This is a genomic window from Clostridium sp. AF34-13 (assembly GCF_003477845.1).
Classification (GTDB): domain Bacteria; phylum Bacillota; class Clostridia; order Lachnospirales; family Lachnospiraceae; genus Butyribacter; species Butyribacter intestini.
In genome coordinates, this window is sequence record NZ_QUEB01000002.1 from 1 (window position 1) to 115343 (window position 115343).

Sequence of the window (115343 nt, forward strand, 5' to 3'; positions counted from 1 at the left end):
GGTGGAAGTAAGTCTTACAAAGCGGAATTAACTTTTACAATTGACCTATTCAGGTAACAGTTCAGCCATAAAAAGTAATTGACAATACTTGAGCTTGCTCATTGTATTGTTAATTATCTTTTTATGGTAGAATAGCCTTTCATTTATTATATGAGGTAAACATAAGCTGCTTAGCAGCGACTGACAGTTTGCTGGCAGGTTTATGAATGTAATAAATGGAAGGCTGAACTGTTACATATTTAGTAACACTCCATTCTCTTACGCATTGCACGCATTTGTAAGTATCTCATTTAATGCCGTTCCACTGCTTGTATGACATCTTACTATATCTGCATTGCATTTTTCGGCTTCAGTTATCGCACACTTCACCATCTTGTGAGATACCGTATTTGTGAACAATATGAGAAGATCAGGACTTCCTATCTGCTCACTGAGTCTTGCCGACATCTGGGTAAAAACTTTTGCCTTGCAATTATGCTCCTTACATATCTTCTTGTATCTACAGACCATGCGGTCATGTCCTCCTACTATAACTACACTCATGTTAATCCTCATTTCTGCACACATTTTTTTGCATACCAGGTTTGTGTCAAGTGTGCACAGACACAAATCTTGTGTGTGAAAAATCAGATTTTCCACACTAAAATCCTGCATATATGGATTTTTTACACTGTTATCATGCTTCTATGTTTTTGTCATATGATGCAATATCATTTCATTTTTTGCACCCCTCACTCAGGTTAGTTCACTCTAACTGTTTTACATCATATAGGACAAAAATATAAAAGTCAACAAAGAAAATGACAGTATTTATCAATAATATTGTTATTGATAAATACTGTCATTAATTTCATCTGTTTATCGTCTTTAATTATTTATATGGCTCAACTTTAGCATTTATATCTGCAAACATCTTTTCTTTAAGTCCCTTTATATACTCAAATGCTTCATCAACCGGAATCATTTCTTTAACTGACTTATCTCTCGTTGTTACCTCTACACATGACTCCTTGAGATTTCTAGGACTTACTACAACTCTTATCGGTGCACCGAGAAGATCTGCATCTGAGAACATTGCACCCGGACGAACATCCCTGTCATCATAAAGTGTCTCAACTGAGGCTGACTGTAGATCCTTATAAAGCTTGTCTGCAACTTCTTTTGTCTGATCGTCATCAACACGAAGGCAGCATACTTCAACTTCCCACGGTGCAATAGATATAGGCCAAATAGGACCATATTCATCATGCTTTGCCTCACATACTGATGCGGCAAGTCTTCCAACTCCGATACCGTAGCATCCCATGATAGGATTTTTTGTCTCACCATTCTCATCGGTGTATGTCATATTCATTGATTTTGTATATTTTGTGCCAAGCTGGAAGATGTTTCCTACCTCAATACCACGCTTTATGCTTATTGAGTGTTTTTTACAACATGGACATATTCCACCCTCTTTTATCTTGGCAATATCAACATACTCAACCTTTCCAAGATCTCTTTCGAGATTAAGTCCTTTATAATGGCATCCCTCTTTATTTGCTCCGGCAACCATGCCCTCAACACCTTTAAGCGAAGAATCAATATATACCGTAACATCTTTTGATATATTATAAGGTCCAATATATCCTGCAACAAGCGGATCATCTGCCGTTATCAGTGCAACATGGATTGGTTCTCCGACAATGTTGCGGAGTTTTGTCTCATTAACTTCATAATCACCACGGACAAACGCTACAACAAATGTATCATCCGAATTTCTCTGATATACAACTGCCTTACATGAAGTCTCCACTGAACTGTGAAGATACTTGCAAACATCCTCGATAGTCTTGCAGTCAGGTGTCTCAATGCACTCTAACTCTGAAACTTCTCCAATCTTTTCATCCGGCATTATATTCTCTGCTGCTTCCATGTTGGCTCTGTAATCACACTCAGTACAAGTAACGATTGAGTCCTCTCCTACCGGAGTAAGGAGCATATACTCATGTGACACATTTCCTCCCATCATACCTGAATCAGATGCAACAGTCACAACTTCAGGAACACCAACTCTCTGGAATATTCTGTTGTATGCCTGATAACATACATCATAATACTTTTCAAGGTCTTCCTGTGATGTATGGAACGAATAGGCATCTTTCATTGTAAATTCACGAACACGAATCATTCCCGCTCTCGGTCTTGCCTCATCCCTGAACTTACGCTGGAACTGATATATCATAAAAGGATAATTGTTGTATGACTGTCCATACTCACGGACAAGCTGAACTGATGCTTCCTCATGTGTCATACCAAGAACAAGTTTAGAGCCGTTTCTATCCTTAAGTCTTACAAGCTCATTTCCTACGCTTTCATACCTTCCTGACTCCTCCCAGAGTTCAGCAGGCATAACAACCGGAAACAAAACTTCCTGACCGTCTATCATGTTCATTTCTTCACGAATGATATTTTCAATCTTTGCAGTCACTCTCCTAAGAGTAGGGAACTCAGAATAAATTCCGTTTCCTACATATTTCATGTAGCCGCCCCTTACCATAAGTGCGTGACTGTCAATGACACAATCAGCAGGTTTTTCTTTAAATCTCAATCCAACTAATTTTGATACTTTCATTTGTTTTCCCTCCATTTAATATCATTACCATATAGGAAAGCCGTAACAGCGTTACTATTTACACTTAAAGAATAATCAGCTATACAACAGATTATAATAATTTCATAGCAGCAATAATGCAGTTCTTTCCTGTTTTATAAACAAAAAACCTGTAAGCCATAAATGACCTACAAGTTCTTTCGGGTTGGGCTGATTTTCATCAGAGCAGTCTGTAGGGGAATCGAACCCCTGTTTTCGCCGTGAGAGGGCGACGTCTTAGCCGCTTGACCAACAGACCATATATTTACTTTTATCAAACATTAACATAAATCAAACCGTCATTTGATACTTTACAGCCGGCATATACACCGAAGCAGTCTGTAGGGGAATCGAACCCCTGTTTTCGCCGTGAGAGGGCGACGTCTTAGCCGCTTGACCAACAGACCATATATTTACTTTTATCAGATATTAACATATCAAACCGTCATTTGATACTTTATGACCGACATTACATCGGAACAGTCTGTAGGGGAATCGAACCCCTGTTTTCGCCGTGAGAGGGCGACGTCTTAGCCGCTTGACCAACAGACCATATTTACTTTTATCATTTATCGGCGATGACCTTTTAATCTTCCCCGTCGTGCCGACAAGCAATACTATACATCATTTAATTACAAAATGCAAGCATTTTTTTCAATTTTTTCTGTTTTTTTTCAAGACCCTCATTAATTATATATTTTTATTACCGCCAACAACATATATTTTCACCATGATAGCACAGGACAGAACTACAGTCTGCCCTGTAATACTACCAGTGACACAACCATACTCTGTCCTGAAATATTTATAATATTATCTAGTATATATAGACTCTTCTCTAGGATGATTTGGATTTTTCTCCACTTTTTTTACAGCTTGATAAACACAGGATGTTATCTCTGCATCTGATTGTGTCGTAGATGCATTAAACCTGTGAATAAGTTTTCCCTGAAGTGAGTGAACATATCTGGGTGGAAGTCTGTTAAGTGCATATGCTGCTATATCTAATTTACATTTTTGACATTTGCATCCGTCTGTTGTTTCCCATAACATATCAATCTTCTTTAATACAGTTTCCTCCATCATGTTGACTAGACCTTCCATATTTCTCCTCCATTCATACCAAAACCTTAAATAATTCATACGATTATAGTCAGGCGTATATTCACAATCCGCTCTGCTACTTACTTATATCACTAATATTGAATTATTTAAAGTATGCATCGATTCCATCTGCAATTCCCTTTGCCATCTTTGTCTGAAAGTTTGACTTCTGCATCTTTCTGTCCTCTGACGGATTACTCAAAAATCCCATTTCAATAAGAGAAACCGGTAACTTGCTCCAGTTTGTTCCCGTAAGATCATCTCTTGCAACCAAACCTCTGTTGCGTATCTTTGTTTTTTTACAATAAGACTTGAGCAAACATGAAGATAATTTTTTGGATTTCGTACTAAGCTTTGAAACATATTTGTTTGCTTTTGACGGATATAACCCACTCGCACCAGTAACAGCTCTTGAGTTTGAACTATCTGCATGTATTCTTATATAAATATCTGCACCACTCTTATTTGCAAGCTGTGCACGCTTTTTATTACTGATATTTACATTATTCTTTGTTCTGATCATATAAACCTTGTAACCTCTGGCTTTAAGCTCTTTCTGAAGCTTTTTTGAAACGGCAAGCGTCAGTTTATACTCAGGAACATGTGATGCAACTCCCGTTGCACCTCCTGCTACTTTTGCTTTTCTTGTACCTGAACCCGGTCCTACCGGCTCCGTTGCGAAGTTGCCTCTTGCCTGATGTCCTGCATCAATGGCAATCTTAATATCCTTTTTTTCTTTTGCTGTGACATTTTTAGTTGTGTTTAAAGTTTTCTGCCCTAATATCATTGATGTGATGAGTGTAAGACATACTATCTTTTTCAACTGTCTTTTCATGTTATTTTATCCCCCTTTTATATATTATGTTCTCTCGGTATCTTCTGAACGAAGAATTTTGAAAGTACATTATTTGCAAAACAAGGACAGATAAATATCTGCCCTTGTTTAAATCTAATACTTTATCTTTTATTGCATTACTTAAATGTACCAAACTCAGACAATGGCGAAATTCTCAAAATTGCTCTACCGGCAATATTTTTTTTCTTGACCGGTCCAACATCCGGATATCTGCTGTCATCGCTTATCTCCCTGTTGTCTCCAAGAACAAAAAATTCATCTTTTGCCAGTTTTAACGGTTCCTCTGCAATCCCTGACTCTGTCATCGGATCCTTGCCATAATTTTCTTTAATGACCTTTCCGTTTATATAAATGGTATTGCCTTTTATCTGTATAGTTTCTCCCGGAAGACCTATAACTCTCTTGATATAATAGTCATTACTCTCTCTTCCATGCGGATAGAACACTATTACATCAAATCTCTTTGGTTCAGAAAAACGGTATGTAACTTTTTCTACCAAAAGATTATCGCCATCCTTAAGTGTATTCATCATTGATGTTCCATCAACTATCGTTCTTTGAAGAACATACTTTGGAACAACACATACACACATCACAATTATAGCCGCATATAAAAGAAGTTCAATAATTGTACTTATGACTTTCTTTTTCTTTGGCACTTCATCACTTTCCGGATTTTCTATGGGTTCACCATATGAATCAACATTTCTTTCTTCTGTTGATGTTTCTTCATCAGCCTTTTGTTCATCAGAAGATTTTAGCGATTCTTTCCTGTCTTCGTTTTTGTATTCATTATCCATTTTAAAACCTCTGCTACTCTTCCTCTTCTTCAAATGAGAATGTCATCTCATTCATAGCTTTTTTCTCTTCTTCCTCAGCAAGCTTTTTTGCCTCTGCTTCTGCTGCTTCTTCTTCACTTAAAATTCTAATTTTTGAATTGTATAATTCGTCTACCGCAATTGAAAGCGGTTTTGGACACCTTACGCCAATAAGTGGATCTGCTCCCGCAATAAGCTGGCGTGCCCTCTTTGCACTTGCAAGAACGATTGAATAACGGCTGTTTACTACCGGAGCTTCACCTGTTTCTACCTCACTATTTATAACTTCCATAAGATCTGTATAAGATGGATGTAACATAACTATTCCTTCCTTTCATATTTATTTGAATTTATTTATATTTCTTTAAATCCTCAGTTATCATATTGATGAGTTCCTGCTGATTTTCTTTTGCATTATGTATAGACTGAAGCAGTCTGTGTATCTCGTCAACACATTCATCAAGATCATCATTCACAACGATATAGTCATACTGATTCATATATGGACACTCATCAACTGCTCTTGACATTCGCTTTTCTATCTGCTCCGCTGTTTCTGTCCCTCTGCCGACAAGTCTTTTCTTCAACTCATCTGCTGATGGCGGTGTGATAAATATCAACGCTGTCTCAGGAAATTTTTCTTTAACTTTTAATGCTCCTTGCATTTCAATTTCAAGTATCACATCAAAGCCCTCATCAAGCTTCTTAAAAACATAATCCTTAGGTGTTCCATAATAATTGCCTACATACTCAGCATACTCTATAAGCTGTTCATTTGCAATCATCTTTTCAAATTCATCTTTTGTCCTGAAAAAATAATTTTGTCCGTCAACTTCACCTGTTCTTGGCTTACGTGTCGTTGCTGAAATCGAAACAGCATAACTTTCTTTTTCTAACAGTCTGTTTACTACAGTTCCTTTTCCTGCCCCGGAAAATCCCGAAATTATTGCAAGAATGCCTTTTTTACTCATTGGCTCTGCTCCTCTCTGTTCTGATTTTCGTTCACACGGTTTTCTATTGTATCCGGCAGAAGTGCAGACAGAACAATATGCCCACTGTCCATTATAAGAATACATTTGGTTTTGCGGCCACAAGTGGCATCTATAGCCATATTGCTGTCTTTTGCTACCTGTATCATCCTTTTTATTGGTGCTGCTTCTGTCCTTACAATACTGACAACCTTATCCATGTTTACGATATTACCATATCCTACATTTATAAGCATGAAACCACCTCATATCTATTCAATATTCTGTATCTGCTCACGTATTTTTTCTATCTCTGTCTTTAAATCTATAGCGTCCGCAGAAAGTTTCATATCATTTGCTTTTGAAAGTATAGTATTTGCTTCCCTGTTCATCTCCTGTGCAAGAAAGTCAAGCTTTCTTCCTATCGACTCATCTTTTGATAAAGTATCTCTCATATTTTTTATATGACTATGAAGTCTTACCGTTTCCTCATCCACACATACCTTATCAGCAAAAACAGTAAGTTCTGTGGCAAGGATTGTATCATCTATCTGTTTATCTCCAAGCAGTTCTTCTACTTTTGTCATAATCTTCTGCCTGTACTCAGCAAGAATTTCAGGAGATCTTTCCTCTATCTTTTTGACAAGTTTCAAAATATAATCAAGTTTTGAAAGGATGTCCATTTTTAAATGTTCCCCTTCTCTCTCCCTTGACTCCCTAAACATTTTGCAAGCTTCCTCAAAAGTCTCCTTTAAATCATTTTGAAGTGATTCATCCTCAACCTCTTTTGTCTCCAAAGAAATAACTTCAGGAAGTTTCAAAAAATCCGTTGCCGCAGGATATTTAAGTGAAGCACCGGGAAATTTTGTACCGTACAACTCTTCCGCTTTTTCAATTGCTTCCATATATCCGCTCGCAATATTTTCGTGATACCTCACCTCAACATTTTTTTCTGAGTAATCCTCATATGAAATATATGCATCTATCTTTCCTCTTGCCGCATATCCTTTAAGAATACCTCTAAGTTCATTCTCGTAAGCATTAAACTTTTTAGGTAATTTAATATTCAGATCACAATATCTGTGATTTACCGATTTTATTTCTATCAAAATCTTATAATCATCAGTAACCGTTTCATGTCTGCCATATCCGGTCATACTTTTTATCATAATATTCCCCGTTCCTATTTAATAGTTTCTGAAACATCTTCTATTTCTGTTTTAGCATATAAACCATGCCAAATTATAATACAACTAAATAATTGTATATTAAAATCTGCATTTCGTCAAGTTCGATATAAATAACTCTTCTATTATTTCGTAACAGTTCAGCCTTTCATTTGTTACATTATTTCACATTTTTTTCTTTTTATTGTCTGATTGTATATCTGTGGTCTTTTTTGCCATTTTCCTGATTATGTCCGACAATATTTTTTGTTTGTTTTTACTATCTTCTTTGTTTTTATTCTTTTTCTTTCCCATAAGCTCTGATGGAGAATATGTTATATATTCATAACCATCTTTTCTGTCCTCGATACTTTTAAGGTCTATATATGTCTGCGTATCAGTTGACAGCTTTCTCCTCTTAAGGCAGTAATTAACAAAATCCTTGATAATCGTATATATAACAGCAAACAACGGACAACCAATGAGCATTCCGGCTATGCCCCAGAACCCTCCGAAGAACAGTATCGAAAAAAGCACCCAGAATGCTGACAGACCTGTTGAATCACCGAGTATCGCTGGTCCGATGATATTTCCGTCAACCTGCTGAAGTATTGCGACAAGTATAATAAAATATAATGCCTGCACTGGGCTTACAAGAAGTATCAGCATAGCACTAGGTATAGCTCCAATATATGGTCCGAACACCGGTATGATATTGGTAACACCGACTATCACACTTACAAGCAGAGCATATGGCAGACTAAAAATCGTCATAAGGACAAAACATATAATACCAATAATAGCGGAATCAACTATTTTTCCTAAGATAAAACCGCTGAACATATCATTTGATATGCGAACATAATGAATAAGTGTATCTGCGGTCTTTTTTTTGCACACACCATATATTATCTTTTTAGCCTGTGCTATAAATACTCTCTTGCCATTTAATATATAAATAGCAACTATCATTCCTATAAAAAGATTGTATAATACATTCAGAAAGCTTATAACACCGTTTGCAAACTGCTTTGCATATAAATTCAAATTTGGAAGAAGCACACTTTTAAGCCAAGGAAATAAATCATGATTCATGATGTTATCCATGTATTTTGTAAACTTTAAAGCCGTATCCTGCATCCTTGATGCAAGATATTTATTACTCTGTATCTTCTCTGTTAAATAATTGTAGTAATCATTTGCCTGTGATGGAACTGTTTCAACAAGTGAAATAACAGTTGTGATAAGTTGTGGAATCACCAGCCAGCAGAGTATCGCAATTATTAGTACCCCGGTAAGAAGTGCAAACAATATTGTAAAACTTTCAATAACACTGACTGTTTTTGCCGACGGCTTTTTTCCTTTCTTCTCATAACCCTTTATCAGAAGACGGTAATACATCTTTGTAAGTGGGTTTAACAGATATGCTATGATAGCACCATATATAACCGGCTTTACTATGCCGAATATATATGTTATTCCCGAAAAAATATCATCAAGATTTATAATAAGCAGATAAACTACGGCTGCCGATATAAGCACCAGAAAAAGACCAAACCATTTTCCGAATGCTTCTTTTATTGTTATTCTTCCATTTTCTTCATTATCATTCTGAGACACGATATTCCTCCTGATACTTTGATAAAACTGCCCAACTGACATCACAAGACAGTCGTTATCAATATTTACATTTTCATAATTCGCTTAATTCATTTTATTTTAACACAATATCACGCCTTCATTCAAGTATTATTCACAACGGAAGTCTTTTTTACGGCAGAATAGCCTTAATCAGTGAAAGAATAAATCAACTATTGTTATGACACAAAAGCGACCATCCTGTAAAGAATGGCCGCTTAAGTCTTTAATATATATTTGGGAAAATATTAATATGAAAGCAAAATTTAGTTGTTACTTATTATACTTCAAATAATAAATCACCATATGATGGTACAGGCCAGAATTCCTGATCTACTATCATCTCTAACTCATCAATTGGTGCACGAAGTTCTTCCATTGCAACAAATACAGTATTCTTAAAGAATAATGCCTGCTCCTGTCCCTCTTCTTTTTCTGCTGCCTCAGCAGTAACTTTTTCAAGATTTGCAAGAGCTTTCTGTGCTTTAGCAAGAAGCGAAGAACACTTTGTAAGAAGTTCAGTCTGTACTGACACATCTGCCGCTGCACAAGCTGCTGTCACCGTGTTTACTGAATCTGCAAGACTTGTTACATATGAGATAACAGCCGGGATAAACTGTTTTCCAGCCATATCTATCATTGTCTTTGCTTCGATGTTTATTGTCTTTGAGTAATTCTCATAATTAATCTCAGCTCTTGATTCAAGCTCAGCTTTTGAAAGTACATTCTGTCTCTCAAAGAGTTCAACTGTCTTGTCTGTCACAAGATAAGGAACAGCTTCTACCATAGATTTAACATTTGGAAGTCCGCGTTTCTCGGCTTCTGCAACCCACTCATCAGAATATCCGTCACCGTTAAAGATAACTCTCTGGTGCTCTGTAATATTTTTCTTGATAACCTCTTTTACTGCTTTATTGAAATCATCAGCCTTTTCAAGTTCATCTGCAAACTGCTGTAATGTATCAGCAACGATAGTGTTAAGTACAAAATTTGCACCTGCGATAGACATTGATGAACCTAACATTCTGAACTCAAATTTATTTCCTGTAAATGCGAATGGTGATGTACGGTTTCTGTCTGTTGCATCTTTCTTAAGTACAGGAAGTACATGAACACCTGTATCAAGCTTGCTGCCCTGGATTGATGATGAAACATCACCTCTTACGATCTGCTCAACAACATCTTCAAGCTGCTCGCCGAGGAAAATAGAAATAATTGCAGGAGGTGCCTCATTTGCACCGAGTCTGTGATCATTTCCTGGATTTGAAGCCGAAAGTCTGAGAAGTTCTGCATTCTCATCTACTGCCTTGATGATAGATGCAAGGAAGAGAAGGAATATCTTATTCTCATGTGGTTTCTTGCCAGGGTCAAGAAGATTTACTCCTGTATCTGTAACAATTGACCAGTTGTTATGTTTACCTGAACCGTTTACTCCCGCAAATGGTTTCTCATGGAGCAGACACTCAAGGTTATGTCTCTTTGCAACTTTTTTCATAATCTCCATTACAAGCTGGTTATGGTCTGTTGAGATATTTGCCGTTGTGAAGATAGGTGCCATCTCGTGCTGAGCCGGAGCAACCTCGTTATGCTGTGTCTTAGAAAGGATTCCAAGTTTCCAAAGTTCTATGTTAAGGTCTTTCATAAATGAAGCGATACGCTCTTTGATAGCACCAAAGTAATGGTCATCAAGTTCCTGTCCCTTAGGAGCAGATGCACCGAATAATGTACGTCCTGTAAAAATAAGGTCTTTACGCTGTAAATATTTATCTCTGTCAACAAGGAAATACTCCTGCTCAGGTCCTACCGAGCAGGAAACCTTTTTTACATCATCCATACCAAACAACTTTACGATACGAACTGCCTGTTTGCTGATAGCTTCCATTGAGCGAAGAAGCGGTGTCTTTTTATCAAGTGCCTCACCTGTGTACGAACAGAATGCTGTCGGAATACAAAGTGTTACACCCGCTGCATCCTCCTGAAGGAATGCAGGTGATGTACAATCCCAAGCTGTATATCCTCTTGCTTCAAATGTTGCACGAAGACCACCTGATGGGAATGAAGAAGCATCCGGCTCCCCTTTAATAAGCTCCTTTCCCGAAAATTCAAGAACAGGTTTGCTCTCTGATGCAGGACTGAGGAATGAGTCATGCTTCTCAGCGGTAACACCTGTCATAGGCTGGAACCAATGTGTATAATGTGTAGCACCATGCTCAAGTGCCCACTCTTTCATCGCATGAGCAACGACATTCGCAATCTCAATATCAAGATCTGCTCCGCTCTCAAGCGTTTTCTTCCAAGATTTATATACATCTTTTGGAAGTTTAGCCTGCATTACTTCATCATTAAATACATCTTTCCCAAAAACCTGTTCGATAACATTATTTTCCATTTCGTTACCTTCCTTTCATATTAATATTTTAATATTCATATAACAGTCAAAAGGTTTTTCCTTAAAACTATTTTTATATGATGTCCGGAACAAAAATCATTTTGACCCTTGCATCATTATATAAAGTGTCCGGAATAATTATGTCATTCCTATGCTGTCACCCGGACACCATATAAGTTGCGGTACAGCTTATGTCATTCATTCTAGTAAAAAAGGCGCACTCAATTATTTTAATTGAGAACGCCCTTGTTCTGTACTTCTTTATCAACTGTTTTGAAGTATATCACACTAACTTTGATTTGAAAAGACTTTTATTGCATATTTTTACTTTTTTGACATATTGCATATTCCATTTCCAAAAACACAGTAAACTTTTGTAATAATTCTACAATTTTTGACATTTATCTGCTAAACAGTAGCTCTCAGATATATTGTCACTCCTTATATCTACTGTACAGCAGGCATTGGCTTGTTTAGTTTAAAGTTTTCAAAGATAAATACCTAAATTCTATACACCTATATAATCAAACATATCAAACTGCACCGCATTCCTACAGTCTTTTCCATCACCGCTTGCATAAAGTGCAATATAATTTCCCGTAAACCTTCCTCCAACTTCCGTTGTGAGATAATCAGCTTCACCCTCTCCTGCTTCAAGCCACTCTCCATTCTCCTTATAGCTAAAGCAGTAAATATTTTCTCCGTTTTCACCCTTTAACGCTTCAAGTCTCATGTAAATACTGTCATCGGCGAGTCTTGATATTCTGTCCTCTCTGATAAGCGAACCTATCCTTCTTCTGAACATAAGCCATCTTTCTCCATCAAGTACAGATGTAAAAAGTTCATAGTGATGTTTGTTATTCATATATATTGTAAAACCTGCTTCGCTGCCATCCTCCATATTGGCAAAATCAATATGTGTTTCTGCCATGAACTCGTGATGCTTTTGCCTGTAACCGACCCATGCAATTTCACCACTTGAGATTATCGGCTCTTTTGTTCCGTATAATAAAAGACCTTTTGTCTTATCCAATGCCGCATATTTAGATGTCGTGTTATAGATAAAATTCCAATCTTTTTTCAATGCATCACCATCAAATTCATCATGAAAATGTTTTCCCTCATCAGTCTGAGATTTCTGCATTACTCCTTCATGCAGTTTTCTGTCAGATGATATTCTCTCATCAAGCAGACCATTTCTTCCTATAACAGGCCAATCCTTATCATCCCACTCTACAGGCACAAGAAATGTTTCTCTCCCAAGATTGTGTTTAAACGGATATGTGATAGGACGGTTTGCAAGACACACTCCCCACCAATCACCGTATTGGTCACAGACTATATCCATATGACCTGTTCCTTTTATTGGAAGTGATGTAGACCTATTACTAAAAACCGGATTTCTCGGACACGACTCATATTCTCCCCATATATTTCTGCTTCTTGCTACTGTTATCATATGGCAAAATTCCGTACCGCCCTCCGATATAAGCAGATAATACCAGCCATTTATCTTATAAAGATGCGGTCCTTCAGGGTCATTCCCGCCTGTACCATACCATATAAATTTTTTCTCGGAAACCGTTTTGCATGAAATATCAACAACTTTTCCATTTTCATCATACTTATATGAAAATTCAAGCTCGCTCATAAAAATCCCATTATCAAATGCTCCCGTATAATATACCTTTCCGTCATCGTCAAAGAAAAGTGAAGAGTCTATTCCCGGTAAATCGATAAAAACCGGGTCCGACCATTCACCGTACGGATCATCAGTCCATACGATAAAATTTCCATCGTCCTTACTGCCATATGTAACATTTGTTGAGATAACATAAAAAATACCGTCATGGTATCTTATTGTCGGTGCATATATGCCAACGCAGTTTTGCACTCCCTGTCTCAATGCAAGTTGTCCGGGTCTTGATATACAGTGACCTGTCTGCTCCCAGTTTATCAAATCTTTGCTGTGGAATACCGGAATCCCCGGAAAATACTCAAACGAACTGTTCACAAGATAGAAATCATCACCCACTCTGCATATACTTGGGTCAGGATAAAACCCTGAAATTATCGGATTTACATACTCCATATCTTTTTCCTCACTTCCTTTAATATATACTCCCGGCACTTTCTCAAAACAAAAAATTCCGAGAGCACATTAAGTTTTTATATTTATTTACAAATAAAGCAGCCATGATAAACTCCTGCAAACACCTATAATCCTACTGACGGTGCTTTATGTGTCAAGCGGATATTAGTAATCCTCTCTGCTGCCTGCTCATAGCATAACAAAATAAATTTTCTCACATTTTTAATATTTATACAACACATACTTTCAGCCACATATTACATTATACTTTCAGCTATGTTCTTTGATATACTCCTCACTGTATATCAAAGCATTTTAGTTTCTCTGTATATTCAAATTGCACTTTCTATATATACTGTATCATACTTTTTACATGGCACATTCTGCCTTATATGTTATCGTTCACATCTGTAATTCGACATCAGCGATTACTTGCTTGAATTTATTTTTCCGTCATGGTAAAATCATATAGTATAATATTGATTTGTGTTATGATCAAATAGTAGAGCGGATTGTGAACATCCACTTGAATAATAAAAAATATTAAAAATAAATACAAGATTGGAGACTTTATTATGGGAAAAAAAATTGTTGTAGCACTCGGACACAGTGCACTTGGAAAAACATTTCCGGAACAGAAAGAAGCAGTTAAAAACGCTGCATCAGCTATAGCTGATCTTGTGGAAGCAAAATATGATATAGTCATTACTCACAGCAACGGTACCCAGGTCGGTATGATACATTCTGCAATGAGAGAGTACAGCCGTCTTGAGCCTACAAACACTGTCGCTCCTATGTCTATATGCAGTGCCATGAGTCAGGGGTACATAGGTTATGACCTCCAGAATGAAATAAGAACAGAACTTTTAAACAGAGGCATCTACAAGCCGGTGTCTACAATTATCACACAGGTAAGAGTTGATCCTTTTGACACTGCTTTTTCATATCCTACTAAAGAAATCGGAAGATACATGACAGCAGAGGAGGCAAAAGCAGAGGAAGAAAAAGGAAACCATGTCGTAGAAATAGAAGGCAAAGGTTTCAGGCGAATCATTGCCGCTCCACGCCCAATGGAGATTTATGAGATAGATGCCATAAAAACACTTGTCGATGCCGGTCAGATAGTTATCGCAGCAGGCGGCGGCGGTATTCCTGTTTTACAGCAGGGAACAAGACTTAAAGGTGCAAGTGCCGTTATAGAAAAGGATGTTACAAGTGCTTGTCTCGCCGAAGAACTCGGTGCAGAAGTTCTTCTTCTTCTCACAGGAGTTGAAAAAGTTGCCCTCAACTTTGGTACAGACAAAGAACAGGCTCTCGACACAATGTCAGTAGATGATGCGACAAAATATATCGCTGACAAGCAGTTCAACGAGGGCGGAATGCTTCCAAAAGTTGAAGCCGCTGTTTCATTTGCGTCTTCATCAAAAGAACACAAAGCAATCATCACAAGTATTGATACGGCTCTTGAGGGAATCTCAGGCAAGACAGGTACTGTTATCACCTGCTAAGATCATACAGCATATAAACAAAAACACCATATATTCATTTTTCCTATGAATATATGGTGTTTTATTTTTCATTTTTATTATTTTTATTTTATAACTGACTCTCTACAACCTCATATACTTTTTCGATTGCTGCCGATATTCCATCAGGATTTTTTCCACCTGCCTGAGCCATGTTCGGACGACCGCCGCCACCACCTCCGACGAGTGCTGCGATTCCCTTGATAAGATTTCCTGCGTGTGCACCTTTCTTAATGGCATCATCTGTTGCCATAGCAAGGAGTGTGACTTTTCCGTCAACTGCCGATGCAAGGACTACCACACCGCTTCCAATCTTTTCTTTCATCTGGTCACCGAGATTCCTAAGACCGTTCATGTCTACATCAGGTACAGCCATTGCAAGGACTTTAATGCCCTTTACTTCTTTTATCTGACTGTCAACATCACCTACTGCATCATTTGCAAGCTTTGCTTTGAGTTTTTCATTCTCGCTCGAAAGTTCCTTTATCTCATCGTGCATTGCATTTATTTTATTCACGAGTTTTGACGGCTCTGCCTTTGCTGCCTTTGCTGCCTCGTTAAGCTGTTTTTCAATTTCAGCATAATATTTCATAAGTCCGTCACCGGTAAGTGCTTCAATACGGCGTGTTCCTGCCGCAACACCACTCTCAGACACAATCTTAAAGTATCCGATAACTCCTGTATTTGAAACATGAGTACCACCACAAAGCTCTGTGCTGAAATCACCCATCTTTACAACACGGACTTTCTCACCGTATTTCTCTCCAAAGAGTGCCATCGCACCTGTCTTTTTAGCTTCATCAAGCGACATAACTTCCGTAACTACAGGAAGATTTGCTGCTACCTGCTCATTTACGATAGCTTCAACTTTCTCTATCTCCTCAGGAGTCATAGCTGAAAAATGCGTAAAGTCAAATCTGAGTCTGTTTGCATCATTATATGAACCTGCCTGCTCTACATGAGAACCTAAAACCTTACGAAGTGCTTCCTGTAAAAGATGTGTAGCACTGTGGTTTTTGCAGGTTGCCGCACGATTTACGGCATCAACTTTAAGTGTAACGGTATCTCCATCTTTAAACATTCCCTTAACTACTTCACCTATATGGGCTACTTTTCCACCAAGAAGTTTAACTGTATCTTTTACCTTAAATTCACTGTCAGCACATACGATAGTTCCTATATCAGCCTGCTGACCACCCATTGTTGCATAAAATGGTGTCTTGTCAACAATGATAGTTCCTTTCTGACCGTCTGTTAAAGCTGCGACTACATCGCTATCCGTTGTAAGTGCAATAACTTTTGCGTCAGCTTCAAGTCTGTCATATCCAATAAACTCTGTTGTAAGTGCCGGATCAAGCTGCTGGTAAACAGTTTCCTCTGCTCCCATATAGTTTGTTGTCTTTCTTGCACTGCGGGCTTTCTGCTTCTGTTCTTCCATAGCAGCCTCAAACCCTTTTTCATCAACCGTATATCCTTTTTCTTCGAGAATTTCAGTTGTGAGATCTACAGGGAATCCGTAAGTGTCATACAATTTAAATGCATCTTCGCCTGCAAGCTCTTTCTTTCCTGACTTTGCCAGTTCCTCCTGCATCTGATTAAGAATATTTAATCCCTGGTCTATAGTCTTATCAAATTTGTTTTCTTCCTGCGAAAGAACATTTAATATAAATTCTTTCTTTTCCTCAAGTTCAGGATAACCGTCTTTCGACTCATTTATAACAGTCTTTGCAAGCTCTGCCATGAACTGCTTATTTATACCGAGCATACGACCGTGGCGAACCGCTCTTCTTATAAGACGACGGAGGACATAACCTCGTCCCTCATTTGACGGCATGATTCCATCTGAAACCATAAATGTCGATGAACGGATATGGTCTGTAATAAGTCTTATTGAAACATCTTGTGCTTCATCTTTCTGGTATGTCGTTCCTGCCATCTCACATATTTTATCTCTGATAGCTTTCATAGTATCTACATCAAATACAGAATCAACATCCTGTACTACAACAGCAAGACGCTCAAGTCCCATACCTGTATCTATGTTCTTATTTTCAAGTTCTTCATATCCACCATGTCCGTCACCATTAAACTGTGTAAATACATTGTTCCATACTTCCATGAAACGGTCACAGTCACAACCTACCTTACAATCAGGTTTTCCACAGCCATATTTCTCTCCTCTGTCATAATAAATCTCTGAACATGGACCACAAGGACCTGCACCATGCTCCCAGAAGTTGTCACACTCGCCGTTTTCATCACGGTAAAAGCGTGTAATCCTATCCCCCGGAACACCTATCTCTTTTGTCCAGATAGCATATGCCTCATCGTCCTCGCCATAGATTGACGGATAAAGTCTGTCAGGCTCCATCCCAATAACTTTTGTCAAAAACTCCCATGACCATGCGATAGCTTCATGCTTGAAGTAATCACCGAAAGAGAAATTTCCGAGCATTTCAAAAAATGTAAGGTGGCGTGCCGTCTTTCCTACATTTTCAATATCACCCGTGCGGACACATTTCTGGCAAGTTGTAACTCGTCTTCTCGGCGGTATCTCCTGACCTGTGAAATATGGCTTAAGTGGTGCCATACCTGCATTTATAAGTAATAAACTGTTATCATTGTGTGGAACGAGAGAAAAGCTTTTCATTGCAAGATGACCTTTGCTCTCGAAGAACTCTAAGTACATTCTACGAAGTTCATTAACACCGTATTTTTTCATGATTATATTCCTCCAGCTAAAATTGGGACATTTACCATCCCTCTATTTCCATAACCTATGCCAGTCTGCATGAGTCACTAAGCGGATATTCTCAATCCACACCACTGCCTGCTCATAACACTATTAGCTGCTATCGCATATAGCGTCAGAATCTTTTGCAAAACCCATATCTGTTTGCAGACCGACCATAAAAGGTTGAAGTCTAATAAATAATTATAAGTTATGAAATTTAGTCTGTCAATAAATCATTGGTTTTATATTTTATATTTTTTACTGCCTGTTCTTTATAACTGCATTTAATCCAGACAATCATGCGGATTTTTTATTATTCATAATATTGTTCTTTTGAGTCTAATAACTTAAGCTTGCCGTCATTCGTCAGTTCTTCTATTACTCTCCGTGTGTGTTTTGCTTTAAAACTTATATTTAACATCTTTTTTTCCGTAAATTGATTTTTATTATTTACATAAAAACTTTTTCTTTCATAAGCCCCCATTTTATATTTGTCTGCCATCTTCTCATTTACATATGTCCTAAAGTTCAGCCTCTTGTCATCAGACTCCCCCTGATATGACAAATCTAATATATTTATATTTCCTTCTTCAATGTCTTTTAAGACGGCTTCATATATTTTCTCTCTTGCTTCTTCTGTTGAAGCATATGTTGTACTTTCAGAATTTCCATCACAATCCTGTACCTCTACATTTTGTAATTTATAGCCTCCATCTTTATACGCCTTTGAAAAAATCGCCTCATATTTTTGCTTGCTTCTGTTTGCACACTGGACTATCTTATCAGATATTGTCCCCTGACCTGTCGGAAGTTCATACGAAAATTCTCTCTTAGTTCCATTTTTTAATCTGTAGCAAAAGCTGACACCGCAGGTTGAATCTCCATCTGACTTTAATCGTTTTTCTTCTATCTCTTTATTCAATTTAACAAACTTACTTATATCATCTTTATCCGTATATAAAATATTATTTTCTGATGTAATTTCAAGTTCACTGATATTATTTAATTTTGGAATTTTTATGCCAATAACACCTGTCACCTCCAAAACCAGAAACATTAACATTCCTCCGACAACAATCAGGAAATTTTTTCTGCTGAAACTTTTCCAGATAAAAAATGTCCTTTTTAACATCATTTCACTGACAAAATAACATATTATTACACATATCATCAGCAGCATAACAATATCCATAAGTCTTTCAATATCATATGCGCCCTCTCCGTTCATTGTATCCGCAACACCCTGCTGAAAATATACGGTCCAGCTTATAAGTGCAAAAAACATTCCTCCTGCTATCGCAAATACCGTCCTGTAAACCGGTTTTCCCCAACTAAATGCTATCATATCCCCTACTGTTTCAGATTTGCGATATTTATATAACAGAAGAGCGGCAATAAAAATGATTATCGCTGCCGCAAATGCACATACAAACGGTAATATTTCTGACCATCTTATTATCTCCGATTTTAAAGAAGTGCTGTCTGACCATCTTTTCACACCGGTCCATTTAAAACCTGTTTTTCTATATAAAAAAACGATTGGACTAAGCCATGCATATCTTCCGGTCAGGATGTTTTCCATATCAACAGTTCTATCTGCATATGAAAACATCTGGTTTACCGACATGAACATCATATAAAGTCCTATATAAAGTACATTTAATACACAATAAATAGAAATTGACATAATACTATTTCCACTTACCATCACTACCATACACGCAATGCCATAAAACAGCAGTATCATTGCAAACACTTCAAATGCCAGAAGCAGCAGACTTATCGTAAGCCCGGCACAATACATCTTTCCAACTATAAGATATCCGGCAAATCCTATCACATACGGTATCAAAAGCATAACAACACCTGCAATATAATGTGATATAAATAATGTTTCCCTTTTGACCGGCAATGAATGTATCATATACATTTCTCTTGAATTGAACGTATATTGAAATACAACTACTGCTACTACTATTGCCATTACAAATAAAAATACCGGATTTGCCAATACTGCTGTAAATGATATCAGAGATTCTTTTATATCACTTCTTGCATTTAATGTATTGCCCGTATATTCCCGTATTATTCCATTTACCCTGCTCATAAGAGGCATTATAAAGATTAGCAGAGATATAACTATCTCAACCGCCCACAATGACCAGAATTGTGTCATATCTTTTTTAAACACAGCCTTATTAAAATAAGATGTCTTTAACTTCATAATTTTCTCCTCCCAACTCATAAATAAATATTTCCTCAAGCGTAAGCGGCAAAAGATCCATAAGTATTGGATTTAAACCCATAAGCTTATCTTCCACTGTTTCGGAGTCCCCTTTTACAATAAGTGTATGAACCTTACCCATAACTGAATGATTTACTACATTTACATATTTTTCAAAATCAGGGACTTCATTTGCAAACGCTATCTGAATCTTTGATACACTTCCCTGAAGCTCAGCGAGTGAACGCTCTATTATAACTTTTCCCTTGTTCATAATCCCTACATAATCGCACACATCTTCAAGTTCCCTGAGGTTATGCGAAGACACAAGCACCGTCACGCCGTACTTAGTCACTTCATTTAAGAGAATGTTCCATATCTGTTTTCTCATAACCGGGTCAAGTCCGTCAACCGGCTCATCAAGCACAAGTATTTCCGGTCTCATGCTGACCGCAAGTAAAAATGCCGACTGTTTCTGCATACCTTTTGACATTCTCCTGACACGCATCTTTCTGTTAAGTGCCGGAAATCCTCCACAAAGTTTTTCATATAAATCCCTGTCAAAATTTTTATAAATTCCCGCATAATATTTCATCATGTCATCAAGGCTCGCCTGTTTAAAATAAAATATATCATCAGGAATATATGCTATTTTCTCTTTTATAACAGAATTTTCAAAAACATTTTCACCTGCCACATTTATACTTCCGCTGTCAGGTTCAAACACTCCCGTTATGTGTCTGATAAGTGTAGATTTTCCGGCACCGTTTGGTCCTACAAGCCCATGTACCGAACCTTTTCTGACATGAAACGACGCATTATCCAGAGCTTTAAACCCCTCAAAACTTTTACATACATCTTTTCCAACTATCATATTTACCTCATTTCCGTGCTGTTTTTTGCACTACATATTATGCACACATTTCTGTTATGCAATTTTGCTGCCATACATCCCACCTGCTGCATCTTAACTATCATCACCAAATGACAAACAAAACTATCAAATCATTTTCAAATCCTGTTGCACCCTATCTGTTAATGTTAATATCGCAAAATAATTTATAGATAAATCTAATGATTTTTAAATCTTCCACGCTTTGTCTATAACAGCAATCACCTCATCTTTTTGTATCCCCATAAATTTAAGTTCCTCCGAAGCATCTGCGATTTCTTTTAAAAGCTCCTTTTTCCTCGCTGTGTTTTCTTCCGGAACACCCGCCACAAAACAACCCTTTCCTTTCACTGTATATACATAACCTTCTGCTTCCAGCTCCCTATACGCTCTCTGTATCGTGTTTGGGTTGATAGTAAGCGATGTTGCCAGTTCCCTGACTGACGGCAGCTTTTCATTATTCTGCATAATCCCTTGCACGATAAGTTTTCTTATCCCATCTTTAATCTGTTCATAAATTGGTCTTGAATCACGGTAATTTATCTGAATCACTTTCTCTCACCTCCCGTCATATACGCTTCTAACGCTTATTTGCAGCCTATGTTCATCCCGCAAAACATTTGCCTGCAGCCATATCCCCAATCCTTCCTGATAACAAAGTCTCCCACAACCGTATTATCATTATTAACTGTATTAACATCCTTAATACAGTTAATATATTAAAACAGGTTGACACATTTGTCAACCTGTTTTTGGAAAATTGCATTTTTATATGTAACAGTTCAGCCATAAAAAATAATTGACAATACTTGAGCTTGCTCATTGTATTGTTGATTATCTTTTTATGGTAGAATAGCCTTTCATTTCTGAAATGAAATAAACCAAAGCTGCTAAGCAGCGACTGACAGCTTGCTGGCAGGTTTATGAATTGAGGAAATAAAAGGCTGAACTGTTACTTTTACATAACAACGAATGCTCAGCTCGAAAACTTCGTTTTCTCGCTGGTCGTTTCACTCATATAATTTTCCAGAAAATCATTTTCCTGCAAGCAGGCATTGCTTTTCTTTGGAAAATTGCATTCGTTGTTATGTCATATGATAATGCATACAAGTCCGCCGTTGCTGTCATTTATTACTTTTTGTATCGTGTCCTGAAGTTTTACCTGACTTTCGTCAGTCAGCTTATTTACTTTCGATTCTATTCCCTCCTCAACAAGCTGTCGTACCGTCTTTCCAAATATGTTTGTGTCCCATATGCCCGACTGTCCATCCTCCGAAACTATATCCTCTCCGCCTGCGATATATCTGACAAGATCCTCTGCCTGCTCCTTTGTTCCGACTATCGGAGCTATCTCCGTTTCAATGTCAGCCTGTATCAGGTGGATTGAAGGACTTGTTGCTCTTAATTTTACACCAAATTTATTGCCATGATGTATAAGTTCCGGTTCGTCTATCTTTATATCTTCTACTGATGGAGTTATTACTCCGTAGCCTTTCCTTTTTACCTCGGCAAGCGAATCGCTTATCTTTTCTATCTCCTGCCCTTTTTTGGCAAATTCTTTTAATATATGTATAAGTTCATACTCTCCCTTAATATCCATACCAACAAGTTCACTTAATATCTGATAATATTTTTCTTCATCAAATTTAACCGAGATGCTTACATTTCCGTTTGTCATATCAACACTGTTTATATCAAATTGTCTGATATATTCGCTGTCTGATAACATATTTTCCTTATTTATGTCACCTATGCAGCTTACTTTTGCAAGAATATCCCTGACTTTTGATACAAGCTCTTGTTTAAGCCAATGACTTGTTTTAAGCATCTCAACCCATTTTGGCAGATAAAACGAAACCTGACTTACAGGAAATGAGTCAAGAATTTTTTTCATTATCCTGCTTACATCCTCACGGCTAAGCTGCATACAGTTAAGTGCTACAGGAGTTACTCCGGTTCTTTCTTTTATCTCGTTTATCACATCTTTCGCCTTTTCGCCAAAAGGATTTGCCGAATTTACTATTACTATAAATGGTTTTCCTATGCTTTTTAATTCAGAAATAGTTTTATCTTCTGCGGCTTTATAGCTTTGTCTTGAAATATCTCCAAAACTACCATCGGTTGTTATAACTATTCCTATCGTTGAATGGTCATGTATCACTTTTTTCGTTCCATACTCAGCAGCCTTTGCAAAAGGCATCGGCTCCTCCGACCACGGAGTCATAACCATACGCTCACGCTCGCCCTCCATAAGTCCTCCTGCATCTTCCACGATATAGCCGACGCAGTCAACCATCCTGACTTTTATATCATTGCCATCAAAAAGGTTTATCTTTACCGCTTCTTTAGGAATAAATTTCGGCTCAGTAGTCATTATGGTCTTTCCCTCCGCCGACTGAGGGAGTTCATCCATTGCACGCTTTCTGTCATTTTCATCCCTGATGCCCGGAAGTACAAACATTTCCATAAATTTCTTTATAAATGTTGACTTTCCTGTTCTGACCGGACCGCAGACTCCAAGATAAAACTCGCCGTTCGTACGCTTTGAAATATCATTATATACACTATATTCTTCCATATATACCGCTCCCATATATATTTTTTATGACTGTTATCCAGGTTTAACTATTACCCATAGTCATATTATCTAATTATATATATGAAACACTGAAGAAAAAAATGAGCAAAAAATATATTTTGCTCATCTTATTTGCAACTATTTGTTTTTACTGTACTTTTCGATAATGCACTCATGTTTTTTATCGGACTTATCATAATTGATACCAACCATTAAAATATTTCCAATGTAGTCTGATAATGACTCCGTATATTTTTTATCCTTAATCTGCTGCATCGCAGTTTTGGCATTTTTATTCCATTTAAGTTCAACAACAAGTGCAGGATACTTTCACCTCATCATCTGTAAAACCTATATAAGATGCAAACGCACCTGCACTAAGCATGGTAAATTCATCGAAATTATTTAATGCTGACTGTGTCTTTTCTTTCTTAATCGGTAAAATTCCGGTAATATAAGCAAGCTTTATATATTTTGTCGGCTCAACACCTTTAAACATACCTCTTAAAAAATTTATATAATCCTCCTGCACTTTCTCTTTTGCAGCTTCATCCCTGATGATAACATCCCATTCATCTATGATAACGATAAACTTATTTCCCGTTTTTTCCCTAATATTGGAAAGTGCCTGCGGAATAGTTGTTATATCTGATGTAATCACCATCGGATAAATAACTTTAAGTTCATTTAATATACTCTTTGTAAGAAATGCCACAAAATTATCTATATCGTCACAATTTGTAAGAAACCATTGAATATCAATATGAATTACATCATATTTGTTCAGATGTGTTGTAAAATCTTCTTTTTTGCCGATTGCAAACCCTGAAAACATCTCCCTAGAGTCGCAGCCTTTACTATAATATGCCGCAAACATATTGGCAGCGTATGATTTGCCAAACCGTCTCGGACGACTGTTGCATATATATGCCTCAGTTGTCCCAAGAACACTGTTTGTATATTCAAGCAAACCTGTCTTATCTACATATATTTTTGAATTTAATGCAACCTGAAACGCACTGTTATCCGGATTTACAAATCGTCCCATTAAGTTTGGCTCCTTTCGCCACTTTTATAAGTATGTTATCACATGAATGTATGTTCGTCAAGTTATTTTATCGTGCCATAGATTTAAGCACCCTGTCAAAGGTTTTATAATTTCTGTCATCTCTGGGACTGCAATAAACAGCGAACTCAATTACTTTAAAAGCATTCAAATAATCTTTTATTGCATTTCTTGCCGCCAAAACAACAACTTCCGGTTTATTCATAAAAGCTCCACAGCCAAATGCTCCTAAAATCACAGCTTCTTCTCCCTCAGCCACAGCTACATCCAAAATTCTTCTTAAGCGTTTCTCTTGAATTTCCAAAAGTTTTTTATCACTTATTTTTACACATTTATCATCATCACCCGGATTATGTATATTTCCCGGCTTTTCTCTCAAATTAGGTGCAGCACAGGTAATAACATCCACATTATACCAGTCAATCACATTTACCTCCTGTAATGTTTCAATTTTATAAATAAATCACCTAAAATTTTTCCCTTAACGAAATTAAACTCCACTCCGGTTCACTATAATTACATTCGCAAAATCCCTGAGTAAATACTATTAAATTCTTTTTTATAATTATATTTAAAATAGCCGCAAAAAACACGATAAAATAGTGATGTTCTATGACCATTATTTTTTGAACAATGCTTGTAGTTGCTTATACTATGTTTTTAATATCAATGAAATCTATTCTATTTGCTTTCTTGCGTCAACTTATTATCTTGCATCAAAATATTATAAATTATTCTAAAATATCAAGTTCAGGAAAAATGTCATCATTTCCAAGAGCTGTTTTTACACGATACAAAATATCGTCTATCCCTCTTATACTTGTCACCATATACTTTTCATTCAACAACTCAACAAGTTCCTTTTTCTGCTCATCTGTCAACTGCAATGACTGGACAAAAGTTATAAGTGCAAAATCCGCAGCCTGCCTGCTTATTGCATCAGGCTGTGAAACCATAGAATCAATCAGCAATGATACCGAAGAAAATGTATCTCTTCCATATGATGTAAAACTAATCTGCTGTAACATTGAAAACACTTCAATCTTGTCAAAATCCAGGTTTAAATTGCTTGTATATAAATCTCTTATATACTCCTTACAATAATTTAAAAACTGATTATTAATATCAGCTTCCCTCACAATAAACATATCTTTGCATTTAAAGCCAATAATATCTAACGGTAAAACTTTCATGCCTCTCTGCGCAAGCACTTTTACAGATACATTCCCATTTTGCATATCAATACTGCCATAGCTGTCTGCAAAAACCGGCACCAGCCTGTTTCTCTTATTTTTAATAAGAGCATTTGTCTTTGCCACACCTCTTATATTATCTTCGTGAAACGAAACTATCATTTCCTCTCCAAAACTTTTGTCAACATTAATATATACCGAAATACGATACATATTGTCTATAACACAGATATAAGATTTCTTCTTTTCCTGGTCTTTTCTTCTTTCTATCATATATGGCTGCAAATTTGAGAGATAATTTTTCACATACTCAAGCACAGTTTCCCCACAATATTCAATATAATGAAATAAATGTTTATTCAAACCGCTCCTGTGCTCCGTTTCATCAAGTTTCAGTCTGTCAAGTTTTGCAAGTTTTCGTAATATCCTACAGATTTTAGCCATAGACAAATCTATGCCAAGTTTCTCCGCTTCAGCCACTGTTATTTCCCGCATACCCAGATTATTTTTAGTCATTATATAACTCACCTCCAACTCCATAAATTTCTAGAATTTATTTTACTTCCCCTACTCCATACTATTTATCTGGTCGATTATCTTCTTATAATCATCAGCAGACATATTCATTCCGATATAGATAACCATAATTCCCATAATCACCGCTATGATAAGTCCTATTGCCGAACAGATAAGCCCCGCTATTGCCATACCTCTGCCGGGTTTATGTTTCACAAGAACGATTATCGAAAATGCAAGTCCAATTACCGCAAATATACCTGAAACATACCAGAAACAGCAGCATACAAGTGACAAAATTCCAAGTACAAGAGATGCTATCGCAAACCCTGACGGACTAAATGTACTCTGGCTTGCTCCCTGTCCGTTTACATCCTGGTATCCTGCATTGTTCCATGAATTATCCGTATTGCCATATGGATTTGTATTTCCAACATTTTGCTGTTCCTGCTGCCCATAATTCTCATTCTGATAAGATGAAACATTTGTCTCATTATTCATTTCGTTATCATTTTTCTCTAAAGAAACCTTATTTTCTTCGTTCTCCATAGTCATTCCTCCATTCTTAATTTAATGCACTCTAGGTATCTTCTAAACGAAGAATTTAGAGAGTACATATTTAAAATACTAATTCCCACTCTTGTGCATATGGATTTTGCACACTATTCTCATAAACTCTTTAATATATCAATCCCACAAACTATCAAAAGAAAGTTTTTTACCGCAAACTGTCCTAAAAGCAAAGCAACTCCGACATATACATACCACATCCTGAATTTCATATACCCTTTTCCATCATTGAAAATATATGCCAATGTTCCCTTTGCCATAAATAATATGTAAAACACCACACAATATAACACAAACGGATGATATAAAAAAGATTTTAATAAATCTCCTTTTAACAGAAATACGACTGCTCTCGTTCCTCCACACCCCGGACAGTAAAGTCCTGTCAATGTATGAAACGAACATTTCACAATATGTAAAACATCTATATGTAAAATCTCTATTATACAAAGTACAACTATTAAAAGGACTCCGATAATCATCCCGGTTTTATAGAGCAATTTCTCAAATTTTTCATCTGCATTTAAATACTTTTCTTTTAACATTCCATATATCCACCATCTGAAAATATAAAATTCATTGTGTGCAAATATTTATATCGTATAACTTTAAACAAAATCTTTTATTTTTTATCAGCACTCTCATCCTCTCCTGCCATTATCATCTCGGCAAGCTCTCGCTCTTTTTGTGTAAGCTCTGCCCTTTCTATAAGGTCGGGTCTTCTTTTGGCAGTTCTTATAATAGACTGCTCCCTATACCATTCGGCAAGTTTTTTATGATTTCCTGACAGAAGCACAGGCGGTACAAATTTACCTTCCCAGTTTTCCGGTCTTGTGTATTGAGGGTATTCCAGAAGATTATCTGAAAATGACTCTGTCTGTGCCGACATATCATTGTTTAAAACACCCGGAACAAGTCTTGAGATAGTGTCCATCATAACGAGAGCTGGAAGTTCCCCTCCTGTAAGCACATAATCTCCTATCGAAACATAATCAGTGACTATCTCCTCAAGAACTCTCTCGTCTATGCCCTCATAATGTCCGCAAAGGAAAATAAGATTTTCTTCTTTTGCGAACTCTCTCGCCATTTCCTGATTAAATGTTTTTCCCTGTGGTGAGAGATATATTACTCTTATTTTCTTCTCATCGTCAGACTTTTTTTTATCATCAAAGAAATAACTATCTGTATTATCACATTCTTTCTGCTGTTCTTCTTTAGAAATATCAGCTAAATCCATTGCGTCTTTATCTCTTTCACAGGCACAACTGTTATCTTTTACATCCTCTGCTGACAAAATTCTTTCCTGTATCGCCTTATAACATCCATAAACCGGTGCCGCCTGCATAACCATTCCTGCCCCTCCGCCATAAGGATAATCATCGACACTGTTATGCTTATTTCCTGCAAAATCCCTTATATTTACGGCATTTACAGTTATACGACCTGCCTTTATCGCCCTGCCTGTTATACTTTCTGCCATCGCATTGTTTATCATATTAGGAAATAATGTCATCACATGAAAATTCATCATAGATCAAGTAATCCTTTCATTATATGAACCGTTACCACCTTATTTTTGTCGTCTACTTCTTTTACACAGTCAGGTATATCCGGCAAAAGCACCTCTTTTCCATCGTGTTTTACGACAAATACAAGATTTGCACCTGTTTCCAAAATATCAACAAGTTCACCAAATTCCTCGCCGTCCTCCGTTATTACTTTTGAATTTATAATGTCTGCAAGATAAACCTCACCTTCCTCTAAAGGTATGGCGTTTTCTCTCGTGACATAGAGGTCACAGCCTTTGTATTTTTCTATATCATTTATATTATCAATTCCCTTAAACTTCACGATAACAAGATTTTTAAAAAATCTTACAGCCTTTACTTCAAGGTCTATTTTTTCTTTTCCGGTATCAAGTATTACATCTTTCAATTTTTTAAATCTCTCCGGCTCCTGTGTAGTCGGAAAAACCTTGACCTCTCCCCTCACTCCATGCGTATTCGCTATAACTCCTACTCTGAATAAATCCGTCATATTTCCTCCATATGATTTTCCATAAAAATTATCTATATAAAATAAGCCCATACCCAGATGGTACAGGCAAATATATATGCCGCAGTTTATATCCTCAATAGATTTTCACTGCAACGATTACTGCTCTATCTCAACAATAACTTTCTTATCAGTTCGTGAAGCTGCTGCTTTCACCATAGCACGTATTGCTTTTGCAATGCGTCCCTGTTTTCCAATAACTTTTCCCATGTCATCTGAAGCAACCTTCAAAACCAAGAGAATTTCATTATCCTGTTCAGTCTCTGTAACAGTGACCTGTTCCGGATAATCAACAAGGGATTTTGCAAGAACTTCTACTAATTCTTTCATAAACCTGAAACCTCCTTTTTGGCAATCAGTTTATAAACGACGAAAAGACAGTCTTTAAACTGTCTGTCCGTCCTGCACCATATCCGGAAATTACTCCATGATACCTGCCTCTTTTAAAAGCTTGCCTACTGTCTCAGTTGGCTTTGCACCATTTGCGAGCCACTTCTTAGCGCTTTCCTCATCGAATTTGAATACGCTAGGATCCTGATTTGGATCATAAGTACCAATCTCCTCGATGAACTTTCCGTCTCTAGGACTTCTTGAATCAGCAACAACTACTCTATAGAAAGGTGCTTTCTTCTTACCCATTCTTCTTAATCTGATCTTTACTGCCATGTTTTCACCTCCTTGAAATAATCATCTATATCAAATTTCACATATCTTATGCAATGCACAAATGTAAAACCTGAAAACTTTTTAAAAACCAAAAGGCAATTTCGGCATTGAAAACTTACCTTTTTTCTTTCCCTTGCCACCCATCATTCCTGACATCTGTTTCATCATCTTCTTTGACTGCTCATACTGCTTCATAAGTTTATTTACCTCAGCAATATTCACACCTGCACCTTTAGCGATGCGGCGCTTTCTTGATGGATTTATAATAGCAGGGTTTCCTCTTTCCTCAGGCGTCATAGAATAAATAATAGCTTCTATGCCCTTAAAGATATTGTCATCTATCTCAAGATCAGCAGGCAGCCCCATTCCGGGAAGCATACTTAAAATACTTTGGATGCCACCCATCTTTTTCATCTGTGCCATCTGATCAAGGAAATCATTAAAATCAAACTCAGCTTTGCGGAACTTTCGCTCCATCTCTTTTGCCTTGTCCTGATCTATCTCAGCTTCCGCTTTCTCGATAAGTGTAAGTACATCACCCATACCAAGAATTCTTGAAGCCATACGGTCAGGGTAAAATTGCTCAAGATCTGATAACTTTTCACCCATACCTACATAGAGAATAGGCTTACCTGTGACTGCTCTGATAGAAAGTGCAGCACCACCTCTTGTATCACCGTCAAGCTTTGTGAGAATGACTCCGTCAACACCAATCTTTTCATTGAAGGTAGTCGCAACATTTACTGCGTCCTGACCTGTCATGGCATCGACCACAAGAATAGTATCATCTATCTCTACATTTTCTTTTATCTCCTGAAGCTCAGCCATCATATCTTCATCTATGTGAAGACGACCAGCCGTATCAAGAATAACAACATTAAGATTGTTCTTAGAAGCGTGCTCTATAGCCGCTTTTGCTATATCAACAGGTTTGTGGTTCGTTCCCATAGTGAAAACTTCAACACCCTGTTTCTCGCCATTTTTCTGCAACTGCTCTATAGCTGCCGGACGATATATGTCACAGGCTGCAAGTAAAGGTCTCCTGCCTTTCTTCTTAAGCTTGCCTGCAATCTTTGCTGTTGTTGTCGTTTTACCGGCACCTTGCAAACCACACATGAGTATCACTGAAATCTCACTTGATGGCTTGAGTGCTATCTCTGTAGTGTCACTTCCCATAAGGGTTACAAGCTCTTCATTAACAAGTTTGACTACCATCTGTCCCGGTGTAAGACTATTTAAAACATCTTGTCCGACAGCTCTTTCCTGAACAGTCTTGACAAAATTCTTTACAACCTTGAAGTTTACATCAGCCTCTAAGAGAGCCATCTTAACTTCTTTTAAAGCTGCTTTTACATCTTCTTCCGTAAGTCTTCCCTTACTGCGAAGGTTCTTAAAAACATTTTGTAATTTTTCAGTTAAACTATCGAATGCCATAACAACCTCCCTTTGAACAAATATACTTATTTATAAAAGCACTGCAACATATACTAATATATAATATCTGCACACACAGCACTTTCTCTGACACCTTGAACAGTATAATACAGCCAAAAAAATATGTCAAGTATTTTTCTTGACATTTTTTAAATTTGGGTAACAGTTCAGCCATAAAAAGATAATTGGCAATACAATGAGCTTGTTCATTGTATTGCCAATTATCTTTTTATGGTAGAATAGCCTTTCATTTCTGAAATGAAATAAACAAAAGCTGCAAAGCAGCGACTGACAGCTCGCTGGCAGGTTTATGAATGTAAGAAATAAAAGGCTGAACTGTTACAATTATGCCAACACTCTTATTCTTCGTCGAGTATCTCGTCTATGATAGAATAGACTTCCTCAAGTTCACCCTCGTCACCTATGTTCATCCCTTTAAGAATGATATGAAGTTTTTTTACAAGTTCTTTCTGCTTTTCAAACTTCTCGACAAGACCAAGCTTTTGTTCATATTCACGCAACTGTTTACAGGCTCTTTTTATCGCATCATGTACACCCTGTCTTGTGATATTTTCATCTTCCGCTATCTCAGCAAGATTGTAATCATCAAGAATACTCCCTTCAAACATACGACGCTGGTTTTCCTTAAGCAATGCCCCATAAAAATCATACAAAAGAGAGAGTTCAACTCTCTCTTCTATACTATGTCTGTTTTCTGCCATTTTTTCTCCATTCTTATTCTGATGTACTCTCGGTATCTTCTCAAAATGAATCATTTTGGCAGATTTTAAAAATACATCTCAAAATTCTTCATTTGGAAGATTTCGAGAGTACATTTCTGTTTTAAAACTATTTTTCTACTTTTCTCGGATTTATCTTAAATGAAAAATCAGGATCATTTATATTTATCTGTATTTCTTTGCCATTTTCCCCTATTATCCTTACATGGTCATTCTCTACATGACTACACTTATATACCTTTCCTTTAATGTAGCCATCACCATCCACAAAACTAAGTGCAAGATTTACAAATGTATTTGACGCCATAAGTGTACCTGTCGCCTTATTAAATCTTGAACCTTCCGGTTTCTGTGAATGATTCTCATTAAATGCCTCTGCAAGCCCGTTTATCAATTCACCTTTTAAAGCTGAGTCGTCCATTTTATCCTCCATAATTTAACAATATATAATCCTATGTGTATTTTTAGTTTAAACTATTATCTTTATCATATTATTTATTTCTGCATATACACATACTTAATATTATATTATCAAGCATATGATTGAAATGTCAACCAACTTTCATGACATATTCCCGCTTATATAAACATATATCACTTTTCCCACTACAGATATTCCAATTACAACACAAATGTATTGTAATCACTAAATATCAATCATCATCTCTTCTTCCAAACAGCAGAATAAGTCTTAACAGTTGAAGAAGTGTAGATACCGTTGCCGTTATATATGTCATTGCTGCTGCCGTGAGAACTTTCCTTGCACCTCTCACTTCATCTTTATATAACATTCCACTTTTATCAAGTATCTTTAATGCACGGGAAGATGCATTAAATTCTACCGGAAGTGTCACTATCTGAAACACAAGTGTCAGGGCAAATAATAAAATGCCTATATTTAACATATTAAACGAGCCTAGTATCACACCAAGTATGATAATGGGCCATGAAAGTTTTGAACCTAAGTTTACAACCGGAACTATCGCACTTCTTATCTTAATAGGAATATAGCCTACATTGTGTTGTATTGCATGACCACATTCATGTGCCGCAACCCCGACTGCTGCTATTGACGAAGAACCATAAACACTATCTGATAAATTAAGTGTTTTATTTCCAGGATTATAATTATCAGTCAAGTCACCTGAAATATGTCGTATCTGCACATCATATATACCGGCATCGTGAAGAATTTTTTCAGCCGCCTGTGCACCTGTTGTTCCTCTCTTGCAGCCGTATCTGCTGTATTTACTAAATGATCTGCTCACATTAGCCGATGCTATCATACATATAACAGCACCTATTACAACCAATGAATAAGTAGGATCCATACGGTAAAACATTCCCGGAAAACCATAAAATCCCATAAAGCCGTTGCCGGCATTCAAAAAAACAAACTCCATATATATACCTCCTAATCCCTCATAGTCTTTTTATATACTACCATACTTCCACACATATTTAAATACCAGAATCAAAATTCTCATCCGTCACTTTCTGCTATGATAAACTGATCATCCATTTTCTTTTTTTAAAAATAACCAGTGACACAATCAGCCTGAATATTTCTTCTGTTGTAAGTAACATATACACACCTGCAATCCCCCACTTGAATACATATGCAGCAATCAGACACAACAACTGCACCAACTAACCCTGCATACATAATCTTCTATTAAAGCTGCTCCAGACCTCTTTTGCATCCTCAGCTCCAATAAACTGTGCAATCAGTGTCCCTGCAACTGTACTTACCGTACCAATCACCACTGAAAAAATCATAGAAAAATTACCGCATAATCCAACTGCTGATATATTAGTTTCCCCCATCTGTCCGATCATTATCTGATCGACAATTGAAAATGATGCCTGCAGCATGCTTTGCAATGTAACAGGAATTGCTATTCCACATAATGTTTTCATAAACTTTGACATTATAACACCCTCGTACCCTTTCTTTTTACTAATTCAACCGGCAACACAATTTCATTCTCTCAATGCAAGCCATTGTCTATAACCTCAAAACATTCAATCGCTCTTTCAGCCCTAATAAATTAATTTAGATTATTGGGAGATTTCCACTTTATCAGTCGGCCATGAGTTTCTAAGAGCTACATAGGATATTAAAAAATTCGCAAACCAACCGGCCGGTACAGCAAGCCAGACAAAAGCAATACCAAAACGCGGTGCAAAAATCAATGCAACTGACAGGCGGATTGCCAGGTTTACCATGTTTGCAATAAGGAATGGCCGCATGATTCCAAGACCTCGAAGAACTCCATCAGTTGCCATTTTAATCCCCATAAAAATGAAAAAATATCCAAGCCATCTCATATAATCCCCGGATACCTGATATGCCAGAGCTGTTCCATCTTTACCAAGAAACAGCGAGGAAATTTGCGTGTGCATCGTTTCAATGACGATGAAAGCAATGGCTGCAAAGCACATATCCAATATTAATGCAGCTTTGTAGCCTTTTTTGATTCGCCGTGGTTTGTTTGCACCAAGGTTTTGGGAAACATACGGCGAAACTGCATTGCCGATTGATACGAAAATCAGAGAAAAAACATTCTCTACCCGCATCGTCGCCGCATAACCCGCAAGTGCCTGTGTACCAAAAGGATTTACAACTGCCTGTACAATCATCATACCAATAGACACTGTAGACTGCTGGAGCACTGACGGAACAGCTATTCTAAACATAGAATGAAGCTCGCACCAATCAAATAGTTGAAAGTTACTCTCATATTGCCGCATCCGATTCAAAAAAAGTAAAAGAGATAATACGGCGGAAATGCCCTGTGCAATCAAAGTTGCAAGTGCCGCACCGAACACGCCAAGCCTCAGACCTGCTACCATCCAAAGATCCATAATGATATTTAAGATAGACGAAAATATCAGGAGTCCTAACGGAATTTTTGATTCGCCTATGGAATTGAACATCGTTGAAAGGATATTGTACATAAACAAAAACGGAAATCCCACAAAATAAACCCGCAAATACAACACTGCATCATCCAGTATATCAGCAGGGGTTTGTAATGCCCTCATCATCGGGTTTGAAAAGCAAAAGCCAAAAACACCAAGAACTATACTTAGAATCAAAAAACTAAGTAAGGATGTTGACACGACTGTTTTCATTTTTCCGTACTCTCCGGCACCGAAATAGCGGCTCACAAACACACCGGCACCAACACCTCCCCCCAATGCCACGCAAATAAATACATTTGTCAGTGCCGCACATGCACCGATAGCCGCAAGTGCTGAGGAGCCCACAAACCTGCCGACGATAACTGAGTCAGCCATATTATATATTTGCTGAAAAAAGCTGCCAAGAATCATCGGCAGTGCAAAAACCGTCAGTGCTTTAAGAGGCACATCTGTGATTAAATACTCATCTTTTGACATTATAATATTCCTCCGCTGTTTTCATATGCTCTCGCGATATTCCCATCATGGTCAATATAATCATATTCCCATTCGGTATCCTGTAAATTAATTTTTTAGTTCTTTACACATATTTTTCTCCATAAAGTCATATTGTCCTGGCAAAAAATTATTGCATTAAACAAGCTCCACTAACCACCTAGCCACACCATTATCATTATCTTAAATTACCATATGATAAAGTTTCTCTTTTGCAAAATACAAAATCTTTTATATCTTCTCTAAATCCAGAATTGAAACATAATGCAATATTTCAAATTTTTCCGCAGTGATTGCATATATTTCCAATGTTCCTGTCTCCAAATCAAGTACATTTTGCTTAAAGACACTTTTGCTAATTTTGCATAAAAAATAGAGATTTTGTCAAACAGGAAGTTGTTAAAATCCACCATAATGGGACAGAGTCTCTGTTGCAAATCCTGTACCAACTCTCATAGCCTCGTAAATATCCCCCTTTATCAAATGAGAACATACCAATCCTGCATGGTAGCTATCTCCACATCCTGTAGTATCAATCACTTCTTTAACTTCATTAGCTTTGACAAAATATTTTTCACCATTATAGTATGTAACACTTCCTTTATCAGCTAAAGACACATTAAATAGTCCTTTATACTTCTTCGAAAATGCTTCAAATATCGGGAGAATTGATTCCTCTCCACTAATCATGAAATAATCTATATATGGTGCATATTTTTCCATATCTTTAAAATTACGATATTCTGCAAAATCCACTGCCAATCTGAAGTTATTATTCTTTTTTAAATCTATAATTTGTCCAAAACAGCCTGCCCAAAAATGTACAAATACAACCTCCGAATTTTTGATAAAATCCAATTCATCTTGATTCAATATCATTTTATCAACAATATCGCCCGTCCATGAATCATCTTTGTAATATCTGTCACCGTCAGCTGTAAGATATGTACGATTATTTGCAGTTACTTTATCCTTTTCAACTCTTACATGACTTACATCAATTCTCTTATCAGAAATAGAATCCATAATAAATTTTGCGTAGAAATCCTGCCCAACCGCACCCAATATCGAAACATTGAACTCCTCAAATTTTGATGCATGAACTGCAAAATTGAGGGCTTCACCACCAGCACGCAGTTCATCCGTTCCATCAAAAACATCTACACAGAGGCACGGAAGTGCCACTAAATTCATCATTCTCTTTACCTCCAAAAATCGAAAGTTGTCAGCACCTGGTAAAAACATAGCAACCTATATCCAATCCTCGACGCTTAGCAATTTTATAATCTTTCTTAAACTAGTGTACTGACCTGTTGATATTTTGCCAAATAACTTGTATAAATTCCCATCTGCTTCGTTGTCATCAATCGCCGTAGCCCGCTACGGCTCATTCTTCCGTCTTGCAGACTGAAAATTTATCCTAAGTTATTTAACTAAAAGTCATCAGGTCAGTACACTAGGTTATATTTTTAATCTCATACTTTATCATTTATCAAAATCTGCAAAGAGTTCATCCACATCACGATAACCTTTAACATTAGGATTCTTTGCAAACTTTTTAATAATTTCACTTTTTTATTTCTTTGTATTCCTCACTAAATCCCTATTTGTGATATGGTTCACCGTAACGCCATTTCGGATTTTCATTTTTCAGTGGTATTAGGAAAATTTGTACATTGATAATTACAATACTCAAGCTGCAATTTGTACCTACTTTTTAACATCTATTATGTAGTCTATACTTTTATACAACACCACTGAGTTAAGTTGTCTTATACCACCCTTTTGTTATGCATGTTCACAAACAATGCTCCAACATTCAAAATCAAACGATACAAATATTTTAGGTTTTGCCATATCCAATTCTCCATTCTATCTCGGTCCCATAAACCTGTCCCCATTCAAATGTATCATATGCTCCGGCATTTCAGCAATCCAGACTTCTGTCTCCCATGCAAGTTCCTCTGCAAACTTTTTATATGTCTTAAAGTCTAAAAATGCTGTTACAAATATCTTTCCAGCCGTAACATCTTTGGTCATTTCTTCAATTTCCAATATGCGCTTCGGATCCATCGGACCGACTGATGTTACCGATTCCACAAAATAAATCCAGTCCTTATCTTCCCTGTACAGCACAACATCCGGCATCTTATCATGTAGTGTAATTTCAAAACCCAACTCTTTCAGCTTTTCTACATTCTTTACCAGATTTTTTTCTATTGTATCTCCAACATATAGGCATTCAGAATTTGGAGCGAATCTCGGTGCGAATTCCTCAATAATAGCTTTTTGCAGTTCATTATGCTTACCTGTAGAGAATTTAAAACTTTCACCATTTATATTTACCGGCATCATTGTCATCTTCTTTTTAGAAGCATACAAATCAATTAACTTCTCATGGTAGCAAAGAAATCGTTTTATATATTCCTTCCACTTTGGAGTTCCCATAGTTCTTAGTATTTGCACTGTTTCTTCTGTCAATCTGTACCGATAATTCGGGCTATTAGTTGCTTTTCCATTATCCTCTATCAAAGCAGCGGTCCGAAATCTATGCAGCGCCTGTTTTCTAAATGTCTCTCTGCTGTTTTCCGCATAGCCCATGTCATAAAATGTATTGACAAACTGAATAATATCATGAATACGAATCCATTCATTTGTTGCTTCACTCCATGACATATCTGGTTTTACTCCTGCCATTGCCAGTATCACATAACAACATATATCCGCTTGCTGTGCCTTAGGCATACCTATTGTTTTCAGAAATTCCCTTGTTTTTTCTATCTTATTATCCACAGTACCCCTCCAATATCAAATTGCAATTTGCCTCTGAATAGTCTCTACTTTTAAGCACTTTTCTTCCCATTTCCTGAATATCTTCTAAATCCGGCACAGGCATTGCATTGATCTCTGTTGAATTAACCTGCGTAGATCCGTTCAAAATGCGATAATATTCATCGTAAAGCGTTGAATTAAACAATACATACAACCCATACACCAGGCATTCTGACATTTCCGTTAATACACCATCCACAAAATTAATTTTGTTCTGCGTACTTATCTTTTTATATTGTGGAAATCTTTTTGCCAGGTACACTCCACACTGTAATCTTCGAGGTTCTTCCTTTGCCGTAAATCGTTTCACAAACAGATAATTCTTGTTATCCTGCATCAATCCCTTTTGTTCTGTCACCACATATTCATGTTCTTTCTGTATTGGGAACTCTACCTTTCCCTGTTTTATATGTTGCGAATAAAATAAAGGAATCGCTCCTTCTTCTTCCTCGTCCCGCAGAATTTCACGATTACGGAAATCCACCGTTAACCCTGTTTTCATTTTTACTCCAATTGCAGGCAACGTTTTATCAAATTTATGAAGTTTTCTCAAAACCTCTACTTCGTTTTCATCTGTCACAAGATAAACATAATAATCCTCACCAGCTACAACCAAATCATACGGGACTGTCAATGAAGTAATTTCGCCAAAGTCACTATTTGATTGCGAAGATGTAATGGTAACAGTTTCTGGCGTTTTAACCGTTTTTCTCACCTTAATAATAATCGTTTCCTGCAATACACTCTCTTTGTCAAATACCTTACTACGGCTAACAAAAAGATGAATATGTTCCAGTTTACCTGCTGTCAGGAAATACTCTCTAAAGCGTTTAAAATATGCTCCGGATGTCCATGATCGAGGAATAATATATACCATTTCCCCATCCTCACATAAATTAAACAGTCCCATAGAAGCAAAAATAAAATACAAATTCGGTGCCCCGTAGCATACCTCCGGCATTGCTGTTGCTTCTGGAGCATCTTTAGGGATTTTCATATATGGCGGATTGCCAATTACAAAATCATATTTCCTAGGGTTATCATTTCCGCCTATCATATGATTAAAATCAAGATACTGACTAAGGATATAATTGTATTCAATTATATTAATGACTATCTTTTTTCCAGATTTTTCCTTGCAGTATTCCAAATTTCGCTTTAACAATGGTAATACGTTATTATCATTCTCATAACAGGTAAGTTCAATTTTCTGAATGGAATCTATCATTTCCAATCTTTCAATAAAGGCACATGATAATATGCCTGAACCTGCTCCTGCATCGAGTACGCTTACCTTACTCTTCTTTTCATCAATATTATATAAGCCAGCCATAAAACGGGCAGTCTCCATACTTGTAAAAAACTGTCCATACTTTTTACGCTCTTTCTTCGGCATACTTTCTACATATTCGTTTGTAAGCTCTATAATTTTTTCCAGCATATTCCACCTACCTACAAGCCTTTTATTTCTTGCTATTATACTATAACTCAGCCCTGTTGTGAACTACCAATTGTCTTAAGCCAATGGGCTTCCTGCTTCATCGACCTCGTAACCTATTATCTCCACAGGCGTTAATTTGGGCAGTCCCTGCCCTATATATTTCTTTATGCTATTTGTCTTAATCCTTCTGTCAGTATATTTTTCTCGGCATTGATATTCCTGTCATGTTCTGCTCCGCATTTCGGACATATACATGTCCTCACTGACAAATCTTTTGTATCTGGATTCTGATACCCGCAAACAGAACATAATTGACTACTAGCATAAAATGTATCTATTTTGATGTATTTCCTGCCATTCCATTTTGCCTTATACTCTAACTGTCTTGTCAGCTCATACCATGATACATCACTTATGGCTTTTGCCAGATGATGATTTTTTACCATGTTTTTTATCTGTAAATTCTCTGAAACTATCACTTGGTTTTCGCTGATAATCTCATGTGAAACTTTATGTAGATAATCTTTTCTTATATTCCTTATTTTCTCATGGCATAATGCTATCTTTTTCTTTGTTTTATAATAGTTCTTACTTCTCTTTCCTTTATGTGACAGTTGCCTTTGTAGCTTTACAAGCTGTTTCTCGTATTTTTTTATAATTTTTAGATTCTCATATACCTTTCCATCGGAAGTAATACATAAATCTTTAATTCCTAAATCGGGACTTGACAGCCTCTACTTTCGCAATCATTTCCTTCTACAAAGGAATCAACACAATTTTTACATCCAATTCTTTTTTAACTTTTTTCGCTGTTGCATACAATCAAATTTTTCTTTTTGCACAACCTTTTATATTTTTTCCAAATCCAAAATAGAAACATAATGCAAAATATCAAATTCTTCCGGCAGTGATTGCATATATTTCCAATGTTCCTGCTCCCATTTCTGAATCTCACTTTCCTTCAGTCCACTCGCTCCAATTCCTCGACAAGCTTTCATCCTTCCATGCCATGCTTCTCTTGTAAAATGTACTGGCAAATCATATGTTAGCATATTTGCAGCCTTAAACATGCCTTCGCACCAAGGTGGCTCCTGCAATTCATATCTTGTCATTCTTCCACCAGTCCATGCAGGATTATATTTCAAAACAAGATTTTCGCTTGTTTTGGCAATCTCACTCTCTTCTGGTAGCCATGCCATAAATAAAATTGAAAAATGACCATAATCCTTTAAAATATGATGAAGTTTAGGCAAAACAACCGATTTATCAAAATACATAAAACATTGACACGCTGTAACCACATCAAATGTTCTGTCTGGAAAATCAATCTCTTCTGCTGATGCAACAATATAATCAATGTCCATCCCTGCGCTTTTGCTGAGTTTCCCCGCATATAAAATTTGATTTTCTGAGATATCTGCCCCTGTCCATTTTGCTCCGTAGGAATACATATTTCTTGGAATCACACCCGTTCCTGTTCCTAAATCCAGTACATTTTGTCCCTTTACTCCTAACGATAATTCCGCTAGTTTTGCATAAAATTCTTTAGGATAAATATCACGGTACTTTGCATAGTCTTCAGAAGTTTTTCCCCAGTCAAATGCTTTCCCATGATCAATATTCTTATTGATTATTTCCATGATATTTGGCCTCCCATGTAAAACCTAACTTTGCTGTAACATTTTAATTTTATTATACTCAACCACTCTCTTCTACTGCAATATATTTATGGTTAATATCTCTTACAGCCAGTAAGGAATTATCCATCTTGTTACTTATACTATATAATAATAGAATAACCGAATATCTTCTCTCTTCCACAAATCTGATTTGTACATATTCTATCACACATTCATCTTTCCCACAATCACTTATCTTTCACTCCTCCACTAAGGAAACTAATCTTCGGACACTATATCTTGTCCTTTCCACTCTCTTATCAAACACCATCTGGTATAACACAGATTACTTTTCTCAATGCACCTTTAAAATTTACCTATAAACAGATGCATCCCCCTTATTTATGGTATGGTTCACCGTAACGCCATTTCGGATTTTTGTTCCTCAGCATAATCAGATGCTTTTACATCTAGTGAGGTTTGATTCCTCAATGTGATTTGTTATAGCTTAGCTTTGTAGGGCAATAATCCTCAATGGAATCAAGAAAATTTTGTCCATTGAGGATTACATATACAAACTGGAATTTGAACCATTTTATATATGATTCCTCTCTGATATTATACCATACACTTCTGGGCGTCGATTTTTGCACCCCCATACCTCACGATGACGATACTCTCGCAACATATCTACATCCAATTCAGCCACATATACACCCTCTCCCTCGCCAGCTTCAAATACACATGTATCTCGCGAGTCAGGAAGCTCTTGAAGATATACGACACCATCGAACAGGGTAGAATGTCCATTGCAATCCGGATGAGGGGCCGGATAATTGCATGTGGCTATAGCTAACATATTTTCATATGCTCTTCCCCTGAGTTGTGCGAGACGGTTCAGTTCCATTGGACAGGCATTTGGAACTAGAAGTAGCTCCGCTCCTTTCAACATCATAACTCGAGCACTTTCCGGAAATTCCCGGTCATAGCAAATCATTGATCCGACTTTTATAACTCCTTCTTTCGTATCCAATTCTGTCACAAAGAAACCATCTCCTGCATCCAGAACACTTTCATCATCTTCTTCCCCAAAATTACAAATATGGACTTTTGAATAACAATATTGTATTTTGCCATGTCTGTCGAAAAAGCAAACTGTATTTCTCGGTTTCGGCTCATGTTGCTCCAAAAAAGTGATAGCTATAGCCATATCCAACTCTGCAGCAAGTTCTGCAAACCTTTTCACAAAAGAGCCATACCTAGGAATGGCACATTCCCGTAGGCTTGCCTCTTCATGTGAAAAGACGTATCCGCAGCTCCACATTTCTGGAAAAATTGCAATATCTGCCCCCTTTTCTTTTGCCTGAAAACAAGCCTTGATTCCCTTTTCCATATTTCCTTTCAGACTTCCTGTTGGAAGAAGCTGTAATAATGCAATTGTAAGTTTCATATATTCCTCCATATCATTGTAGAAACCAACTCAATGCTCTGCAAATTCCGATTGAGATTTCACCTGTTTTAAGAGATTTAATAACTGTTATATTTTGTTATTAAATTCTCTGTAAACCCTTGAAAACACTGGATTTGTCGCAGGTGAGCTTTCCCTTATTGTTTCCCTTGTGTTATATCGTCCCGCCAGTGTTTACAAACTCTGATAAGGGAAAATACAAGGGCAAGAAAATCATATAAAACAGTATAACACAAAATAAAAGTGACATGGTGAACTGATTGAAATGCTTCTGATTTTTGTAACTGATGATTTATTGGTCGATAAGGAGATAAGATACGATGAGAACAATATTTGCAGAATATAATCCACAATGCAACAGTATTGATGTTTATACCAGTGCCGGCTATATGCTTCGCATTGACTGCTGGGAAGCTGAGAAGGACTTAAAAACCACGCCTGGATCAGACTGTGCATTAAATACACTTGCTATTGACGAACCACTGGAATATGCAAGATTATATCTTGATGGAAATTTACAGATGTGGGTTGATGCAGAAGATTCACTTGAACTTTAATATTTCCTGTTAAAAATTGAGTAGGAGGCGGTGACTAACCGCCGTCCTCTCAGTGGACAGCCCCCAATTGGTGAACTGTCCACTTTTTTAATAATATTCTCGTTCTTCCCACCATTCTTTCACTTAACATCGGATTCCAATATAAATCACATTCTCAGGCAGTAACAGTACAATAAGATTTATCGGATATTTCAACAGACGTTTATAACAATCCACTGTATATTTTTAAATCTTCATCCTTAAACACATTAAAGATTACCTTTTTTATTCTGCTGTCTTTGTTAAGATACTGCTTTACAGTGTTCGTTGCAATCTCGGCAGCTCGTTGCTGTGGAAAACGGAATACACCTGTAGACAAACAACAGAATGCAATAGATTCCACACCAGTATCAGCTGCAAGCTTTAGGCACTCTGTGTAGCAGTTTGCCAACAGGTCTTCATCTTCTTTTGTGACTTTCCATTGTATAATAGGTCCTACCGTATGAAGAATATATTTTGTCGGAAGATTGTATCCCGATGTTATCTTTGCTTTTCCGGTCTCTTCTTCATGCCCCTGCTTTGCCATAATTTCATGCATTTTCAGACGAAGTTCCATTCCAGCATAAGTATGAATAAAGTTATCAATACAGGCATGCATCGGTGAAAAACAACCAAGCATCTGTGAGTTACACGCATTCACGATCGCATCACATTTCAAAGTGGTAATATCCCCCTGCCAGATATATAATCTCGAATCGGATTTTACAGGTGCAAGCGTGTCAACATCTGTGATTCCACGCTCTATATTTCTTTCTGTAAGATACTCATCCTGTATTTTCAAAAAATCATTACTGATTGGTCTTGGCGGTCTGACATTCATAAGTGAGCGGAGCAGATTTTCCTGCCCCTGCTTATCCGTAGGAATGTTCTGTCTGCCAAACGGTATTTCTTCTTTTAAAAGATACTGAATCAGATATTCTCTTCGCTCATCCTGTGTCATAATACCAGCCCCCTTATATCAGTAATTGCCTTTGCCATATCACCGCCAATACCGATTGCACGTTCCCCGAAGCTTTCCGGAACTACCGCTTCATCCATATTCAGGCGTATCAAACTATAAGACGAGTTCTCCCTCACCATCTTTTCAAAAGGGAAACGTATAATAATCGGCGTATTAAATCCAACTCCAAGTTCCAAAAGAACAACTTTTTTATCTTTATGCTGTTCCAGAAACCCCGCATACCTGTCGGCTGCCTCATGCCACGCTTCATCTTCCACAAAATAATTATCACAACGGAGATTCATAGCCATATTGCCGCCACACACCGGACATTTTGGTACAAGTTCTGATGGAATCAGGCAGTCTCTTCTTGCTTTATCCATTTTACGAAACAGGTCTTTTGCATCGTAAGTCTTTGGATGACAGGCTTTCTGGCACTGGATTTTCCCATAATCTCCCTGTGTTGCAAATATTCTTTTTTCATCGAATCCCGCTTTATAAAACTGATGATCCACATTGGTTGTAAGTACAAAATATTCTTTGTTCTTTACAATATCATAAAGCTCTGTATAAAGCGGCAATGCCGGAGGATCAAAGCGGTTCATCAATGCATGTTTTGACCAGTATCCCCACTTTGCCTCCTCAGACGGATATGGATAAAATCCGGCTGCATACATATCTGTCATGTAGTACTCACCGTATTTTTTTATAAATTCTGCAAAATTGTCTGTAAACCTTTTACCACCATATTGGATTCCCGCAGCTGTCGATGCCCCGGCTCCTGCCCCGATTATAACACAGTCTGTATTTCTTATATTCTTTGCTGCCCTGTCAATCTGGTCTTCATATGCATCCTTTTGGAATACATAATCCCTTGCCGGAGTACTACATAAAAAGTTTCTCCAGTCAGCATGCCCTTTTCTGATTTTCTTAAAAATCATAATGAACCTCTTTTCTCAATACACTGCTTCGGACAAATTTCTGCACATCTTCCGCAATGCAGACAATGATTCTGGTTGATAGTAACCGGAACTGAAGATATATCAATGCATTTTTGCGGACATACAGAGTAACACAGTTTGCATCCAATACATTCTTTTCCAATAAAATACCCTGTCTGAACTGCCTCGGTTTTTCCAATTGTTATAGTATCCCTCACAATATTTGATGGATTGCTGATATCAAAATACTCTCCCTGTGCCTCATACAGCCGAAACACTTCGATTGCGTCTTTCGTATCTCCCGGATAGATTTTCTTCATATATGGATTTTTTTCAAACATAATATCAAGATTCTTTTTTTCGATGTTCTTTATTTTTCCACGCAGAGACACCGCAATTTTGTCTTTTGTTGCGGATATTGCCACATACTGCTGCTCCATTAACTGGTCATAAAATGCTTTTCCCTTTGCTGTAAGGAAATACACACCTTCTTCATCATAGTACATCATATCTATGATTCTTGTCTGAGGATGTCCATCTGAACCTATCGTTGCAACTGTTGTTGAATGAATTTCATCCACCAGAAGTTTAAGATAATCCATTTTTGTCATTTCAAAGTCTCTCCTTTCAGTATCGGTGTAAGTTTTTTATATATCATCATGGCAATTGCTCCAATCACCAAGCCTTTTAAGATATTAAACGGCAATGCATTGAATAGCACAACGTCCAGCTTTGTCTTAATAAATGGCAGAAATTCGCCAAATGATGCAATCAGCTGATCCAACGGCATAAATGTTTCAAACAGTGGAAGTAGTATAAAATAATTTGCAATCGCTGCCGCTATTCCCATAGCCACACTTGAAATAACACATGCCCACTTCGCCATTTTCTTAGTCTTTTTGTATTTGTAAATAAAACCGGCAGCCAGTACATAAGATGCCCCCATCAGGAAATTAGCAAGTTCACCAATTCCTCCTGTTGATGTTGACAGAAGCTGTAATATATTTTTTATCAATTCTATCATCACTCCTGTAACCGGTCCAAACGCAAACGCCCCAATCAGTGCAGGTAAATCTGACAGATCCATTCGTGCAAATGATGGACTCAAAGGAACCGGAAACTCTAAAAATGCCAACACATATGATATAGCTGCCAGTAGAGCTGTCATTGTTATCGTCCTTGTAGAAACTAAATTTTTTCTTGTTTTAATAGTTGCTGTATTGTTACTCATAAATCTCCTTTTTGTGAGATATGCCTAAATTTAAAACAGCCCACAGGACGAGATTCCCTGCGGGACTTGTTTTATCATATCTTCTCTCATCCGGACTTTACCGTCGGTTATGGAATTGCACCATATCAGCTTTTGCTCGCAGACTATACTGCCGGTCAGGAATTACACCTTGCCCCGAAGACTGTAATTTTTTCTGTTAATTATCTTTAAAATTCATAAGGTGGATTTCCAGAGAAATCTGCGATTAAACCATGCGGATTTTCAAGATAGAATACCTCAAAAATAGGATTATCTGCTGTCTGGTACTGTCCCTTAACGATAGGGTTGTTCATGCATCCTTCCTTTACACTCTTGTTGTCCTCAAATACTGCTTTACCATGAAGACGAATCCATGCGTATTCAGGGGAAGATACTGATACTTCTACTTCAGGATTTGCTAACATATCCTTGTAAACATCCTTTGTGTTGTTAGTACAGAACCAAAGCTTTCCGTCCTGCTCAAAACAGAACATGAATGGACGGCATTTTGCCATTCCATCTCTTCCGACGGTTGCTAAATACTGAACCGGGTTTTTCTGTAAAAATTCTACTACTTTCTGCATTTTAAATTACCTCCTTGATATGTTGTAACAACGATTGTTACATCTTGTAGCTATACAATATCATCCGTTTAATGTAATGTCAATAGTTACATCAAATTTTTTGTAACTTTTTTTGTTACAACTCCTTTTGAAGATTTTACATTGATTATGAAAAACGAAAAGGCTCCGGAAATTGTGATGATATAATCACTCATCCGAAGCCTTCTGTAGGCTACTCTTCCTCTGTATACACTGCAATATCTTTTTTCACATCAGCAAGTGTCATTTCTGAAAGTTTTTCCTCCATTGCCTTCTGTACTTCTAACAGTCTCTTATCAAGAACATGGTGAATATTCTTTCCTACCGGACATTTCTGATTGGGATTCTCATGAAAATGAAACAGTTCTTCATCTGGTGCACATTCCACTGCTTTATACACATCAAGGAATGTAATCTGCTCCAATGGTCTGGTAATTGTCACACCGCCTGTCCCTCTTGCAACTTCAATAAGACCAGCAGCCTTTAATTGTTGCAATATTTTACGAACAATCACCGGATTAGTTCCAATGCTTGCTGCCATAAAATCACTAGTCATCTTCTGATCCGAAAATGTATCTATACAGGCAAACATATGGATTGCCATTGTAAATCTGCTTGAAATCTGCATTATAAACACCTCTCTTTGACAGTAATCATATCAAAAAACAGATGTAATTTCAATGGTTACATTGTTGTGAAAACTTAATATAAATACAATCAATAGTCTGCTTTAGAAAAAACAGGAAGATACTTTACAAAATATTCCTGTTTTCTTTTTGTTTTAGTAATATCCTCGTTTCTCCCGCCAGTCTTTCACATAACATCGGATTCCGATATAGACCACGTGCACAAGAAGTAACAGTAGAATAAGGTTCATCGGAATGATTGATTTTATCCATTTTCCGAAGTAGATTGCAATAGCTGTACTCATTATCGCCATCATGATACTGATGATATCCCAGCAATATTTCCGGTAGATTTTCCCCACCTGATAACCAATCCAGACTATCGGTAATCCCGTCATGATGAATAAAATTCCCATAACAATAACTGCGATCAGCCAGTACATAAGCCCGGAAAGGATACGGTTAGGTATTCCGCCACTTAACTGTCCGAAAGAATCTGCCCCTATGACAAACTCCCGAAACAATCTTCCCATTCCTTTTCCTAACACACCGAAAAAGGTGATACAATCGTTAAGGAAAACCGGCGAAAGAATAGCAGTAAACAGTGTTGTTGTTAAGCTTTACCATGCCAGTAGGAACAGGATACTTTCATAACCAATCGTCATATTTTTATATTTCTTTTCTAACCGGCTTTTACGGCTATCGCATTTTTCTTTTGCTTTCCGGTAAGCAGTACGGTCACATTTTTCACATTTCTCATAAGGCACTTTTTTCTCAACAGCTACCTCTACCGTCTTTTGGTGTGTCTGTGCATAAAGTTTTTCCTGCTCTGCTTTTTCATACTTAAATTTCCATGCCACGGCTTCTGCGTCGGCTCTTTTCCTGCTGTCTGTCTCGCTGGTCAATCGTTCCTCTGTTTGCCTTAATCTTGTCCGCAATGCTTCGATATTCTCGGCTCTGTTTTCGCTGTTCAATTTCTCGTTCAAGGTCAGCGATTCGCTTAGCTGCCTGTTTAGTTCCTGGATTGTCTGGTCTTTCTGATCCAGTTCGTCCTGCATCTGTTCGGTCATCAGCAGAAGTTCTTCCACCTGCCCGACGTTCTCTAAGTTTCTGCATTCGCTCATCGATCTCCCTCGCTTTCTCTATCTGCTGTTTAAGGTCAGCAATTCGCTGTTCTGTTTCTGCAATAAGCTGTTCTCGCTGTTCAGCTTCTGTGTTAATTCCTGCCATTGCTGATTCTCGTTTTCCAACTGTTCGATTCTGGTTTTCTGTTGCTCGATCTGTGAGAGCAGTTCTTCTGTATCTGGCAAAAGATTTAGCAGCCTGGATAATTCGCTGTTTAAGCTTTTTAAACTCTGGTTCTGCTCCTGAAAAGACAGAAGCTGCCTGTCCCGTTCCTGCAATTCCTGTACCATCTCTGCCATAAGATTCTGCTGCTCCTCGATCTGGTTTATCATTGTCCCCATCATAGGAATGACTTCCCGGCTTTCTTCTAATGTCATCCAATCGCTCCTTCCATTGTGTCAATGCACCGGATACTTTTCCAAAAGAAATTTGTATTTTATCCAGCAGTGCATTTTGTCTTTTTATGATCTGGTTTTCCTCCACTTTCCATGAAGCGGATGGTGTCTGCCCATTTTGAAATTTCTCATCAATTTTTCTGGCATCCGCGCCCTCATGGATCGTCGGTATCTCTAATTTTCCCTGCCTTGCATAAGAACGGTGGTCAATGTGATTCTCCGTTTTCAAATGTGCATTACAAACGTTTGCCCATTCGCTCCGCCATAGTTCACAATTTTTTTGATTGTTCCATCCGGTAGCATCGGTTAATACACGTTTCCACTGTTTACGGTTCCTTGCACCGATTTTTGGATTACCGTTTTCGTCCAATACCGGGATTCGGATTCCATGACGGTCAGGGTTCTTTTTATCCTGCCACCAGTCCGGATGGGATTCATCCACCACAATATTTCCATTTTCATCTCTGACAAACTCCCAATCCTTGATTTCTTTGTTACCCCATGAGTGGTCTGGATTGAATGGTCGCATCGTCACAAGTAAATGCACATGGGGATTTCCATCTCCTTTATCGTGGATACTCCAGTCCGCACACATTCCCTTATTTACAAAGGTCTTTTGAATATATTCTGTTGTATAATCAATCTGTTCCTGTCTGTTCCATTCTTTCGGAAGTGAGAACTCAAATGACCTGCCGAGTTGTGCATCTGCACTTTTTTCTATCCTCAAAACTTCATTCCATAAACGCTGCTTCTGAAAAGTAAGTTTAAATTTTTTCAGTGCGACTTCTTTGTTATCTGCCCTTTTATATCGGACAGATTTCTGGAACCGTCTGATATTTTCAGCAGGTACATTCAGCCATTCCTGTGGTGCATTTTCACACATCAACAGGCTGGTATAAACAACTTCTCTTTTGGAAGTGTAGTAGCTGATTCTGCCGGTTTCTTCATTTTTCATCACATCACCATTGAGATAGGCAGATGCTGATATGATGGATTTCCCTTTGCTGCGTCCAACAATCTTTACTGTATAATGAAAAATCGCCATGATCCGTTTCCCCCTTTCTGCCGTATCCGGCTTTGATTTCCGGCAGGTAATGTTTTTCCTAAAAGAAAATGGTATCTGCCGGAACGCCCTCTGCGTAAGAGTGCCCTGTGCATAACAGCCTGCATGGAATGCGCCCCTCTGGCGAAGAGTGCCTCCTGCGGCATGAGCAGGTCTGCATGAAATGCCCGCCGACGAAACGAGCCCGGCAAGCGTAAGCGCAGACCGGTTGCCACCTGTGGCAAACTTATACGGACGACCTCTGGTTGTCCATAAGTGCGCCCTTCATGAAAAAGCAATGAAGGGAATGGAAAATCCACTCCCTCCGGCATTACACTTCCTCCGTATTCGCAACTGGCTCTTTCTGCATTGCCTTTGAGAAGAATTTCCCATTTGCTTCCTGCCTTTTTAAGAAGCCGATCAGCTTTGGGATATCATCTTCCTCAATCGCAGAACCCAGCACCGATTCCACCGCACCACCAATCTGGCAGAGCCTGTGTGTCCGCTTTTTGGTTTCCACATCTTTCTGACGTTTCTTCAGTTCCCGTTTCTGTGCTGCATACTGTTTTGCTTTCTCAAGGCTTTCCTGTTCTTTCTTTTCCAACTGGAGCATACGCTCCTCATAACTCTTTGTTTATCTTGCCATAAATATCATCGTCCTTTCATTTTTCTTCCAAACATAAGTTTCCTGTTGTCTGTCAGACGAAGTACATGGTATAATCTGCTTGCGTGTAGGTATATCATGGCTCCGGTCTGATAGAACCTTTTGCGGTTTCTTCGGGAACCGCTTTTTTAAGTTGAACCGTTTCTTGTGACTGCTTTCACATTTCCCTTATCCCTCAAGTCCCTGCCAATTCCGGTATAATCAGCAGCTTCCTCAATAGATAAGGCGATCTTTCTTTGCGTCATATGACCACCTCCTTGTTAATTGCATTATGCAATTTTATTTGTGCTGTCAGTATAGCGTGTTTGCATCTTGTTGTCAAGCATTATGAAATTGCATTTCTTTTCTTTAAATTGCATATTGCAATATACGTTGTTACGTGGTATAGTAATGACATACCGAAAAAGGAGGCACATCAGCATGAAAGATAAAGAACTACGCAAGCTGATCGGCAGCAGGGCAAAACAGCGCCGTCTCGAATTAAATCTGACACAGCCTTATGTCGCAGAGAAGATGGGAGTTACCGCTTCCACAATCCTGCGTTATGAGAATGGTTCGATTGACAATACCAAAAAGATGGTGCTGGAAGGTCTCTCGGAAGCACTTCATGTATCAATCGAATGGCTCAAAGGGGAAACCGATAAATATGAAACTGATATTACGGATAAGAAAGAATTGCAGATTCGTGATGCGATGGGCAACATTCTCAAACAGTTACCTCTTGACCTCAATAAAACAGAAGACGCTTTTTCTAAAGACTTACTGCTGTTAATGTTAAAGCAATATGAACTGTTTCTGGATTCGTTTCAGTTCGCCTGCAAAAATTACAAAGGCAGTACCAAAGATGCGGACATTGCTAAAGTAATGGGATTTGAATCGAAAGATGAATATAATGAGATTATGTTTCTCAGGGAGATCACGCATACTGTCAACGCATTTAACGATATGGCAGATGTGATAAGGCTCTATTCAAAGAAACCGGAAGCAGCCGAACAAAGACTTGCCAATCTTTTATCCGAAGTTATGTATGAGGATTCTGAATCGGTATAGTAAGACAACCGGAGTTGTGATATACTTACACGCAAGAAGCATTTCAACAGTTCCGATTGTCTGATATCGAAAGGAGACATACGATTATGGCAAAAGGATCTGTTAGAAAAAAGGGAAGGAAATGGTACTATCGCTTCTATGTAGAAGATGCAAGCGGTAAAATGGTTCAGAAAGAATATGCTGGAACCGAAAGTAAAAGTGAGACGGAAAAACTTCTCCGCAAAGCACTGGAAGATTACGAAAATAAGAAGTTTGTCGCAAAGGCAGACAGCCTTACGGTAGGAGAGCTTCTGGATATGTGGGCGGAAGAAGAACTGAAAACCGGGACACTCAGCAACGGCACAGTGGAAAATTATCTTGGTGCAATCCGATGTATCAAGAAACACCCGATTGCAGACCGAAAGCTGAAAACAGTTACTGCTGAACATTTACAGGGTTTCCTCGACCTGCTTACATTTGGTGGTGAGTTTCCAGATGGGAAAGTAAGAAAAGGATACAGCAAAGATTATATCCATTCTTTTTCCGCAGTGTTACAGCAGTCTTTCCGTTTTGCAGTATTTCCAAAACAACTAATCAGTTTCAATCCGATGCAATATATCAAGTTGAAACGACAGGCAGAGGAAGTTGACCTCTTTTCCGATGATGAAGTGGAAGAAGGCACACATCCGATTTCGCACGAGGATTACGAGCGACTTATCAAGTATCTGGAAAAGAAAAACCCACCTGCCATTCTGCCGATTCAGATTGCGTATTATGCCGGACTCCGAATCGGGGAAACCTGTGGTCTTACATGGCAGGACATTAACCTTGAGGAACAATGCCTGACCATAAAACGCAGTATCCGCTACGACGGCATGAAACACAAAAACATTATTGGACCAACGAAGCGGAAAAAAGTTAGGATTGTTGATTTTGGCGATACCCTGACTGAAATACTGAAAGCTGCCAGAAAGGAACAACTCAAAAACCGGATGCAGTATGGCGAATTATATCACCGCAATTACTACAAAGAAGTTCATGTGAAAAACAGAGTCTATTATGAATACTATCATCTTGACGTAACACAGGAAGTCCCGGCAGATTACAAAGAAATCTCCTTTGTCTGCTTAAGACCGGATGGCTCTTTGGAACTGCCGAGTACACTCAGCATTGTATGCAGATCAGTGTCAAAGAAACTGGAAGGATTTGAAGATTTCCATTTCCACCAGTTACGTCACACCTACACCAGCAATCTGCTTTCCAATGGGGCTGCACCGAAAGATGTACAGGAACTGTTAGGACACTCTGATGTCAGTACCACAATGAATATTTACGCTCACTCAACAAGAAAAGCAAAACGGGATTCCGCAAGACTTCTTGATAAAGTAGCGAGCAATGCTTAAATACAGAGAACTTGCCACTGGCAACTTCTCTTGCATACTTTGGCATAAAATTTCCCTTATTTCCCTTGCGGATTCCTCACAAGGGCAAAAATAAGGGAAAATACATATCATTTCACTATCTAAGGGGCTGGAAAGCCTGTAAAATAAGGAAAGTTCAGGAAATCTCTCCACAAATTCCGATTTATACATATTCTATCACACATTCATCTTTCCCACAATCACTTATTTTTCACCCATCCACTGAGGAAACTAATCTTCGGACACTATATTTCGTCCTTCCCACCCTCTTATCATACATCATCTGGTATAACACAGATTACCTTCCTCAATGCACCCTCAAAATCTCCCTATAAACAGATGCAATCCCTCACCAGAAACAACCATATCACAAGTAATCACTTACCACTGCTTCTGTTCACCACATCAAAAAATATATCCATTCGTACATTTTCCATCGCAGCTCTGTTTTCCTACAGCAATGTAAACATTGCTGTTTACACCAGAACCACATCTCTGTGCAACCTTGCATCAAAGATACAAGGTTCGCGGGCGCGCTCAGATACTTACGAGCAAACTCGACGCATCTTCACTTTGCCTTCGCGCAAAAGATTGAAAGAGCAGCCAAATCAGCCACTCTTCCTTATGCTTTCTATATCTTTGAAGTTTTAATGTCTCCGCTCCGCTTCGGTCGGTGCAAAACGGACATCCACCGGATGTCCTGCACCCTCATTTGTGGTATGGTTCACCGTAACACCATTTCGGATTTTCATTCCTCAGCGTAATCAGGTACTTTTGCATCCAGTGAGGTTTGATTCCTCAATGGAATTTGTCGTAGTTTACTTTTGTAATACAGTAATCCTCAATGGAATCAAGAAAATTTTGTCCATTGAGGATTACATGTGTAAGTCAAGCTGTTACTTAGTCTTTTTTATAAAATCTTGAATAATAGTTAGAACAGTTTCAGAAAAATATATATTTCCTCCATGTTCGTCCCAATCCTTTATCTCATAATACTCCACGCTGTGATTTTTCTCTTCCAATTTTTCATATAAAGTTCTGCTATTTTCAACAGAAACAACGGGATCGTTTATACAATGAAACATCAATACAGGTGGCAATATTATATCCTCACTAATTAAAGATGTACATGATGCTTTATATGCAATTTCTTCATTTCCCTCAATACTATCAATTCCCAAAAGAACTGTTGATGGGCGAACAGACATCCAAGGTGGTAATGGCTCATTGGAACAAATCAAAATATCAGAGGATGCACTCTCTAAAATAACTCCTTTTACATTCGGCATTTCAATCATTCCACAAGCGTTATGTAACACTGCCATCATAGCTAAATGCCCCCCTGAAGAATGTCCCATAAGGTAAGCTTCTTTTATATCAAACGGAAGGTTAAATTTTGTTATTTTTTCTACAACGCACTCCATCGCATTTTTAATATCCTCTATCTGCGCTGGAAAAATTGCAATATCAGACTCACGAACCTCAATTGATACAATTGCAGCCCCCTTTTTCGCTAACTCTACGAGTTTTGGAATATCATTATACATTTCTTGTTTGTGCCATGCTGCACCAGTAATATAAAAAATAACTGGATATTTCTTTTCAAGTCCTTTTTTACTATATGGCATAATAACTTGCAAATGGCGTTTACAATTTCCATAATCAAAATATTCCCAATTTGGGGAATACAGCCATTCCAAATCATCAAATTTAACTGCTATTTCTTTCTTCATTATGTTCTCCTATATACTTTCACTATACTGCTATTTCAATTTTTAATTCACTGCATACTCTCTTTTACTATTTATTAACCCCAAATATTATAACCAAGTTTCCATTTCTCCTGAATCACCAAATCCAAATTTTTCATATAAATGTCGTCCTGCCGATGATGGCTTTAGTTTTATATTGTGTACCCCTTTATTTTGCAACCATTTAATCAGCTCCGCCATTATCTTTGAAGCATAACCACTTCTCCTCTTTTCCGGAACACAATATATATCAATTATATAGCCATACGTTGGAGTTTTGAAAAAACAAAACGGAACATCTTCTTTGATCACAGCACCTCCGCACGCAATAACAGTATCATTTTCATATATTAAATAATGACAACCTTTCCCATCCTGATATAATTCTTTATATTTCTCATATATCTTTTTTTCAGCATTATCCTGTAATAAAGATATTGAACCTACTTCTATAAACATTTCCATTTTCATTTTAACTACGACATCTAAATCTTTGATTTCAGCTTTTTTTATTTCCATAACAATACTCCAATTTACAGTTTCTATTTGCATTACCATTATCATTCTACCATAAATACCATATTCTTACAACGCACCCCCTTTCATCTCTTGATTACATTTTCTCCATCATAGTCGAATCACAAATGCCAATTTTTCCTCTTTTAAAGCAGAAAAAAGGATGCCTCTTTCGATGCACCCTCCTGTAAACATAAATATTCTGTTAGTTGTCTTTTGAACTTGATACTATAAAAATCAAATTCTATTCTTATGGTTGTATTCTCTATGTTATTTTAAAAGTTTCCTTCCAATATTTCTATTCCGTAATATAGTAAGCCAGTTCAAGAGCAATATCAAAATGTCCTGCATCATGCTGTGTATGCTTTACTTGATCTTTCTTCATCTGTTCATCCCATTTAGGTGCATCTAACAAATCACCACAAGTAAAAAAGAAGTAGGCATTAAGTTTTCTATAATCACATACAGCTTGAACAGCAGCACATTCCATTTCGACAGAAATGCAGCCATCGGCTTTACGTTTTTCAAAATTCGCTCTCGTTTCTCTATGCACCGCATCTGTTGTCCATGTTTTTCCTTTCACATAAGGCAAACCGACTGTTTCCATAAACTTCGCTACTACATCTGCATTTTGGATTTTAATATAATCTGAAGCAGGCGCATAATGATATGAAGTTCCTTCATCACGATAAGCCTCAGTAGGCACCATAACCTTTCCACGTGCAACCTCTTTATTCAAACATCCCGAACCACCAAAAACAACATATTTATCTGTGTTAATAATCGACATAGTATCTTCTATATCTGCCACACATGCCGGTGCTCCAACATAAGACATATATACAGCAAAATACCTATTCTTATACTCAAATCCATAAACAGGATTCACTCCATTAGATGAAAATAAATCTCCAATTTTTTTACACTCAAAATTTTCTAAAACATATTTTAAAATCACATGAGAAAATGTAAGAATGCAGGCATCTACCTTAACCGCATTATCGTTACGATTAACCTTAATTATTTCTTCCGATAAATTATCAAATGTATCTGTTATCATTTTTTAACCTCCAAGCCAGCAAATATTTATATTAATGCTTATTGTATCGTATATTTGTCCGTTGAGTATTACATATATATAATAATCTTATACATTATTTTTGATGACTGATAATCCATTGCAATATATCCTCTGCTCCTATTTTACCAGAGGCTAAATCAAGTATTATATCACTCAATTCCGTTTGCGTGTATGAAAGTTCATAACCATTTAATGCTAAAAATACCAGCATCACATGAGAATCTAAGCGTTTATTTCCATCAATCATAGGATGATTCTTTACAATTCCAAAACAAAGTTGTGCTGCTTTTGCTTGTATACTTGGATATAACTCTTCATCTCCGAATGACTGAAATGGATTAGCAAGTGCTGAATCAAGCATCCCATCATCACGAATACCGTTACTACCGCCAGTAGTCTCAATCAGCCTTTTATGAAGTAAAACGACCTGCCCTTTGCTTAATCTTATCATTTGGCAAGTACCTCATAAGCTTCCATATTCTGCTTAATAAGGCGTTCTGATATAGCAAACACGTCCTCCGTGGATGCTATTTTTTCCTGTTCTGCTTTGCCAAAGTCTATTACAAGATATTTTGGCACATTATTTTTAAGAATAACCGCTGTACCATGTTCGTCAACAACTCGAGCAACCTTTGAAAAATTCTGATTAGCTTCTGTTATAGAAATCATTGTATTTGTATCTACTGTCATAATATACACCTCTCTTTCACTTATATTATATACAAATCATACAATAAATACAAGCTATTTTTATACCTATTATTTCTGTTATTTCAAACCAATAAAACTATATATTCTTCTAAAATGATTAGAAGAAAAGCCATGACAACTTCTCTTCCATACAATTACTATATAATAAACATCATTACCTTGAATAAATTGGAATTTTTACCCGCTTCTATTGTTTATAGTTTGCTTCAAGCCATCTAGCAACACCATCTTCGTCATTCGACAAAATCACCTCTGTTGCAAATTGTTTTAAATCATTATGTGCATTTGCAACAGCATAACTTTTATCAGCCATTTGAAACATGTCTATATCATTTTTTCCATCACCAAACACAATTAGCTTTTCACAATTCAACATGCTTTGTAATTGCTTTATAGCATTTGATTTTGATGCTTCTAACGGCATAATTTCTAACCACTGTTCATTTGTATAAATATCCGTCTGATATACACAATGATATTTATCCTTATATTTATCATACAAAGGCATAAGTTTTTTTGGCTCATCAATACAAGTAATATAAAAAATATTACCCTCTTTCAACTCAGACAATGAATTCACCTCATTTGTTCGAACATCGCCTTTACGGCTTTCGAGGAACATATTCATACCCTCTGTACACATTTTTCGCACAAACGAAAATTTTTCCACATTATCAATGTATGCGTAAACAATGGGATACACATTATTACTAAACAAATCTTCTAGTACTGAATGTACTGAATCATCAAAATAATTAGCAATTAATATTTTTTCCGTAATATTATCAATCACAAATGCTCCGTTATATACAATCAACGGAATTTTTGCATTTATTCCTTCGGTCACTTTTTTAGCTGTAACTAAAGAACGTGCCGTAGCATAGGAAAAAATCATCCCTTCTTCCACCAACGAATTGATTACTTGATTTGTGTATTTAGAGGTTACTTCGCTACTTCTCAATAATGTCCCATCTAAATCTGAAACATACAAATTACTCATGCATTTTCCTCCGTCAAATATCGATTTACATTTTCTTTTATCATTCTAACACTACTACCATATTCTCACAATCCCCCTGCTTCATCTCCTTGTTACCTGATTGCTTTTTTTCCATCATAGTCGAATCACAAATGCCAATTCTTCCTCTTTCAAGGCAGAAAAAAAGGATGCCTCTTTCGAAGCACCCTCCTGTAAACATAAATATTCTGTTAGTTGCCTGTTGAACTTGATACTGATTGTATCAACTGACCTTGTTTTGCGGTCTATCGTTATTTCCTCTATCATCAAATGCATTAGTGTTCTTACTTCCTCGACCTTGCTTTTTTCAATGATTGGTTTAATCAGCTTTAATATAGTTTTGACCTGTTCAATAGAATAGCTACATTTTGTATTTTTACTAATCTGTTCTCTGGCAGAATACAAATTCTTTTTATATTATCGCTGATTTCCCCTCTATATTATATTGCTTGCGTACCTCAAATACTTCTTTTCCGTCTGCTGTTCCTATTACTGTAGTCTCCACATTAAATTTAAATTCATCCATTGCGTTTTCCTTTGCTTTCCACATTTCCATTATCCATTCCTGTCCTTCTGATTTTTCCATCTTCTTGACTTTCAGTCAAGAAGCATCCCTCGCTTTCAGCTCGGTCAATCAAGAATCATCAGTCTGATACCGTTATCCTTGAACCATTGCAACTCCGCTTTTATATCTGCTTTATTTCTAGACAGACGATCTAGGCTCATGATGTATAGTGTGTCACCTCTACGCAATACAAACCGCCCTTTTAATACCTAATATCCTCCTCTCTCTAAGTCTTTACCTGATTGCTTATCAGTAACAATGTTTTCTTCTGGAACATACTTTACCAACTCCACCAGTTGTCTATCTAAATTTTGTTCTGTTTATGATACTCTAGCATAGCCAAATATTCTTCCCTGTGATATTTCACTCACGGTTCACATTCTCCTTCCTTAAAAATATGAAAAAGGATAAAGAACATATCGCTCTTTATCCTTTTTATAATATTATGTGTTTTATGTATCTAATTTTACTATAAATGTTCTTCATGTCAACAAACTGGAATTGATCACTCTCTAAAGAACTGACACATCGGTTGCTTTTTTATTCCGCTCTCTAATCGAAAGAACAGTTGCCATTACTATAATAATTATTTTACAAGCATAAGATACATTTTGATTACCACCTACTACTAATTGTGAGAAAACATTGATTAACGAATGTGTCATCACACATATCCACAAACTGTTTGTCTTTATAAATAAAGCGGATAAAATAAAGCAATTAGTCAACAATCCAAACAAAAATCCAAACACCTGTACTTGTGGCAATGTTCCTTCAATGTAGAAATAAGAAAAATGCCATATTCCCCATACAGCAAAAGTAATTATCGTTGATGTGATATAATTATGGCGTTCCTGTAAAACAGGTTGAAAAACATATCTCCATCCTACCTCTTCAATTCCACCAAATATGATTGCTTTAAAAAATAGAACAAGTGGAATATACCACGCACTTAGCACTAATTTTCCATTAAACACAACATAGCAAAAATCCAATAACAAGAATAAAAGCACAAATAAATAACTGCAAAATTTTTGTTTTACAGCGAAAAAATCTTTCAGTATTTTCTTTATACTGTATTTTTTGTACTTTTCTGCGATAATAGTGCCCCACAGAGCAGATGAAACTCCTCCAATCCCAATAGCAACCATTCCAACAAGAGTCGTATAATCTACAATCATACCACTACTACGCAATATAAATACTATAATACATATCATCCATATTTGCCCCAAAGTTCCTATCAAATAAAGGGCAATTGCTTTATTTCGGCTCAAAAATATCACCTACAACTTTCGATTTGTACATATTCTATCATACATTTATCTTTCCAACAATCACTTATTTTTCACCCCATCCACTGAGGAAACTAATCTTCAGACACTATATCTTGTCATTCCCACTCTCTCATCATACATCATCTGGTATAACACAGATTACCTTCCTCAATGCACCTTCAAAATCTCCCTATAAACAGATGCAATCCCTCACCAGAAACAACCACATCACAAGTAATCACTTATCCTCACTTGCGTCAATCCCATCAAAACGTATATCAGCTATTACATTTTTCAGCAAACCCCCGTTTCACACCCATTTACAGCCACATTCCTGTAAAAAAATTGGAAGAGTAACCAAATCAGCCACTCTTCCTTATACTTTCTATATCTTTGAAGTTTTAATTTTCTCATTTGTGGTATGGTTCCCCTGCATTTATCCTATATGCCCTGTATATCTGCTCCAGCAGAACCACCCTCATAAGCTGATGCGGAAATGTCATTTTTGAAAAACTCAACAATTCGTTTGATTTTTTTAGTATATCTTTATCTATCCCTATTGAGCCGCCTATTATAAAAATAATATGACTTACCCCGTTTATCCCAAGCTTGTCTATCTTGTCCGCAAATTCCTCTGATGAATATTGTTTTCCCTGTATGGCAAGTGAGATAACATATGCCCCGTCTTTTATGTATTTTGTGAGTCTTTCCCCTTCTTTTGCCCTTATTATATCTTCCTCATGCTCACTGGCATTATCCGGTGTCTTTTCATCTGCAACCTCTATTATTTCCAGTTTGCAATACCTGCCAAGCCGCTTTTTATATTCATCTATTGCCATTGTAAAGTATTTTTCTTTTATCTTTCCTACCGTCAGAAGTGTTATTTTCATCGTTCCCTCTTTTCCTTGTTTTGATTATCTTAAGCATCCTTCCTCAAGTGCAAGGCTTATGCAAAGTGCATGATTTATCCTCTCAAGTATCTCATCATCGAGATGGCAGACCTTTTCACGCAATCTTGATTTATCTATAGTCCTTATCTGTTCAAGCAATATCACTGAGTCTTTGATTATGTCATACCTGTTCACCTCAAGTGCTATGTGTGTCGGCAGTTTTGCCTTGTTCATTCTCGATGTTATTGCCGCACATATAACTGTCGGACTGTGTTTGTTTCCCATATCATTCTGTATTATAAGCACAGGGCGTATCCCTCCCTGCTCTGAACCCACTACCGGTCTTAAATCTGCAAAATATATATCTCCCCGCTTTATATTCAAAATTTTCACGCTCCTATCACAATAATCTGGAATTGACTGAGCAGCTTTAAGAGTTGTTTCTTCATTGAAATCCAAAAAGACAAACTCTATCAATCGCTCTTAAACTGGATTTGACTTAGCAGTTCTGAAAACATTTCCTGACTTAACATCAATAAAATGTACTCTTACAACTGCTCATAATCCGGAATTGCATTTTATGTAATTCTTTATGCATCCTATAGTGTTATTTCTTTCCATCTTTATCGTTTTTATACATATGTATCTTTAAAAAGCATGAATTTTTTACTATAGCCAGAGACTTATTCTAATACTCCGGATAAAAATCTTTTGTCGCAACTACTTTTCCGCCTCTGTAATACACTCTCGGTATTCTTTTTCCTATGTCGCAAACAAATTCATAATTAAATGAATATGACATATCTGCCACTTCTTCTATTGATATGTACTCATCTTTGTCCCTGCCGACAAGAGTTACCTCATCGCCCTGTTTTATATCAGGCTGGCTGCTTATATCTACCATAAACTGATCCATGCATATTCTTCCAATTATCGGAAAACTTTTTCCCTTTATAAGAACTCTGCCCCTGTTTGACAATACTCTTGAATAACCGTCAGCATATCCTACCGGTATCGTTGCCACTACCGTTTCACCGGTTGTCGTATATGTACCGCCATAACCTATCTCTACTCCGGCTTTAAGTGTCTTTACAAATGACACATACGATTTTATCTCCATCGCCGGTGTTAGATTTAATTTTGTTTTGTCTACTTCCTCAGACGGATACATTCCATATACACATATTCCGTCTCTTACCATATCGAGGTTTACTTCCGGCTTTTCTATTATTCCGGCACTGTTTGACACATGTTTTACAGGTATTTTAATGCCTGCATCTTCTATTCTTTTAACAAAATCCATATATCTCTCAAACTGCTTCATGGCTTTTGTCTTATCTTTTTCATCCATTGTCGCAAAATGCGTAAAACAGCCCTCGATTTCTATTCCGGGAAGCTCTGCTATCTTTTTTATAACCGCAAGACTTTCATCGTCCTGCTTAAATCCTATCCTGCTCATTCCGGTATCCAGTTTTATATGAACTTTAGCTTTTTTCCCCATTTTTTCTGCCGTATCCGACATTTTTTTTGCCATATCATACTCAAATACCGCTGTTGCTATATCATATTTTATCATTGCACTGTAAAGAGGTGCCGGCGTATATCCAAGTATAAGTATAGGTTTATTTATGCCTGCCTGCCTTAACTCTATTCCTTCCTCTAGTATGGCAACACCGTATGCATCCGCAACATCCTCTAATGTTTGTGCGACCATGACAGCTCCGTGACCGTATGCATCTGCTTTTATTATAGCCATGAGTTTTGTTCCGGGTTTTGTAAGTGCTTTTGCATTTACAACATTTTCATGTATCGCATCAAGGTCTATATCAACTTTCACTCTGTAGTATTCTTTTATTTTATTCGTACTCATTTTAATCCTCATTTCTCAGTTTTATTTACCATAATCTCCACTATCTACCTAGGCATTACATCCTGAAGCATATCTATTATATCAGATGCCGTCATACTGTACCTGCTTTTTGTCTCAGTGTATTTTTCTGCCGTCAGTCCGTGAACATATACCCCAAATGCAGCAGCAAGTGCCGGCTTCATTTTTATGTCCTGTGCCGCAATGCCTGCTATTATGCCACTTAATACATCGCCTGAACCGCCTGTTGCAAGTGCATTATTTCCTGATGTATTTATATATATCTTTCCGTCCGGTATGTTTCTTCCCTCACCGACAACTGTTCTCGCATCTTTTAAGACTATGTTACATTCAGCCTGTGCCATTGCATAGTACGGCATATCATTTTTTATCTCATCCGTTGTCTTCCCTGCAAGTCTGCTCATTTCTTTTAAATGCGGTGTCAATATAAAGTTTGTTCCAAGATTACCGAGGTCATGCTCTTTATTTTCTATAAATTCAGCTAAAATATTTAGTCCGTCGGCATCTATGACAACAGTTTTGTCTTTCACTTTTAATATGCGTTTTACAAGCAACTTTGCTTTAATACTTTTTCCAAGTCCCGGACCTATCACAATAACATCAGCCCAGCCGATTGCCTCTTCTACCTCTTTTTTAGGTGTAAAATCTATGCCATCCTCAAATTCTTCATCATAGCTTCCCACTATAGCTTCAGGCAGTTTTGTCTTTAATATCTGCATATTTTCTTTTGCCGTAAGTACTCTCACCAGACCACATCCTGCTCTATAGGCTGCTGCGGCACTGAAATAACAGGCTCCGCACATTGCCTCGCATCCCGCTATCACAAGAACTTTGCCGTAGCTTCCCTTATTTGTCCGCATTTTTCTCTGTGGCAGCATACAGTAAAGGTCATTTTTTTCAAATGTATATGCTTTTGGTGACACGCTTTCTACTGCTTTATCCGGAAAACCTATGTCTTTAACCTTTATCTCGCCTGAATACACTGCACCCGGAAACAGCAACATTCCTCTTTTTAAATTTCCAAATGTAACTGTCATGTCTGCTTTTACAGCTGTTCCAAGTATTTTCCCGCCTGTGGCATCTACTCCCGACGAAATATCAACAGAAACAATATAAGAATTGCTGCCGTTTATTTTCTCTATAATTTCTCTATATTCACCTGTTATCTCTCTTGACAAACCAATTCCAAAAATGGCATCTACTATAATATCATATTCATTTTTTTTCATGTCCGTGACAAAAGAAATCCCAAGATTTTTTGCTATTTCAAGCTGTTTTTTCATTTCTTCACTTGCGTGTTCAATATTTCCTACAAGCTTTATCGCAGTTTTTATCCCGTCATGTTCTAACATTCTTGCTGCCGCTACTCCATCGGCTCCGTTATTTCCCATTCCTGCAACTACAAGTATTTTTGAATTAACATTTTTTAGTTCCGCAGATTTTTTGCACCTTTGCGAATTCAAAAAATTATCTTCTGTTTTTCTCTTAACACAGGCATTAGCAGACAATTCTCCATATACCTTTTCAATCTCCTCTACAACACCAAGTGCAGCTCTCTCCATCAGTACAAGTGACGGAATACCAATCTCATTTATCGAAATATTATCTATCTGCTTTGCTTCTCTTGCATCAGTTATATATCTCATGTCTTAATCCCCCTCTGCTACCGCATATGCCATTGCCAATTTATCCGTATCACTCAATGATATGTGAATTTTTGTTATGCCTTTTTCTTTTACAATTTTTTCTGCTTTTTCGGAAAGATTTACATATGGTTTTCCTTTTTCATCTCTGAGTATCTCAATATCTTCAGGCATACAATTTAAAAAGCCGGTTCCAAAAGCTTTTGCTACTGCTTCTTTTCCGGCAAAATTAGTGGCAGCACAACTCTTTCTTCTTTTTATAAGTTCTCTTTCTGCCTCTGTATAATATTTATTTAAAAAACTATGTTTTTCACAACTTTTAAGCACACGCCCAACTTCAACAATATCTGTCCCGACACCAATAATCTTACTCATTATTTTTTACTTGAAATGTTTTCTTCTACATTTCCCTTCCATACATGATTGTTTTTATCAAAAATTTCTACTATCTGTGCTCCAAGAAGATTATGCATATATTTATACAACTCCGTATTTCGCATCTCCTTGTCCTGCTTGGCAAGAATCCTGTTTTTTAGTTCTTCTCTTGCCGCATTTATCCACGCATCGAGTTCCTCTATAACGGCTGTATTTTCCGTAAGTTCCCTGTAACATACATCCATGCAGGCAATGAGCAGCTCTTTATTTGCAATCTGTATCTCTGCCGGAAGCTGTCTTTGTAGCTGCTGTGCCTCGGCTGTCTTTTGGTTTATCTCATCAATCATCTTCTGATTTGCATCCTGCTTTTTATTTCTCAGCTCTGCGTCAGGCTCATGCCCATCCGTCATATTGTTTACAATATTTTCCATGACGACTTTCTTGGCTTTCTCATATTCCTTTAAATCATTTGAGGACTGTCCCTGCTGCTTGATAAGATCAAGAAGATGTTCTTCAAGTTTTTTTATTTTATCAGTTTTTCTAAAGTCCGGAAATAACTCATGCCACTTTGGGTCTAATACCAACACAGGAATCTGTTTATTCTTAAGTGCATCTAAATAAAAGTAAGTCATATCCTTGCTCTGTTTCTTTTTCTTTCTGCCAAACATTAAAATCTTCCTCCCGAAGTAAAACGGACATTCGCAATCCGCTTCGCTGCTTGCTCATTAACGCAGTCGCTTTATTTTTAATTATATTCCGTCACTTAACATAAGTCAATTGCATAGTTGTTCATTTTTATGTATAATAGTAACTGTAACAATGTAAATTGGAACAAATTCTTAAACTACGGAGAAAGGACAAAAATTTATGAACTTTGAAAATGCAAAAAACAAACTTAAAGAATATGCACAGGAACACATTCTTGACTATTATGATGAATTAAATGACTCACAAAAAGAGGCTCTCTTAAAACAAATTGACGAGACTGATTTTTCAGTTACCTCTAAAGTAATAAATGGTAAAGCCGAGGATAAAAGAGGAGTTATAACACCTATAAAAGCTATGACGCTGACTGAAATCAATGCTTCAAAAGAACATTTTAAATCACTAGGTCTTGAAGCTATCCGTGCCGGCAAAGTCAGTGCAGTTCTCTTAGCGGGCGGTATGGGAACAAGACTTGGTTCGGACAACCCAAAAGGTATGTATGACATAGGTATCACAAAACCGGTCTATATTTTTCAGCGTATTATCAGAAATCTTCTTGATGTTGTTGACGAAGCCGGTGTATGGATTCACCTCTTTATTATGACAAGTGATAAAAATCATGAAGCGACAACTTCGTTCTTTAAAGAACAAAATTACTTTACCTACAACCCTGATTATATTCATTTTTTCAAGCAGGATATGGCACCTGCCGCAACTTATGAAGGCAAGGTATATATGGAAGCAAAGGATAAGATTGCCACTTCCCCTAATGGAAATGGCGGTTGGTTCTCATCTATGCAAAATGCGGGAATTGTCGATATAATCCACAAAGAAAATATCGAGTGGATTAATGTTTTTGCTGTTGATAATGTTCTCCAGCGTATTGCTGACCCATGCTTTATCGGTGCAACTATAGACCAGAAATGCACTGTCGGTGCAAAAGTTGTAAGGAAAGCAGACCCCGACGAAAAAGTCGGTGTTATGTGCCTTGAGGATGGACGACCATCTATCGTCGAATACTATGAGCAGACAGAAGAACTTCGCAACACAAAAGATGAAAACGGTGACCCTGCATATAACTTTGGCGTTATTCTCAATTATCTTTTCCACGAACCTGAACTTGAGGAGATATGCAACAACGAACTCCCACTTCATATCGTAGAAAAGAAAATACCTTATATGAATGAAAACGGTGAATTTATCAAACCTGAATCTCCAAACGGATATAAGTTTGAAACTCTTATCCTTGATATGATTCATATGCTTGATACTTGTCTTCCGTTTGAGGTTGAAAGAAATAAAGAATTTGCACCTATCAAAAATAAAACAGGTGTCGATTCCATCGAAAGTGCAAGAAAACTTCTTAAGGAAAACGGCATAGAACTGTAAACTATCCATATAATATACGATGTTTATAACAAAAGCTATTATGTATCACACTGATACATAATCGTTTTTGTCAAAAACTTTTTACCAAATACAATTATGTGTTAGAAATATAGTTGAATTTGTAACAAAAAATATATTTTCAAAAAGAAAATTTAAAATTTATGAAATAAAAAGAACAGGACTTATAATGACATATTTTGAATCCTGTTCTTTTTTCTTTACTTGTTGATTTTTAATCTACTCAGCATCCTCAACAAAATGAGAATTGAAAAATTCTTCTGTCAGCATCTCAATAAATGAAACATTTAAATCCGGATACTTCTTTATAAGGATTGATCTGATATGTGCCATAACTATAAGGTCATTCTCCTCATCTGAAACAGAATCGTCAATCCACTTTTCCACTCTCTCTTTAGTAATATTTTCTTCAAGCCATTTATTTAACTCTTCTGTAAGGATTTCTTCCTCCGGAATCTGAAGTTTAATCTTCTTCGACTTGACTACTGAAACAACTCCCATAACTATAAATCCGACAAATAATGCCGCTATGACACAAAATACAAATATGTTGTAATCAATAGCGATAATATCAAGTTTACATAATGTAAGATATGCTATACCTAGAATACCGAATATGATAAATGTAATCCCTGAAAATTTAACATCCTTATACTCATCTTCTTTTTTTACATATGCCTTTGACGGTGTATATAAGATGTCCGCCGTATCTTCTTCTATCTCATCGTCAGTGATGACATTATCGTGAAGATCGTCCTCCTCAACAAGTTTTTCATCATCTTCACTCTCATCCTTGTTTATATCCCATTGCTGTTCTGTTTCATCAGCCTGAGTATCAGCATCTATTGCACTCTCCATATCCGTACCAGAGGACTCCTCTGTCTGGTCGAAATCGGCATTTTCTGTTCCATCAACTGAAACATCTTCTGAGTCCTGCTGTGCATATGCTTCTTCCTGTGCTTTCTTTAAAGCCTCCTGTTTCTGCTTTTCCTTGTCTTCCTCTAATGCAAGCTGAAAACCTTTAAACAGTTTTTCAACCTGCTTTTCATATCTTGATGGCACGGTCACTATAGTAATTCCGTCCCTTATGACTTTCTTAGCATTTTCAATCTTTGAATATCCGAGATACTCGATAAAATTTTCTGCCATTTCATCATCTTTTAAATCACAGATCTCAACTACATCAAAGTCATCCGCTGTACCTTCAACAAGTTTTTCACCGCAATCTGCACATACTGTTATACCGTCACGGTATTCAGTTTTACATTTTGGACACCACATCGTTTTTCCTCCTGGTTTTTGCTTTGTAATTGATATAATGTTATCATACAGCCACAAAAATGACAAGCTGGTAAGCCTCTTTATCACACAATTATCACAAAATCAAAAACTATCTGCTTACAAGTCCGACTATCAAAAGCTCTACACCTATCTGGTCATCTAATATTCCTGTCTTAAACTTCTGCTCCGTGTCAAGACTGCTCTCTAATGCATTTTTAAGCTGTTCTCTTTTAAAACCTGCTGCCTGTCTCTGATAATTGCCGACAAAATAAGGTGAAATACCAATCTTTGCTGCTATCTCATTCTTTGCTGCTCCTCCTAGTGAACTTATCTGAAGAAGTATATTAAAATGTCTTATGAGCATATACAAAATATAAGATGGAGCTTCTTTTAACTCAATCAGTTCATTATACAATTTCAAAGCCTTATCTGCATCTGATGCACCGACCGCATCCACCATCTGAAAAATATGATTTTGGAGAAATGCAGGACATATCTCGTCTATATCGGCAATCGTCACTTCCTGCCTGTCTCCTGTATATGCAACAAGCTTGTCAATCTCATTTGAGAGACTGTAAAGATTATTGTCCACTCTTTGCAAAAAATACTCCATCGTCTGTCTGGTGAACACTTTCCCGGCATCTTTTAATCTTCTCGCCGCCCAGTTTAATGTCTCCTGTGCGTCCTTAAGTTTAATCTCAGCAGCTATTCCGTTTTTGTTTACATATTTATATAACTTGTTTCTCTTGTCGATCTCTTTTTCAACAAAAATAATAATCGTACTGTCAGGCATATGCTCAAGATAATCAGCAAAATCATTTGATGTTTTAAAAAGACCACTGTCCTGAATAACAATAAGCCTGTAATCACTGAAAAACGGCAATGTATCGGCTATGGACTGTACCTCACTTAAATCAATGCCTCTATTTTCAAATTTTGAAAAATTCATCTCATCACTGTTTTCCAGAATAAAATGCTTAAGATTTTCCCTGTAATTTTTTTTGAGCAATTCTTCACTGCCGTAAAGAAGATACAGATTGTGAAACTTCCTCTGCTTTATGTCATCCTTAATACGATTCATATAAGTTCTCCAAAAATAGTGTTAAATCAATGATATGTTCTAAATAAACCTACTACTTTTCCAAGTATATCGACATTGTCTACGATAATGGGATCCATAGTATCATTTTCAGGCTGAAGTCTGAAATGACCGTCCTCTTTATAAAATGTCTTAACCGTGGCTGAATCATCGACAAGTGCCACTACAAGCTCACCGTTTTCTGCAACACTCTGCTTATGAACAAGCACCTTATCTCCATCGAAGATACCTGCATTTATCATACTCTCACCACGGACATTTAAGATAAACGCTTCTCCCTTTGGCATATCTCCCGGAAGTACAGGCATATATCCCTCTATATTCTGCTCCGCAAAGATAGGCTCTCCTGCTGCCACTGAACCAATGATAGGAACATTTATGAGTTCTCTCCTCACCAGATTAAAGTCATCATCAATAATCTCAATGGCTCTTGGCTTTGTAGGGTCTTTCCTGATAAAACCGTTTTTCTCCAATGTCTCAAGATGAGAATGAACCGAGGATGTAGATTTGAGATTGACCGCCTCACAAATTTCACGAACTGCAGGCGGATATCCCTTATTTATAATCTCTGATTTGATAAAGTCTAATATTTCTTTCTGCTTTGCAGATATTCTTTCTTTTGCCATAACACTGCCCTCCCGAATATATATTGTAATTTTGTATATTTTATCATATTTGCAAGGCATTGTCAAACATATGTTCAAAGAATTTTCTATAAAAAGTAACAGTTCAGCCATAAAAAGATAATTGGCAATACAATGAGCTTGTTCATTGTATTGTTAAGTACCTTTTTATGGTAGAATAGCCTTTCATTTCTGAAATGAGTAAACATAAGCTGCAAAGCAGCGACTGACAGCTCGCTGGCAGGTTTATGAATGTAAGAAATGCAAGGATGAACTGTTTCTATAAAAAATGCCCTCAAATATGAGAGCATTTTTCACATACTAAACTATAACCATCACAACTCCTCAGGTGTGATAATCTTTCCGTCAGACCAGATTCTTTCAAGGTCATAAAAAAGCCTGTCCTCCCTGTTAAACACATGAACGACAACATCACCGAAATCGAGCAGAACCCATGAACTGTTCTTGTCACCCTCCATCCTCTTCATCACATATCCTGCCTTGTGGAGATTCTCCTCAACATTTCTCACAAGTGCCTGTATCTGTGTAGAGCTTGAACCGCTTGCAACCACAAAATAATCTGCCATGATTGAAATCTCGGAAATATCAATTATCTTAATATCTTCGCCTTTCTTCTCATCAAGTGCATCAAAAACAATCTTTGCCATCTCTCTCTGTTTTGTCATATATTCTCTCCTTATTTTTATATACTGCTATAGGTATTTGCGAAACTATCATAAATCTTGATTAGATTGTGTAAATATAAACAATAATGTTAGCAGTGCACTTCTGTCACCGTCAGCACTTAATCAGCGTTTTTTGCTGATTTATGTACTGCTACGAGTGACAGGTAGCAAAAGCGTGCCTGCGTTATTATTTGTTTATATTTACACAATCAGCACAACATATAATCAGTTTTGCAATCACTTAATACCTTTTTCATCATGAATTTTTTTATAATATTTATAGGCCTCAACTGAATGTTCATCAATCTCTTTTTCTTTGCCTGCTTCACTTTTCTTTTCATCACTCAGATAAGACAATGTGTTTTTAAGTATAAGATATACGGCTTCGTCAAGGTCAACAAATGCCATGCTTCTTATAAGCTTAAAGTTTGGAAGTATCTTTCTGCCAGGCTCTATATAATCTGCCGTAAACACAATGGCTTCAAGAACCGACATAACAGGCTTTCCTGTCGTGTGGTATCTGACTGCCGAACATATCTCATCATTGTCTATTCCGTATTTTTCTTTTACATAATATGCACCGAGTTTTGCATGGAGCAGATATCCGTTTCTTTTCTCCGTCTCACTACATTCTATACCATATTTTTTACATTTTTCGATAAGCTCATCATCAGTCATGTATTTTGCACAGTCATGCAACAGCCCTGCCATTGCCGCGTCATCAACATTTAGACCATAACGCATTGCCATTGCCGCTGCAGTATAGCTTACACCTATCGTATGTGCATATCTTTTTTCAGATAATCTCTTTTTTAGTTTTTCCTGAATTTTTATATATTCATCTTTCATCCCTATACACCCGTCTTTCAGTCTTTCATCCTTATTCCGTTTACTTCTGTATATCAAAGCCATCTCACATATTGCTATATCGCATCATATAATCCATTTTCATTTATATAGTTCCATACTTCTTTGTCAAGGTATTTTTCCATGTTTTCTCCATGTGCGATACCTTCCCGTATCATGCTCGAACTTATATCCATCTGCCGCATATGCACAAAGCGTATATCCGCCTTGTCATACTGTTTTATAAGCTCTTTTCTTTTTTCTTTGAGTTCATCAGGTGTTGAGCCGTCACGCCCTATTGCTAATATGACCGCCCTCTTTAATATCTCTTGTGGTCGGTACCATTTATCCAGATAGAGCAGCGAATCCGCACCCATTATAAAATAATAGTTATCGTCTGGATTTTCTTCCTGTAACAGTCTTAATGTATCTGCCGTATATGTCGTACCTTTTCTTTGCAGCTCAAAATCCGAAAATACAAATTTATCATATTCTGAAACCGCCAGCTTTACCATAACGGCACGCTCGTTTTCAGGCAATATACTTTTGTCTTTTTTGTGCGGCGGATTTTTTGACGGCATAAATAAAATCTTGTCTAAATCCTGCTGCCGCAGACACACTTTTGCCATCTCCGTATGTGCAAGATGGATAGGATTAAATGTTCCTCCCATAATACCTACTTTACTCATTTGTCTTATACACCACCTGCATCTTCAGTTTTTAATCTATTATTTATTCTTTTTTACCTGATTTTTCTTTCTCATGCTGTCAGCCCTTGTCCACTCTGACTTTGTTCCACGCTTGATTTCTTTTGCTTTTCTTTTTGCTGCCTCTTTTTTCTTTTCAGCTCTTTTTTCTGCAAGACGGCGTTTTTCAAGTTTCTGCATATTCTGTTTATAGAGTATTATTTTTTTACCGATAACCTGCACAACCTCCGCTCCCGTTCTCTCAGCGATAAGTTTTGCAAGTTCATTCGTATCATCATCACAATTCTTTAATACATTTATCTTTATAAGTTCTCTTGCCTTTAATACCGCTCTTATAGCTTCTATAGACTGTGGAGTAAGACTTGATTTTCCTATCTGGAAAATGCTGTCAAGCTTCATAGCCTGTGACTTTAATTCTGTTCTCTGTTTACTTGTCATTATTATTCTCCATTCTGTCATTATCTTTAGAATACGATAACAACCCGTTTCTTTCTTAATTTTGTTATAAAATTACTTTTGTCAGGCGGATATTTACCATCCGCTCTGCTACCTGCTCAATAAATGCGAACAGCAAAACTATTATACACAAAAAAATTATTTTTTTCCACACCAAAACAATACAATTTTGTAATATAACCGTATATTTATGAATAAATATGGATTAATACATATTTTACCTGTATAAAAGGATGATAACCATATGTCTGCGAAAAAAAATCTTTTATTTATAATGTCCCTTACTCTTTTTATTTCAAACATTATTTATATACCTCGTGCCACTGCAAAAGCCGCATTATCAATAGACTCAAAGACTGCCGTTCTTATCGAGAACAACAGCGGCAGAATCCTATACGAAAAAAACAAGGATAAGGAAATGATTCCGGCGAGCATAACCAAGATAATGACCTTAAATCTAATCTTCGATGCACTGTCATCAAAAAAAATCAAGCTGACTGACGAGGTGACAACAAGTGAATATGCCGCCTCAATGGGTGGCTCACAGGTCTTTCTTGAACCTGGCGAAGCACAAAATGTAGAGACAATGATAAAATGTATTTCCATCGCAAGTGCAAATGATGCCGCTGTTTCTATGGCTGAGTTTGTCGCCGGAAGTGAGACGGAATTTGTCAAACTTATGAACCAAAAAGCTCAAAAACTCGGCATGAAACATACTCATTTTAAAAATTGCAACGGTCTTGATGATTCCATCTCATCCGGGCATTTCAGCAGCGCCTATGATGTTGCACTCATGTCGAGAGAACTTATCACAAAACACCCCGAAATCTCAAAATATTCTACTACATGGATGGATAAGATAACCCACAAGACCAAAAAAGGTGAAAAAGAATTCGGACTTACAAATACAAATAAGCTTATCAGAACCTATACAGGTATAACGGGACTTAAAACCGGCTCTACATCAAAAGCCAAATATTGTCTCAGTGCTACGGCAAGCCGCAACGGTATCAGTCTGACCGCCGTTGTGATGGCATCACCTGACCCCAAAAAAAGATTTAACGAAGCCGCAAGTCTTTTAGACTATGGTTTTTCTCTGTGCAGAAATTATTCGGAAAAGACCTCAAAAGTGCTTCCATCTAAGATAAAGATAGCCGGCGGCAGAAAAAAGTATCTTAGTTCATACACAAAAAGTAATTTTAAATATATACTTATAAAAAATGAAAGTTCAGAAAAAATATCAAGAAAGGTTTATCTTAAAAAGAACCTCACTGCACCGGTAAAAAAAGGTGAAAACATAGGAAAAATCACCTATTTTCTCAATGATACAAAAATTGATGATATTCCGATATATGCGTCCGAGTCCGTTAATCGTGCGACTTATCTCGATTATATATTAAAATCATTTAAAAAACTGGTGTTTTCCACATACGCTGCATAAATATACTTCTCATTGCATTTCTTAATGATTTTTACTTTCCAAAAAATTCGCATATTGTAAAAATAACAGACCGCCAAATTATAAAGGCAGTCTGTTATTTTAATCTTCGCAGTTCCTTATTTCTTTACTTATTTGTAAATTTTCCGTATTGGAATGCTTTCTTTCCATCATAATCAAATATAAATTTATTGAGTGCCTCAGCATTTGCACTTGAATTTCTGGTTGAGCTTACTCCGTCAGTCATAACGATAGAAGAACCACAACTGTACTCGCCTCTTGCCGATGCTCTGTAATATCCGTTTATAGGTACCTGAAGCTGGTTTACCTTTGTAGTACCCATCTTGACAACATCCGTGATATATTCAAGTATCTTTTCATTTGAAAGGTCTGTAGTAACATATCCATCAAGTACCTTGTTTGCAATATCGATCCATTTTGTTGCAGGCAGTGTCTTTACTCTGTCAAAAACTGCTGTAATAATGGCTCTCTGTCTCCATGTACGACCATAATCATCCGTAAGTCCTGTTATGGTATATGTGCCGCCTTTTCTAATACGGCAGTAACCAAGTGCCTGATTTCCGTTAAGCTTCTGCTTTCCAACCTTTACATGTCTGTATTTCTTTTTTGAAATATAGTTCGTAGTGTTTAAGTAGTTTGCTTCTGACTCAGTAAGCTCTGCTTCCACACCCCCTACTGAATTGACAATTTTTTCAAATGCATCAAAACCAACTTCCACATAACCGTCAAGTTCGATATTAAAGTTCTGAGCTATCGTCTTGTAGAGAAGCGGTATTCCGCCAAATGAATTTGGTGAATTTAATTTGTTTGGATCATGTCCCGGTATGTCTACAATCATATCACGCATCAATGTTGTAAGTTTTAACATTCCATGCTTCATGTCCATTGTTGCGATTATCATAGTGTCTGTAAGACCGCTCGCATCATATCCTTTTTCTTTTCTGTAATCGTTGCCGACTACAAGAATATTTACAATATCATCATCAGAATTTACCTCAATACCGCTTAAGTCTACATTCTTAAGTGCCGTATCGTAATCCCTGTTGACATGATTTAATGTATTGTTAAATGTAACCTGTGCCTTAGCCACAAAAAATCCGGCTGCACCGCTAATTATTATGAGAAGTGATAATATAATCTTCTTCCACATATCTTCATCTTCCTCCATTCCGTAAAAACGTGCTCTCGAAATCTTCTGAACGAAGAATTTTAAGAAGATACTGAGAGTACATAAAACATTCCCGCGTTACAAAATGTTATTTTACACGAAAACTGCTTTTATTGCAATAAAATTCTGACTACTTTTTATTTCCATACTTAAATTCACCTTTACCATTGTATTTAAATATAAAATTCTTCAAAATATCAGCATTTGTGCTCCAGTCAGTTTCACTTGAATTTGTTGAAAGAAGATATGCTCCGTCAGAGCTTGTCGTAAAATATCCCTCCATAGGTATCTGAAGCTGTTTTACATCAGCCGTACCAAGAAATACCGTATCTTTCATAAGAGACATTACCTTGTCATTGTCAAGATCCGTCTCAATATTAGAGAGAACCTTATTTCCAACTTCAAGCCATTTTGAAAGCGGCTGTTTCTTCATCTTTGCAAACACGGCACTGATAACTGTTCTCTGTCTCCATGTACGACCGTAATCATCGGTAAGTCCGTTTGCCGTAACGACAGGCTTTCCTATTACATCATATCCTTTTCGTATGCGGCAATATCCGAGTGCCTGATAACCGTTCAACTTCTGCTTTCCGACTTTTAAACCTTTACGATATTTTTTCTTTCTGATAAAGTTTGTCTTGCTCAGATAATCTACTTCCGTCTGCGTAAGCTCTACTTCAACTCCGCCTATCGTATTTATTGCCTGCGTAAACGCATCAAAGCCGACCATGACATATCCGTCAAGCTTTATGTTAAAGTTCTCTGCAATAGCCTTATATATGCCCTTTATGCCACCATCATTGAAACACTCATTTAACTTTCTGTATTTTCCTGATGATGACGAATAAATTTTCATGTCCCTGAGAAGTGATGTAAGTTTTAATGATTTATGTTTTTTATCGAGAGTTCCTATCATCATAACATCCGGAAGCCCCTCCTCAACAAAACCATTCCACTCTTTTCGGTGGTCATTACCTATAAAAAGAAGATTTACAATATCATTATCAGAATCGACATGAATACCACTTAAATCAACTGTAGCTAATGCCGAGTCATAATTTCTCTTTACATGATTTAATGACTGGTTGAACATAACCTGTGCCCTTGCCGCAAAATAGCCTGCCGCAATACTTATTATAAGACAGATGCTTAACAGAACATTCTTTAATACTTTCTTCTTTCTTTTTTTTCTGCTTCTCTTTTTAAAACTGTTTCTGTCACTGTTTCTACGATTTTCTTCCATATACACTCCCATTTACTCACAGATATTATATTATGATGTTGAAGCTAAACAATATTTCTAAGACCGATGGATTACTATCTGTTTTTAACTTTTGCACCATATCATCTGATTTTATTTGTTATTTTTTACCTTTGAATATTATATAGGAGTCTTTCTCATATTGCAATAAATTTACGCAATTCTTAAGGATATTGTAAAAAACATTGAATCTTCTATTTTACTCTGCAGAAACTCACTGTAATGTAACATTGAATTACAAGCTTTTATATATTCAGCAAAAAGAAGTCTGCCATTTATAACTGTCTCAGTTTTTTTATTGCTTCGGCTATCCCGCCGACTTCATCGTAAAGTCCTTTTTTTACGGCTTCTTTTCCAACAAGTATCGTACCGAGATCCCTTGACAATATCCCCGGTGTCACCATCATCTTTTCTATCTCTTTTTTCTCAATTACGCTGTGTTTTGCGATAAAGTTCGTTATCCGCTCCTGTATGAGTTGAAAATACTCATATGTCTGAGGAGCACCCAGCACCGTGCCGCTCATTCTCACCGGATGTATGACAACCGTTGCGGAAGGAGCTATGATAGTGTGGTCTGCAGCGACTGAAAGCGGTACCCCTATTGAATGGCTGTCACCTATTATCAGTGAAACAGTCGGTTTTGTAAGTGATGCTATCATCTCCGCCAGTGCAAGTCCACACGAGACATCACCGCCGACCGTATTTATCAGAAAAAGTATCCCGTCTATATCCTCATCGCCCTCGATTGATACGAGCATAGGCAGCAGATGTTCATACTTTGTTGTTTTTACCTTCTCAGATGCACTGTTATGTCCTTCTATCTCCCCGATTATCGAGATTACCAAAAAATGTTTTCCGCTTTTTTCATCGTCAAGTTCAATCGTTCCATATTCTCTTATATTATCCATATTCCCCATATTCCCCTCATTTCTGTGCTGTTTTTATTCATATCAACAATATTTTACCAAAAGGTATTTTACTCTAAATTTTCCAAGTATCGTCAACTGTTTCTGCCTCTTGCACAATAAAAGTATGTGCAGTTTTTTCTAAAAAATCCGCTGCAAAACACAACAAATCCATAAACAATAAAAAATCCTCCTTAAACAGATGGATATATCCAATCTGTCTAAAGAGGACTCTTTTTCAGACTATGATACAGTTAATCCCGCATCTTTTCTCTGCCTTTAATATAACTTTTATTTTACTTTGACAGTCTTTTTAACCTTATAATATTTTGATTTTGTTACTGTAATAACTATCTTAGTCTTTCTCTTAAGTTTCTTTGAAACCTTAAATGTAAATTTCTTACCTTTTACTTTTGCTTTCTTATTCTTTGCACTGCCTACCTTAACCATTACTTTTGTTCCTGAAACAGAAAGTACACCTGTTATCTTCTTAGTGTTTCTCTTTGCAATAACTTTTTTAACTGACATTTTTTTCTTTTTAACCTTTACTGTCGGTTTCTTCGTTGTCGCAGGTGTCTTTGTCGGATTTACCGTTGGTTTTGTCGTAGGTTTTACTGTCGGTGCCGCTGTCGGCTCGTTCGTAGGTTTCGTAGTGGTATTGTTATTGTTATCTGAACCGTTGTTATCCGGTGTTTTTGTCGGTGCAGCCGTTGCCTGTTCAGTCTGCTGCGGCTCACTTGTTGTCTGCTGTGGTGCCTTAGATGTCTCAGCAGGTGATGGTGTATCTGTAGCTTTTACATCCGGCTGTTCTGTACCTGTAGCAGGTGTTTCCGGCTGCTTTGTATCATCCCCTGTCACCGGTGATGGCGAAGGTGAAGCTGTTTCTTTGGCTTTCTTTACCGTATCAGCATTTATAACATTACATCCGAGTGCAGATACCTCTGACTGCGTAAGTGCCTTGTCAAATAATAATACATCATCAAGTCCACCATTAAAGTAAGCATCCCATGCATTAACTCCAAAGTAAACTGCGGCACCTGATTTTTTCATTATGTCTTTTGCAACATTTCCCTCAGATACAATTTCTCCGTTCACATAAAGTTTTCCTGATACAGTTCCGTCTTTTGTACCCTGTTTTGTTCCATCAACGGTAAGTGTGACTGTCTGCCACTCTCCTGCCGTATAAGCATTTGATACCGTTGTCTCAATATATCCTGCCGAATCATGTGTCCATATCTTTCCGTCAAGCGTAAGATTGAGCCAATATTCAGGACTGAATGTTCCTGCCGTAAGTGTAGGATTATACTTATTTCCGACTTCTGACGGCTTCATCGCAAAACTGATGGTATAACTCTCACCGAGTTTTGACGCGTCATCAAGAAGTTTAAGTCCGTATGTTCCGTCCATTGACAGTGCCTTATTTGTATTTCCGTCCGTGTAAGTATATGTCTTGCCTGAGATTACCGCAGGTACCAAAGCTTTTGAAACCGCTTTTGCTCCATCAATATTATTTTCAAATCCAAATGCCTTTACAAGATTTGCTGAAAGGTCAAGTCCCGTATAATCAGTATTTACGACAAGTGTGTACTCTGATACAGTCTCAAAATCCTGTGCATATACTTTTATCTTAACTTCCGTTACTTTTCCGTTTGTCTTTATCTTTTTATTTTCTGTTTCATCTACTATATCTGAGCCTGCCATCACATATCCGCCTTTATCCGAGATATTAAATTTAACCTCAGGTACTTTGTCATATGTAGTGTTTATCTCTATCTTACCCTCTTTATCAGGTGTGAGAGTCTGTCCGTTATACTCGACCGATGTAAGCGTGTTTGTATTTCTAAATGCCCTCATCAGCGAAAGTGACTTGCAAACTCTTGCCGACTCTTTATCTCCGCCCGAGAATGTAATGTTTATAACTTTCTTTGTAACTTCCTGTTCATTCTCAATAACCTTTAACTCACTGATATTGTCCTTTACAACATCAGCAGGAATCTTATACATCACCTGATAATAATCTTCCCTGTCGGCATTGGCAAGTGTTATGTTCTTAACTTCAGCTTTTGTGCTGTCAAGTATCTCATCAGCTATAACGCTTTCACCGACAGTTATCTTTATAGGCTTTCCGTCATCTTCTTTTGCGTATGTCACAAGAAGATAATTATCCTCGCTCTCATCCGCAATCATCTTATATGTAAATGAACCTGATGCCTGTGCATATCTTGCTAAGTTTGGTGCATCTTCCGCAACGGAACCGTTGTCGATAAGTCCGTCCACGGTTTCCTTGCCGTCAGCAAGCGTAAATCTAAGCTCATACTGACCGCGGCCTAACTGCTCTATCTTGTCGATGGTTGCATCTTCTATCCTGTTTTTCTGCTTTTCATCAAGCACTGCCTGGCTGCTTCTTCCGTCAGCATCAACATAATATGTCCAATAGATACCGTAATTTTCCTCATCCTGATTGTAATGAGTAGTAAATACATAATCCACATTTGTACCGCTTAATGTGAAGTTCATCGTTCCATCCTGTTTTACAAGGTTTTCATTTATATTTGCGATAAACTCATCTACAGAATCGGCATTTGTGATACCTATAGTATCGTTTGCAACTGCTTTGGCACTCGGCACTGTCACGGAAACACCGTGTGAAGTTGTTGACTGTTTAGATTTTCCGAGTTTTGCACTGAGTACATATGGACCGTATTTAAATGCATATGTATCTTTGCCGTCAGCAAGATTATATGCCTTTACTTCCATAGGAAGTTTGATGCCAAACTCTGCTCCCTGACTTATCTTTTCGTTAGGGATAACTATATATCCGTCTTTTACTTCATAATCGTATTCTTCATCACCGAATTTTACTGTTGCCTTACCGTCTTTTACCCAATATGGCATACGGAGTTTGAGATTAAATGTAATACTGTCACCACTTACCTTAAATGTCATCGTGTCGCTCTTTGAGAGGTCACCCTTCTGCTCAATGACATAGCCGTCACCTGTAGCTTTTGATGCAAGATACTGGTTTACTGCGATAACATTTTTACCCTTAAAGTAAATGCTGTCCTGAAGTTTTGTAAAGTTTTCCATTCCTGAACCCGTACAGCACCAGAAACTGTTTTCAAGCGTTCCAAAGACTTTCTGATAACCGCTCGCCATAGGCTGGAAATACATTGTAAGACCTGTTTTGTGATCCTGTGATGACATTATGGCATTTATAAGTGTTGTCTCATAATAGTCCGCATATTTTTTGTCACCTGTTATCACGAAAAGTCTTCTGCTGAGTTTGAGCATATTGTAAGTGTTACAAGTTTCGTTGTTGCAAACCGTTCTTTCACCGTCTAGAACATTGTCGGCACCAAAATGCTCGTCCTCACTGTTTCCTCCGGTAACATATGTATGTTTGTCTATTACCATCTGCCAGAAACTCTCTGCATACTGGAGATATTTTGTCTGTGTATCGTCCGTCTCATAGCGGCAGAGTGCACCTAAAAATTTAGGTATTGTAGTGTTTGCGTGTTTATTATTTAAGATATTATCCGTTCCTTTAAGAACACCCTCAAATAATGATGTCTCATCAAACTTGTGAGCTGCACTGTAAAAATCTTCTTTGTTTGATGCGTCAGTCACTTTGTAAAGCTGATATAACGCATCGTTCATTCCTCCGTACTCTATGCCAAGCACCGTACTCTGTGTTGATGAACTCCATCCGTTTGCCCTATTAGCAATCCATGTACCGAGTTTGTTCGCAACTTCAAGTGCCGTCTTATTTCCTGCAACTTCATAGGCATCCGTGAGACCTGCAAGTATCTTGTGCATCGTGTACCACGGAACCCATGCCTGTGTTGAGATATTTGTCTTTCCGCTTTCTACATTGTCAAACTGAAGCACTACATTTTTCTTAAATTCACTGCTTGGAAGCGTTGCTCCAAATATATATCCTTCAATACCTGTTACTCCCTCTGTCTTTTTCTGACAGTCAGCTAGTGAGTCAATGATATAGTTTAATCTCTCCGTAAGTTTTTCTTTCTGCTCAGCCGTAACACCAGGATTTACTATTCCTTGTGCAGCTGCTGACATATAATGTCCGAGTATATGTCCTCCGATAAGTGAGTTTTCCCAGTTACCTCCGTAGCGTTCCTTGTTTTTCATATACTCTTTTATTTCTGATGCACTCATTCCTGCTGCATAACCCGCCGTTTCCCTGAAACCTGCAAGAAGTCTGTCTGCATCAAGTTTTAACATATTCTCAACATCGAGTTCTAAAGCGTTCTGATAGTATTCATCCGTAACTTCCACTTTTTCGCTGTCAAAATACTCAAGGTCTGTCATATCTTTTTTAGCTGTGACTGTTACCTTAAAATCTTTTGTAAGTGTAACATTTCCGTTTTTAACCGCAGCCGTAAGTGTAACTTCAGCATCACTCTCACCGGCCGCAGGTCTTGTAACTTTTCCGTCTTTTGATATAACACTCTCATTACTGCTCGACCAAGTTATCTCACTGTCAGCTAAGCTTCCTTTTGACGGAAGTTCTATATCACCGCTCACTGTCTCCGGAATACTTATCGCATCAAGGTCTGTCTGTGCAAGCGTGGTATCTCCTGCTTCCTTGATAGTGATATAAGTCATATTTATTGCCTTATTGTCATCACCCGTTCCTCTTGCATTGATAGTGAGTTCTCCGTCTGTTACCTTTACTGTGCCTGTCACCACACCTGAGTTAGTACTCACATCAAAATCTTTGGCAATCTCTGTCGCATCATCTTTGCCGATATTAGCATATACTGACGGTGTCTTTGAACAGCCCCACGGATCTGTAAAGCCGACCTCTACATAATATTCACCATTTTCGACTTCAAACTTATAATCAATATGTCTTGCCTGATTTGCCGATATAGTTGTGCTTGTCTCAAACTGGTTTTTTGTATATCTGTTTGTTGCAGTTTTTTTAGATTGGTCCCCACTTACAAATTCATATGGCCATGTCCAATCGGTGCTCACACCTCCAATCGAACAACTGCCGTTTGTAAGCGGAGAACTTACACTGTCAACGATTCCCCATTTATAACCTGTCTGTGCATCAGCACCATATACCTGATCCGTTACACTGTTGTGTGTTCCGAGAGGTCCGTCATCGGGTGTCGTAGTCACATCAAGGTCACCACAATCGACCGCATATACTATACTGTTGTCATCCCTGTTAATCTTTTGTGCCGCCTGTGCTGACATCTGAAGTCCTGCAATATAAGGCATTGAGAGAACCATAGCCGATGACATGACAATGGCAATACATTTACTAGCTGCTTTCTTTGTCTTTTTCATAACGCTTTCCTTTCTTTTAGTAATCTCAATCTGTGTTAAATGTGCATATACACAAATTCCAAGTGCGAAAAAGCCTGTACATAGGTTATTCACACTAATCCTCATTTCTGCACATGTTTTTCACACTATATTCTCTTCCTGTTACAATATAAATTTTATCATCTATCCCATTTTTACAGAATATTATTAAGTTATGTTTGTTACGAAAAAGTTTTACCCAAAAGTTAGATTAGGTGTAATTTTTTCATAGCATGGCACTCCTGTATATTGCACACATAAATCCCATAATATATAATGTATATAAAGGATATGAAAGGTATGGTAAAACATATGGATGTATTAAATTTTCAATTAGCAAGCCCCTTGCAATTCAACTGGGCAGGCAAGTTTATTGCACCTGACGAAAACTGGACACACATTACAAGGGCACTTACGGATTATGAATTTATCGTTATGACTGACGGCGAACTTTATATAGCAGACGACAAAAGACAATATGTAGTAAAAAATGGAGAATATCTTATTATGCCGCCGACACTTAAACAGTACGGATATAAGCCGTCTAAATGTACCTTTTACTGGACGCATTTTACTTATCCTAATGAACTTATATCCCCCCGTTGTTCAATGAGCGAACATGATATTCTAAATAATATACATAAAAATCAAAATATGATTCTTCCCGTGCAAAACACGATTCCGCGTATTGACAGAATCATAGTCTTATTAAAACAGCTTCAGGACAGCGACAGAAAATACGGAAGTAAAATGTTAAACTCACTCAATATAACTGCGGCACTGATGGAACTTCACAGCCAGCTCTACCTCTCTAACGGAAGAGTTTCCCTAAAAGGCGGCCATGTACAGTTATACACCGATATTGTCGATTATATCTCATGGCGGATAAGAGAAAATTTCAAAGTCAGTGAGATAGCAGAATATTTCGGCTACAATGAAAAATATATAACGACATTTTTTAAAAAAGCATCGGGTGTTTCACTGAAAACTTACATCTTAAATCAAAAGATGGATATGGCAAAGGCTTTGCTCAGTGACACAAATAAACCTATCTCACAGATTGGATATGAAATAGGTTTCTCTGATAATCACAATTTTTCAAGTGCTTTCAAAAAAATAACCGGACAAAGCCCGTCCGATTACCGCAATACTTACGCACAAAGAAAATTATTCCATGAATAGTACATATTCATGGAATAATTTTTTCACGCCTCTTCTGCCATACTTTTTTATATCTCTCATATGCTTCTCATTCCGCCTGTCAGGTTTGCGAACGAATAACAAATCCAATCCTCTTTATCAGAAGCCCCCCTGCTATGCCGACGATTACCCCTGCAACAGTTCCGGATATTATAAGTGCAGGTAGATAATATATTAGCAATTTTGTCTTAAGAACGAGCATAGCTACTATTATCTGACCCGTATTATGACTCACACCACCTGCCACACTCACTCCGTTCACGGAAAAAATATCTGCTTTTTTTAAAATAAACATTACAAAAAAGCTCAGCATACCGCCCGCAAAACTATACATAAGACTTGCAAGACTTCCGAATGTAAATCCGACAAGTATTATCCTGACGATTGCTATGCCAAAAGCTGTAAACGGACCATACACATACATGGCAAAAATAACGACTATATTTGAAAATCCTGCTTTTATTCCCGGAATACCGATGTTTATAGGTATCATTGATTCTATATAGCTTAGCACAAATGCAAGTGCTATCATAAGCCCTATGCCTGAAATCTTCTTTGTACCAAGTCTTTTATGGCGGTTTTCTTTTTGCCTCATATCAATCCTCACTTCTACACTGCCACATCTGTACTGTCATTCTCAAAAACATAGTTTGCACACATATACTCAGGTATATAGAACAACAGGCAATTATCATCATTTGTATGATAAAATACTATTCTCATCTTATCACATTTGTATGACATAAATTCGTCACTTACTTTTACCGGAACACCATATTCGTTTATCAATGCATCTAAAACACTTCCCACTTTATCTCTCTTTAACAGAAAGACTCCAAGATTGACAAAACCCTTAAAAAAGTAATAATAAATCTTGTCCACACATTCATCAGAGGAAGATTGGGCAAAAATAAGGCTTTCGGTCTTGTTTTCATATGCAATTATAAGTGGTTTTTCCACAAGAAATCTTCCATTGTTAAATGTCTCTCCCCAATCATACCCCATAAACGAATCTTTATTACATAATTCTACTTTATCATTGTTTTTACTTGAAACTGCATAAGACTCGTCCATCTCTTTTTTATATTTTCCATAAAAATCAACAGCAATGCTGACAGCCTTGTCCATAAGGCTGTCAGAACCGTGTTTTTGAGTCACCTGAACAGGCGGAATCCATGTGTCAGGTGCCATATGTTCGATAAACACATCTGCAATATGTTCATCAAACTCTGTTCCCCTGCCATTGTATATGATGTCCATTGCCTTATCTGTTTTCCATGCTTCTTTATATTGTCTTTTACTTGTAAGAGCATCATAAACATCTGCTATTTTAATAATCTTGGCGAGCAGATTTATCTCATCACCTTTTACTCCGTCAGGATAACCATAGCCGTCAATCCTCTCATGATGATGTCTTACACCCGCTACTATATTGTCACTCATACCAACTTCCTGAAGCATCTCAGCTCCACGCACGGTATGATTTTTCATCTGTTCAAAATCACTTCTTGTAAAAACACTTGGCTTATTAAGCACATAATCCGATACACCTATTTTGCCTATATCGTGCATGAGTGAAGCAAACTCAAGATCAAACATCTGTCTCTTGTCAAGTCCAAGCCATGTTCCAAGATCCCTTGACAACTCGGCAACCCTCTGTGAATGACCTGCTGTAACAGGGTCTTTTGCATCTATAACGGAAATCATCAAAGACAACATTGAAAAATAAATTCTCTGATGTTCATCTCTCTCATGTTTCGCCCTGAAATAAATATACATAGAAAATAACATTGTCGAGATATGCGATGCCCTCTGAACACCAAGTTTTCGTTCAAGACCTATGACCGTGTAAACCAATTCTTCTGAATTTTTGTCGATAACCGGCATTGGTATAAAAGCAAGATAAGATACTCCCCTGAAAAGTTTTGTCCTTGTCTGTACAACCGTTGTCGTGCTTGACTTTTCTCTGCCAAACAACTGTGTTTCCACAAACTTTTTGTTTCTGTGATTTTCATCTGAAAGTTTTTTAAGCAACCCTGAGCTGTTTGTCATTGCCGGATGTATCAGTTCTGCCGATAACGACTTTTCTATCTGCTTTTTATTGTTCAAAAGATAATTAGCATATGTAGTCTCTGATTCCATATTTACTATATTTCTAACAAACTTTACTACTGCACCTATAGGCAGATTTTTCGTATTATATCTATATACAATAAATTTTATAATACTGAGTATTACATATGTAAATCCTGAAAAAGACAAAATCTCCACAACCGGAATATAAAGGACACTCTTAAATATAAACCACCACTGTACAACCATAATCATAAGCAGGCCTGACAACGCTACAAATACTCCTTTTCTTGTGCGAAGCTGAACTGCAGTACAGCCTGCCATAAAGACAGCCAGTGCAACAGCAACCGCCTTTATATTAAATGGAAGTAACGGTATAACCTTTACTTCCGTACCTGCAATAATAACCTTTTGGTTTATAATACTAATTATACTTCCATTGCCATAAACTCCTGTCACAAACCGGTCATAAATTATATCTCTATTTCCAACAATTATAACTGCCACCACTGACATAATCGTACACAGTAAAACACCCGCATACAATTTTACCGAATCCCTTTTTTCAATCGACTTCATGCACCTTTGACTCCTATCGTATTTATTTTCTCCTATTATCCCTCTTTTTTCTCCCATTAATTACATATTACATCTATTGAGCTAAAATGTCGAGTATTTTTTGGAAGTTTTGGAAAAAGCACCCGGCATTTATGCAACAAAAATTATCATCTATATAATATACTGAAAAAAGAGATTCTGATATTATCAAAATCTCTTTTTTGCTTTTTATTCCGCTTTTAATTTAAAAACATTGTTCCTAATCATCTCACATCCTTGATGCTAAAGCTCATTCTGCCCATCTTGTCTTTTCCAAGGCAGATAACCTTAACATGATCACCTAATGTAAGAACATCTTCAATATGGTCGATTCTCTCTTTTGCAATTTTTGAAATATGAACCATGCCCTCTTTTCCCGGTGCAAATTCAATAAATGCTCCAAATTCTTTGATATTGATAACTTCTCCTTCAAGAATCTGTCCTTCATAGAAATCTGTCGTGATGACTTCGATAAGTCGTTTAGCCTCAGCCATCTTTTCAGCATCCTCACCACAAATAGATACATTACCGTCATCAGTAATATCAATCTTTACATCTGTGCGCTCTATAAGTGCATTTATAGTCTTTCCTCTCTGACCTACTACATCACCAATCTTCTGAGGATCAATCTGCATCTGGATAATCTTTGGTGCATATTTTCCAACTTCCTTACGAGGCTCGGAAATAGCCGGTTTCATACAAGTATCCATTATAAAAAGTCTTGCCTCACGGCATCTTGCGATAGCACCCTCTACGATAGGTCTTGTAAGACCGTGAATCTTAATATCCATCTGAATAGCTGTGATACCCTCTGTAGTACCTGTAACCTTAAAGTCCATATCTCCGAAGAAATCTTCAAGTCCCTGAATATCCGTAAGAAGTACGAAATCATCATCTGTCTCGCCGGTAACAAGACCACATGAAATACCTGCTACCATTTTCTTAATAGGTACACCTGCTGCCATAAGTGACATACAAGATGCACATGTTGAAGCCATTGATGTTGAACCGTTTGACTCAAAAGTCTCAGATACACTTCTGATAGCATATGGAAATTCCTCTTCGCTAGGCAGAACCGGTAAAAGTGCTTTCTCAGCAAGTGCACCATGTCCGATTTCACGGCGTCCCGGTCCTCTGCTCGGCTTTGTCTCTCCTACTGAATATGAAGGGAAGTTGTAATGGTGCATATATCTCTTTTCAGTAACATTAGGATCAAGTCCGTCAACTTTCTGCTTCTCAGAGAGTGGTGCAAGTGTTGTGATATTACAAATCTGTGTCTGTCCACGGGTAAACATTGCAGAACCGTGAACTCTAGGTATAAGGTCTACCTCTGCCGAAAGCGGACGAATCTGTGTAATCTCACGACCGTCAGGACGCTTATGATCCTTTAATATCATCTTACGTACTGTCTTTTTCTGATACTGATATACAGCTTCAGGCAAAATTTCAAGCCACTCCTCATTCTCAGCAAATGCTTCTTCAAGTTTTTCTGTTACCTGACGCACATTTTCTTCACGAGTCTGCTTATCATCTGAGAATACGGCAACTTCCATCTCTTCAGGAGGAACAATCTTTTTAATCTCATCAAACATTTCCTCAGGAATAGCACAGCTTGTATATTCATGCTTTGGCTTTCCTACTTCTTCAACCATCTTGTCTATAAACGCAATGATAGTCTGGTTTACATCATGGCATTTGTAGATGGCTTCTATCATCTTGTCCTCAGGAAGCTCTTTTGCTCCTGCTTCTATCATGATAACCTTTTCTCTTGTTGATGCAACTGTAAGCTTAAGTTCTCCACTGTCCCATACTTCCTGACTTGGATTTACAATAAACTCACCGTTTACCATACCAAGCTGTGTTGTAGCACATGGTCCATAAAATGGAATATCTGAAATAGATGTAGCTATAGCTGAACCAATCATCGCTACAAGTTCCGGACGGCACTCAGGGTCAACTGAAAGTACAAGATTGTTAAGAGAACAGTCATTTCTATAATCCTTTGGAAAGAGCGGACGCATAGGTCTGTCGATGACACGTGCGGTAAGAACTGCATTCTCTGATGCCTTTCCCTCACGCTTATTAAATCCTCCCGGAATTTTTCCAACTGAATACATTTTTTCTTCAAATTCTACTGAAAGTGGGAAGAAATCAATTCCCTCCCTAGGTTTTTCTGATGCCGTAGCTGTACAAAGTACAGTAGTATCACCATAGTGCATTAAAGCTGCACCGTTTGCCTGTTTAGCAACTCTCCCAACCTCTACCGTGAGAGTTCTGCCAGCAAGTTCCATGGAAAATGATTTATATGCCATGAAAATCTCCTTTCTCTACAATGCAAAACATTACCATAACACGAGGTATGCCCTGCCGATTTTATTTTATGTAGGCCCTTGTCCCGAAACAACTGAAAAATATATCTTAACACTCATTGAAAAATTTACTGTTTTTATATAAAATCTTTCATATAACAAAAAAAGATATACTTTTCAGCAGTCTCGGCTCCAGCCCACACAACATCTGTATAAGTATATCATTTTATTTTAATATTTGCAAGTTTATTTATTTTTCTGTATTTACAGCGACACATTAATCTTATCTTATGCAGCCAAAGTACAAAAACGCCATCAGCATTATTTATCCAAACAACACTGATGGCATTTTATGTTATGCTGTAATCTCCAGCATATTGATACCTAAACAGATTATTTTCTTAAACCTAATTTAGCAATAAGTTCACGATAAGCTTCGATATCTTTTTTCTTTAAGTAAGCAAGAAGATTTCTTCTCTGACCTACCATCTTAAGAAGACCGCGTCTTGAATGATGATCCTTCTTATTCTCTTTTAAATGCTCGTTAAGCTCAACGATACGTGCTGTTAAAAGAGCTACCTGTACCTCTGGAGAACCTGTATCCTCTGGTGTACGTCCGTAAGTTTTGATAATCTCTGCTTTCTTTTCTTTGCTAATCATAATTGACCTCCTGTCCCTCTACGGGGTATTTGATAATATTTCACCTGACACTAAGAATAGGACGGAGCGACCTTATACTGAGTGCCGGTAGTTTCATGCCGCAATTCAGATAAATCTGAACACAACTATTGTAGTTTAACATATTATCATATGCTTGTAAATATATTTTTTTCTTTTAGTTAAAGAATGAACCTCCATTCCGGCTGTTCTGACCGCTGTTACTGTCTGAACCATTATTTGTGCTGCCATTATCTGAATCAGAATTTCCCTCTGATGAACTGCTGTCTGTCGTTTCCTGTGGTGCATCTGATTTTCTGCCAAGTGTAACAGTAACCTTAACCTCTTTATACTCACCATTATCAGCTCTCTTTACGGTAATCTCCACTTTGTCTCCTGCCTTTGAGCGACTCATCTTCTCCTGCAGACCTTCCATAGTTGTTACATCTTTTCCTTTATATTTAACGACAACATCACCTTTTTTGATGCCTGCTTTTTCTGCCGGAGAACCACTTGTCACGCTTGATACATAAATTCCCTCCGGAAGATTGTAATACTGTGCGTATTCTGATGATACATCAGTTCCTTTTATTCCAAGATAAGCCTGTTCATCTTCTGATACAGTCTGGGATTTCACAATATCATTGATGATAGGTATTGCAGTATTGATAGGTATTGCAAACCCCATACCCTCAACTGATGTATCTGCATATTTTGATGAATTTATGCCGATGACTGCCCCTGTTGAATCAACAAGTGCTCCACCGCTGTTTCCCGGGTTAATAGCTGCATCCGTCTGGAGAAGCTTCATGTTAGTATCTTCACTTGATACTTCCCTGTCTTTTGCACTTATATAACCTACTGTTACAGATGTCCCATATCCAAGAGCATTTCCTATTGCGATAGCCTGTGCTCCAACTTTTGTCTTGCTTGAATCTCCAAGTGTCGCAACTTTTATATTTCTCAATGTATCTGCTGAAAGTTTTGATACCGGCACCTCAACAACTGCAAGGTCTGAGTCTGAATCAGTTCCCTTTACGACAGCAGAATAAACACTCTTGTCATTAAATGTAACAGATACACTGTTTGCATCAGCAACAACATGATTGTTTGTTGCAATATAGATATTTTTGCTGTCCTGTGCAACAATTATTCCCGAACCGCTTCCACTCGCATCCTGTTTGTATGTCCTTCCGAATACATCTGTAGAAGTTTCCGTCGTCTTTACATCAATGGCTACTATTGACGGAAGTACATTTTCAGAGATGCCTGAAACTCCGTCAGAACTACTTGTCTTTGTAGATGTTGATGAAAGTGTCTTTGTATTGTCGATACTCTTTGTCGTTGAACTTGTGCTCTCTACTGCCGACTTATTTAAATACTTGTTTGAAATATAAGTCGTTCCCTCAAAACTCATTCCACCTATAAGTCCAAATACTGCTGCATATGTTGTTATCTTTAAAAAATTATTTTTACGCATATAAATCTCTCCTCTCACACTCATGTATCTTTATTGTTACTTTTTGTTTGTGTCTGTTTCTTTATTACAAGTACAATAATACAATCAAAATTTGTTTAGTTTGTGTATTGATTGTGTTCAAATTGTGATTAATTATAAAAAAGAGATTATATTTATATCAATAATAAGCCCTATCAGTCACCGTCATATCTACTTTCACATCATTTTCTTCCATCTTGATAGTGTCGTATTTCTGCATCTGGAAATCATAACATATACCTATCTTCAAAAAATCATCCGCACCATACCGGTTCAGATATTTATCATAAAAGCCACCGCCATAGCCTGCTCTGCCACGCTCTATATCAAAGGCAAGCCCCGGAAGTATCATGACAACATTTTCTGCCGGATTTAATCTTTCAAAATATTCCACATCTTTTACATTTACTAACCTGTGGTTATTCGGTTCTAATATTCCCATATTGCTTTTTTTAAGTTCATCAAGTGAGTCTATCTCAAAAAATTCCATCTCTGTGCCTAACACTTTCGGTACCGCAATATGTATATCTTTCTTATCTTTCAGACTCAGAAGATATTTTATTATTTCTTTTGTATCTGTTTCCGTTCCATATGATACGTAAATGTAAAACCATTTTTTATCTTTGAAGCGGCTGAGGGTTGTCAGGTTTTCAAATATCTTTTCATCTCTTATCTTTCGTTCCTCTGCGGTCATTTCCCTGCGCAGTCTTTTCATTTCTTTTCTTAAAACAGATTTTTCCATAGTTGTTATATCTTTTCCTTTATAATTTACGATGGTATCATCTTTTTTGATGCCTGCTTTTCACCTGAGAATCACATTTTAATGCAATTTCTTTCTTCTTTTCTTCATGTCAACCACTGTTCCGTCGGGATTAACTACTGTTATCCCCTCAAGCTGGCTCGTAAGATTTCCTCTTACAGATGCAATATAATCTTTTCTGAGCTGCTTCTGCTCCGCAAGTTCTTCTTCATTAAGTCCCTCAGCCTTAGATTTGTGGTATAACTCGTTTATCCTCTTTATCTTTTCATCCATTGTCATTGCTATTTTCCTCCTGTTATCTTTATTGCTGTCTTTATTCCATCCATCGCCGCAGAAGTAATACCGCCTGCATATCCTGCTCCTTCACCGCACGGATACAATCCTTTTATATTAGACTGCATGGTGTCGTCTCTTACTATCTTTACCGGAGAAGATGTTCTGCTCTCAATACCTAAAAGCAATGTATCATCCCTGCTGTAACCATTTATCTTCTTTTCAAATGCAGTTATTCCCTCCTCAATGGAATCTGCAACTTCTCCCGGAAGAATTTCCCTCACATTTGCAAATGCTGTCTCACCCTTTGTCTGAGGTCTGACATTGCCAAACTCTTTACTTACAACATTTTTCTTAAAGTCACCAAAAAGTTGAACCGGTATCTTTCCGCCTGCCGCATCAAATGCTTTCTTTTCCCATTTTCTCTGAAACCTCATTCCTGCAAGTGCGTCTGTGCCGTCAAAGTCCTCAACTCCTACAGTCACGACGATGGCACTGTTGGCATTTATGCCGTCTCTCAGATAATCGCTCATACCATTTACGGCAAGCATACCTTTTTCGGATGAGGCATTTACGACATAGCCTCCGGGACACATACAAAATGAATATACTCCCCTGCCGTCTTTCGTCTGGTGCGTAAGTTTATAATCTGCCGTAGGAAGTGCCTTGTAAAGTTCGCCGTACTGGTTTCTTCCTATCATTTCCTGCGAATGTTCAACCCTGACACCTATCGCAAATGATTTTGGCTGCATCTTGACACCGCTTTCATTAAGGCTTAAAAATGTATCTCTTGCACTGTGGCCTATCGCAAGTATAAGCCTGTCACATTCTATAACCTCCGCTTTACCTAAAAATCTGTCAGTAACATTTATAGATTCAAGTTTTTTGCTATCACCATTGCCTGTATTTTTTATATTTAATGAGTCTAATCTTACACCAAATCTCACCTCGCCGCCAAGTCTTTCTATTTCAAGCCGCATATGTTTCACAACATCGGCGAGTTTATCTGTCCCGATATGCGGTTTTTGAAGATAGAGTATCTCGGCAGGTGCACCAAATTTTACAAATGTCTCAAGCACTCTGCGGTTATAGCCGAACTTGTCTTTTACCATAGTATTTAACTTTCCATCCGAAAATGTTCCTGCACCGCCCTCGCCAAATGACACATTACTCTCAGTATCAAGTTCACCTGTTTTCCAAAAATGCTCAACTGATTTCTTTCTGCTGTCAACATCAAGTCCACGCTCAATTACAAGTGGCTTGTAACCGCTTAATGCAAGTTCATATGCCGCAAACAGTCCTGCCGGTCCAAAGCCGGCTATGACTATCTTTTCAGATGTATCTTTTTCTGCCGCAGCTTCACATTTTGCTGTATAGTTTTCTTTTTTTTCACTCTTTATCGTCACATCATTTTTCTTATAACGGCTCAAGACCCTTTTTTCATTGTCTGTAAAAAAATCAACCTGATAGATAAAAAATATCTGTTCTTTTTTTCTCGCATCCACCGATTTTTTGAGCACCGTAAATTCTTTTATGTCACTCTGTTTTATTTTCAGCTTTTTTTCTATATACCTCTTTATAACGGCAGTCTCACCGGCCGATATTATTCCTTTTTTTAAATCCTGTTTTGAAGCCTCCGCCATAACTTTTTCAACAGGTATCTTCAACTGACCTATATGTATCACTTCTGTTTTCCTCCTGCCGCACTCTTTCCTGCAATATATCCGCTGCTCCAAGCCCATTGGAGATTGTAACCGCCGCATATGCCGTCAACATCAACTATCTCACCGGCAAGATACAATCCGTCACAGACTTTTGAACTCATATCCTCAAAATCCATCTCACTTTTGCTGACACCGCCTGATGTTACCTGTGCATTGTCAAATCCCGCCGTTTCGCTTACATCTGCTCTGAAACACTTTACTGCCGCACATATATTTTGGCACTGTCTGCCCGTAAGTTCATTTAGTAATGTCCTGCTACCTATACCACATTTTAATAAAACGGCATCTGTAAGTTTATTGTTCATAATACCCTCAAGTATATATGAAGTTTCAAGCTTTGGATGGCACCGTTTTCTTCTCAAAAGCTCTTCGTACAATTCTTCCGCACTAAATTCCGGCAGGAAATCAACTTCGATATATGGTCTTTTTGACATTTCAAGCTCCCTTGAAATATATCTGCTGACCTGAAACACCGGGATTCCGGATATTCCTGAAGCGACAAGCTGCAATTCGCCTTTGTCATGTGCAAGCAGCTTTTTATCTTCATCATATGCTTTTATAATGCCTTTTACTCTCACACCTGCCCAGAGTTTCGTGTATTTTTCTTTGAGTTTAAACCATGTCAGTGCCGGAACAGGAGTAACTACCGTGTGTCCAAGCTTTGCTAATATCCCAAAGCACTTTCCGTCACTCCCGTGGCACTTCGCAGCCATGCCACCCGCCGTCACGATAATCTTTTTAGCCAGATATTTATCTTTTGTTGTCTTTACGATAAAGCCAGTATTTTTTCCTGTCGCACTTGTCTTTTGCTCTATATCAGTTACTTCCTCCTCGAAGTGTATCTCAGCTTTATCAAGCTTTCTCCCAAGACAATTTCTAAGTGAAACAGCCTGCATTGACATTGGATATACATAGCCGTCTTTCTCCTCAGGATAAACTCCTGCTTCCTTAAAAAATGAGATGGTTCTTTTCTCATCAAATCTTCTGAGAAGTTTCCAGACATCGTCACTCCCTGTCACGTGATAAAACTCAGGCTGCTGTTTTAGATTTGTAAAATTACATCTTCCATTTCCGGTGGCAAGGATTTTTTTGCCAAGCATTGCCATCTTTTCAATAACCATCACTCTGCCACCCTGCTCTATTGCTGATGCGGCAGCCATCATCCCCGCTGCTCCACCGCCTATTATCAAAATCGGAACACTCCTCATTTTTATCTCCATTTCCTTAATATTGTCAGGATGAATAGTTCTCCAAAATGCCGTACAATTCATCTTCATCTTTTACTTCAACGCCCTTTTTAAGAGCATTTCTCTCTTTTTTGTCAAGTCTTGAGGTTTTTATCCCCGTATAGTCAAAAATTGTTTTCTTATCTCCATAATATACAACAACTTCACCGTCAATGGCAATAAGATAATACTTATACTTTATCTTTGTCTGGTCATATATCTTCTTTATGACAAGCCTGTCACTTGAAAAACTGACAACTCCCATACTTTGCAATCCTGCAAGAAACTCATCCGCCGACATATTGTTCATATAGTCATGGCAATATGCCTCCACCTGTTCTTTGTTCATTCCGACAAGTTTTTCAGGAAGATTTCTGTACTCTGCACTTGAAATATCTTTTGCAGAATCATATTTTTCTACCTGATAAATCGTCTGCACGGTAAGTTTATCATTATTTTTAGTACCCGCCGTCACACTTTCAGACCCACTACTGTCCTTAATCTTGTTATAATACTGTTTAACTTTTGCATCCGTATAATCTTTCATCTGACTTGTGATATATGTTTCCGACTTCTGCGACATTTTTTCAAGCTTTTTTACTGCTGACCTGTAACTTATAAAATTTGATGCAGCTATCACTATTAAAAATCCACATATAAGTCCTGCTTTTCTCACATACGAACCATTAAAATCTCTGCTCATATAAACACCACACCTTTCTTTTTAATGTGTAGTGTTTCCATTTCAAATAAAGTTATACAATATCATTTCTGTTTTCGATTAAAAGCAACTTGATAATACATTGTCGCTGTATTTCTGTTTTCGCTTTAAACAAAGACAACGATATATTATTGCCACGCAGGCATATATATAATAAATATGATGATTATTCTGTTTCTTTCCAGAGTCCGTTTTTTAAGAAATCCCTTGCCTGCTTTTCAGCATTATAGGTTATAACCTTATCATAACCTATCATATTCAAAAGCTTTATGGCATTTCTTGTATTCGCCGCACCCTCTCTCAATCTATAATCAAACAAAACATCTTCCTCGTCAACATGCTCCTCAAAATGATAATTAACATAATACTTTTTGAGCATATTTGTAAGCTCTATATCATGCGTTGCTGCAAAACACATTGCACCTTTCCCCGCAAGATACGCAAGTATCTCGGATGATGATGCTATCCTCTCAAGTGTATTCGTGCCTCTTAGGACTTCGTCTATAAAACAAAGTACCGGAACTTTGCTTTCCTTTACTTTATCCAGTATTCTCTGGAGCGACCTTATCTCAACTATATAATAGCTTTCGCTGTTTTCAAGGTCATCTCTCAATGCCATTGATGAATATATATAGTAAAAACAGGTTTTATATGAGTCTGCGAGCACAGTATTTATCGTCTGTGCAAATATGGCATTTATCGCAACAGTCTTGATAAATGTCGATTTACCCGAAGCATTTGAACCCGTAAGAAGAACAGATTTTTCAACACTGATACTGTTTTTTACCGGCTTTGCAATAAGCGGATGATATAAATTTTTGGCTCCAATCCCGATATTTTTATTATCAAACTCAGGAATACACCAGTTTTCAAGACTTTCCCTGTATGAACAGATTGAAATCATACTGTCAAGAAAACCAATCACCTCATATATATTAAATAATTCCTCATTGAGTTTTTTTGCCTCAGATACCATCGTACACATCTTTATTATATCTATGTGTACCAACATTCTGACATAATCCATAAGTGAATCAAGAAGGTCTCCACCCATCTGACCTCCCGCTATAAGTGAACTGTGTTTACAAAACTTTTTGAAACTCTTTACACTTTTATCGAGACTATCCATATAATCTTCAAGACCACTTATCTTTAAATCTACAATATCCCGACTCTGTGCCACAGTGCGTACTATAAACCCAAATAACTGTATATAGGGTTCAATCAATGATTTGTCCTTATAATATGAAAAGATATTATGCACAACAACAGCCACAAAAACAATTATCATAACTGACGGCCACACAAAGCACAACGCTCCGCTTATGAGAAACAAAATACCAGATAAAATATGTTTTAATCTGTTCGGTGCATTTATATCTTTCACACTGTTCATATATTCGTAAACCGATATTTTCCCAGGTTTTCCCATCTGTGAAAATGCAATCTGAAGTTTCAATCTCTCTTCCTCATTATCTGCCATCAGCTCGATAACACGCTCTCTTTCTGCAAGCTCCTCACTGTCCGTGCAAGGTTTGTGCAGCATTGCATAGAGATATTCTTCTCCCACAGATGTCCTAGTATGATTTATCTTTTCGTAAACTCTGTCAAGTTCGAGGTCATTCCATGTAATATCATCGATATCATTCTCTCCTGCCGTGTTTTCATGATAATATTTTATATTTTTCCATATCACCTCGGAATATTCCTGTCTCGTCGGCTGTCCCCATGTCCTCTTAAGCCTTGATGTAAGTTTTTCCATATACTTTTTCTCGTCATATACCACTTTTATCACGACAAGAACCAGAATAATTATGACCCCTATAGTTATCTTAATTGAATTATCCATATCCATCCTCCACATACTTCATTTTCTAAAAAAGGACGCAAACTTTATAATTTACGCCCTTATTTTCATATCAATTATACCGTTGCCGCCAAACACCTAAAATTTTATAAACATTTTATATGTTCTGCTGCTTACACACAATCTTTACTGCAGCTCTACTATACAACCGACATTTTATACTGCCTGTTACACCCTTGATGCGACAAAAACTTTATATTATTTTACTTCTGATGATGACGAACTATCACTCTTTTTAAAACCGTCAATCTGATTTATAAAAGCAAATGAATTTGTCCTTATCCATGCCTTTCCTACTATGTCGCTCTTTAATACATTTCCCATGCTGGCATTTCGGCTGTCCTCACAGTCATTTCTGTTATCTCCGAGCACAAAATACTCATCATCGTCAAGTGTTATCTCATCAAGTGCAAGTCCACCGTTTTTCATAAGCGGAAAATCATACTTTTCATCAAGAACTTTTCCATCAATATAGACTTCACCGTTAGTTATCTTGACCTTTTCCCCCGGCAGACCGATAACCCTCTGCACCACATAATAATTATGCTCACTTCCATTCTGTCTCAAAACCACAACATCATTTCTTTTTACGGAATGAAGTTTATACGACATTTTATTTATAAGAATTGAGTCATCATCTTTTACAGTCGGCTCCATGCCATTTCCTGACATAGTCATTCTTTCAAGACCATAGCGGACTATCAAAAAAGCTGCAAGTACGACTATCGCTATCTCAATTAAAGTGATAAGGATACCGGTAATTATCTTCCTCGGATTTACTGATGTATCATCTAAATCATAATTATATCTCATGCTATACTACAATACTCCCACTTTATTTATTAATATTCTTTCAATACCTTAAGAGCATTTTTAGAAATAAGACACTCAAAATGTTCCTTGCAATACTGCTCTATGTATGCCTGCTGTGAACATAACTTTGCATATTCCGTAAGTTTATGACAGACTCTTGTATAATCACCAAACTTAAGTTTACCTTTTTTAACAAACAGATAATATTTTCCATTTGAAACATCTTTATAAAGTTTGCTTGGAATATTTTTGTCAAGTTTCAAAGTCTCGGCAAATCTTTCTATATCATGCAAAGTATCAAAGCAAAATACCTTTGCTGCTGATGCTGCCTGCTTTTCTTTTGCCTTCTTCTGCTTTTCAATATCTTTTAAATGCTGTTTAAACGCTTTCTTTTGCTCATCCTCTGAAAGAGAATTATCATTTTTAAACTTGTCCATCTGCACATTTTCCACCTCATCAGTGGCTGCTTCTGACAGTTCTTCATCACCTGACTCGTCTTTTTCCTTTAACACACCGTTCACAACAACATCCGGTGTGCCAGACTCATCAAGTATGCCCGCAAGATTTTGTATCTGATTGAGCATATTGTGAATGGCATCTTCCCCTCTGTCAGTAAATGTGATAGTAAGAGAATTGTCCGGCATACGCATAAGCTGCATAGACACCATGCCGCTTTCTATCTCATAGCCAATCTCTTCCTCTGCCATCTCAACGATACTCTCAAGAAACTCTCTTGACCTTTCCTGATTTGTAAAAAAATCCTCTATCGCAAAACCGTATGAATTCATTTCCTCCTCTGTCATTCTACACTGAACAGTATTTTCATCAATCCTCTGAAAATCCATACGAACACCTCCTTAAAAAGTTAAAGTCTCTGACTGATATAATAATGCTTATACGGGTTCTTGTCAACAACATCAAAACATAAGTTTTGACATAATATCAAAACATATGTTTTGATATTATATACCCTTACTGTATAAATTCTATATAAAAAAAGGGGGCATCCTGCGGGTACAGGATGCCTAGGTATGAATTGAAAAAAGGGTAGTAGGTGTTTCCTACTATCGAGTAATATTGTACATTGTTAAAAATATTATGTCAAGCTGTAAAACAACTATTTTACTGTTTTTTCTCAGTTTTTTTATACTTTTTCTATACTATTCATAATCATTTGCTTATTTACACACATCCGGATTTATTTAACCTGCCAACGCAAAATATCCGAGTACAAGTACCCCCAAAATAATTCTATACCAGCCAAACACTTTGAAATCATGCTTTTTAATATATCCCATGAGGAATTTTATCACAAAAAGTGATACTATAAATGCCGTTATCATACCTGTAAGCAATATTCCTGCTTCAAGAGCAGAAAAACCAAGTCCAAATTTAATTATTTTTATAAGACTTGCCCCAAACATAACCGGAATCGCAAGATAAAATGTAAACTCTGCCGCTACTGTTCTCGAAAGACCAAGTATAAGTCCGCCTATGATAGTTGCTCCTGATCTTGATGTCCCCGGAAATACTGCTGCTACAAGCTGGAACATTCCTATCCAAAAAGCTGTCGTATATGTAATCTGACCAATTTTATTAACTGAAGGTATATTTTTCTTGTTCTTTTCCTCGACAATAATAAATACAATACCTATCAATATAAGCATTATTGCTACGGTTTTGTAATTATAAAACCATTTTTCCAGATTATCCCCGAATGCAACTTCAACAATAATTGCCGGAACACAGGCGGCTACTATCTTAAACCACATTATAAATATATCCTGTTTGATAAACTTAAAATTATCTAAAAAACCGGCAGCTTTATGTTTTACATAATGTTTTTTGAAATTCTCCTCTTTACAAAACGGCCATATTCTCCACCAGAAAAGAAGAACTACCGCCATTATTGCTCCAAGCTGGATAACTACAAGATACATCTCTCTGAATTTATCAGATACATCCATCTTTATAAATTCATCAAGCAGAATCATATGACCCGTACTGCTTATTGGCAGCCACTCAGTAATTCCCTCCACGATTCCAAAAATAATTGATTTGATAATTTCTAACATGACACTCTCCAATCCTATAATTTTTACATATTTGAAATTTTAGGTATAAAACAGACTGTTTTTATATTGCAATATATTGTAAAAACAAAATCTATAAAACAATTTAAATATACTATATCTTCTATATATAATTTGTAATATATCGGGGCAAAATGCATTTTAACCATTGCATAACAAAATACAGTCTGACAATACAATATATATTATCAGACTGTATTAATTATTTCAATATGATGTCACCTAATTAAAAACTAAATAACTTTTTAACATTCAAATCAGACATTCTCAATCTGCTTTGAATATTTGCTAATTCTGCATTCAGCCTTTCATTTATTACATTCATAAATCTGTCTGCAAGCTCAAGTATTGCTTATTATCTTTATAGCTGAACTGTCACTCTCAAGTTATACTTAAGGTAATTCAATTTCAAGCAAATCTTTTGCCGGAAGCTTAGTTGTAGACTCTTTAACAGTCTTAGCAACGGCAAGTTTAGCCTTGTTGATTGGAAGAATAGTTCCAACACCTGCTACACATCCGCCTGGGCAACCCATTCCCTCGATCATGCAGCCGTCTTTCTTTCCGGCTTTTGCAAGAAGAAGCATCTTCTTACATTCTGCAAGACCCTCACAATGCTCCGTCTGGACTTCTGTTCCAGGATAGTATTCTTCGATACACTGCTCAATTGCACTGATAACTCCACCTGCAACAGCATATCCACGCCCTGCTCCTGTTGCTTCATGCATTGAACGACCCTTATCATATTTGCTAAAATCAATATTCTTTGCTTTAAATATTGCATTTAATTCTTCAAATGTAATAACAAAATCAACATCACTTCGCACAGTTCTTCTTGATGCCTCAAGCTTTTTAGCTGCACAAGGTCCTATAAATACTACCTTTGAGTTTGGATATTTCTTCTTGATACTTCTCGCAGTTGCAACCATAGGAGTAAGCTCCTGAGATACACTGTCGATAATATCAGGGAAATACTTCTTAGCAAGCATTGACCATGCAGGACAGCATGATGTAAGAAGAAACGGAAGATCTCCATTTACTACTTCCTTTACATAATGATGTGCTTCTGATACTGCACCGATATCTGCTCCAAGAGCAACCTCATGAACATCCTTAAATCCACATTCTTTTAATGCAGCTATAACCTGTGCAGGTGTAACATCAGCTCCAAACTGACCCTCAAATGCCGGGGCAATCTCTGCGATAACTTCATCACCGTGCTGGATAGCTCTGATCATCTGGAATATCTGTGATTTATCAGCAATAGCTCCGAATGGACAGCTCGCCATACACTGACCACATGATACACACTTCTCATCATTTATCTTTGCTCGACCATGCTCATCACTCTCGATAGCATTAATTCCACAAGCTTCGGCACAAGGTCTGATTTTCTTGATAATCGCATGGTATGGGCATATAGCTATACATTTGCCACATTTGATACATTTGTCCTGATCTACAAATGCGTGTCCGTCAACCATTGAGATAGCTTCTTTTGGACAGACTTCCATACATGGATGTGCTACACAACCGTGACACATATTGCTGACTTCAATCTTGTTGTCCTCACACATATCACAAGCCGATGGAATAACCTGCATAAGAGGCGGCTCATAATATTTTTCAGAAATATTACTCTCTGCAAATCCCTCTGTTATATGTACCGGTCTGTCTAATGGTCTGAGTGAAAGTCCCATTGCAAGACGAACTCTTTCTGATGCAATAGCTCTTTCTCTCCAAATGCTCTCACGGTAAAGCGGAACATCTGATGGTGTTATCTTGTATGGTATTTCCTCCAACTCGTGGCTTACATCTCCTGTACTGTAAGCAGCACGTGCTACTTCCTCAAATACCTGTTCCCTGATTTTCTTTGTCTGTGTGTCAATTCCACGCATGGCAATCCTCCTATTATATTTGTATAATACCAATAGTAACCTATTTATTTTAAGTTGCAGTCTGACAAACATAATATACATAACTCCCCTGTATATTATTAATTTCTAAAAATCTCAGCCACAACATTTTCACTGTAAAAACTAAGCTAATGCAGATATACTGAATTTGTTATTATTTTCCATATTTTTTCCGCACAAACCTAACATATTATACTATAATAGATAAAAAATCTCAATAGAATTTTTTAAATTTATTATAAACAAATTCTATTGAGTTTTTGACATTATTACAACAAATATCATTATACCTAACGGATATGGAATAAAAAATAAGTTTTCAAATATAAAAATCATGCAACAATTAAAAAGGCGGCATACCCAAAACCGGATATGCCGCCTTTATATATGAATTAAAGAACTACCAAAATATAATTATAAATTGTCTCTTCTTGACTTTCAGTCAAGAAGCATCCCTCGCTTTAACAAGCTCGGTCTATTTTACAACCTCTTTTAAAGCTTCTGTAAGCTTTGGTACGATCTTGTTGAGGTCGCCTACTATACCATAATCAGCTACATCGAAGATAGGAGCTGTCTCATCTTTGTTGATTGCAACGATGATGTCTGACTCTTCCATACCTGCTGTATGCTGGATAGCACCTGAAATACCGATTGCAAAGTAAACATTAGGACGAACTGTCTTTCCTGTCTGTCCAACCTGTAACTCTTTTGGCATCCATCCGTTATCTACTACTGCACGTGAGCAGCTAACTGTTCCGCCGATTACATCAGCGAGATCCTGAAGCATTGCAAAGTTCTCTTTGCTTCCAACTCCACGACCACCTGATACAAGGATTTTTGCATCCATGATATCAACTGTATCTGAAAGATCTTTAACGATGTCAAGGATCTCAACATATTTGTTATTTGGAGTAAATCCAGGATTGTACTCGATAACTTCTGCTTTTGCACCCTTTACAGGCTCGATTTTCTGCATAACACCAGGACGAACTGTTGCCATCTGTGGACGATTGTCAGGGCAAGCGATAGTAGCGATAGTGTTACCACCGAATGCAGGACGAGTCATGAGAAGCTGATTGTGCTTCTGTTTATCTTCCTGTCCAGGAATTGCATTGATTGGGAAATCACCAATCTCAAGTACAGTACAGTCTGCTGTAAGACCTGTCTGAACACGAGCTGATACACGAGGTCCTAAATCACGACCAATAGCTGTTGCACCAACTAATACGATTTCAGGCTTGTACTCGTTGATTACTGAAGATAATGCATGAGCATATGGCTCTGTTCTGTACTCTTTTAACTCAGGATCATCTACAACGATAACCTTGTCTGCACCATACTCTGCTAATTCATCTGTAAGACCTTTAACATCAGAACCGATAAGAACGGCTGTTACATCTGTACCAAGGTCACTTGCAAGTTCTTTTGCTTTTCCAAGCAATTCAAAAGCGATTCCGCTTAATTCGTTGTCTACCTGCTGTGCAAAGACATAGACACCCTTATATTCTTCTAAACCCATTTTAGTCACCACTTCCTTATAAATTTTAGATTACATGTTTCTCTTTTAATTTGTCCATGATGTATGAAACTGCCTGATCTGCATCTTCAGGAGTAACCTTCTCGCCTGCTCCCTTTCTAACTTTGTCAGAAGCTTTAGCGATCTTTGTAGGTGATCCTGCAAGACCGATATTAGAATCATCAACATCTTTAAGGTCTTTTCTGCCCCATACTGTAATCTCAGCATCGTAAGCATCAAAGATTCCGCCTGGAGTCATATAACGAGGCTCATTTAATTCTGAAAGAGCTGTAACTAAGCAAGGCATCTTAGCTTTTAATACATGATATCTGTCATCATACTGACGCTCTACTACAACACTGTCTCCCTCGATCTTAATGTCTTTAGCATAAGAGATTACAGGGATGTCAAGGTGCTCAGAAATCTGAGGACCAACCTGTGCTGTATCACCGTCGATAGCCTGACGACCTGTGATGATAAGATCATAATCAATATTTCTAAGTGCACCGGCAATTGTTGTAGATGTTGCCCAAGTATCAGCACCACCTAAAACTCTGTCAGTTACAAGGATACCCTTGTCTGCACCCATTGCGATTGCTTCACGAAGTACTTCCTCTGCTTTTGGAAGACCCATTGTAAGTACAGTTACCTCTGCACCATATTCATCTTTTATTCTAAGTGCTGCTTCCAAACCTGCTTTGTCGTCAGGGTTCATGATTGCAAGCATAGCACCTCTATCCAAAGTACCGTCCGGGTTAAATTTAACTCCGCCTTTAGTATCTGGAACCTGTTTTACACATACTACTATTTTCACAGCTTTGTCACTCCTTGTCTTATTTTTTGGTTTATGTTTTTATTTACGATATTATTTAAGTAATGCACCTGAGATAACCATTCTCTGAACTTCACTTGTTCCTTCATAGATCTCAGTAATCTTAGCATCACGCATCATACGCTCAACATCGTACTCTCTGATGTAACCATAACCACCATGTAACTGAACTGCTTTTGTTGTAACTTCCATTGCAACTTCTGCTGCACAAAGTTTAGCCATAGCAGCTTCTACTGAGTAAGATACCTTTGCACCGTCAGCAAATTCCTGTTTCTTAAGTGCTGCTCTGTAAACTAAATTCTTTGCAGCTTCAACCTTTGTAGCCATATCAGCAAGCTGGAACTGAGTATTCTGCTGCTGTGCGATAGTACGGCCAAACTGTTTTCTCTCTTTTGTGTACTCGATTGTTCTGTCAAGTGCACCTTCTGCAAGACCAAGTGCCTGAGCTGCGATACCGATACGTCCACCATCAAGAGTGTGCATAGCGATAGGGAAACCTTTGCCCTGAGGTCCTAAAAGTGCATCCTTAGGAATACGGCAATCCTGGAAAATAAGCTCATATGTTGAAGAACCACGGATACCCATCTTCTTCTCTTTTGTTCCGAATGTGAATCCAGGTGTTCCTTTTTCTACGATGAATGCAGAGAATTTCTTAATCTTTCTGCCTTTCTTTCCTTCGATGATGTCTGTATAAGCAATAATGATATAAACATCAGCAACCTCACCGTTTGTGATGAAGCACTTAGAACCATTAAGTACCCACTCATCTCCGTCAAGTACAGCTTTAGTCTGAACACCCTGAGCATCTGTACCTGCACCTGGCTCTGTAAGACCAAATGCTCCGATATACTCTCCACTTGCAAGCTTTGGAAGGTATTTCTTTTTCTGATCTTCTGTACCATAAGTAAGAATAGGATCTGCACAAAGTGATGTATGAGCTGAAACAATAACGCTTGTTGTACCACAAACTTTTGCGAGTTCCTCTACACACATAATATATGTTAAAATATCACAACCCTGTCCACCGTACTCCTTTGGAATAGGAATACCCATGAAACCACTCTTTGCCATTTTTTTAACAGTTTCCATTGGAAAATGTTCTGTCTCATCAGTCTCCTGAGCAACAGGTTTAACTTCATTTTCAGCGAAATCTTTGAAAAGCTGTCTCGCCATCTCATGCTTTTTACTTAATGTAAAATCCATGCCTTTCTTTACCACCTTTCATAATTTATATAATCAATTACTGTGCATCAACTGCTGTCTTTGTACGATCAGCATTATATACATAGAAACCTTTTCCACTCTTAACACCGAGATTTCCACCACGAACCATCTTACGGAGAAGTGGGCAAGCACGATACTTGCTGTCACCAGTCTCATTGTAAAGAACATCCATGATAGCAAGGCAGATATCAAGACCGATGAAGTCACCTAACTCTAAAGGTCCCATTGGATGATTTGCACCAAGTTTCATAGCTGCATCGATTCCGGCGATATCAGAAACACCTTCCATCTTGATGAATGCTGCTTCGTTGATCATTGGGATAAGGATACGGTTTACTACGAATCCTGCTGCTTCATTTACCTGAACAGGAGTCTTTCCAATCTGCTCTGCAATCTTCTTGATAGAGTCAACAGTCTCAGCAGGTGTATTTACACCAGCGATAACTTCGATAAGTTTCATACGGTCAGCAGGATTGAAGAAATGCATACCAACCATTGGACGTGTAAGTCCGTTGCCGATCTCTGTGATAGAAAGGCTTGATGTGTTTGATGCAAAAATGCACTCTGGTTTAGCAATCTTATCTAACTCAGCAAATGTAGTCTTTTTAACCTGCATATCTTCAAATGCAGCTTCTACGATAAGATCACAGTCTGCACAAAGGTTCTCTTTTAAGCCCGGTGTGATTCTTGAAAGGATAGCATCAACTTCTTCCTGAGTCTTCTTTCCTTTCTGAACAAGTCTGTCATAACCTTTAGCGATTTTTTCTTTTCCGCCTTCAGCCCACTCCTGCTTGATATCGCAAAGAGCTACTTCAAAACCTTCTGTCTGAGCAAATGCCTTAGCAATGCCCTGTCCCATAGTACCAGCACCAATAACGCCTACTTTCATGATATAACCTCCATAATATTATATTTATCTGTTTGTCAGATATTCCGGCTGCTATATGACACTACCACTTTGCAGCCGGTTAAAAATCATTTTTCAGAAACGCAAACATATTCTTACATATTCATGTTTCTTTTTAATACTTTAAATTAGCAGTTCTTAAATGGAACAACCTTAACTTTCTGATCCTTAGGTGCAAGGAAGTTTCCCATTCCTGCTTTCTGGTCTTCTGTCTCAAAGCAGTCACCAAAGAGTTTTTCTTCGATAACGATAGCCTTGTCCATATCAACCTGAAGACCATCGTTGATAGCCTTCTTACAATTGCGGACTGCAATAGGTGCATTCTTCGCAATTGTAGCTGCAAGTTTCTCTGCTGCCGGGATAAGCTCCTCAGCAGGATATATTGCATTTACAAGACCGATTCTGTAAGCTTCGTCAGCCTTGATGTTTCTTGCTGTGTAGATAAGCTGTTTAGCCATACCAACACCAACTGTTCTGGCAAGTCTCTGTGTTCCACCAAATCCAGGTGTAATTCCAAGACCAACCTCAGGCTGTCCGAACATTGCATTCTCTGAGCAGATACGAATATCACAGCTCATAGAAATCTCGCATCCTCCACCGAGTGCAAAACCGTTTACTGCTGCAATAACAGGAATTGGTAATGTCTCAAGTTTGCGGAATACATCATTTCCTTTTTTACCGAATGCTTCGCCCTCAGCCTTTGTAAGTGTGCTCATCTCTCCGATGTCAGCACCGGCAACGAAAGACTTGTCGCCTGCTCCCGTAAGGATAACGGCTCTAACTGTATTAAGGTCAATGGCATCAAGTGTTGCATCAAGTTCATCAAGAACCTGGCTGTTTAAAGCATTTAATGCCTTTGGACGATTGATAGTAATAGTTGCAACTGCATCTTTTACTTCATATAAAATAAAATCCATGATATTTTCTCCTTTTTAAGATACATATTAATCCGAATATCCCGAAAACTCAGGATATCCGGCAATATTTATTTTTAATGCTTTTTAGGCATCCGTGACACCCGTACAGGCGAATGGATTAGTCTCTCTCAACAACTGTTGAGCAGCCCATTCCACCACCGATACAAAGTGTTGCAAGACCTCTCTTAGCATCCATCTTCTGCATCTCATGAAGAAGTGTAACGAGGATACGGCATCCTGAAGCTCCAACCGGATGTCCAAGTGCAATAGCACCACCGTTTGGATTAAGTTTAGAAAGATCAAAGTTAAGATCCTTTCCAACTGCTACTGACTGTGCAGCGAAAGCTTCGTTTGCTTCATATACATCAAAGTCATCAATTGTAAGACCAGTCTTTGCAAGAACTTTCTTTGTAGATGCAACAGGTCCAACACCCATGATTGAAGGATCAACTCCGCCAAGTGCTCCGGCAACAAATGTAGCCATTGGTGTAACACCGAGCTCTTTAGCTTTTTCCTCACTCATAACAACGATTGCAGCAGCACCATCATTGATTCCTGATGCGTTACCTGCTGTAACTACGCCGCCTTCTTTTCCTGAACAGCATTTAAGTTTTGAAAGGCTCTCAGCAGTTGTTCCAGGACGTGGTCCCTCATCTTTATCAAATACTGTAACACCTTTTCTTGTCTTAATCTCAACTGGAACGATCTCGTCATCAAATGCACCTGCTGCGATAGCCTTTTCACATTTCTGCTGGCTGTTTGCTGCAAACTCATCGAGTTCTTCACGAGTAAGTCCCCACTGATCTGCAACATTCTCTGCCGTAATCATCATATGATACTGATTGAATGCATCCCAAAGGGCATCGTTTACCATTGTATCAACAAGTTTTCCGTTGTTCATGCGGTATCCGAAACGACCCTGCATCATAGCATAAGGTGCCATAGACATATTTTCCATACCACCTGCAACAACGATGTCAGCATCTCCTGCCTGAATCATCTGAGCTGCCATATTTACACAGTTAAGACCTGAACCACAAACTACATTTACTGTAACAGCCGGTGTCTCAACAGGAAGTCCTGCTTTGATTGAAGCCTGACGTGCAACATTCTGACCTAAACCTGCCTGGATAACACATCCCATATATACATGATCTACCTGATCTGCAGGTACATTTGCTCTTTTAAGAGCTTCCTTAATAACGATTGAACCTAATACAGGTGCCGGAGTAGTGCTTAATCCTCCACCCATTTTTCCGATTGCAGTACGACAAGCGCCTGCTAAAACTACTTTCTTTGCCATAAAAATAAGTTCCTCCTTGTCCGTTTTTCACTGATACAATATCAGCTTTATTTAGAAACCGACCTACTATCACATATATCCTATACATCAGAAAATCAAGTATGCACTCAATTTTCATATTATGTAACTCTCACATACAATCGGTTCTATCATTGATAATCATATAACAAAACGACAAATTAAGCAAGTTTTTTCAAGGTACTTTATTTTTAATTTATTTTTTATAGCTGAATAGCCTTTCATTTTCCAAATGAAATAAACATAAGCTGCGCAGCAGCGACTGACAGCTTGCTGGCAGGTTTATGAAACTAAGGAATGAATGACCGAACTGTTACACTTTATACTATAGCCTAATTACATTTTCTTACAATTCTGGCTGCCTGTCCCTCAATTCATTTGTTGATAATTTTTTTTATTAGTGTTATTCTATTGTTGGCAAAATTTTAGACTTTACAGTATAATTTTTCTCAATTTAATTTATACTGTAATTTGTGTAAGGAACAAATCTTATTTCTATTCCTGCATAATATAATGCCCGCATCAGTGTCACGATGCGGACTACGGTTACTGCCTATACTTTCTATAATGGCAGATAACAATCATTTCATATGTTAATGATGCAATTAGGACAACTACAATCTTGTGGCACAGAAAAGAGGAAGATTATGGATTTTAATGAAATTTACAAGCAGAAACTTACTACTGCTGATGAAGCAGTCAAAGTTATAAGATCCGGCGACTGGATCGATTATGGATGGTGCACCGGCACTGTTGATGCACTCGACAAGGCACTTGCAAAGCGTATGCCTGAACTTTCAGACATCAACATCCGCGGCGGTATTCTTATGAAAGAGCCTGAAATCTTCAAACTTGAAGATGCAGCTTCTCATTTTACATGGAACTCTTGGCATAGCAGCGGCATCGAGAGAAAAGCAGTAGCAAAAGGCTTTTGTTTCTACTCTCCTATCAAATATTCTGAACTTCCGGGATATTACAGAAACAGTCAGACCCCTCCTCGTGTAGCAATGTTCCAGGCTGCTCCTATGGATGCACACGGATATTTTAACTTCGGACCAAACGCATCACATATGGCTGCCTGCTGTGAAGTTGCAGATATAATTATCGTTGAAGTTAATAAAAATATGCCTCGCTGTCTCGGCGGATTTGAAAACGGCATCCACATCAGCAATGTTGACATGATAGTCGAGGGTGACAATCCTGCAATTCTTGAGACAGGTGCTCCGGCTCCTACAACTGAAGTTGATGAAGCTGTTGCAAAATATATCGTAGATGAAATTCCTGACGGTGCCTGCCTGCAGCTTGGTATCGGTGGTATGCCAAATGCCGTAGGTTCACTTATTGCACAGTCAGACCTTAAAGACCTCGGTGTACATACTGAAATGTATGTTGATGCATTTGTTGACATTGCAAAAGCCGGCAAGATAACAGGTCTTAAAAAGTCAAGAGACAAGGGGCGCCAGGTATATGCTTTCGGTTCAGGAACAAAGAAACTTTACGACTACTTAGATGAAAATCCTGAGTGCATGAGTGCTCCTGTAAACTACACAAACGATATGTCAGTTATCGCTTCTATTGACAATTTTATTTCAATAAACAATGCGGTAGATATTGATTTATTCGGACAGATAAATGCAGAGAGTGCCGGAACAAAACACATAAGCGGTGCAGGCGGACAGCTTGACTTCGTACTCGGTGCTTACCTCTCAAACGGTGGAAAGAGCTTTATCTGTATGTCTTCTACTTTCACAACCAAAGACGGCACTGTTCAGTCAAGAATCAAACCTACTCTTTCAAATGGTTCTATCGTTACCGATACGCGTGCAAACATCAATTACTTTGTAACTGAGTACGGCATCGTAAACCTCAAGGGACTTTCTTCTTGGCAGAGAGCTGAGGCTCTTATCTCAGTTGCACATCCTGATTTCAGGGATCAGCTTATCGCAGAAGCAGAAAAGATGCATATCTGGAGACAGAGCAATAAGAGATAATCTATTATTAAACACTACTAAAAAATATCAGTATGGATTGCAAATATCCACTTGACTGCATCAAAATAATAAAATAAAAACTCCCGATAGTACGAACTTTTATATTCGTGCTGTCGGGAATTTTATTAAAATTAAGTACTATTACTTTCCGTTTTTATTCATTTTATAATCTATATGCAACTTACCTTTTCTGTGAAAATATCAATGTATAATTATTTTCAATTTTTATATCATATTATAATCTCTGACGCCCACCCTTATATATTATCTGTTCATTGAGATACTGCTGATAACTTTTTTACAACTTCTCTTACATATTCTTCCGGCTTCGACACTTTCTTTGCAATCTCTGGTATCGTCATATTACAATCTATATATGCTTCAATTTTTCCTTCAATCTGCCCGGCAATCCTGCCTTCTCGCTGTCCCTCATCTTTTGCATTTTTCAATGAATTTTCCCATGCTCTGCACACATCAACCACCTCGTCTTTCTCATTGCCGGTAATATTTGCACCGGTTATCATATTTATTAATTCTACTGCTTCTTTTTCTACATTTTGAAACCTGCGTTTTCCTTTAATCCATCTTCCATCGTCATCCGATTGATGTTTTATGAATTGTAATACCGACCCTAAATCTGTTTTAAACTTTTCATACTCGCTGTCTGAAACTTTTATCGGCTCTATCAGGTTTATCTTATAATCAGGAACATATTTTAAAATCTGTTCATCGTTTACACAAAACATATCATGAACACTTTTTGCTCCATCCCAGCTTTTATCTCCAAAATAGATAACCAGAGTTACCACCGGCATTAATTTATCTTCTTTTCTAAATCCCGATAAAAATTCTTCCGAACTCAATTTGATTGCGGCACCTTTGTTTTTATTACGATATGAACTCTTTGCTTCTTCCACCTGCTTTGCATACTGTAAAGAATCATAAAGCATATTTTTAACAGCCATTGCATAATGGATTTTGTCCTGATTTTCCGTGCCGAGTACAACATAAACCGCATTTCCGTCTGTGACACTTTCCCATATCATAAGATTATCTCTTATTTTCTGCACGGCAGCTTTAGCATCATTTCCATACGGCATCATAAACTCTGCCGTATCTATCTTTTGCAATTTTTCAGGCTTTATTATCTGTACTCCGTCATACACATAGAAATTAAAAGCATCTGCTATTATGTTTTTGTGCGACATATATTGTTTTGTTGCTATATCAATTTTCCCCATACATTATTCTTCCTTTCATTATATTTTGTTTATTTTAAAAAGGCAATATTTAAAGTTACTTTCTAAACTGGTTTAATCATATCAGACAATTTAATTTTTTAATATGTGCATTTTGCAAAAAATATTGTATCGGTTTTAAGGCAATACATATAATTGTATAATAATAAATTTTATGTTTTCTTATGCAATATGCATTATTTCCTCTGATTTTTTTGTGGAAATATGACAAAAAAATCGGCACTTAACTACTGTAAATGCCGATTTTATCGTTGTTTGGTTTACTTTTTACTTATGCTTGTTTTACAATCCTACTCAACATCATCGTCATCATACATACCGGGATTGTATGCTTTATAAAACGCTGATACTGATTTATATACCGTTCCTTTCCAAGTAATACTTGTTAAATTTTCACAATTCCAGAAAGAATTTTTATCTACCTGTACAGCATCAGGAATATTAATTTTTGTCAATGTCGATAAGTTATTAAAAGCCATATATCCAATTTTGGTTACACTTGCCGGAATAACAGTAGTCTTACAACCATACACAAGTTCATGTGGTTCATTATCAATTTGCTCAAAATCATAAATACTATCAAATTTTATTTCCTTTTTGGCAATTATTGCGTTACTGCCTTCTTCACTATAATAATATTCATTTTCTTCATCTACTGTCATCTCCTCTAAGGCGTTACAACCAGCAAATGCATTCACTCCTATCTTAGAAACTGTATCAGGAATATTTATATTCTTTAATGATGTGCACCCATAAAACGCTTCATCACCTATTCTTGTGACTCCTGATGGAATACTAATTTCTGATAATCCCGTCATCTGATAAAATGCAAAATCATCTATTTTCTTAACAGTATCAGGAATAACAGTATTCTTACAAGCTGCAATCAATACATAAGCATCATGGTCTTCGTTATAATGCTCTTCGTTTTCATCTACAACACCTTTAATTTCTTTTTTAGTTATAATGGCATTTACACCTTCACCACAATAAAAACATTCATTTTTTTCATCTACTGTTATTTTTTCAAGACTTTTTGTATTAAATAAAATACTTGTACCTATGTTAGTTACGCTTGCAGGTATCGCTATCTCCCTGAGTGAAACACAATCGGCAAACGCATTGCTTTCAATATTTGTCACACCATCAGGAATAATGAACTGAGGCATCTTACCACAACCTTCAAATGCTTCCACACCTATTTTTTTCAAATTTGACGATGCAGTTACATTTTTAAGATTTGTGCAATTCATAAATGCCCGGTCTTCTAATGCAGTCGTATTGGATATATCAATGTTCTCAAATCCCGTACAATCCCAAAATGCTTCTTTTCCTATTGAGCCCTTAGAAAATTCAAAATCTTTTATACTAACACAGCCTGCAAATGCTCTACTGCCAATATCCGTATTTTTATTCTCAATATTAACAGTTGTCAATTTATCACAGGCACTAAACATATCGTCTCCAATATAATTTATGTTTTGAGGTATGGTGATTTCCTCAAGACTTATACAACCTGAAAAAACACCTGATAAAATAGTTTTATCACCATTGCACTTTATCCCTTTTGACAAAGTCACTTTCTTTAATTTTTCACATTCCCGAAAACACATCTTGCCTACACTCTCTACCGTGTCTGGAATATTAAACTCCGTAAAAGCCGTACATGAAAATGCTTCCTCACCAATAGATTTTATATCATCATCAAATGTAACAGACTGCAATGATGTACACTCACTAAACATATAATCACTTATAATTGTTTTTCCTTTAGGCAGCACAATTTTTTTCAAAGCATTACAATCCCAAAATGCTCCTTCTTTTATTTCCGCATTTCCTTCTTTTATTTCAACATCGTTTAACACCGAACATGAATAGAATGCACTTTCTCCAATTATAGTACTGCCGGGTATAGACACCTTGTATAATCTGTTGCAGTCCCTAAATGCTTCCTCACCAATCTCCTTTACATTATCAGGAATTATCATCTTCTCAACTTTAGTTCCTAAAAATGCACCGGCTTTAATATACTTAATGCTGTCTGTAATAACCGTACCTGCACATCCTGCAACAATAGAATCCGTCGATTTTTCAACTATGGCATTACAATTATCCCTACTGTCAAAATATTTATTTTCAGGGTCTACCGTTATTTTTTTAAGCAATTCACAATTATCGAATACCCCTTTTCCAATCTTCGTCACATTTTTTGAAATAGTTATACTGACCATATGCTTGAAACCACAGAATTGTTCATCTTTTAATTCCGTCAGATCACTATCATTTTCAATAACAAGATTATATGTCTTATCATATCATTCATCACTTTCACCATTATAATACCATGTTATACCTGTCGGTTTTTTTGTCGGTTTTGCTGTTGGCTTTACTGTCGGTGTCGGTTTCTCTGTCGGCTTTACTGTCGGTGCAGGTGTTACCTTAGGCTCCGTCTTATTAATCGGTGCCACTGTCGGTGCGTCCGTAACTACAGGTGCCACTGTCGGTGTTTCCGTAACTACAGGTGCATTTGTCCCGGCAGGTGTGCTTGTCGGCACATTTGTTCCGGATGGTACATCTGTTACTGCCGGAGTACCTGTAACTTCCGGTTTTACCGTAACATCTGAGGAAGCGGTCGGCTTTGTTGTCGCCGTAGGTTTTGCCGTTGCAACAGGCTTCTTTGTTGTTACCGGTTTTTTAGTTGTTGCCGGCTTCTTTGTCGTTTTCTTT

The 115343-nt window shown here is 37.4% G+C and carries 104 protein-coding genes, 3 tRNA genes, 2 pseudogenes and 1 riboswitch (1 of these 110 running past the window's edge); of the genes and pseudogenes, 8 read left to right on the plus strand and 101 right to left on the minus strand.

Going from position 1 to position 115343, the window contains the following annotated elements; all coding sequences use genetic code 11:
• Positions 1–258: 258 nt before the first annotated feature.
• The 15 genes from DWZ63_RS01810 to DWZ63_RS01880 form a co-directional block, all read right to left on the minus strand.
• On the minus strand, positions 259–543 hold the full coding sequence (locus DWZ63_RS01810; protein WP_022015288.1) for a DUF2325 domain-containing protein: 285 nt from the start codon (positions 541–543) through the stop codon (positions 259–261).
• A gap of 328 nt (positions 544–871) precedes the next feature.
• On the minus strand, positions 872–2614 hold the full coding sequence (locus DWZ63_RS01815) for a proline--tRNA ligase (RefSeq protein ID WP_055942251.1): 1743 nt from the start codon (positions 2612–2614) through the stop codon (positions 872–874).
• Between the two features lie 205 nt (positions 2615–2819).
• Positions 2820–2891 (minus strand) — tRNA-Glu (locus DWZ63_RS01820).
• Positions 2892–2967: 76 nt separating this feature from the next.
• Positions 2968–3039, minus strand: a tRNA-Glu gene (locus DWZ63_RS01825).
• A gap of 73 nt (positions 3040–3112) precedes the next feature.
• Positions 3113–3184 (minus strand) — tRNA-Glu (locus DWZ63_RS01830).
• A 261-nt stretch (positions 3185–3445) separates the two neighbouring features.
• The gene (locus tag DWZ63_RS01835; RefSeq protein WP_182431415.1) at positions 3446–3736 is read right to left on the minus strand and encodes a late competence development ComFB family protein; all 291 of its coding nucleotides are present in this window, start codon (positions 3734–3736) and stop codon (positions 3446–3448) included.
• Between the two features lie 103 nt (positions 3737–3839).
• Positions 3840–4571, minus strand: a complete 732-nt coding sequence (locus DWZ63_RS01840) for an N-acetylmuramoyl-L-alanine amidase (RefSeq protein WP_118498479.1) — start codon at positions 4569–4571, stop codon at positions 3840–3842.
• 137 nt (positions 4572–4708) lie between these two features.
• The gene (gene lepB, locus DWZ63_RS01845; RefSeq protein ID WP_118498481.1) at positions 4709–5392 is read right to left on the minus strand and encodes a signal peptidase I; all 684 of its coding nucleotides are present in this window, start codon (positions 5390–5392) and stop codon (positions 4709–4711) included.
• A gap of 13 nt (positions 5393–5405) precedes the next feature.
• Positions 5406–5729, minus strand: coding sequence for a DNA-directed RNA polymerase subunit omega (rpoZ, locus tag DWZ63_RS01850; RefSeq protein WP_118498483.1), 324 nt, complete (start codon positions 5727–5729; stop codon positions 5406–5408).
• Positions 5730–5760: 31 nt separating this feature from the next.
• Positions 5761–6381 carry a guanylate kinase gene (gene gmk, locus DWZ63_RS01855; RefSeq protein WP_022015294.1) on the minus strand — a complete coding sequence of 207 codons (621 nt, stop codon included), beginning with the start codon at positions 6379–6381 and terminating at the stop codon, positions 5761–5763.
• Positions 6378–6635 carry a DUF370 domain-containing protein gene (locus tag DWZ63_RS01860; RefSeq protein WP_022015295.1) on the minus strand — a complete coding sequence of 86 codons (258 nt, stop codon included), beginning with the start codon at positions 6633–6635 and terminating at the stop codon, positions 6378–6380. The genes gmk and DWZ63_RS01860 overlap by 4 nt, the downstream gene beginning before the upstream one ends.
• Positions 6636–6650: 15 nt before the next feature.
• Positions 6651–7547: a YicC/YloC family endoribonuclease gene (locus DWZ63_RS01865; RefSeq protein ID WP_118498485.1), complete on the minus strand. Its 897-nt coding sequence runs from the start codon at positions 7545–7547 to the stop codon at positions 6651–6653.
• A gap of 183 nt (positions 7548–7730) precedes the next feature.
• Positions 7731–9164, minus strand: a complete 1434-nt coding sequence (locus tag DWZ63_RS01870) for an AI-2E family transporter (RefSeq protein WP_055942265.1) — start codon at positions 9162–9164, stop codon at positions 7731–7733.
• A 298-nt stretch (positions 9165–9462) separates the two neighbouring features.
• Complete coding sequence (locus DWZ63_RS01875) at positions 9463–11571, minus strand: glutamine synthetase III (protein ID WP_118498489.1); 2109 nt, start codon at positions 11569–11571, stop codon at positions 9463–9465.
• A 508-nt stretch (positions 11572–12079) separates the two neighbouring features.
• Positions 12080–13663 carry a glycoside hydrolase family 43 protein gene (locus tag DWZ63_RS01880; protein ID WP_147353191.1) on the minus strand — a complete coding sequence of 528 codons (1584 nt, stop codon included), beginning with the start codon at positions 13661–13663 and terminating at the stop codon, positions 12080–12082.
• A gap of 572 nt (positions 13664–14235) precedes the next feature.
• Between DWZ63_RS01880 and arcC the strand changes: the two genes are divergently transcribed.
• Positions 14236–15171: a carbamate kinase gene (arcC, locus tag DWZ63_RS01885; RefSeq protein WP_118498493.1), complete on the plus strand. Its 936-nt coding sequence runs from the start codon at positions 14236–14238 to the stop codon at positions 15169–15171.
• An 88-nt stretch (positions 15172–15259) separates the two neighbouring features.
• On the opposite strand, the gene alaS is transcribed toward arcC, so the two are convergent.
• From alaS to DWZ63_RS02015, 26 genes are all read right to left on the minus strand, one after another.
• Positions 15260–17911, minus strand: coding sequence for an alanine--tRNA ligase (gene alaS, locus DWZ63_RS01890; protein ID WP_055942276.1), 2652 nt, complete (start codon positions 17909–17911; stop codon positions 15260–15262).
• Between the two features lie 325 nt (positions 17912–18236).
• Complete coding sequence (locus DWZ63_RS01895) at positions 18237–20147, minus strand: hypothetical protein (protein WP_118498495.1); 1911 nt, start codon at positions 20145–20147, stop codon at positions 18237–18239.
• Complete coding sequence (locus tag DWZ63_RS01900; RefSeq protein WP_118498497.1) at positions 20122–21021, minus strand: ABC transporter ATP-binding protein; 900 nt, start codon at positions 21019–21021, stop codon at positions 20122–20124. The genes DWZ63_RS01895 and DWZ63_RS01900 overlap by 26 nt, the downstream gene beginning before the upstream one ends.
• 207 nt (positions 21022–21228) lie before the next feature.
• The gene (locus DWZ63_RS01905; RefSeq protein WP_055942284.1) at positions 21229–21591 is read right to left on the minus strand and encodes a GntR family transcriptional regulator; all 363 of its coding nucleotides are present in this window, start codon (positions 21589–21591) and stop codon (positions 21229–21231) included.
• Between the two features lie 538 nt (positions 21592–22129).
• Positions 22130–23617 carry a stage IV sporulation protein A gene (gene spoIVA, locus DWZ63_RS01910; RefSeq protein WP_055942287.1) on the minus strand — a complete coding sequence of 496 codons (1488 nt, stop codon included), beginning with the start codon at positions 23615–23617 and terminating at the stop codon, positions 22130–22132.
• Positions 23618–23924: 307 nt separating this feature from the next.
• Positions 23925–24665, minus strand: a complete 741-nt coding sequence (locus tag DWZ63_RS01915) for an AAA family ATPase (protein WP_118498499.1) — start codon at positions 24663–24665, stop codon at positions 23925–23927.
• A gap of 67 nt (positions 24666–24732) precedes the next feature.
• Positions 24733–25110, minus strand: a complete 378-nt coding sequence (locus tag DWZ63_RS01920; RefSeq protein ID WP_243020451.1) for a TIGR02452 family protein — start codon at positions 25108–25110, stop codon at positions 24733–24735.
• A gap of 304 nt (positions 25111–25414) precedes the next feature.
• Positions 25415–26392, minus strand: coding sequence for a hypothetical protein (locus DWZ63_RS01925; protein WP_118498502.1), 978 nt, complete (start codon positions 26390–26392; stop codon positions 25415–25417).
• Positions 26393–26443: 51 nt separating this feature from the next.
• On the minus strand, positions 26444–26941 hold the full coding sequence (locus DWZ63_RS01930; RefSeq protein ID WP_118498504.1) for a DUF4190 domain-containing protein: 498 nt from the start codon (positions 26939–26941) through the stop codon (positions 26444–26446).
• Between the two features lie 119 nt (positions 26942–27060).
• Positions 27061–27507: a DUF2752 domain-containing protein gene (locus DWZ63_RS01935; RefSeq protein WP_055942298.1), complete on the minus strand. Its 447-nt coding sequence runs from the start codon at positions 27505–27507 to the stop codon at positions 27061–27063.
• A 77-nt stretch (positions 27508–27584) separates the two neighbouring features.
• Positions 27585–28490, minus strand: a complete 906-nt coding sequence (trmD, locus tag DWZ63_RS01940; RefSeq protein ID WP_118498707.1) for a tRNA (guanosine(37)-N1)-methyltransferase TrmD — start codon at positions 28488–28490, stop codon at positions 27585–27587.
• The gene (gene rimM / locus DWZ63_RS01945; RefSeq protein WP_055942301.1) at positions 28490–28999 is read right to left on the minus strand and encodes a ribosome maturation factor RimM; all 510 of its coding nucleotides are present in this window, start codon (positions 28997–28999) and stop codon (positions 28490–28492) included. The genes trmD and rimM overlap by 1 nt, the downstream gene beginning before the upstream one ends.
• A 117-nt stretch (positions 29000–29116) precedes the next feature.
• Entirely contained in the window at positions 29117–29347 is a 231-nt protein-coding gene (locus DWZ63_RS01950) for a KH domain-containing protein (protein ID WP_022013949.1), read from the minus strand.
• Between the two features lie 90 nt (positions 29348–29437).
• Entirely contained in the window at positions 29438–29683 is a 246-nt protein-coding gene (rpsP, locus tag DWZ63_RS01955) for a 30S ribosomal protein S16 (protein ID WP_022013948.1), read from the minus strand.
• An 81-nt stretch (positions 29684–29764) separates the two neighbouring features.
• Positions 29765–31117, minus strand: a complete 1353-nt coding sequence (ffh, locus tag DWZ63_RS01960; RefSeq protein WP_118498506.1) for a signal recognition particle protein — start codon at positions 31115–31117, stop codon at positions 29765–29767.
• 359 nt (positions 31118–31476) lie between these two features.
• Positions 31477–31839 (minus strand): YlxM family DNA-binding protein, encoded by a 363-nt coding sequence (gene ylxM, locus DWZ63_RS01965; protein ID WP_243020453.1) that lies wholly within the window; start codon positions 31837–31839, stop codon positions 31477–31479.
• Positions 31840–31966: 127 nt separating this feature from the next.
• Entirely contained in the window at positions 31967–32278 is a 312-nt protein-coding gene (locus DWZ63_RS01970) for a hypothetical protein (RefSeq protein WP_055942304.1), read from the minus strand.
• Positions 32279–32510: 232 nt separating this feature from the next.
• Positions 32511–33260: a zinc metallopeptidase gene (locus DWZ63_RS01975; protein WP_330672329.1), complete on the minus strand. Its 750-nt coding sequence runs from the start codon at positions 33258–33260 to the stop codon at positions 32511–32513.
• Between the two features lie 247 nt (positions 33261–33507).
• Positions 33508–33789, minus strand: coding sequence for an MATE family efflux transporter (locus DWZ63_RS01980; protein WP_055942307.1), 282 nt, complete (start codon positions 33787–33789; stop codon positions 33508–33510).
• Positions 33790–33918: 129 nt separating this feature from the next.
• On the minus strand, positions 33919–35262 hold the full coding sequence (locus tag DWZ63_RS01985; protein WP_055942310.1) for an MATE family efflux transporter: 1344 nt from the start codon (positions 35260–35262) through the stop codon (positions 33919–33921).
• 417 nt (positions 35263–35679) lie between these two features.
• Positions 35680–36477: a PfkB family carbohydrate kinase gene (locus DWZ63_RS01990; protein WP_055942313.1), complete on the minus strand. Its 798-nt coding sequence runs from the start codon at positions 36475–36477 to the stop codon at positions 35680–35682.
• Positions 36478–37152: 675 nt separating this feature from the next.
• Positions 37153–38073 (minus strand): BsuBI/PstI family type II restriction endonuclease, encoded by a 921-nt coding sequence (locus DWZ63_RS01995; RefSeq protein ID WP_082440631.1) that lies wholly within the window; start codon positions 38071–38073, stop codon positions 37153–37155.
• On the minus strand, positions 38066–39553 hold the full coding sequence (locus tag DWZ63_RS02000) for a class I SAM-dependent methyltransferase (protein WP_055942316.1): 1488 nt from the start codon (positions 39551–39553) through the stop codon (positions 38066–38068). Before DWZ63_RS02000 ends, DWZ63_RS01995 begins: the two co-directional genes overlap by 8 nt.
• A 164-nt stretch (positions 39554–39717) precedes the next feature.
• On the minus strand, positions 39718–40284 hold the full coding sequence (locus tag DWZ63_RS02005; RefSeq protein ID WP_118498508.1) for an RNA-guided endonuclease TnpB family protein: 567 nt from the start codon (positions 40282–40284) through the stop codon (positions 39718–39720).
• Between the two features lie 117 nt (positions 40285–40401).
• Entirely contained in the window at positions 40402–41193 is a 792-nt protein-coding gene (locus tag DWZ63_RS02010) for a methyltransferase domain-containing protein (protein ID WP_055942319.1), read from the minus strand.
• Between the two features lie 574 nt (positions 41194–41767).
• The gene (locus tag DWZ63_RS02015; protein ID WP_118498510.1) at positions 41768–42622 is read right to left on the minus strand and encodes a carbon-nitrogen hydrolase family protein; all 855 of its coding nucleotides are present in this window, start codon (positions 42620–42622) and stop codon (positions 41768–41770) included.
• A gap of 338 nt (positions 42623–42960) precedes the next feature.
• Between DWZ63_RS02015 and DWZ63_RS02020 the strand changes: the two genes are divergently transcribed.
• Entirely contained in the window at positions 42961–43197 is a 237-nt protein-coding gene (locus tag DWZ63_RS02020) for a DUF6061 family protein (protein WP_055057071.1), read from the plus strand.
• Between the two features lie 202 nt (positions 43198–43399).
• Here DWZ63_RS02020 and DWZ63_RS02025 read toward each other — a convergent pair whose 3' ends face one another.
• The 10 genes and pseudogenes from DWZ63_RS02025 to DWZ63_RS02070 form a co-directional block, all read right to left on the minus strand.
• Positions 43400–44176, minus strand: coding sequence for a protein-ADP-ribose hydrolase (locus DWZ63_RS02025; RefSeq protein ID WP_072522433.1), 777 nt, complete (start codon positions 44174–44176; stop codon positions 43400–43402).
• A complete protein-coding gene (locus tag DWZ63_RS02030; RefSeq protein ID WP_072522434.1) occupies positions 44173–45117 on the minus strand; it encodes a Sir2 silent information regulator family NAD-dependent deacetylase in 945 nt (314 codons plus the stop codon). Before DWZ63_RS02030 ends, DWZ63_RS02025 begins: the two co-directional genes overlap by 4 nt.
• Positions 45114–45728 carry a 4Fe-4S binding protein gene (locus DWZ63_RS02035; RefSeq protein ID WP_118498512.1) on the minus strand — a complete coding sequence of 205 codons (615 nt, stop codon included), beginning with the start codon at positions 45726–45728 and terminating at the stop codon, positions 45114–45116. Before DWZ63_RS02035 ends, DWZ63_RS02030 begins: the two co-directional genes overlap by 4 nt.
• Positions 45725–46348 carry an ECF transporter S component gene (locus DWZ63_RS02040; protein WP_117495880.1) on the minus strand — a complete coding sequence of 208 codons (624 nt, stop codon included), beginning with the start codon at positions 46346–46348 and terminating at the stop codon, positions 45725–45727. The genes DWZ63_RS02035 and DWZ63_RS02040 overlap by 4 nt, the downstream gene beginning before the upstream one ends.
• 74 nt (positions 46349–46422) lie before the next feature.
• A riboswitch (FMN riboswitch) is annotated at positions 46423–46534 on the minus strand.
• Positions 46535–46554: 20 nt separating this feature from the next.
• Positions 46555–46950, minus strand: a complete 396-nt coding sequence (locus DWZ63_RS02045) for a pyridoxamine 5'-phosphate oxidase family protein (RefSeq protein WP_118498514.1) — start codon at positions 46948–46950, stop codon at positions 46555–46557.
• A 211-nt stretch (positions 46951–47161) separates the two neighbouring features.
• Positions 47162–47596: an Rrf2 family transcriptional regulator gene (locus DWZ63_RS02050; RefSeq protein ID WP_009243644.1), complete on the minus strand. Its 435-nt coding sequence runs from the start codon at positions 47594–47596 to the stop codon at positions 47162–47164.
• Positions 47597–47749: 153 nt separating this feature from the next.
• Positions 47750–48454, minus strand: a pseudogene (locus tag DWZ63_RS02055) (DUF6040 family protein).
• Positions 48438–50159 (minus strand): MobA/MobL family protein, encoded by a 1722-nt coding sequence (locus DWZ63_RS02060; RefSeq protein ID WP_118498516.1) that lies wholly within the window; start codon positions 50157–50159, stop codon positions 48438–48440. The pseudogene DWZ63_RS02055 and the gene DWZ63_RS02060 overlap by 17 nt, the downstream one beginning before the upstream one ends.
• Positions 50135–50488, minus strand: a complete 354-nt coding sequence (locus DWZ63_RS16185; protein WP_118498518.1) for a hypothetical protein — start codon at positions 50486–50488, stop codon at positions 50135–50137. Before DWZ63_RS16185 ends, DWZ63_RS02060 begins: the two co-directional genes overlap by 25 nt.
• Positions 50488–50769 (minus strand): DUF3847 domain-containing protein, encoded by a 282-nt coding sequence (locus DWZ63_RS02070; RefSeq protein ID WP_021399977.1) that lies wholly within the window; start codon positions 50767–50769, stop codon positions 50488–50490. Before DWZ63_RS02070 ends, DWZ63_RS16185 begins: the two co-directional genes overlap by 1 nt.
• Before the next feature lie 471 nt (positions 50770–51240).
• Here DWZ63_RS02070 and DWZ63_RS02075 point away from each other — a divergent pair, with 471 nt between their 5' ends.
• Both DWZ63_RS02075 and DWZ63_RS02080 read left to right on the plus strand, forming a co-directional pair.
• Entirely contained in the window at positions 51241–51870 is a 630-nt protein-coding gene (locus tag DWZ63_RS02075; protein ID WP_118498520.1) for a helix-turn-helix transcriptional regulator, read from the plus strand.
• 86 nt (positions 51871–51956) lie between these two features.
• Entirely contained in the window at positions 51957–53252 is a 1296-nt protein-coding gene (locus DWZ63_RS02080; protein ID WP_118498522.1) for a tyrosine-type recombinase/integrase, read from the plus strand.
• Positions 53253–54166: 914 nt separating this feature from the next.
• On the opposite strand, the gene DWZ63_RS02090 is transcribed toward DWZ63_RS02080, so the two are convergent.
• From DWZ63_RS02090 to DWZ63_RS02160, 15 genes are all read right to left on the minus strand, one after another.
• Positions 54167–55003 (minus strand): alpha/beta hydrolase fold domain-containing protein, encoded by an 837-nt coding sequence (locus DWZ63_RS02090; protein WP_118498526.1) that lies wholly within the window; start codon positions 55001–55003, stop codon positions 54167–54169.
• An 87-nt stretch (positions 55004–55090) separates the two neighbouring features.
• Positions 55091–55540, minus strand: a complete 450-nt coding sequence (locus tag DWZ63_RS02095; protein ID WP_182431416.1) for a GNAT family N-acetyltransferase — start codon at positions 55538–55540, stop codon at positions 55091–55093.
• Between the two features lie 295 nt (positions 55541–55835).
• Positions 55836–56597, minus strand: coding sequence for a nucleoside phosphorylase (locus DWZ63_RS02100; RefSeq protein ID WP_118498530.1), 762 nt, complete (start codon positions 56595–56597; stop codon positions 55836–55838).
• A 94-nt stretch (positions 56598–56691) separates the two neighbouring features.
• Positions 56692–57069 (minus strand): type II toxin-antitoxin system death-on-curing family toxin, encoded by a 378-nt coding sequence (locus tag DWZ63_RS02105; RefSeq protein WP_118498531.1) that lies wholly within the window; start codon positions 57067–57069, stop codon positions 56692–56694.
• The gene (locus DWZ63_RS02110; protein WP_118498533.1) at positions 57066–57308 is read right to left on the minus strand and encodes a type II toxin-antitoxin system Phd/YefM family antitoxin; all 243 of its coding nucleotides are present in this window, start codon (positions 57306–57308) and stop codon (positions 57066–57068) included. The genes DWZ63_RS02105 and DWZ63_RS02110 overlap by 4 nt, the downstream gene beginning before the upstream one ends.
• A 208-nt stretch (positions 57309–57516) precedes the next feature.
• A complete protein-coding gene (locus tag DWZ63_RS02115; RefSeq protein WP_118498535.1) occupies positions 57517–58329 on the minus strand; it encodes an HAD family hydrolase in 813 nt (270 codons plus the stop codon).
• Between the two features lie 430 nt (positions 58330–58759).
• Positions 58760–58933: a hypothetical protein gene (locus DWZ63_RS15600; RefSeq protein WP_182431417.1), complete on the minus strand. Its 174-nt coding sequence runs from the start codon at positions 58931–58933 to the stop codon at positions 58760–58762.
• 44 nt (positions 58934–58977) lie between these two features.
• Entirely contained in the window at positions 58978–59100 is a 123-nt protein-coding gene (locus DWZ63_RS15885; RefSeq protein ID WP_270392293.1) for a recombinase family protein, read from the minus strand.
• Positions 59101–59424: 324 nt separating this feature from the next.
• Entirely contained in the window at positions 59425–60189 is a 765-nt protein-coding gene (locus DWZ63_RS02130; protein ID WP_118498539.1) for a CPBP family intramembrane glutamic endopeptidase, read from the minus strand.
• 410 nt (positions 60190–60599) lie between these two features.
• The gene (gene rlmH, locus DWZ63_RS02135; protein WP_055942325.1) at positions 60600–61079 is read right to left on the minus strand and encodes a 23S rRNA (pseudouridine(1915)-N(3))-methyltransferase RlmH; all 480 of its coding nucleotides are present in this window, start codon (positions 61077–61079) and stop codon (positions 60600–60602) included.
• A gap of 24 nt (positions 61080–61103) precedes the next feature.
• Positions 61104–61463, minus strand: coding sequence for a type II toxin-antitoxin system PemK/MazF family toxin (locus DWZ63_RS02140; RefSeq protein ID WP_022013884.1), 360 nt, complete (start codon positions 61461–61463; stop codon positions 61104–61106).
• A gap of 304 nt (positions 61464–61767) precedes the next feature.
• Positions 61768–62949 (minus strand): alanine racemase, encoded by a 1182-nt coding sequence (alr, locus tag DWZ63_RS02145; RefSeq protein ID WP_347474812.1) that lies wholly within the window; start codon positions 62947–62949, stop codon positions 61768–61770.
• A 44-nt stretch (positions 62950–62993) separates the two neighbouring features.
• Positions 62994–64613: an NAD(P)H-hydrate dehydratase gene (locus tag DWZ63_RS02150; RefSeq protein WP_118498541.1), complete on the minus strand. Its 1620-nt coding sequence runs from the start codon at positions 64611–64613 to the stop codon at positions 62994–62996.
• Between the two features lie 3 nt (positions 64614–64616).
• Positions 64617–64985: a holo-ACP synthase gene (acpS, locus tag DWZ63_RS02155; protein WP_118498543.1), complete on the minus strand. Its 369-nt coding sequence runs from the start codon at positions 64983–64985 to the stop codon at positions 64617–64619.
• Positions 64985–65653: a hypothetical protein gene (locus DWZ63_RS02160; protein WP_022013888.1), complete on the minus strand. Its 669-nt coding sequence runs from the start codon at positions 65651–65653 to the stop codon at positions 64985–64987. Before DWZ63_RS02160 ends, acpS begins: the two co-directional genes overlap by 1 nt.
• A 199-nt stretch (positions 65654–65852) precedes the next feature.
• Here DWZ63_RS02160 and DWZ63_RS02165 point away from each other — a divergent pair, with 199 nt between their 5' ends.
• Positions 65853–67079, plus strand: a complete 1227-nt coding sequence (locus DWZ63_RS02165; RefSeq protein ID WP_055942331.1) for a UDPGP type 1 family protein — start codon at positions 65853–65855, stop codon at positions 67077–67079.
• A gap of 237 nt (positions 67080–67316) precedes the next feature.
• Here DWZ63_RS02165 and DWZ63_RS02170 read toward each other — a convergent pair whose 3' ends face one another.
• The 7 genes and pseudogenes from DWZ63_RS02170 to DWZ63_RS15890 form a co-directional block, all read right to left on the minus strand.
• The gene (locus DWZ63_RS02170) at positions 67317–68378 is read right to left on the minus strand and encodes a hypothetical protein (RefSeq protein ID WP_118498545.1); all 1062 of its coding nucleotides are present in this window, start codon (positions 68376–68378) and stop codon (positions 67317–67319) included.
• A gap of 109 nt (positions 68379–68487) precedes the next feature.
• Positions 68488–69459 (minus strand): DNA polymerase III subunit delta, encoded by a 972-nt coding sequence (gene holA / locus DWZ63_RS02175; RefSeq protein ID WP_022013891.1) that lies wholly within the window; start codon positions 69457–69459, stop codon positions 68488–68490.
• A 26-nt stretch (positions 69460–69485) separates the two neighbouring features.
• Entirely contained in the window at positions 69486–70103 is a 618-nt protein-coding gene (gene lexA / locus DWZ63_RS02180; RefSeq protein WP_055942337.1) for a transcriptional repressor LexA, read from the minus strand.
• Positions 70104–70435: 332 nt separating this feature from the next.
• Complete coding sequence (rsfS, locus tag DWZ63_RS02185) at positions 70436–70786, minus strand: ribosome silencing factor (protein WP_022013893.1); 351 nt, start codon at positions 70784–70786, stop codon at positions 70436–70438.
• Between the two features lie 237 nt (positions 70787–71023).
• Complete coding sequence (gene yqeK, locus DWZ63_RS02190; RefSeq protein ID WP_243020455.1) at positions 71024–71692, minus strand: bis(5'-nucleosyl)-tetraphosphatase (symmetrical) YqeK; 669 nt, start codon at positions 71690–71692, stop codon at positions 71024–71026.
• A gap of 17 nt (positions 71693–71709) precedes the next feature.
• Entirely contained in the window at positions 71710–72321 is a 612-nt protein-coding gene (gene nadD / locus DWZ63_RS02195; protein ID WP_118498547.1) for a nicotinate-nucleotide adenylyltransferase, read from the minus strand.
• Between the two features lie 174 nt (positions 72322–72495).
• Positions 72496–72777 (minus strand): annotated as a pseudogene (locus DWZ63_RS15890) (YhbY family RNA-binding protein); the annotation flags it as partial.
• A 262-nt stretch (positions 72778–73039) separates the two neighbouring features.
• Here DWZ63_RS15890 and DWZ63_RS02205 point away from each other — a divergent pair.
• Positions 73040–74236 (plus strand): D-alanyl-D-alanine carboxypeptidase family protein, encoded by a 1197-nt coding sequence (locus DWZ63_RS02205; RefSeq protein ID WP_118498551.1) that lies wholly within the window; start codon positions 73040–73042, stop codon positions 74234–74236.
• A 124-nt stretch (positions 74237–74360) separates the two neighbouring features.
• Here DWZ63_RS02205 and DWZ63_RS02210 read toward each other — a convergent pair whose 3' ends face one another.
• The 4 genes from DWZ63_RS02210 to DWZ63_RS02225 form a co-directional block, all read right to left on the minus strand.
• Positions 74361–75404 carry an LCP family protein gene (locus DWZ63_RS02210; RefSeq protein ID WP_055942347.1) on the minus strand — a complete coding sequence of 348 codons (1044 nt, stop codon included), beginning with the start codon at positions 75402–75404 and terminating at the stop codon, positions 74361–74363.
• Between the two features lie 148 nt (positions 75405–75552).
• Positions 75553–76665: an LCP family protein gene (locus DWZ63_RS02215; RefSeq protein ID WP_182431418.1), complete on the minus strand. Its 1113-nt coding sequence runs from the start codon at positions 76663–76665 to the stop codon at positions 75553–75555.
• Between the two features lie 293 nt (positions 76666–76958).
• Entirely contained in the window at positions 76959–77600 is a 642-nt protein-coding gene (locus tag DWZ63_RS02220) for an ATP-dependent Clp protease proteolytic subunit (RefSeq protein WP_243020456.1), read from the minus strand.
• A 279-nt stretch (positions 77601–77879) separates the two neighbouring features.
• Complete coding sequence (locus DWZ63_RS02225; protein WP_182431419.1) at positions 77880–83000, minus strand: beta-L-arabinofuranosidase domain-containing protein; 5121 nt, start codon at positions 82998–83000, stop codon at positions 77880–77882.
• A gap of 225 nt (positions 83001–83225) precedes the next feature.
• Here DWZ63_RS02225 and DWZ63_RS02230 point away from each other — a divergent pair, with 225 nt between their 5' ends.
• On the plus strand, positions 83226–84107 hold the full coding sequence (locus DWZ63_RS02230; protein ID WP_207664374.1) for an AraC family transcriptional regulator: 882 nt from the start codon (positions 83226–83228) through the stop codon (positions 84105–84107).
• A 79-nt stretch (positions 84108–84186) separates the two neighbouring features.
• Here DWZ63_RS02230 and DWZ63_RS02235 read toward each other — a convergent pair whose 3' ends face one another.
• The 21 genes from DWZ63_RS02235 to DWZ63_RS02335 form a co-directional block, all read right to left on the minus strand.
• Entirely contained in the window at positions 84187–84720 is a 534-nt protein-coding gene (locus DWZ63_RS02235) for a Gx transporter family protein (RefSeq protein ID WP_055942361.1), read from the minus strand.
• A gap of 14 nt (positions 84721–84734) precedes the next feature.
• Positions 84735–86777: an HD-GYP domain-containing protein gene (locus tag DWZ63_RS02240; RefSeq protein WP_182431420.1), complete on the minus strand. Its 2043-nt coding sequence runs from the start codon at positions 86775–86777 to the stop codon at positions 84735–84737.
• Positions 86778–87019: 242 nt separating this feature from the next.
• Positions 87020–89107: a polyribonucleotide nucleotidyltransferase gene (locus tag DWZ63_RS02245; protein ID WP_243020457.1), complete on the minus strand. Its 2088-nt coding sequence runs from the start codon at positions 89105–89107 to the stop codon at positions 87020–87022.
• A gap of 390 nt (positions 89108–89497) precedes the next feature.
• Positions 89498–89764, minus strand: a complete 267-nt coding sequence (gene rpsO, locus DWZ63_RS02250; protein WP_022014990.1) for a 30S ribosomal protein S15 — start codon at positions 89762–89764, stop codon at positions 89498–89500.
• Between the two features lie 175 nt (positions 89765–89939).
• A complete protein-coding gene (locus tag DWZ63_RS02255; protein WP_182431421.1) occupies positions 89940–91241 on the minus strand; it encodes a trypsin-like peptidase domain-containing protein in 1302 nt (433 codons plus the stop codon).
• 157 nt (positions 91242–91398) lie between these two features.
• Positions 91399–92001, minus strand: a complete 603-nt coding sequence (locus DWZ63_RS02260; RefSeq protein ID WP_022014988.1) for a 5-formyltetrahydrofolate cyclo-ligase — start codon at positions 91999–92001, stop codon at positions 91399–91401.
• Positions 92002–92079: 78 nt separating this feature from the next.
• Positions 92080–92298, minus strand: a complete 219-nt coding sequence (locus tag DWZ63_RS02265) for a DUF896 domain-containing protein (protein WP_022014987.1) — start codon at positions 92296–92298, stop codon at positions 92080–92082.
• A gap of 2 nt (positions 92299–92300) precedes the next feature.
• Entirely contained in the window at positions 92301–93977 is a 1677-nt protein-coding gene (locus DWZ63_RS02270) for an FAD-dependent protein (protein ID WP_243020458.1), read from the minus strand.
• A complete protein-coding gene (locus tag DWZ63_RS02275; protein ID WP_118498561.1) occupies positions 93974–95293 on the minus strand; it encodes an aminoacetone oxidase family FAD-binding enzyme in 1320 nt (439 codons plus the stop codon). Before DWZ63_RS02275 ends, DWZ63_RS02270 begins: the two co-directional genes overlap by 4 nt.
• Positions 95250–95945 (minus strand): BofC C-terminal domain-containing protein, encoded by a 696-nt coding sequence (locus DWZ63_RS02280; RefSeq protein WP_055942387.1) that lies wholly within the window; start codon positions 95943–95945, stop codon positions 95250–95252. The genes DWZ63_RS02275 and DWZ63_RS02280 overlap by 44 nt, the downstream gene beginning before the upstream one ends.
• Positions 95946–96129: 184 nt before the next feature.
• Positions 96130–97812, minus strand: coding sequence for a hypothetical protein (locus DWZ63_RS02285; RefSeq protein ID WP_055942389.1), 1683 nt, complete (start codon positions 97810–97812; stop codon positions 96130–96132).
• 216 nt (positions 97813–98028) lie between these two features.
• Positions 98029–98643 (minus strand): signal peptidase I, encoded by a 615-nt coding sequence (gene lepB, locus DWZ63_RS02290; protein ID WP_055942392.1) that lies wholly within the window; start codon positions 98641–98643, stop codon positions 98029–98031.
• A gap of 29 nt (positions 98644–98672) precedes the next feature.
• Complete coding sequence (locus DWZ63_RS02295; protein ID WP_055942395.1) at positions 98673–99488, minus strand: adaptor protein MecA; 816 nt, start codon at positions 99486–99488, stop codon at positions 98673–98675.
• Positions 99489–99845: 357 nt separating this feature from the next.
• Positions 99846–100718 (minus strand): undecaprenyl-diphosphate phosphatase, encoded by an 873-nt coding sequence (locus DWZ63_RS02300; RefSeq protein WP_055942397.1) that lies wholly within the window; start codon positions 100716–100718, stop codon positions 99846–99848.
• A 410-nt stretch (positions 100719–101128) separates the two neighbouring features.
• Complete coding sequence (locus DWZ63_RS02305) at positions 101129–102631, minus strand: 4Fe-4S dicluster domain-containing protein (RefSeq protein ID WP_055942400.1); 1503 nt, start codon at positions 102629–102631, stop codon at positions 101129–101131.
• 493 nt (positions 102632–103124) lie between these two features.
• On the minus strand, positions 103125–104168 hold the full coding sequence (locus tag DWZ63_RS02310; RefSeq protein WP_022014978.1) for an electron transfer flavoprotein subunit alpha/FixB family protein: 1044 nt from the start codon (positions 104166–104168) through the stop codon (positions 103125–103127).
• A gap of 25 nt (positions 104169–104193) precedes the next feature.
• On the minus strand, positions 104194–104979 hold the full coding sequence (locus DWZ63_RS02315) for an electron transfer flavoprotein subunit beta/FixA family protein (protein WP_055942404.1): 786 nt from the start codon (positions 104977–104979) through the stop codon (positions 104194–104196).
• A gap of 51 nt (positions 104980–105030) precedes the next feature.
• Positions 105031–106200 carry an acyl-CoA dehydrogenase gene (locus DWZ63_RS02320; protein ID WP_055942406.1) on the minus strand — a complete coding sequence of 390 codons (1170 nt, stop codon included), beginning with the start codon at positions 106198–106200 and terminating at the stop codon, positions 105031–105033.
• A 37-nt stretch (positions 106201–106237) separates the two neighbouring features.
• Positions 106238–107110: a 3-hydroxyacyl-CoA dehydrogenase NAD-binding domain-containing protein gene (locus tag DWZ63_RS02325; protein ID WP_022014975.1), complete on the minus strand. Its 873-nt coding sequence runs from the start codon at positions 107108–107110 to the stop codon at positions 106238–106240.
• Positions 107111–107256: 146 nt separating this feature from the next.
• Complete coding sequence (locus DWZ63_RS02330; protein WP_022014974.1) at positions 107257–108045, minus strand: enoyl-CoA hydratase-related protein; 789 nt, start codon at positions 108043–108045, stop codon at positions 107257–107259.
• A 118-nt stretch (positions 108046–108163) separates the two neighbouring features.
• A complete protein-coding gene (locus tag DWZ63_RS02335) occupies positions 108164–109348 on the minus strand; it encodes an acetyl-CoA C-acetyltransferase (RefSeq protein WP_055942412.1) in 1185 nt (394 codons plus the stop codon).
• 665 nt (positions 109349–110013) lie between these two features.
• On the opposite strand from DWZ63_RS02335, the gene DWZ63_RS02340 reads away from it, so the two are divergent.
• A complete protein-coding gene (locus DWZ63_RS02340; protein WP_022014972.1) occupies positions 110014–111357 on the plus strand; it encodes a butyryl-CoA:acetate CoA-transferase in 1344 nt (447 codons plus the stop codon).
• Positions 111358–111629: 272 nt separating this feature from the next.
• Here DWZ63_RS02340 and DWZ63_RS02345 read toward each other — a convergent pair whose 3' ends face one another.
• The 3 genes from DWZ63_RS02345 to DWZ63_RS02355 form a co-directional block, all read right to left on the minus strand.
• Positions 111630–112598 carry an Rpn family recombination-promoting nuclease/putative transposase gene (locus tag DWZ63_RS02345; protein WP_118498563.1) on the minus strand — a complete coding sequence of 323 codons (969 nt, stop codon included), beginning with the start codon at positions 112596–112598 and terminating at the stop codon, positions 111630–111632.
• Between the two features lie 308 nt (positions 112599–112906).
• Complete coding sequence (locus tag DWZ63_RS02350) at positions 112907–114907, minus strand: leucine-rich repeat domain-containing protein (RefSeq protein ID WP_347474818.1); 2001 nt, start codon at positions 114905–114907, stop codon at positions 112907–112909.
• A 24-nt stretch (positions 114908–114931) separates the two neighbouring features.
• Positions 114932–115343, minus strand: partial view of a hypothetical protein gene (locus DWZ63_RS02355; RefSeq protein ID WP_118498566.1) — the 3' portion only. 338 nt of this gene lie beyond the right edge of the window; the window shows 412 of its 750 coding nt (coding positions 339–750); the start codon falls outside the window, past its right edge — the gene reads right to left on this strand; the stop codon is at positions 114932–114934.

What these genes read in the sequence shown, in the direction of transcription:
- DWZ63_RS02020 (WP_055057071.1), top strand. Translation starts at nt 42,961, where the DNA reads ATGAGAACAATATTTGCAGAATATAATCCACAATGCAACAGTATTGAT.
- DWZ63_RS16185 (WP_118498518.1), bottom strand. Translation starts at nt 50,488, where the DNA reads ATGCCGGAGGGAGTGGATTTTCCATTCCCTTCATTGCTTTTTCATGAA.
- DWZ63_RS02305 (WP_055942400.1), bottom strand. Translation starts at nt 102,631, where the DNA reads ATGCGTGGAATTGACACACAGACAAAGAAAATCAGGGAACAGGTATTT.
- DWZ63_RS02070 (WP_021399977.1), bottom strand. Translation starts at nt 50,769, where the DNA reads ATGCTCCAGTTGGAAAAGAAAGAACAGGAAAGCCTTGAGAAAGCAAAA.
- DWZ63_RS02345 (WP_118498563.1), bottom strand. Translation starts at nt 112,598, where the DNA reads ATGGGGAAAATTGATATAGCAACAAAACAATATATGTCGCACAAAAAC.
- DWZ63_RS02295 (WP_055942395.1), bottom strand. Translation starts at nt 99,488, where the DNA reads ATGGATTTTCAGAGGATTGATGAAAATACTGTTCAGTGTAGAATGACA.
- rlmH (WP_055942325.1), bottom strand. Translation starts at nt 61,079, where the DNA reads ATGAAAATAACACTTCTGACGGTAGGAAAGATAAAAGAAAAATACTTT.
- DWZ63_RS02245 (WP_243020457.1), bottom strand. Translation starts at nt 89,107, where the DNA reads ATGGCATATAAATCATTTTCCATGGAACTTGCTGGCAGAACTCTCACG.
- DWZ63_RS02260 (WP_022014988.1), bottom strand. Translation starts at nt 92,001, where the DNA reads ATGGAAAAATCTGTTTTAAGAAAAGAAATGAAAAGACTGCGCAGGGAA.
- DWZ63_RS02275 (WP_118498561.1), bottom strand. Translation starts at nt 95,293, where the DNA reads ATGAAGATGAATTGTACGGCATTTTGGAGAACTATTCATCCTGACAAT.
- alaS (WP_055942276.1), bottom strand. Translation starts at nt 17,911, where the DNA reads ATGAAAAAATACGGTGTTAATGAACTTCGTAGAATGTACTTAGAGTTC.
- ylxM (WP_243020453.1), bottom strand. Translation starts at nt 31,839, where the DNA reads ATGGCAGAAAACAGACATAGTATAGAAGAGAGAGTTGAACTCTCTCTT.
- DWZ63_RS02100 (WP_118498530.1), bottom strand. Translation starts at nt 56,597, where the DNA reads ATGATAACAGATACATTTGATAATTTATCGGAAGAAATAATTAAGGTT.
- DWZ63_RS01880 (WP_147353191.1), bottom strand. Translation starts at nt 13,663, where the DNA reads ATGGAGTATGTAAATCCGATAATTTCAGGGTTTTATCCTGACCCAAGT.
- DWZ63_RS02010 (WP_055942319.1), bottom strand. Translation starts at nt 41,193, where the DNA reads ATGGAAATAATCAATAAGAATATTGATCATGGGAAAGCATTTGACTGG.
- DWZ63_RS01990 (WP_055942313.1), bottom strand. Translation starts at nt 36,477, where the DNA reads ATGATGAATTTAGTGGCACTTCCGTGCCTCTGTGTAGATGTTTTTGAT.
- DWZ63_RS15600 (WP_182431417.1), bottom strand. Translation starts at nt 58,933, where the DNA reads ATGGAAAAATCAGAAGGACAGGAATGGATAATGGAAATGTGGAAAGCA.
- DWZ63_RS02035 (WP_118498512.1), bottom strand. Translation starts at nt 45,728, where the DNA reads ATGACAAAAATGGATTATCTTAAACTTCTGGTGGATGAAATTCATTCA.
- DWZ63_RS01950 (WP_022013949.1), bottom strand. Translation starts at nt 29,347, where the DNA reads ATGAAAGAATTAGTAGAAGTTCTTGCAAAATCCCTTGTTGATTATCCG.
- DWZ63_RS01815 (WP_055942251.1), bottom strand. Translation starts at nt 2,614, where the DNA reads ATGAAAGTATCAAAATTAGTTGGATTGAGATTTAAAGAAAAACCTGCT.
- DWZ63_RS01875 (WP_118498489.1), bottom strand. Translation starts at nt 11,571, where the DNA reads ATGGAAAATAATGTTATCGAACAGGTTTTTGGGAAAGATGTATTTAAT.
- DWZ63_RS02110 (WP_118498533.1), bottom strand. Translation starts at nt 57,308, where the DNA reads ATGACAGTAGATACAAATACAATGATTTCTATAACAGAAGCTAATCAG.
- DWZ63_RS02230 (WP_207664374.1), top strand. Translation starts at nt 83,226, where the DNA reads ATGGTAAAACATATGGATGTATTAAATTTTCAATTAGCAAGCCCCTTG.
- DWZ63_RS02235 (WP_055942361.1), bottom strand. Translation starts at nt 84,720, where the DNA reads ATGAGGCAAAAAGAAAACCGCCATAAAAGACTTGGTACAAAGAAGATT.
- DWZ63_RS02310 (WP_022014978.1), bottom strand. Translation starts at nt 104,168, where the DNA reads ATGGGTTTAGAAGAATATAAGGGTGTCTATGTCTTTGCACAGCAGGTA.
- DWZ63_RS02220 (WP_243020456.1), bottom strand. Translation starts at nt 77,600, where the DNA reads ATGGGGAATATGGATAATATAAGAGAATATGGAACGATTGAACTTGAC.
- DWZ63_RS02090 (WP_118498526.1), bottom strand. Translation starts at nt 55,003, where the DNA reads ATGAAGAAAGAAATAGCAGTTAAATTTGATGATTTGGAATGGCTGTAT.
- DWZ63_RS02170 (WP_118498545.1), bottom strand. Translation starts at nt 68,378, where the DNA reads ATGTGGTGTCCAAAATGTAAAACTGAATACCGTGACGGTATAACAGTA.
- DWZ63_RS02210 (WP_055942347.1), bottom strand. Translation starts at nt 75,404, where the DNA reads ATGTGGAAGAAGATTATATTATCACTTCTCATAATAATTAGCGGTGCA.
- DWZ63_RS02105 (WP_118498531.1), bottom strand. Translation starts at nt 57,069, where the DNA reads ATGATAAGATTAAGCAAAGGGCAGGTCGTTTTACTTCATAAAAGGCTG.
- rimM (WP_055942301.1), bottom strand. Translation starts at nt 28,999, where the DNA reads ATGACGGATTTATTCAGAGTAGGAGTTATAGCGAATACGCATGGAGTG.
- DWZ63_RS01900 (WP_118498497.1), bottom strand. Translation starts at nt 21,021, where the DNA reads ATGATAGTTGGAAAAGATGTATGTAAAAGTTTTGAGGGGTTTAAAGCT.
- trmD (WP_118498707.1), bottom strand. Translation starts at nt 28,490, where the DNA reads ATGAATTTTCATGTGATGACATTATTTCCTAATATGATAAACAATGCG.
- rpsO (WP_022014990.1), bottom strand. Translation starts at nt 89,764, where the DNA reads ATGATTAGCAAAGAAAAGAAAGCAGAGATTATCAAAACTTACGGACGT.
- rpoZ (WP_118498483.1), bottom strand. Translation starts at nt 5,729, where the DNA reads ATGTTACATCCATCTTATACAGATCTTATGGAAGTTATAAATAGTGAG.
- DWZ63_RS02050 (WP_009243644.1), bottom strand. Translation starts at nt 47,596, where the DNA reads ATGCAGATTTCAAGCAGATTTACAATGGCAATCCATATGTTTGCCTGT.
- DWZ63_RS02025 (WP_072522433.1), bottom strand. Translation starts at nt 44,176, where the DNA reads ATGACACAGGATGAGCGAAGAGAATATCTGATTCAGTATCTTTTAAAA.
- DWZ63_RS02000 (WP_055942316.1), bottom strand. Translation starts at nt 39,553, where the DNA reads ATGCTGGAAAAAATTATAGAGCTTACAAACGAATATGTAGAAAGTATG.
- DWZ63_RS02330 (WP_022014974.1), bottom strand. Translation starts at nt 108,045, where the DNA reads ATGGATTTTATTTTATATGAAGTAAAAGATGCAGTTGCAACTATTACT.
- DWZ63_RS02340 (WP_022014972.1), top strand. Translation starts at nt 110,014, where the DNA reads ATGGATTTTAATGAAATTTACAAGCAGAAACTTACTACTGCTGATGAA.
- DWZ63_RS01895 (WP_118498495.1), bottom strand. Translation starts at nt 20,147, where the DNA reads ATGAAGTTAAAGACATCTTATTTTAATAAGGCTGTGTTTAAAAAAGAT.
- DWZ63_RS01840 (WP_118498479.1), bottom strand. Translation starts at nt 4,571, where the DNA reads ATGAAAAGACAGTTGAAAAAGATAGTATGTCTTACACTCATCACATCA.
- acpS (WP_118498543.1), bottom strand. Translation starts at nt 64,985, where the DNA reads ATGAGTAAGATTATTGGTGTCGGGACAGATATTGTTGAAGTTGGGCGT.
- DWZ63_RS02040 (WP_117495880.1), bottom strand. Translation starts at nt 46,348, where the DNA reads ATGAGTAACAATACAGCAACTATTAAAACAAGAAAAAATTTAGTTTCT.
- lepB (WP_118498481.1), bottom strand. Translation starts at nt 5,392, where the DNA reads ATGGATAATGAATACAAAAACGAAGACAGGAAAGAATCGCTAAAATCT.
- DWZ63_RS01935 (WP_055942298.1), bottom strand. Translation starts at nt 27,507, where the DNA reads ATGTTAAAAGAAAAGTATTTAAATGCAGATGAAAAATTTGAGAAATTG.
- DWZ63_RS02255 (WP_182431421.1), bottom strand. Translation starts at nt 91,241, where the DNA reads ATGCGTAAAAATAATTTTTTAAAGATAACAACATATGCAGCAGTATTT.
- ffh (WP_118498506.1), bottom strand. Translation starts at nt 31,117, where the DNA reads ATGGCATTCGATAGTTTAACTGAAAAATTACAAAATGTTTTTAAGAAC.
- DWZ63_RS02215 (WP_182431418.1), bottom strand. Translation starts at nt 76,665, where the DNA reads ATGGAAGAAAATCGTAGAAACAGTGACAGAAACAGTTTTAAAAAGAGA.
- DWZ63_RS02325 (WP_022014975.1), bottom strand. Translation starts at nt 107,110, where the DNA reads ATGAAAGTAGGCGTTATTGGTGCTGGTACTATGGGACAGGGCATTGCT.
- DWZ63_RS01970 (WP_055942304.1), bottom strand. Translation starts at nt 32,278, where the DNA reads ATGGACGACTCAGCTTTAAAAGGTGAATTGATAAACGGGCTTGCAGAG.
- DWZ63_RS01930 (WP_118498504.1), bottom strand. Translation starts at nt 26,941, where the DNA reads ATGGAGAACGAAGAAAATAAGGTTTCTTTAGAGAAAAATGATAACGAA.
- DWZ63_RS01835 (WP_182431415.1), bottom strand. Translation starts at nt 3,736, where the DNA reads ATGGAAGGTCTAGTCAACATGATGGAGGAAACTGTATTAAAGAAGATT.
- DWZ63_RS01925 (WP_118498502.1), bottom strand. Translation starts at nt 26,392, where the DNA reads ATGACTAAAAATAATCTGGGTATGCGGGAAATAACAGTGGCTGAAGCG.
- DWZ63_RS02060 (WP_118498516.1), bottom strand. Translation starts at nt 50,159, where the DNA reads ATGGCGATTTTTCATTATACAGTAAAGATTGTTGGACGCAGCAAAGGG.
- gmk (WP_022015294.1), bottom strand. Translation starts at nt 6,381, where the DNA reads ATGAGTAAAAAAGGCATTCTTGCAATAATTTCGGGATTTTCCGGGGCA.
- DWZ63_RS01975 (WP_330672329.1), bottom strand. Translation starts at nt 33,260, where the DNA reads ATGGAGTTTGTTTTTTTGAATGCCGGCAACGGCTTTATGGGATTTTAT.
- DWZ63_RS02075 (WP_118498520.1), top strand. Translation starts at nt 51,241, where the DNA reads ATGAAAGATAAAGAACTACGCAAGCTGATCGGCAGCAGGGCAAAACAG.
- DWZ63_RS02280 (WP_055942387.1), bottom strand. Translation starts at nt 95,945, where the DNA reads ATGAGCAGAGATTTTAATGGTTCGTATGTGAGAAAAGCAGGACTTATA.
- lepB (WP_055942392.1), bottom strand. Translation starts at nt 98,643, where the DNA reads ATGAGATATAATTATGATTTAGATGATACATCAGTAAATCCGAGGAAG.
- rsfS (WP_022013893.1), bottom strand. Translation starts at nt 70,786, where the DNA reads ATGACAAAACAGAGAGAGATGGCAAAGATTGTTTTTGATGCACTTGAT.
- DWZ63_RS02335 (WP_055942412.1), bottom strand. Translation starts at nt 109,348, where the DNA reads ATGGCAAAGAAAGTAGTTTTAGCAGGCGCTTGTCGTACTGCAATCGGA.
- DWZ63_RS02095 (WP_182431416.1), bottom strand. Translation starts at nt 55,540, where the DNA reads ATGGAAATAAAAAAAGCTGAAATCAAAGATTTAGATGTCGTAGTTAAA.
- DWZ63_RS02285 (WP_055942389.1), bottom strand. Translation starts at nt 97,812, where the DNA reads ATGGATAATTCAATTAAGATAACTATAGGGGTCATAATTATTCTGGTT.
- DWZ63_RS01810 (WP_022015288.1), bottom strand. Translation starts at nt 543, where the DNA reads ATGAGTGTAGTTATAGTAGGAGGACATGACCGCATGGTCTGTAGATAC.
- spoIVA (WP_055942287.1), bottom strand. Translation starts at nt 23,617, where the DNA reads ATGGAAGAATATAGTGTATATAATGATATTTCAAAGCGTACGAACGGC.
- DWZ63_RS02115 (WP_118498535.1), bottom strand. Translation starts at nt 58,329, where the DNA reads ATGAGTAATTTGTATGTTTCAGATTTAGATGGGACATTATTGAGAAGT.
- DWZ63_RS02150 (WP_118498541.1), bottom strand. Translation starts at nt 64,613, where the DNA reads ATGAGATATATAACTGATGCAAGAGAAGCAAAGCAGATAGATAATATT.
- alr (WP_347474812.1), bottom strand. Translation starts at nt 62,949, where the DNA reads ATGAGTACGAATAAAATAAAAGAATACTACAGAGTGAAAGTTGATATA.
- DWZ63_RS02240 (WP_182431420.1), bottom strand. Translation starts at nt 86,777, where the DNA reads ATGAAGTCGATTGAAAAAAGGGATTCGGTAAAATTGTATGCGGGTGTT.
- DWZ63_RS01980 (WP_055942307.1), bottom strand. Translation starts at nt 33,789, where the DNA reads ATGTCAAAGTTTATGAAAACATTATGTGGAATAGCAATTCCTGTTACA.
- DWZ63_RS02030 (WP_072522434.1), bottom strand. Translation starts at nt 45,117, where the DNA reads ATGATTTTTAAGAAAATCAGAAAAGGGCATGCTGACTGGAGAAACTTT.
- DWZ63_RS01985 (WP_055942310.1), bottom strand. Translation starts at nt 35,262, where the DNA reads ATGTCAAAAGATGAGTATTTAATCACAGATGTGCCTCTTAAAGCACTG.
- holA (WP_022013891.1), bottom strand. Translation starts at nt 69,459, where the DNA reads ATGAATCGTATTAAGGATGACATAAAGCAGAGGAAGTTTCACAATCTG.
- DWZ63_RS01915 (WP_118498499.1), bottom strand. Translation starts at nt 24,665, where the DNA reads ATGGGACGATTTGTAAATCCGGATAACAGTGCGTTTCAGGTTGCATTA.
- DWZ63_RS02165 (WP_055942331.1), top strand. Translation starts at nt 65,853, where the DNA reads ATGAACTTTGAAAATGCAAAAAACAAACTTAAAGAATATGCACAGGAA.
- DWZ63_RS02205 (WP_118498551.1), top strand. Translation starts at nt 73,040, where the DNA reads ATGTCTGCGAAAAAAAATCTTTTATTTATAATGTCCCTTACTCTTTTT.
- DWZ63_RS01865 (WP_118498485.1), bottom strand. Translation starts at nt 7,547, where the DNA reads ATGATAAAAAGTATGACCGGATATGGCAGACATGAAACGGTTACTGAT.
- lexA (WP_055942337.1), bottom strand. Translation starts at nt 70,103, where the DNA reads ATGGCAAAAGAAAGAATATCTGCAAAGCAGAAAGAAATATTAGACTTT.
- DWZ63_RS02320 (WP_055942406.1), bottom strand. Translation starts at nt 106,200, where the DNA reads ATGGATTTTACATTAAGTAAAAAGCATGAGATGGCGAGACAGCTTTTC.
- DWZ63_RS02015 (WP_118498510.1), bottom strand. Translation starts at nt 42,622, where the DNA reads ATGAAACTTACAATTGCATTATTACAGCTTCTTCCAACAGGAAGTCTG.
- DWZ63_RS02265 (WP_022014987.1), bottom strand. Translation starts at nt 92,298, where the DNA reads ATGACAATGGATGAAAAGATAAAGAGGATAAACGAGTTATACCACAAA.
- DWZ63_RS01860 (WP_022015295.1), bottom strand. Translation starts at nt 6,635, where the DNA reads ATGCTTATAAATGTAGGATATGGTAATATCGTAAACATGGATAAGGTT.
- nadD (WP_118498547.1), bottom strand. Translation starts at nt 72,321, where the DNA reads ATGAGTAAAGTAGGTATTATGGGAGGAACATTTAATCCTATCCATCTT.
- DWZ63_RS02045 (WP_118498514.1), bottom strand. Translation starts at nt 46,950, where the DNA reads ATGCAGAAAGTAGTAGAATTTTTACAGAAAAACCCGGTTCAGTATTTA.
- rpsP (WP_022013948.1), bottom strand. Translation starts at nt 29,683, where the DNA reads ATGGCAGTAAAGATCAGATTAAGAAGAATGGGTAAGAAGAAAGCACCT.
- DWZ63_RS02160 (WP_022013888.1), bottom strand. Translation starts at nt 65,653, where the DNA reads ATGTTTGGCAGAAAGAAAAAGAAACAGAGCAAGGATATGACTTACTTT.
- DWZ63_RS02080 (WP_118498522.1), top strand. Translation starts at nt 51,957, where the DNA reads ATGGCAAAAGGATCTGTTAGAAAAAAGGGAAGGAAATGGTACTATCGC.
- DWZ63_RS02300 (WP_055942397.1), bottom strand. Translation starts at nt 100,718, where the DNA reads ATGTTAGAAATTATCAAATCAATTATTTTTGGAATCGTGGAGGGAATT.